Source organism: Exiguobacterium sp. s34 (assembly GCF_018617435.1).
GTDB classification, from domain to species: domain Bacteria; phylum Bacillota; class Bacilli; order Exiguobacteriales; family Exiguobacteriaceae; genus Exiguobacterium; species Exiguobacterium aestuarii.
Genome location: NZ_JACSKE010000002.1, coordinates 344,659 through 460,001, shown reverse-complemented (window position 1 = coordinate 460,001; position 115,343 = coordinate 344,659). Strand labels below are relative to the sequence as shown.

Sequence of the window (115,343 nt, the reverse complement as noted above, 5' to 3'; positions counted from 1 at the left end):
GTGACGTTGAAGGGGACACGGAAGTCATCGAAGTCTCACTCCCGCTTCTCGTGACGGCGCAGCAAGGGTTGAACGAGCCACGTTACCCAAGCTTGCCAGGAATCATGAAAGCGAAGAAGAAACCACTCGAAGAACTCGAACTCATGGACATCGACCTCGATGAAGATGAAATCGAAGCGAAAATCGAGACGATCGAACGATTCTTGCCAGAAGAGAAGAAAGCAGGGCGTATCCTTGAAGGCGACATGTCGACACAAGTGAGCGAGCTCGTACAACTTCTTCGCACGGAAGCGAAAGTCATTTAAGGGGGAGATCATAGATGAAAGCTTTAGTACTCGCAGAAGCGCGTGAAGGCGCGTTACGTAACGTATCATTCGAAGCCATCGCTGCGGCGAAGCAATTGACAGACGATGTGACGGCAGTTGTGATTGGGGATCACGTGCAATCACTCGCGCAAGAACTCGGGGAGTATGGCGCAAGCCGCGTCCTCGTTGTTGAAGACGATCGCCTCAAACACTATACGCCAGACGGATACGGGCAAGTGCTCCGTCAGTTGATCGAGCAAGAAAGTCCAGACATGATCGTTCTCGGGCACACAGCTCTCGGGAAAGACATCGCACCGAAACTCGCGGCACGTCTCGATGCCGGACTCATCAGTGACGTCGTCTCAATCGAAGGGACTGGCCGTGACGCTGAATTCGTTCGTCCGATCTACTCAGGGAAGGCGTTCGAGAAAGTGAAGTTCAAAGACTCTGTCATGTTCTTCACGATCCGTCCGAACAACATCGACGCACTTGCACGTCAAGCTGGTGCGAGCGTATCGGTTGAAACACCAGCGGTCGAATTGAAAGACCTTGCGATGATCGTCAAAGAAGTCGTTCGGAAGGCGACTGGGAAAGTCGACTTGGCGGAGGCGAAAGTCATCGTCGCAGGTGGACGTGGCGTCAAGAGCGAAGACGGTTTCAAACCGCTTGAAGAATTGGCAGAGCTTCTCGGAGGAGCGGTCGGTGCTTCACGTGGAGCATGTGACGCCGACTATTGCGACTATGCGCTTCAAATCGGACAGACGGGTAAAGTCGTCACACCAGACCTCTATATCGCATGCGGGATTTCTGGAGCGATTCAACACTTGGCAGGGATGAGTAACGCGAAGGTCATCGTCGCCATCAACAAAGACCCAGAAGCGAACATCTTCAGCGTGGCGGATTATGGCATCGTCGGCGATTTGTTCGATGTCGTCCCAATGTTGACAGAAGAGTTCCGCAAGCACCTCGTCAATAGCTAATAAGCAAAACGTTTTGGGGTTGTTACCCTCCGTGGTATACTCTGAACATGAATTGCATGAGAGTTCTGTATCAGGGCTCTCTCATCTTATTGGGGAGGTTTTTACAAATGGCTATTAAACACGCAACGACTCAATCGTTTGAACAAGATGTAAAAGAGGGCGTAGTCCTCGTTGATTTCTGGGCAACTTGGTGTGGACCATGTCGCATGATCGCGCCAGTTCTCGAAGAACTCGATCAAGAAATGGGCGACCAAGTCCAAATCGTGAAACTCGACGTTGACGAAAACCCTGAAGTCGCAGGTGCTTTCCAAATCCAAAGCATCCCGACACTCATGATGTTCAAAGATGGCGAGCCTGTTTCTAAAACAATGGGCTTCCAACCAAAAGAAGCATTGAAAGAGTTTATCGCAACAGCACAATAATTGCGTAGCAGCCGATCTGTATCGGCTGCTTTTTTGTTTTGTCGACCGGAAAAGAAGGAAAAGGACAGGCAAGCAGGGAATAGGTTGAGTTATTCCGCACACCCTCAAGTACGTAAAAATCCGATACATATCGTCTGATTTCAAAAATTTTTTTGAAGAATTTCCGTCGGCTTCCTTCATATTTAAAAGATTCGGAATTTTAACGAGGGGGCGCTCGAGCTGGAAGCTTTTATCATGGAAACAGACTGAAAATTTACGCTATACTCATGAGGAAGACATGATGGAGTCAAGTGACCTTACTTTACGGCTCAATCCATTGTACGACTCTGTTCGAAGGAGGAATTTTCTTGTCGGTGTTACATTTAGCTATTTTGTTGCCGCTCCTTGCGGCACCGTTCATCCCGTTCTTGTTTCGGGGGATGAAACAAATTCATACAGGTTGGTTCGTCCTGATCGTACCGGTCGTGCTCGTCACCTACTTCGCCGGATTCATTCCGATCACGAGTGCAGGGGACGTCGTGACAGAGACGATTGCGTGGATGCCGTCCCTCGGGATCAATTTCACGGCATACGTCGACGGACTTAGTCTATTGTTCGCCCTCCTCATCACGGGGATCGGCGCACTCGTTGTCCTATATTCCATTTACTATTTGAATAAGGACAAAGAGTCACTCGGGCACTTCTACGTGTATCTCTTGATGTTCATGAGTGCGATGCTCGGGGTCGTTCTCTCGGACAACATGATTGTCATGTATATGTTCTGGGAGCTCACATCGATTTCATCATTCCTGTTGATTGGTTACTGGTATGAGAAAGAACGCTCACGCTACGGCGCGCAGAAATCGATGCTTCTCACCGTATTCGGCGGATTGTCGATGCTCGGGGGGATTGTCTTACTCGAATCGATGATTGGTTCGTACAGCATTCGCGATATGATCGCGAACTCTGGCGTCATCGCTGAGAGTCCTTTCTTCCTCGTCGCGATGATTCTCATCTTGCTCGGGGCGTTCACGAAGTCGGCGCAGTTCCCGTTCCACATCTGGTTGCCTGACGCGATGGAGGCACCAACTCCGGTCAGTGCGTACCTTCACTCGGCAACGATGGTCAAGGCGGGTCTCTACCTCGTGGCCCGTATGAGCCCGGTATTCCAAGAGTCATCGGTATGGCTATGGACGATTGCCGGAGTCGGGATGTTCACGATGTTCTGGGGCTCATTCAATGCCGTGAAGCAGACCGACCTGAAGGGAATCCTGGCGTTCTCGACAGTCAGTCAGCTCGGGTTGATTATGTCACTCCTCGGTCTCGGTGCGGCTGCGCTCCACTATGACGGAATGGATGACAACATCTTTATGGTCGCGACGATTGCAGCGATTTTCCATTTGATTAACCACGCAACGTTCAAAGGCTCGCTCTTCATGATGGCCGGGATTGTCGACCATGAGACGGGCACACGTGACATTCGTAAGCTTGGCGGTCTGATGACTGTCATGCCAATTACGTTCACGATTGCCGTCATCGGTTCGCTCTCGATGGCAGGTCTACCGCCATTTAACGGTTTCTTGAGTAAAGAGATGTTCTTGAAGGCGACGACGAAAGTGTTCTCGGCCGATTTCTTCGCGCTCGATACGATTGGGATCTTACTCCCGGTCATTGCGTTCGTCGGAAGTGTGTTCACGTTCATCTACAGCATCATGCTGTTCACACGGACATTCATGGGCAAGGCGAAGTTCGATCAATTGCCGAAGAAACCGCATGAGGCGCCAATCGGCATGTTGATTTCACCAGCTATCCTCGCGCTTCTCGTTGTCGGTCTCGGGTTCTTCCCGAACGTATTGTCGAACTCGCTAATCAAACCGGCGGTCGAGTCGATCTACCCGACACTCGTCGCACAAGGGCAAGAGGTAGATGTCCACATTTACTTCTGGCACGGTTTGACGCCAGAGCTCTTCATGACAATCGGGGTCGTTCTCCTCGGTTCGCTGTTGTTCTGGCAAATGGGCAAATGGATGGGGATCTACAATCGGATCCCGCATCGTTTGACACTCAACGGGATGTACGATGGTACGCTCGTCTGGTCAAATAAAGCAGCATATCGCTTCAAAGACAATTACATGACTGGATTCATCCGGTCGTATTTAATCTATATTTTCGTCTTCCTCTCAGGCATGATGCTCTTTAGCATCTGGTGGTTCGACATGTACCAATTCTCGTTCGAGAACTTGGCAGAGATCGCACCATATGAATATGTGCTTGGTGCAGTCGTCATGCTCGGTGCGCTCGCGATTCTCTTTATGAAATCGCGTCTACCGTCCATCATTTTACTCGGGGTCGTCGGATATGGCGTGGCATTGTTCTTCGTCTTCTTCGGTGCACCTGACTTGGCACTGACCCAACTCGTCATCGAGACGGTATCGGTCGCCTTGTTCTTGCTCGTGTTCTACCACATGCCGGACATCAGCAAGAAGGAAGTACGCATGCGTTTCAAAGTCGGGAATGCCATCGTGGCCGTTCTCGTCGGGACGACCGTGACGCTACTCAGCTTCATGGCGCTCACGAACAAATCGCTCACCTCGATCTCGGAGTATTATAAAGAGAACGTGTATGAGCTTGCAGCAGGGAAAAACATGGTCAACGTCGTTCTCGTCGATTTCCGTGGATTTGATACCTTGTTTGAAATCGTCGTTCTTGGAATTGCGGCTTTCGGGATCTACACGATGATTAAATTTAGAACAACACGACGTACGAAAGGAGAAGGTGCACATGAAGCAAAACAGCAAACGCGTCAATGACGTCATTTTGCAGACGGCCGCGATTATCATTTTCTTCATCATCGTCATCTTCTCGATCGATTTGTTCTTTGCCGGTCACTATTCACCAGGAGGAGGATTCATCGGTGGATTGATGACATCCGCGGCGCTCGTCTTGTTGCTACTCGCATTTGATTCGAAGACGCTCGCGAACGTTCTCCCGATCGACTACCGTCTCATGACGGCGACGGGATTATTGATCGCACTTTTAACAGGTCTTCACTCGGTATTCTTGGGCCGTCCGTTCTTGACACATGCCTACGGGAAGTTTGATTTACCACTTCTCGGCGAACAGACGCTTCACACGGCGATTGCGTTCGACTTAGGGGTTTATCTCGTAGTCATCGGAATTACGTTGACGATTATACAAACGATTGGAGAGAGTGAATAATGGAAATCTTCGTTAGCATCATCATCGGTGTCCTGACGATGTGTGCCGTCTATCTTGTTCTCTCAAGAAGTTTGTTACGCATCATCATTGGCACAGCCTTGTTCAGTCACGCGGCACACCTTCTCGTCTTGACGACGGCAGGTTTGAAGACAGGGGCAGCCCCTGTCCTCGTCGACGGTGTGACTGAATTCACAGACCCGTTACCGCAAGCGCTCGTCTTGACGGCAATCGTCATCAGTTTCGGGGTGACGGCGTTCTTCCTCGTACTTGCCTACCGCACGTATCAGGAGCTCAGCACGGACAATATGGAAGAAATGAAAGGAACAGAATCGTATGATTAACTTACCGGTCTTTCCAATCGTCATTCCTGCGCTTGCGGCCATCATCATGATGTTCATGCCAAAACGGGTCCAGCTGCAGCGTGGGATGGCTCTTGGAGCTTTAGCCATGACGGCGATCGTGTCACTCTTTCTCGTGCACAAGGTCTCCACGGAGGGGATTCAAACCCTCAACCTCGGGAACTGGCAAGCGCCGTTCGGGATCACACTCGTATCGGATATGCTGTCAGCCCTACTTGTGACGACGTCGACTCTCCTCACGCTCTTCATCGTGTGGTTCGCCGTCCACTACTTCTCAGATTCATATGAAGGCAACTACTTGTACATCTCGATGCTCTTCTTGCTCGTCGGGGTGAACGGTGCCTTCACGACAGGTGATATCTTCAACTTGTTCGTTTTCTTCGAGGTCTTCTTGATGTCCTCATACGTATTGATTGTACTCGGTGGACGAGGCGTCCAATTACGAGAGTCCATCAAGTACTTGCTCGTGAACATCATCGCCTCGGCACTCTTCGTCATGTCGGTCGCCTTGCTTTACGGCGTCACAGGTACCCTCAACTTAGCGGACTTGGCAATGAAAATCCCGCTCGTCGACAACCCGGATGTCATCACCGTCATCGGTGTGATGTTCGTCATCGTCTTCGGGATGAAAGGGGCGCTCGTCCCACTTCATTACTGGCTCCCTGGAGCGTATGTGGTCGCACCGACTCCGATTCTCGCGATGTTCGGGGCACTCTTGACGAAAGTAGGGGTCTACTCGATTTTACGAACGTACACGTTGCTCTTTGACGGAAACGGTGAATTTTTACAGACGTTCCTCATGGTGCTCGCTGTCCTCACCATCTTCATCGGGATGACGGGAGCGATCGCCTATAACGACGTGAAGTTGATCATCATCTACAACATCATGATCGCGGTCGGGGTCATTTTGTACGGGATCTCCGTCAACACGCAGACGTCCCTTGAAGGGTCGCTCTACTACTTGATCCACGATATGATCATCAAGGCGGTCCTCTTCATGCTCGTCGGGATGATGATCGGGATCACCAAATCCGGTCAACTACGTGATATGGGTGGACTCATCACCCGCTTCCCGCTGTTCGGATGGACATTCTTCGTCGCAGCGCTCTCGCTCGCAGGGATTCCACCACTCAGTGGATTCTTCGGGAAGTTATTGATCGTCTCAGGTGGGATGGACGAAGGAGAGCTGTTCGGACCACTTCTCGTTCTCTTGTCGAGTCTGTTCGTCCTCTATTCGGTCATGAAGATCTTCTTGAACGGATTCTGGGGAGAAGCGAAGCGCGAGTATGACGGACCGCTCGTCCCATATACGAAACGTCTGATTGTGCCGGTCTTCTTGTTGCTCATCATTGCGGTCGCATACGGATTCGGGGCAGAAGCCATCCATCCGTATATCACGCAGGCGATCGAGCCGCTCGTCAATCCAGAAATCTATATCGATGCCGTGATAAAGGAGTGAAATACAGATGGCTTATCAACTATTGATTAACTTTTTCTTGGCGTTCATCTGGATGTTCCTCACGGGATCGTTCACATCGAGCGGATTCTTCGTCGGGTATTTACTCGGATTGCTCATCTTGTTCATGATGCGCCGATTCTTTAAATCTGGTGGCGGCAGTTTTTACTTCACACGCGTCTGGCGTCTGTTCAAACTGCTCCTCATCTTCATCCGGGAACTGTTCCTCGCGAACTTCGAGGTGTTACGTCTCGTCCTCAGTCCAAAGCTGAAGATTCAACCGGGGATCTTCCGGTATGACACGTCCCTCGACAAAGGATGGCAAGTCAGCTTGCTCTCGATGCTGATCACGCTCACACCTGGGACGCTCGTCGTTCAGGTGTCAAAAGACAATTCCGTGCTTTATATCCACGCACTCAACATGCCGGATAAGGAAGCATTGCGAAAAGACATTTATGATAACTTTGAATCAAGCATTAAGGAGGCGACAGAGTGATGGATTTACTAGACATTCTCATCTACATCTCGCTCGCCATTCTCTTGCTTGCGATGTTGATGATGTTGTATCGCGTCGTCAAAGGACCGACGACGGCTGACCGAGTCATCGCACTCGACTCCATTGGGATCGCGCTCATCTCGGTCGTCGCGTTGCTATCGATCCTGCTCGATACGACGTTATATTTTGAAGTCATCTTGCTACTCAGTATTTTGGCCTTCATCGGAACGGTGGCGTTCTCGAAATTCTTAGAGAGGGGAGAGATTATCCAACATGACCGCGACAATGATCTTTGATCTCATTACCGGCATCTTCACGATCATCGGCGTCTTCTTCACGGTCGTCGCCGCGATTGGTCTCATCCGTCTCCCAGATATTTATTCGCGAACACATGCAGCCTCGAAGAGTGCGACACTCGGTGTCATGTTCGTCCTCTTTGCGGCCGTCCTTCACGTCTATGTCGATGAACGGGTATTTGACGCAAGACTCTTGCTCGGTCTCTTCTTCGTCCTTTTGACAGCTCCAGTTGGTGGTCACCTCATTTCACGTGCAGCGCACTCAAAAGGGGTCCCGCTTTGGGAGAAGTCGTTACAAGACGCATTGAAAGAAGACAAGGATAAAGGAATCGAATGAAAGAAAGACGGGATTCGCCTCGGTGCGAATCCCGTCTTTTGTTTAGATCAGGTAAGTCAGGTCGGAAGCAGCGGTCGGATAGGCGACTTCTAAGTGCTTCACGTGTTGATGCGACAGTTTGTTCTGTATAATGAAAGAGAACAGATTGATGAGTTCTGGGGCATGGTGTCCAATCAAATGTGCCCCGATGACGTGACCTTCCTCACTCAACAATACTTTCGAATAGGCGGTCGCGTCATTGATCCGTGAATAGGTGAGGAAGTGTGACATGTCCGTCTCTTTCACGTCGAAGTCGATTCCTTCTGCCTCAGCCTCTTCCACGGTGAGACCGACTTTGGCAATCGGTGGGGTCGCATAGACGATTGTCGGCGCCGGGCGTTCGGGGAGTACCCGCGTGTTTCCGTGAAGCATGTTCAACGCAGCGAGGCGTCCTTCCTGACCGGCGAACGGGGTGAGGGCAGGATTTGGACTGTACGCGACATCTCCGGCGGCATAAATAGCGGGGTTACTCGTCTGTAGGTATTCGTTCACATGGATGCCTTGACGGTCTGACTTGACCCCGGCTGCATCGAGATGGAGTCGCTCGACGCTTGGAATTCGTCCGGTAGCGTTAAGGACAACTCCTTCAAGGGTAGAGTCATCTGATAACGTTAAGACGTTCCCATCGATTCGTGTCGGCTCGACGTCGTGTCGGACGCTGATGCCGATGCGCTTCGATTCCTCGACGAGTCGATGGACGACGTTCGGGTCGAATGCTTTTAGTGCCTGTGAACGGATGAGGAGTGTCACGTCACTTCCGAAACGTCGAAAGATATGGGCGAATTCAAAGGCGATATAGCCGGCACCGACGATGTGAATCGATTCCGGTAAGGCGTCGAGGTCGAAAACGTCATCGCTCGTGATGGCCTGATCGCCACCTGGGATATCAAGAGGGCGTGGCGTTTGACCGGTCGCAATCAAAAATTGAGGGGCCGATAGCTCGTGACCTTCGATGACAATGGAATCCTCATCGATAAAGTGAGGTTCTCCCTGATATAAATCAATGTTCATCTCGTTCCAATGTTGTGTTTTTGACGTGGGAATCGAGAAGCGATATTCATCAATCCGCTTTTTAAAGGCCTGCCAATCGAGTGACAGGCTTCCTTCGACGCCGAGCTCGCGCATGCGCTCGGTCCGGGCAAGTAGCTCGGCACCTTCGGCGAGCATTTTTTTCGGGTCACATCCGCGTTGGGGGCACGTTCCTCCGAACGTCCAATTTTCAATGATGGCGATTTCTTTACCGGCGTCACGTAAAATCGTGGCGGCTTGGCTAGCGGCAGACCCGCTACCGACAATGATGACATCGTATCGTTTCATAATATAAAATCCTCCTCTGACGAGATATCACACTCTTTTTCCCGTCTAGGAGGAAGCTAAACTGAGGTGAATGGAATTGAGTCATACCGACCACATTAAACATAAATTAGCGCTGCTCCCGGACGAGCCGGGCTGCTATTTGCATAAAAACGAATATGGAGAGGTCATCTATGTAGGGAAGGCGAAAAATCTGAAGAATCGGGTCCGCTCATATTTTACGGGAGCACACGACATCAAGACGATGCGCCTCGTCGCGGAGATTCGTGACTTCGAGTATATCGTGACAGCGAGTGAACTCGAGGCGTTGCTCCTGGAGATGACACTCATCAAAAAGCACGACCCGAAATACAACATTCGCCTGAAAGATGACAAGACGTATCCGTACATCAAAATCACGAACGAACCGTATCCGCGACTTTTGACGACACGTAAGCTGAAGAAAGACGGCGGACATTATTTCGGACCGTATCCGAACGCTTACGCGGCGAACGAGACGAAACGTCTGCTCGATAAGCTATACCCGCTCCGGAAATGTCAGCCGATGCCGAAGAAACTTTGTCTTTATTATCACATCGGGCAATGTCTAGGACCTTGTGAACTGGCGGTCGATACGGATTCGCAAAAAGAGATCGTCAATGAGATTCGTCGCTTCTTGAATGGGGAGACAGCTGAGACGCTCGCGAAATTGAACGTCGAGATGGGGCGTGCCGCCGAAGACATGCAATTCGAACGGGCGGCTGAACTGCGTGACCAGATTCGAGCAGTCGAATCGATCATGAACAAACAAAATATGATTACGGCCGACCCGACGGCACGTGACGTTTTCGGTTATACACTCGACCGAGGTTGGATGTGCGTCCAAGTCTTTTATATGCGAGGCGGCAAAATGATCGAGCGAGACGTCTCCCTCTTCCCGATGCACGGTGAGCCTTCGGAAGAGCTCGAAAGTTTCATCGTCCAGTTCTACGAACAAAACGTCGTGCCGAAAGAAATCCTCGTACCGGAGACGGTCCGGCTCGACTTGTTGAATGACGCCATCGGCACGAGAGTGATGCAACCGAAACGTGGGGCAAAGAAACAGCTACTCGATTTGGCGACGAAGAATGCGACAATCGCCTTGAACGAGAAGTTCGAATTGCTCGCCCGGGACGAAGAGCGGACGTTACTCGCGATGCGTGAACTCGGGGAAGCCATCGGGATCCCGCATTTATCACGCGTTGACATCATCGATAACGCGAACATCCAAGGAGCGGACGCTGTATCGGCACTCGTCGTCTTTGAAGACGGGAAGCCGCTCAAAAAGGAATATCGGAAATATAAGATTCGGACCGTCCAAGGACCAGATGATTACGAGACGATGCGCGAAGTCGTGCGTCGCCGGTTCCGCCGCCTGTTGACGGAAGATAAGCGACTACCTGATCTCCTATTGATTGACGGAGGGATTGGTCAATTGAATGCGGCGCTCGACGTCATCCAAAACGAGTTTGGGCTCGACTTACCGGTCGGCTCACTCAAAAAGGATGACCGACATCGGACGAGCCAACTCTTGTTTGGAGAACATGGTGCTGTCGTCGAACTCCATCCACGATCAAGTGCGTTTTATTTGTTGCAACGGATGCAAGATGAGGTCCACCGTTTCGCCATCACTTTCCACCGCAGCTTGCGGACGAAGAAGATGACGAAGTCGATTCTAGATGAGATTCCGGGAGTCGGTCCGAAACGTCGTCAACAGCTCATCCGTCATTTCGGGTCGATGAAACAGATTCGTCTGGCCTCGCTCGAACAATTGAAGGAAGCTGGACTACCTGAAAAATTAGCAGAGACCGTCCTGCAATACGTGCACGAGGAGACGGATGAATGACATGACATAGGGAATACTTCGTTAGCTGTTAGAGAACGGACATTTTCCGGGAAATATCGTGTCGGTCGTCCGTAAGGCGACGCGGAGCAATGAAGGGGAAAATGTGGCGTTTGATCGGCACGAACTAGATGAATTCCGTCGGTACATGCGTCAACAACTTCACAGTAAACAAAAATAAGAGTCGATGCATTTGGCATCGACTCTTATTCGTAATCGTCTTTCCGGTCTAGTTGGACGGTGATTTGGACAGTTCTTCGGGCGGGATCGGCATACCCTTCCGCGACGCACTGGAAACGACCTGCAATCTGTTCGGCTAAAAATCCAGCTTCAAGCTGATAGTAACCTGTCGTTTTGGCTTGGGTCGCAGGTGGTGGGGTGAGTTCGTATGTAAATTTACTCCCACGTTCCTTTTTGAGCGTCAACGCTCCCCAACCTGCCTCATCGAAGAATGCAGTCAGTTCATCGTCAGACATCGTCGGGAATTTTCGGGCGACCCGCTTTCCTGACCAATAGATGACTTGGGCGTAATCTTCACCAAGCAAGTCCGTCAACACATAGTCGCGAAGAAGTTCAATCGCGAAAATTGGTTGGCTCATCGTTTCCATTCTATCCCATCACTCCAATCTCTCTATATCATTATAACGACCAATCGGAATTTGGTCATCCTGTATTTTTGAAAAGAATGTGGCACAAATCGGTTAGGTTGTCTTGTCATACAATTTTCACAAGAGTAGAATAGGAGACAGAAAGCTATATCTGCATTTGAAAACGCTTTTATTGACAATACGAGCCAATGCTCGTGAAAAGGGGGAACTAGAATGGCAGCGCATCGTGACTACTTCAGTCGTAAAGTCCATTCGCTACTTGGGGTCATTCCAATCGGTTTGTTTTTGATCGTTCACTTGTCGGTCAACTACTACATCGTCGATGGGGTGGAGTCATTCAACAAAGCAGCAAAATTCATGGAGAACTTACCGTACTTGTACTTCCTTGAAGTGACGATTATCGCATTGCCGATGATCTTCCACGGAGTGTACGGCGTGTACTATGCGTTTCTCGGGTCGATCAACTCGAACCGTTATTCATACGCACGCAACTGGTTGTATCTCTTCCAACGCTTCACAGGAGTCTTCCTCGTGATCTTCATCGCGTGGCACGTTTGGGAAACGCGTCTAGCGAAATTGCGCGGGGTCGAAGTCAATGCGGAGATGATGCAAAACATCGTCGACAATCCGCTCATGTTGATCTTCTACATAGTCGGAATCCTTTCGGCTACGTTCCACTTCGCGAACGGTCTTTGGTCGTTCTCGATCACGTGGGGAATCACACAGTCACCTCGTTCGCAACGTCTCATGAGCTACGTATCAGGTGTCGTGTTCTTGGCACTATCTTTTGTCGGCATCCGTTCGATTTTGACGTTTGCAGGCATCTTGTAATTAGGGGGAATTTTACATGGCAAATCAAAGTTTGATCGTCATCGGTGGCGGTCTAGCTGGACTCATGGCGACCATCAAGTCGGCAGAGATGGGTGTTCCGGTAAAACTATTCTCGCTTGTACCGGTCAAGCGTTCACATTCAGTTTGTGCCCAAGGTGGGATTAACGGGGCTGTCAACACGAAAGGGGAAGGTGATTCTCCTTGGCAACACTTTGATGACACGGTCTACGGAGGCGACTTCCTCGCCAACCAACCACCTGTACAAAAGATGGCGGAAAATGCGCCAAAAATCATCCACATGTTCGACCGGATGGGGGTTATGTTCAACCGTACGCCAGAGGGTCTCTTAGACTTCCGTCGTTTCGGTGGAACGCTTCACCACCGTACGGCATATGCTGGAGCGACAACAGGACAACAACTTCTTTACGCACTTGATGAGCAGGTTCGTCGTTACGAAGCGCAAGGTCTCGTCGAGAAATATGAAGGATGGGAATTCCTTCGTGCCGTCATCGATGAAGAAGGCATCTGCCGCGGTGCGGTCTGCCAGGATTTGCGCTCGATGGAAATTAAAGCGTTCCCATCGGATGCGGTGATCTTAGCGACAGGTGGCCCAGGGGTCATCTTCGGGAAGTCGACAAACTCGGTCATCAACACAGGACAAGCAGCGGCAGCGGTTTACCGCCAAGGTGCGGTCTACGCGAACGGGGAGTTCATCCAAATTCACCCGACTGCGATTCCTGGGGACGACAAACTTCGTCTCATGAGTGAATCGGCTCGTGGTGAAGGTGGACGTGTCTGGACATACAAAGACGGGAAGCCATGGTACTTCCTCGAAGAGAAATATCCAGCTTACGGAAACCTCGTACCGCGTGACATCGCGACACGTGAGATCTTTGATGTATGTGTTAACCAAAAACTCGGCGTCAACGGCGAGAACATGGTCTACCTCGACTTGTCTCATAAAGATTCGAAAGAACTCGACATCAAACTCGGTGGAATCCTTGAAATCTATGAGAAGTTCGTAGGAGACGACCCGCGTAAAGTACCGATGAAAATCTTCCCGGCAGTCCACTACTCGATGGGCGGACTATGGGTCGATTACGATCAAATGACGAACATCCCGGGACTCTTTGCAGCCGGCGAATGTGACTATTCGATGCACGGTGCGAACCGTCTCGGCGCAAACTCACTTCTTTCAGCTGTTCATGGCGGAATGGAAGCGGGGCCTGCGGCGGTCAACTACATGCGTGGTCTCGACCAAGCGACAGAAAGCGTCTCAGAAGCACTCTTCAACTTCAACGAGCGTGAAGAGATTGAACGCTTCAACAACATCCTTGCGATGGACGGGACAGAGAATGCGTATCAAATTCACCGTGAACTCGGTGAACTCATGACGGACAACGTCACGGTCGTTCGCTATAACGACAAGCTCGAAGCGACGGACAAGAAAATCCAAGAATTGCGTGAACGTTTCCATAACATCTCAGCTACGGATACGGCACGTTGGAGCAACCAAGGGGCATCGTTCATCCGACAGCTCGACCACATGCTCGACCTCGCACGCGTCATCACACTTGGCGCACTCAAACGGGACGAGAGTCGTGGTGCCCATTACAAACCGGAATTCCCGGAACGTAATGACGAGCAGTTCATGAAGACGACGATGGCACGTTACAAAAATGGGGAAGTCGATATCTCGTATGAAGACATCGATGTTTCGTTAATCCCGCCACGTAAACGGGATTACTCGAAGAAAGGGGCGAAGACGAAATGACGACGCCAATGCAATCTGAACAAAAAGACATCCGCTTCATCATCGAACGTCAAGATGGACCGGATCAAGCAACGTATACAGAAGAATTCACGGTGCCGTACCGTCCGAACATGAACGTGATCTCGGCACTGATGGAAATCCGCCGTAACCCGGTCAATGCGAACGGGGACAAAACGACACCAATCAACTGGGACATGAACTGTCTCGAGGAAGTGTGTGGTGCCTGCTCGATGATCATCAACGGGAAGCCACGCCAGTCGTGTACAGCGCTCGTCGATAAACTCGAGCAGCCGATCCGCCTCGCACCGATGAAGACGTTCCCGGTCATCCGTGACCTTCAAGTCGACCGTCAACGCATGTTCGACGCGTTGAAAAAAGTGAAGGCATGGGTTCCAATCGATGGAACGTATGACCTCGGTCCAGGACCACGTATGCCAGAGAACAAACGTCAGTGGGCGTACGAACTTTCGAAATGTATGACATGTGGGGTTTGTCTCGAAGCGTGTCCAAACGTGAACGACAAATCAGACTTCATCGGTCCAGCGGCCATCTCACAAGTCCGTCTCTTCAACTCGCATCCGACAGGTGCCTTCCATGCGGAAGACCGCCTCGAAGCGCTCATGGAAGATGGTGGGATCATGCAGTGCGGAAACGCACAAAACTGTGTCGAAGTTTGTCCGAAAGGCATCCCGCTCACGACGTCTATCGCTTCGATGAACCGTCAAACGACGCTTCACTCGTTCAAACAGTTCTTCGGTAGTGACAAAGGTCGCACCGGTTCTGCGGTCGAGGCGTAAGCGAGCCGATGACCAAGTACTTTCGAGAGCCAGGTTGGGAAACACGTGTCAAAGCAGGGGTCGCGCTCGATGTGAAAGTCCGATTTTCGGAGTGCGACCCGTACGGTCACATGAACAATACGATTCCATTCATCTACTTCGAAGATGCGCGAATCGAATTGTTAGAAGCGACAGGATTCTCCTTAAAGGACGGATTTGTCGTCGTCGCCGATGCGCAATGTGACTATGTTCGACAAGTCATGCCACGTCAACAGCTGACCGTGCATGCCAATATCTTGACGGTCGGAAACACTTCATGTGATATTCATTACGGGGCATATGACGGAGATCAACTCCTATTCGCGGGACGGACAAGCCTCGTTCATTTGACGAAGGAAGGTCGTCCAACGGAATGGACTCCGGAATATAAAAACCGCTTGCAGAATTTTTGCGAATCCGCTATCATTTGATAATGAGTTCACAAACAAAAAATATTCTGCCGGTTCGCCTGTAGAATTGAATTTTGAAGGGAGACCATCATCTCATGGAAAAAACGTTCACAGTCGTTGCTGATTCAGGAATTCACGCTCGTCCAGCTACTCAGTTGGTTAACACAGCTTCTAAGTTCCAATCAGACATCAACCTCGAGTACAATGGTAAAACAGTTAACTTGAAGTCGATCATGGGTGTACTTTCACTCGGTATCGCAAAAGATTCTACAATCAAGATCACTGCTGAAGGTGAAGATGCAGAAGAAGCGATCAACACGCTTTCTGACATGCTCACTAGCGAAGGTCTTGCTCAGTAATTCGGGTAACGGACGAGGCGCCACTGGCGACCTCGTCTTTTTTTGTCATGGGAACGTTTCTTTTTCCGTCCGATGTTTTTTGGTAAGATAGGTGAGAATGGAAGTGATGCAAAATGAAACGAGCGATTGGAGTCCTCGATTCAGGAGTCGGTGGGTTGACGGTAGTCAAAGAATTGATGCGCCAACTCCCTAAGGAAGAAATCATCTATATCGGGGATACGGAACGCTGTCCATATGGGCCGCGTCCGCACGATGAGATTGAAGCTTATACATGGGAACTCATTGAGTTTCTATTGAAGAAAGACGTCAAAATGATTGTCATCGCGTGTAACACGGCGACGGCGGTCGTTTTGAAAGAGGCGCGGAAACGTCTCGACATCCCGGTCATCGGTGTCATTGACCCAGGTGCCCGTGCGGCCGTCAAAGGCACGCGTAACAAGCATATCGGAGTCATCGGCACGAAGATGACGATTGAGAGCGGTTCGTATGAAAAGGCGCTTCGCCATGTAGCCGGTGAGGTCGATGTATACTCACTCGCTTGTCCACCTTTTGTCCCGCTCGTAGAGGCAGGGGACGTGTCGGGAGACCGCGTCCACCAGATCGTGGAGGAGACGCTACGGCCGCTACAATCTTCCGAGATGGATACGCTCATTCTCGGTTGCACGCATTATCCGATCCTCGCTCCCGTCATTCAGGACGTGGTCGGGCCGAACGTGCATCTGATTTCGTCAGGTGACGAGACTGCGCTCGAAGTCGCAGCGATCCTTGACTATCAAGAGTTGGAGAACGGATTAGATACTGTCCCATCCCATGCCTTTTATGCGACGGGTGACATTGAACTGTTCGACCGATTGGCGAGCGAATGGCTCGGTCGTCCGGTCCAGGCGGAGAAAGTAGAGGTGACAGGCATTGCGTGATACAAGACGTTTTGATGAACTACGAACGGTAGAAATCGTTCCTCATGTGAACAAACATGCGGAAGGGTCTGTCCTCATTTCGATTGGTGATACGAAAGTGATTTGTACGGCGACTGTCGAAGAGCGCGTCCCGAACTTCCTTCGCGGAAAGAAACAAGGCTGGATCAACGCCGAGTATGCGATGTTGCCACGTGCGACCGGTGACCGGACCGTCCGGGAATCGGTACGTGGGAAACAATCAGGTCGTACGATGGAGATTCAACGTCTCATCGCGCGGTCGCTCCGGTCGGTCGTTGACCTAGAGCGCCTCGGCGAGCGAACGATCTGGATTGACTGTGACGTCATTCAAGCGGACGGTGGTACGCGTACAGCGTCCATCACCGGTGGGTTCTGTGCTCTCGTCCTCGCTGTTGACCGCTTGATTCGTCAAGGGAAGCTCGACGACACACCAATCAAAGAAGGCGTCGCGGCAATCTCTGTCGGACGGACCGATGAACTTGTCCTAGACTTGGACTACATGGAAGACGCTGCGGCTGAGGTTGATATGAACGTCGTCATGACGGCGAGCGGTCGTTTCGTCGAGGTACAGGGTACAGGAGAAGAGGCGACGTTCACCCTTCAAGAGATGAACGAGATGCTCGCGCTCGCGCAACATGGAATCGAATCATTATTCAAGACGGCAGAAGAGGCGCTCGGTGCTTCTTGGTGGTACGTCGGAGAACGTTCGGAGGAGACATTATGAAGTTGATCATTGCGACACACAATCCTGGAAAAGTGAAAGAACTGGAAGGGATGTTGACACCGCTCGGATTCGAGGTCAAATCGTTGCTCGACTATCCGGATGCACCGGAAACAGATGAGACGGGGACGACATTTGAAGAAAATGCGGCGTTGAAAGCGACGGAAGCGGCTGCCTATTTCGGGCATGCCGTACTCGCGGACGACTCAGGTCTTGAAGTCGATGCACTCGACGGGGCCCCTGGGGTGTATTCGGCCCGCTTCGCCGGTCCTGAGAAGTCGGATGAGGCGAACAATGCGCTTCTTCTTGAAAAGTTGAACGGGCAAACGAACCGCGCGGCGCGTTTCGTCTGTGCGCTCTGTCTGGCGAAACCGACCGGGGAAACGTTGACCGTTCGTGGAACGATTGAAGGGACGATCGGTTACTCACCACGAGGCGAGAACGGTTTCGGGTACGATCCACTCTTTATCGTCCCATCGCTCCACAAGACGGCAGCCGAACTAGAACGTGAAGAGAAAGCGGTCGTCAGTCACCGTGGACAAGCATTACGAAAACTGGAGGCAGAAATCATTCCATTCATGAAAGGATGAAGCTTATGCGTTTTCTAATAGTGAGTGATAGTCATGGTCTGACCGAGGAATTGACAACGATTTTTGAGCGACACGAGACAGAGATTGATGACGCCTTCCATTGCGGCGACTCTCAACTCGCTTTAGTCGATGAACATTTATTGCCGTATCGAACGGTCCGTGGGAACTGTGACTTTGGTGGAGACCTTCCACTCGAACGGATCGAGACGACAGATGCAGGTACGATTCTCATCGTCCATGGGCACCATCACGACGTCAAATTCGATTTGAATCGGTTGCGATATCGGGCTGAAGAGGTCGGTGCGAACGTCGTCTTGTTCGGCCACTCGCACGTGGCGGGTGCCTTGATCGAAGACGGAGTCGTCTACATCAACCCAGGTTCGATCCGTATGCCACGGGGACGAGCGGATAAAACATATGCGCTTCTTGACCTAGAAAACGGGGAAGCGGCGGTGCGTTTTTATCGCTCAGAAGACGGTTCTCACGTTGAAGATTTAGACATCTCAGGAAAACTATGAGTTTCGAATGGGAAATCGATTGACAGGAAACCATTTTTCTATTATAGTTTTCATGTCAATGTCCCAATAGCTCAGCAGGATAGAGCAACGGCCTTCTAAGCCGTCGGTCGGGGGTTCGAATCCCTCTTGGGACGCTTCCATTAAAATAGAGACGCTCTCTACGGAGAACGTCTCTTTTTTCATTTTCCAGGAAATCGATTGACAAGGAATCGCGTCCTAACGGAAGATGAAAGGGAATGGAAGAGAGGGTGAGGGAAGATGGAGAAGGAAAAGGATCAGGAGTATCCGTTCCCCGGGAATTGGTCGCGTCTGCATAAGATGATTCAAGAGGCGGATGCCTCTGGGGAACGACAGCGGATCGAACCGATTTTATGGGATTGGTATCAGGCGATTCCGGGTGACCCGTTTATTTTCATGGAAATCTTCCAATGTGCTATGGAAAAACCGGACGACCCGGAAACGCTCGAAAAGTTGCAGGAACTCGTCGCCATTCAGATGGCAGAAGCAGAAGAACCAGCTTCGGGCGGATTACAGATTGCACAGTATTACATCATGCGGGACCAACCGTTTGAAGCGGCGCACTGGATCAACCAGTACCTCGAATGGCAAGACAAAAAAGACACGGTCAACACGCAAGCACATCAGGTGCTCCAAGTGTTGAAGATGACCGAGTTTCCGGCGGCAATCGCCAAATTGAAGCGGACGTTGACGCGCGGCAGTACAGGGGAACAAATCGAAGCGCTGCAACATGTTCACTTCAATATCGATACGGTACTCGACAATGTGCTCCATGAACTACTCGTGTCAAACCGACCGAAACTGATCAAACTGATCGTGTTAGAAAAAGCATTCGTTGAACTATCGGTCATCAAATGGACAGATGGGGATTCGACAAATGAGATGTCGCAAATGGAAGCGACATCGCACATCGAGACGTGGGAGAAAACCGTTTTATCGCTCCAGAAATCGGTAGAGGGCGATGAGATCGGAACGCAACTCTTGATGAATTATATGTACACGCATTATCCGTATGTGCCGGCAGAAAAAGCGGACGTTGAACAGGCACTTGTACAGGCGAAACAAGCGATTTTGCATGACGAGGCAGTTGACGGTTTGGCAGCTTCGATTCTAGAGGCGGATCTGCGCTTCACACAGGCGTTATTAGACTAAATCCTTGTGTGCTTACCGAGGATTTATGCTATAATACGGATTGTTGTACATTTTTGTACGGTATAAACGAATTGTTGGAGGGACTTAGCATGACAGCAAAATGGGAAAAAACATCAGGTAGCCAAGGCGTACTCACGTACGAAGCTCCTGCAGAAGCTTTTGATAAAGCAGTTGACGCCGCATTTAAAACAGTCGTCAAAGACTTGAACGTGCCTGGCTTCCGTAAAGGGAAATTGCCACGCCCAATGTTCAACAAAATGTATGGAGAAGAAGCACTCTATCAAGATGCGCTCGACATTCTCTACCGCGACACAATCCAAGGTGCGGTTGAAGAAGCTGGTTTCGAACCAATCGCGCTCGAAAACATCGATGTAGACGGCACGCTCGAGAAAGGCAAGCCAGTCGCTTTCAAAGTGACATTCGTGGTTGAGCCAGAAGCTGAGCTTGGCGAATACAAAGGCCTCGAGTACGAAGCTGTTTCAACTGAAGTAACAGAAGACGAAGTAACAGCAGAACTTGAAGCACTTCAACAGCAAGGCGCAGAACTCGCTGTTAAAGAAGGTGCAATCGAAAACGGCGATACAGCTGTATTTGATTTCGCAGGTTTCGCTGACGGTGAGCAGTTCGAAGGCGGCACAGCTGAGAACTACACACTCGAAATCGGTTCTGGTCAATTCATCCCAGGATTCGAAGAGCAAATGATCGGCATGACTGCTGGTGAAGAAAAAGACGTTGAAGTAACATTCCCTGAAGAGTACCACGCTGAAAACTTAGCGGGTAAACCAGCGACATTCAAAGTCAAACTTCACGAAGTTAAAACAAAACAAGTTCCTGAACTCGACGATGAGTTCGCAAAAGACATCGACGAGTCTGTTTCAACACTCGACGAGTTGAAAGCGAGCATCCGTGAGCGTTTAGAAGCTGGTAAGAAACAAGAAGCTGAAGGTACAATGCGCGACCAACTCGTTGAGCAGGCAACTGCTAACGCGACAATCGACGTACCACAAGTTCTCGTTGACCAAGAAGTAGACCGCATGGTACAAGAGTTCGGTTCACGTGTATCTTCACAAGGAATCGACCTTAACATGTACTTCGAACTCACTGGTACTTCTGAAGAAGCAATGCGCGAAGAGATGAAAGAGCAAGCTGAAGAGCGCGTAAAAGCTCGTCTCGTCTTGAAAGCAATCGCTGACAAAGAAGCAATCGAAGTATCTGACGAAGATGCTGAGAAAGAGCTTGAAGAAATGTCTAAACTTTACAACATCGCACCGGACCAACTCCGTACGATGCTCGCTCCACAAGGCGGTCTTGAGACACTTAAAGGTGACCTCAAATTCCGTAAAGCGATCGACATCCTCGTTGAAAACGGTAAAGCGAAGTAAGTTGATTTTTAGTGGGACGACTGCTTAGCGGTCGTCCTTTTTTCTGTCACAACACTTTGCATGTGTAATTCTTTGAAGTCGCAATATGTTCATGCTACAATTATTTCAACGCAGAGATGTAAAATGTCTTTTCACGGTGCATCGCACCAGAAAATACAAATCGCGATTTATCGCACTTACATCCATTTTCACCACAGAAGGGGTGTATCGAATGTTCAAATTTAACGAGGAAAAGGGGCAACTCAAGTGCTCGTTTTGCGGAAAATCGCAAGAACAAGTTCGTAAGTTAGTCGCCGGACCAGGCGTATACATTTGCGATGAATGTATCGAACTTTGCAATGAAATCGTTGAGGAAGAGCTCGGTGTAGAGGAAGAAGTCGAATTCAAAGACATTCCAAAACCACAAGAGATTCGTAACATCCTAGACGACTACGTCATTGGACAAGACCGCGCGAAACGTGCGCTTTCAGTAGCTGTCTATAACCACTATAAACGCATCAACGCCGGCGGTCGTTCAGATGATGTCGAACTTGCGAAGTCAAACATCGTCATGATCGGACCAACAGGTAGCGGGAAAACACTTCTCGCCCAGACAATGGCTCGCGTCTTGAACGTCCCATTCGCAATCGCGGATGCGACAAGCTTAACAGAAGCGGGTTATGTCGGTGAAGACGTTGAGAATATCTTGCTCAAATTGATCCAATCGGCTGACTACGATGTCGAGAAGGCTGAAAAAGGAATCATCTACATCGATGAGATCGATAAGATTGCTCGTAAGTCTGAAAACCCATCGATTACGCGCGACGTATCTGGTGAAGGGGTTCAGCAGGCACTCCTTAAAATTCTTGAAGGCACGACAGCAAGCGTACCGCCACAAGGTGGACGTAAGCATCCGCATCAAGAATTCATCCAAATCGATACGACAAACATTCTCTTCATCGTTGGCGGTGCATTCGCCGGCATCGAATCGGTCGTCAAACGCCGAATCGGGAAGAAAGTCATCGGTTTCGGAAACGATCAAGAGAACCGTGAGTTGACGCAAGAAGACTTGCTCGCTCGCGCACTACCTGAAGACCTTCAAAAATTCGGTTTGATTCCAGAGTTCATCGGTCGTTTGCCAGTCATGGCGACACTTACGACACTCGATGAGGAGGCGCTCGTTGAAATCTTGACGAAGCCGAAAAATGCACTCGTTCGTCAGTACGAGAAAATGCTCGAGCTTGACGATGTCGAATTGACGTTCACAGACGAGGCATTGATCGAAATCGCCAAACTTGCGATCAAACGTAAGACTGGCGCACGTGGTCTCCGCTCGATTATCGAAGAAATGATGCTCGATGTGATGTTCACCGTCCCATCGCGTGACGATATCGAGAAAGTCATCATCACAGATGAAACGATTACGGGTCTTGCCGGTCCGAAATACGTCCTTCGTGATGGTACTGTCGAACAGACAGGGGACAACAAAGAGACAGCATAATTTGTTAACGAAGAAGGCTCAAACACTCGGCACAATCCGAGTTTTGGGCCTTTTTGCACAGGAGGCGTTGTAGATGGAAAAATTACCAATCCTTCCGTTGCGAGGAGTCGTCGTATATCCGCTCATCGGTGTGACAATCGATGTCGGACGCCCGTTATCACTTCGGGCGCTCCTTGCTGCAAAGGAGCATGAGACAGATTTAATTGTCGTGACTCAAAAAGAAACTGGGAACGAGTCGCCAGAACCGGAAGACTTGTACACGATCGGAACACGTGTCCACATCGCGAAGATGAGCGAATTGTCGAACGAGACGATTCGGGTTCGGATCGTCGGGAAAGAGCGCGTCCGCGTCGATTCGGTCGAATCGACGGATGAAGGTTGGTTCGCCAACATCGAACCGGTCGAACTCGTAGAAGGGGAAGAGGTCGAACGTACGGCACTCGTCCGTCTGTTGAAAGAACAGTTCGGAAAACTCGTCGCGAACATCAAAGGGATGTCACCGGACGAACGTCGTCGTTTCGAGATGTACGAGCGACTCGAATCGCTCACGGACTATATCACGTCGAAATTAGATGTCGACGTCGAACTTCGCCAAGCGATGCTCGAAGAAGCGGATGCGGTCAAACGAGGACTTGAACTACTTGAGATTATCGCCCATGAAGTCGAAGTGATCGAGCTCGAACAAGAGATGCGCGAGCGGACGAAGAAGTCAATCGAGCAGTCACAGCGCGAGTACTACTTACGCGAACAGATGAAGACGATTCAACAAGAGCTTGGTGACCAGACGCAAGAGTCTGAGCCGAACCGTCTTCGTGAGAAGTTAGAGGCGCTCGACTTACCAGAGACGACTCGGAAAAACGTCATGCGTGAAGCCGAACGATTGAACGTCGTGCCACAAACGTCACCGGAGTATGCAGTCATCCGTAACTATCTCGACTGGGTCGCGTCGCTTCCATGGGGCATTGAGACAGAAGACAAGCTCGATGTGAAACATGCGGCGGACGTCCTCGACGATGACCATTACGGCTTGGAGTCGGTGAAAGACCGAATCCTCGAATATTTGGCCGTCCGTCAGTTGACGAACTCGCTTCGGGGACCAATCCTCTGTCTTGCCGGACCTCCAGGGGTCGGGAAGACGTCGCTCGCCCGTTCCATCGCATCGGCACTTGAACGTCACTTCGTTCGTGTCTCGCTCGGTGGAGTGCGTGATGAGGCAGAAATTCGTGGTCACCGCCGGACGTATATCGGCGCGATGCCAGGTCGTGTCATCCGTGGGTTGAAGCAAGCAGAAAGTAAAAACCCGGTCTTCTTACTCGATGAGATCGACAAGATGGCTTCTGACTTTAGAGGAGACCCGGCGTCAGCGATGCTCGAAGTGCTCGACCCAGAGCAAAACGTCTCGTTCTCGGACCACTACATCGAAGAACCGTTCGACTTGTCGAACGTCCTCTTTATCGCGACAGCGAACGATGTCTCGCAAATTCCAGCACCACTTCTTGACCGGATGGAACTCATCCAAATCGGTGGATATACGGAGCTTGAGAAAGTCGAGATTGCGAAGCGTCATTTAGTGCCGAAACAGTTAAAAGAGCATGGACTGAAGAAGAGCCAGTTGACGATCAAAGAAGACGCGCTCTACGAAGTCGTGCGCCGCTACACACGTGAGGCGGGTGTCCGGAACTTAGAACGTGTCATCGGTTCGCTCTGCCGAAAAGCAGCGAAACAAATCGCAATCGGTGAGAAGAAACGGGTCACGATTTCGAAAAAAGCCATCATCACGTATCTCGGAAAACCGAAGTATCGCTATGGAAAAGGGGAGACCGAAGACTCGATCGGTGCAGTGACGGGCCTCGCCTACACGGCGTTTGGTGGAGACACGCTCACGATTGAAGTGGCGCTCGCCCCAGGGAAAGGTAAACTTCAGTTGACGGGTAAACTTGGTGACGTGATGCAGGAGTCGGCACAGACGGCGTACAGCTATGTCCGTGCGAATGCGGAACGGTTTGGGATTGACCCGACGTTCTATGAGCGACAAGATATCCATATTCACGTTCCGGAAGGGGCCGTCCCGAAAGATGGACCATCGGCCGGAATTACGATTGCGACCGCACTCATTTCCGCGTTGACCGGGAAGAAAGTCCATCGCGATGTCGGAATGACAGGCGAGATTACGCTCCGTGGACGCGTCTTGCCGATTGGTGGATTGAAAGAAAAAGCGCTCGCTGCTCATCGGGCCGGGTTGACGACCATCGTCATTCCGAAAGATAATGAGCGAGACATCGATGACATTCAAGAGACGGTGCGTGAGAAATTGACGTTCGTTCCCGTGACGACACTCGATGAAGTACTAGATGTAGCATTTGGAGGAAATTAAATGAAGATCAACAAAGCAGAATTCGTGACGAGTGCCGTCGCGCCAGACCATTATCCGGTCCATGAGTTGCCGGAAGTGGCACTTGCCGGACGGTCGAACGTCGGGAAATCGTCGTTCATCAATAAGATTTGCCAACGGAAGGCGCTCGCACGGACGTCTTCAAAACCAGGAAAGACTCAGACCCTCAACTTCTTCAACATCAATGATGAAATCATGTTCGTTGACGTTCCAGGATACGGTTATGCGAAAGTATCGAAGACGGAACGTGAGAAGTGGGGCGTCATGATGGAGCAATATTTGACGAGCCAAGAGGCGCTTCGCGGCGTCGTACTACTCGTCGATATCCGTCATGAACCGACGGGTGACGATGTGACGATGTATAACTTCTTGAAGCATTATGACATTCCTGTCATCGTGGTAGCGACGAAGCTCGATAAGATCAAGAAGAGCCAGCGTCAAAAGCACGAGGCAGCAGTGAAACGCAAGCTTCAGTTCGATCCGTCAGATCGTTTCGTCGCCTTCTCAGCCGAGACGGCGGAAGGAAAAGACGACGCATGGAAAGCAATTTATGCACTCATCACTGAGGGCGAATGAAGAATGGGCGAAGGGATTCCTTCGCCTTTTTGTTTTTCTCATCCCGCAAGCGGGTAATTATCGTATAATCATAGTTAGTACATAGTCATAATCGTAAACGAGGTGGAGAAATGCAACGTATGTTTGAAAGTAAATGGTACCGCGCCCTCTTCTGGACGCTGACCATCTTTTTAGTCATTTGGGTCGGAACACAGATTTCATTCGTGTTTGAACCGGTTCAAGTCATTTTGGCACTCGTCACGGTCCCACTCATTGTGGCCGGGCTGTTCTTTTATTTCTTGGTCGGGATTGTCGACTTTTTAGAAAAACGTTTGAAAGGGAAACGTCCGCTTGCCGTCGCGATTACATTGATTGGTCTTGTCCTGATCTTTACCATCGTCTTCAGTATTCTCGGTCCGGTTCTTGCTGAGCAGGTCACGTCGCTCATCAATGCGATGCCGAGTATCGCGAAAGAACTGCAACAACAGGCGTTCGCTGTCCGTGATACATTGATGCAAAATGAGTTCTTGTCACGCTTCATGGCACAAAATGATGAGATGTTCCGAAACTTGACGACGAACATCACGTCGTATTTGGGCGATTTGTTCGGAAACATCGCATCGTCATTCGGTCAAGTCGTCGGATTCGTGACGTCAGCGGTCATCACGATCGTCGTCATCCCGTTCATGCTTTTGTACATGTTGCTCGACGGGAAGCGTCTCCCGGACGCCATCGTCAAATTGCTCCCATCGAGCTATGAGAAAGAGACGCGTCACATCTTGCATGACATGCACGAGACGGTACGCAGCTACGTCAACGCACAGTTGCTCGTCGCGTTCTTCGTTGGGATCACGTCGCTCATCGGTCTTTGGATCGTCGGAGTGGATTACGCCATCTTGCTCGCGCTCTTCATGATGGTGACAAACATCATCCCATACGTCGGACCGTTCTTAGGTGCCGTCCCGGCTGTCATCGTGGCGTTCATTCAAGATCCAATCAAAGTTGTTTGGGTCATCGTCGTCATCATTATCGTGCAACAGATTGAGTCGAACGTCATCTCACCGCTCATTCAAGGAAAATCGTTGAAAGTCCACCCGCTCACAATCATCATCGTCTTGCTCGTGGCTGGGAACTTGGCTGGGATTATCGGGATGCTCATCGCCGTACCGTTCTATGCGGTCGCCAAAACGGTTGTCCAGAATATCGTTCGCATCTATAAACTAAGGGAACGCAAACAATATTTAGACAAAGAAGAGACGGAAAGCTCCATTATCACGGACCCGAACTCGACAAATTCATAAAGAAGAGGGTAGGAATGGGGTTTCTCCATTTCTACTTCTTTTTGTCACAAAAAGTTCTTATTTTATTTCAGGAAAATCAAACAGAAGATTATAGTTACCAGATAAGAACTGTTATAATGTACGGTAGAGATTGAAAAAAAGAAGAGACAACCGTCGGTGGATTTTAGATGAGGGGAAGAGATACATGCATATTGTCGTCGTTGGACTAAATAACAAGACAGCCCCTGTCGCGATTCGGGAGCAGTTCTCGTTTGGGGAGCAAGAAATCGTGGATGCGATGATTGCACTTCGCGAAGAGAAGAGCATTTTCGAGTCGGTTATTTTGTCTACGTGTAACCGGACGGAGCTGTACGTCGTGACAGATCAACTCCATACTGGACGTTATTACACGAAACGTTTCTTGGCGAACTGGTTCAACTTAGAGATGGAGCAGTTCACACCATACTTGTCGATTCGAGAAGGGGAAGAGGCGATTCGCCACTTGTTCCGTGTCACATCGGGCCTCGACTCGATGATCATCGGGGAAACACAAATTTTAGGTCAAGTGAAGACGAGTTTCTTCCGTGCCCAAGAGCATGGAACGACAGGAACGGTCTTCAACAAATTATTTAAAGAAGCGGTCACACTCGCCAAGCGCGCCCATACGGACACGCAAATTGGGGAAATGTCTGTATCGGTCAGTTCGGCTGCCGTGACGCTCGCACAAGAGATGTACCAACAGCTCGAAGATAAACAAGTCGTCGTTGTCGGAGCCGGAGAGACGGGCGAATTGACAACACTCAACTTGTTCGAGGCAGGAGCCAAGCAAATCGCTGTCTTTAACCGGACGGAGAGCAAGGCGAAGGCCGTTGCGGATAAGTTCAAAGGTCGTGCCCATTCGATTCGTGAAATCGCATGCGGTTTATTAGATGCTGATATTTTAATCAGTTCGACCGGAGCGAAAGACGCCGTCATCGGATATGACGATGTGGCAGCGGCTCAACTATTGCGCCGTGAACGTCCACTCCTTCTCATTGACATCGCTGTGCCGCGAGATATCGATCCAGCGGTCGCGACACTTCCGGGTGTTCACTTATTCGATGTCGATGATTTGAATGGAATCGTCAACAAGAATCTCGAGGCTCGTCTCGTTGAGGCTGAGAAGATTGAGATGAAAATCGATGAAGCGATTCAAGAGTTCCAAACATGGCTCGTCACGCTTGGTGTCGTACCGATTATGAATGAGTTACGTGCGCGTGCCCTTGATATTCAAGAAGACACGATGACGAGTTTAGAGCGTAAGCTCGACCACTTGTCGGCGCGCGACAAGAAAGTCATCGGGAAGCATATGAAGTCGATCATCAACCAAATGCTTCGCGACCCAATCGACTATATTAAGGACGCAGCGGCTCAGCCAGACGCAAACGTTCGAATCGCCCAGTTTGTCGAGACGTTCGGACTCGATGTCGAGTTACCAGAACAGCCGGTAGACGAAGTGGAAGAAACGGATGCTACTTCTGCCAAAGCACCACTTCGCGCATTGATGCGCTAACAAGATTAAAAAGGCGACGTCTGTCGCCTTTTTCTATGAAGGAGAGACTCAACATGCGAAAAATTATCGTCGGCTCACGCCGTTCCCAACTCGCCATGACTCAAACGAAATGGGTCATCGAGCAATTGAAACAAGCCGGAGCACAAAACGAGTTCGAGATTAAAGAAATCGTGACGAAAGGCGACCAAATCGTTGACGTGCAATTGTCAAAAGTCGGTGGAAAAGGTCTATTCGTCAAAGAGATTCAACAACAGATGCTCGACGGGGAAATTGACTTCGCCGTACACAGCATGAAAGACGTTCCGGCTGAACTCCCGGAAGAGCTCTATATCAGCTGTATGCCGAAACGTGTCGACGCACGTGACGTCCTCATCTGCGAGAACGGCTACACGTTCGAGACACTTCCGAAAGGTTCGATCGTCGGTACGAGCTCACTCCGACGTGGGGCACAGATTTTAGCGGCACGTCCTGACCTTGAGATTCAATGGATCCGTGGAAACATCGACACGCGTCTGAAGAAGTTGGACTCAGAGAACTACAACGCCATCTTGCTCGCGAAAGCCGGGCTCGAACGCATGGGTTGGACAGACCGCGTCGACTTCGAAGCGCTTGACCCAGATGTCATGGTTCCTGCTGTCGGACAGGGTGTACTCGCCATCGAGAGCCGTAAAGACGATGCAGAAGTGACAGCCGTGCTTCAGTTGTTGCATGATGACGTGACGGCGAAAGCCGCGACGGCGGAACGGACCTTCTTAAAAGCGATCGAAGGAAGCTGTCACGTACCGGTCGGCGGTTATGCGACGGTCGAAGGTGACGAAGTGACGCTCACGGGCCTCATCGCGTCAGTAGACGGGAAAGAAGTGCTTCGTGTGACGAAAACGTCAACGGACGGCGTCGCACTCGGCCAAGACGTCGCAGAAGACTTGCTTGGACGTGGCGGGCGTGAAATCCTCGCCTCGGTCAATGAGTGACGTCTGGTACACGGGAACGAAACGAATGACCGCTTCGCAACGGGCAAAGCTCGAGGCGAGCGGTCTTTCCGTTCATCATGTCCCGCTCATTCAGACGAGAGAGACGCATGCACCGCCGCCCGCGGAACGATTCGACTGGCTCGTCGTCACGAGTCAAAACGCGGTACCCGCGCTTCGGAATCTGACGCGTGACGTCAAAGTCGCTGCTGTCGGAGAGAAGACGAAACGGGCGCTTGAAGCGGAAGGGTTTACCGTCTCGCTCATGCCGGAGACGTATACGGGCGAGGCGCTCTTTGAACAATTGCGTGACGTCGTGTCGCCTGACGAGACCGTCTTGTTCGCGCGTGGTAATTTGGCGAATACGTCGCACATGACGATGCTCTCTCACGTGGAGGACTGGGTCGTCTACGAGACGATTTCGGTGCCATTGACACCGGCGCAACAGCAACAACTCGAGACCGTGAAGGCACTGCTCGTCTTGAGCCCGTCGGCCGTCGAGGCGCTCATACCACACTTGTCCCGCTTCAAAGGGACGTGGTATGCCATCGGCGAAGTGACCGAACGTGCCATCCGACAAGTGTCGTCATTACCGGTACGAGTGCCAGAATGTTATACTATGGATGCATTAATACAGTGTGTAGGGGAGGATTTTTCATGAACCAGTTTGACCGTCACCGTCGTCTTCGCTCATCGAAGTCGATGCGTGCCCTCGTACGTGAAAATCATGTTCGGAAAGAAGATTTGATTTACCCGCTCTTCATCATTGAAGGGACAAACATTAAACGTGAAGTCAGCTCGATGCCGGGCGTCTTTAATTATTCGCTTGACCGACTCGAAGAAGAGATCAAAGAAATTGTCGACCTCGGTCTTCAATCTGTCCTCTTGTTCGGTGTACCGGAACATAAAGACCCAGAAGGCAGTGAAGCGTATCATGACCACGGCATCGTCCAAGAAGCAATCCGTAAAGTGAAAGAGTGGGCGCCACAGCTCACGGTCATCGCCGATACGTGCCTTTGTGAATACACATCGACTGGTCACTGTGGCCTTGTGAAGGACGGGGACGTCGATAACGACGCGTCGCTTCCACTTCACGTTCAGACGGCGATCACGCAAGCACAAGCGGGTGCCGATATCATCGCACCGAGCTCGATGATGGACGGATTCGTCGCAGCCATCCGTGAAGGTCTCGACCAAAACGGATTCAGCCATATCCCAATCATGAGCTACGGGGTCAAATATGCGTCTGCTTATTACGGACCGTTCCGTGACGCAGCCCAATCGGCTCCAGGTGAAGGCGACCGTAAAGGTTATCAGATGGATCCTGCGAACCGTCGCGAGGCGTTCCGCGAGTCACAATCGGACGTGGAGCAAGGTGCCGACTTCATGATCGTCAAACCGGCTCTCGCATTCATGGACATCATCCGTGACATGCGCGACTCACTCGATATGCCGATCGTGGCGTATAACGTGAGCGGAGAGTACGCGATGATTAAAGCTGCGTCACTCAATGACTGGGTCGACGAAGAACGCATCGTCATGGAGACGATGGTCGGATTCAAACGTGCCGGTGCCGATCTCATCGTCACGTATTTTGCAAAAGACGTCTGTCGCTATTTGGAAGGAGACTACGCATGACATACAACCAAACGCGCTCACAAGAAGCGTTCGAACAAGCCCGCCCGCTCATGCCAGGCGGTGTCAACAGTCCGGTCCGTGCCTATAAATCGGTCGGCATGACGCCAATTTTCGCAGAACGCGGTGAAGGTTCACGCGTCTACGACATCGACGGCAACGAGTATATCGATTACGTCCTCTCATGGGGACCGCTCATCCTCGGTCACCGTGACCCTGTCGTCACGAAGGCGATTCAAGAACAAGCTGAAAAAGGCTGGACGTTCGGGACGCCGACCGAGCTTGAGACGAAGATGGCAGAACTCGTCATCGACCGCGTCCCATCGATCGAGATGGTTCGCATGGTCAACTCGGGTACGGAAGCGACGATGGCGGCACTTCGCCTCGCACGCGGCTATACAGGGAAGACGAAGATCTTGAAGTTCGAAGGATGTTATCACGGACACGGGGACTCGCTTCTCATCAAAGCAGGATCTGGTGTGGCGACACTCGGTCTCCCAGACTCACCAGGTGTGCCGAAAGAGCTCGCGAGCCATACGCTCACGGTTCCTTACAATGACTTGGACGCAGTCCGAGTTGCTTTTGAGAAATACGGCGACGATCTCGCCGGCGTCATCGTCGAACCAGCCGCAGGAAACATGGGCTTCGTGCCACCACAACCAGGGTTCCTCGAAGGACTTCGTGAGATCACGGAACAAAACGGCGCGCTCCTCATCTTTGATGAGGTCATGACGGGCTTCCGTGTCGGATACAACTGTGCCCAAGGATACTTCGGTGTCACACCGGACCTCACATGTCTCGGTAAGGTCATCGGCGGCGGACTTCCGGTCGGTGCTTACGGCGGGAAACGCGAAATCATGGAACAGATTGCACCGCAAGGTCCGATCTATCAAGCAGGGACGCTCTCGGGTAACCCGCTCGCGATGATTGCCGGTTACACGACACTCTCGCAACTGAAGCCTGAGCACTACGCGGAGTTTGAGCGTAAAGCAGACCGTCTCGCGGAAGGATTCACGCAGGCCGGTGAGAAATACAACATCCCGCACGACACGAACCGTGCCGGCTCGATGTTCGGTTTCTTCTTCACGAACGAGAAAGTGACGAACTTCGAGAAAGCGAAATCAGCAAACCTCGAGATGTTCCGTTCGTACTATCAGAAGATGGCTGCGCGCGGCGTATTCTTGCCACCGTCACAGTTCGAAGGATTGTTCCTCTCGACGGCTCATACGGATGAGGATATCGAGAAGACGATCGCAGCGGTCGAAGCGACATTTAAAGAGCTTCAAGAAGAGTTTTCGCTCTAATCTTGACTGCTGACGTTTCTGTCGCTACAATTATCTAACAGATACGATGAATGGCTTTGATGAGGAGTAGTACGCATCATTCATTCCTTTTAGAGACGCGACCGCTTGGTGAAAGGTTGCGAGGGATGGACGCGGAAGTCGCCTCGGAGCTGACTTTCTGAATGGAGTAGGAAAGTTCGGTCCATCGACCGTTATTCGATTTTGAGTGCGCCACTTTGTTGGCGAACTAAGGTGGTACCGCGGAAGATCACGGCTTCTTTCGTCCTTAGCGTATAGGACGAGAGAAGCCGTTTTTGTGTTCATTAACATATAGAGGAGGCGCCACACATGGCCCATGAGACAAATGAAATTACCATGCCGACGAAGTACGATCCTAGTGCGACGGAGTCAAAATGGTACGACTACTGGTTAGAAAACGATGTATTTAAAGCAGACGAGGACGATTCGAAACAACCGTACACGATCGTCATCCCGCCACCGAACGTTACGGGGAAACTTCACCTCGGTCACGCTTGGGACACGACGCTCCAAGACTTGTTGACACGCCTCAAGCGTATGCAAGGCTATGACGTGCTCTGGCTCCCAGGGATGGACCATGCCGGCATCGCGACACAAGCGAAGGTCGAACAAAAGCTCCGTGAAGAAGGCATCATGCGCTACGACCTCGGACGTGAGAAGTTCCTCGAGAAGACGTGGGAGTGGAAAGACGAGTACGCGAAGACGATCCGCGACCAATGGTCAAAACTCGGTCTTGGCCTCGACTACTCACGTGAGCGTTTCACACTCGACGAAGGGCTCTCAAAAGCCGTTCAAGAAGTATTCGTTCGTTTGTATGAAAAAGGCTTGATCTACCGTGGCGAATATATCGTCAACTGGGACCCGGCACAAAAGACGGCCGTTTCGGATATCGAGGTTATTTACCAAGAAGTCGAGGGTGCGTTCTATCACATGAAATACCCACTCGCTGACGGCTCAGGTCACATCGAGATCGCAACGACACGTCCAGAGACGATGCTCGGCGATACAGCGGTTGCCGTCAACCCGAAAGATGAGCGTTACGCGCACCTCATCGGCAAGACGATCATGCTTCCGGTCATGAACCGTGAGATCCCGATTGTTGCGGACGACTACGTCGACATGGAGTTCGGTACAGGTTGCGTGAAGATCACGCCAGCCCACGACCCGAACGACTTTGAAATCGGGAACCGTCACGAGCTTCCACGCATCCTTGTCATGGACGAAGGCGGGAAGATGAACGAGAACGCTGGCAAGTACGAAGGGCTTGACCGCTTCGAATGCCGCAAGCAACTCGTCAAAGACTTAGAGGCGGACGGCACACTCGTGAAGATTGAGCCGCACACGCACTCGGTCGGTCACTCAGAGCGTTCAGGCGCAGTCATCGAGCCATACCTTTCGAAACAATGGTTCGTTGACATGGAGCCACTCTCAAAAGCGGCGCTCGAAGCACAAGGAAACGACGACACGAAAGTCAACTTCGTCCCAGAACGCTTCGAAGGCACATACCTCCGTTGGATGGAGAACATCCGCGACTGGTGTATCAGCCGTCAACTTTGGTGGGGCCACCGCATCCCGGCTTGGTACCATAACGAGACAGGCGAAGTGTATGTAGGAAAAGAAGCGCCAGCGGACAGTGAGAACTGGACACAAGACGAGGACGTCCTCGACACATGGTTCTCGTCAGCGCTTTGGCCGTTCTCAACGATGGGCTGGCCGGACACGGACGCACCGGACTTCAACCGTTACTTCCCAACGAGCGCACTCGTCACGGGATACGACATCATCTTCTTCTGGGTATCACGCATGATTTTCCAATCACTCGAGTTCACAGGGAAGCAACCGTTCAACGATGTTCTCATCCACGGTCTCATCCGCGACTCGGAAGGACGCAAGATGTCGAAATCTCTCGGTAACGGCGTTGACCCGATGGAAGTCATCGACCAGTACGGAGCGGATTCACTCCGTTGGTTCCTCCTCACGGGGTCGACACCAGGGAACGACCTTCGTTTCTATTGGGAGAAGATCGAGTCGACATGGAACTTCTCGAACAAGATTTGGAACGCAAGCCGTTTCGCACTCATGAACATGGACGGACTCAAAGTCGAAGACATCGACCTCACGGGCGAGAAGACACTTGCGGACAAATGGATCTTGACACGCTTGAACGATACAATCGATCAAGTGACACGCCTCGTCGACAAGTACGAGTTCGGTGAAGCAGGTCGTTACCTGTACAACTTCATCTGGGAAGAGTTCTGTAACTGGTACATCGAGATGGCGAAACTCACGCTCTACGGTGAGGACGAAGCAGCGAAGCACACGACACGTTCGGTCCTCGCACACACGCTTGATTCGATCATGCGTCTCATGCACCCGTTCATGCCGTTCCTCACAGAAGAAATCTGGCAGCACTTGCCGCACGAAGGCGATTCAATCGTTCGTGCAAGCTACCCGACGCGTCGTGACGACCTTCACTTCGCAGACTCGGTTCCAGCATTTGAAGCTGTGATGAACGTCATCCGCTCGGTTCGTAACATCCGTGCCGAAGTGAATGCACCGATGTCAAAACCGATCCAGCTCTTCATCTCGACGAGCGACGATGCGACACAAGGTTACTTGAGCGCGAACGAAATGACGATCGGCAAGTTCACGAACGCGACAGAGCTTGAAATCGGACGTGGTCTCACGGCTCCGGACAAGTCGATGTCAGCGATCATGACGGGTGCTGAGCTCTTCATCCCGCTCGCAGACCTCATCAACTTCGAAGAAGAAATCGCACGTCTTGAAAAAGAAGTGGCGAAGTATGAGAAAGAAGTCGAGCGCGTGCAGAAGAAACTCGGAAACCAAGGCTTCATCGCCAAGGCACCGGCTCACGTCATCGACGAAGAAAAGGCAAAAGAAAAAGATTACCTCGACAAGCGTGACGCGGTCCGCGCCCGTTTGGAAGAGTTGCGTAAGTAAGACATTCACCTTCTTTGGAGATTGATTCTCTGAAGAAGGTTTTTTTGTGTTTTGGTAGAATTTGGAGATGTAGAGATGGAAAAGGGGATATGAGATGAAGCGAATCGCGTTATTATGTGTTCTTACATTGGGACTAGCGGGGTGTATGACTCCAAAAGAGACGAAGTCTGTGGAGACGATTGATGTGGAAAAAGTAGAGAAAGTAGAAGTGACTGATGAATCGCAATTTCCCGACGTAGCAGTGACGGGGACGATGATTGCTGAAGTACCATCAGGCACAGAACGGGTCTCGGACGTGGTCTTGGCACAAATCACCCTACAATATGAAGACGGCTCGACAAGACAGTTGTCGAAGGATCACATTTTAACGGAGACGATGGTCGGGGGAATCGGATTAGTTGCGATGACCGTCCCTGACCGTGAAAACCCGTTTGGCGTATTCATTCATGATGGTAAGAAGGGATGGGCGCAACGCGGGATGCAACGCTTCGGGATACCGGAGACGTCCAGTGCGTCTACTCATGGATTAGATCTTCCGGTCAAAGAGATGGAAGTGATCAACTCTGACTATTCAGGTAACGATTGGCCCGTGACGCTTTGGACGTTATACGATGAAACACGCCTCATCAGTATCATTGCGACGGACGATTTCACTGAAATCGAAGGGGAGATGTCGGATCAGCCAAAAGCATATGTGATGGAGCAAGCATACGGGAACGGCTTATATTACTTATCCCAAGGTAAACTCATTATTGTGACAGGAAATGTCTCGGAAGCGGAGTTGTTGAAGCTGGTTGATTCTTTACCTGAACCTTCATCAGGATCGTTTCCTTTCCGCGAATCGGAATAATGCGAACACCCGAGCGTCAAGTGCGACGTTCGGGTGTTTTGTTGACGAGCCACCAGCTTATGACACCAATCCCCACCAGCATCGGGAGTTGAGTATACAGTGGGGTCGTGAAACCGATTCGAAACAAGTGAACAACGTACGTGGAATATAGAGCCGCACCAATAACCAAGAGAGCGATATAGATGTGTCTCACGCGTCTCCCTCCTCACTCCAAAATGGCAAGCGACCTGTTGTGACGTAGTACGAAGACGTGAAGAGTGCACCGATTGCCAAACCGGTCAAATGTGGCTGAATCGGTTGGCCGACTAAAGTTAAATAAAGACTATAAACTACATAAGACGCTGAAGCGGTGATGAGGATCATGAGCGGAATGAGCCATTTCATTTTGTATCACTCCATTCCGACTCATTCAGATGTTTCATGTACTGGACGAACGACACGCTCAAGAAAAAGACGGGCATCGCCCAGACGATATTGCTTAAGTATGGGGCTTGCCAAAGTTCGAGTGCGAGTAAACAGGCAAATCCTAACGAGACGAGTGAGGTGAGTAAGCGCATGTATGGATACCTCCATTTTGTGATACCTTATCTTACGTTTGAAGATTGGAAAATGTTTCAAAAAAACCATCCCGCGAATGCGAAATGGTTCATGTGCCACAAAATGTCTGGTATGGATACGTCCGCGATGGACCTGCTGATACGTACTCAGACGTTTGGTCGTAGTTATAAGGGTCACGCAAAATCTCGAGTAGCGCCTCGGTCGGGCCGAAGTCGCCTCGTTCTGCTGCTTGGATTGCTTTCTCAACATGATGATTACGTGGAATAACGGACGGGTTATATTGACGCATGATTCGACCCACGTCCTCGTTCGGAAGACCTTGCTCGCTCAGGCGTTTTCGCCAAGCGTCGAGCCATGCCTTCCCATCATCTCGAGTAGCGAATGGAAGCGACTCGATTTCATCGAGCGTCAACGCGCGAAACGTATTCGTGTAATCGGCCTCCGTCTCCATCATCAAACGGAGTAACTCATCCGCGAGCGCATCGTCACCGTCTTTTCGGACGTAGAGCCCGATCTTATGTGCAAGACCGGTAAAGTATGCCTCTTTATACAGTTCGGTATAGCGGGTGAGTTGCTTGTTCGCCACATCGACTGCCTCTTCTTTCGTCTCACCAAGAAGCGGCAGCAATGTCTCCGCAAGTCGGGCGAGATTCCAAGAACCGATATACGGTTGGTTCGCATAAGCGTAGCGTCCTTCCCGGTCAATCGAGCTGAAGACGGTCTCCGGGTGATACGTATCCATGAACGCGCAAGGTCCGTAATCGAGACCCTCTCCGCTGATGAACATATTGTCCGTATTCATCACCCCATGAATGAACCCGACGAGTTGCCAGTTGGCGATGAGTCTCGCCTGTCTTTCGACGACGCGTCCGAGGAACTGTTCGTAGCGATCGGGTGCATCGATTAGGTCTGGGTCATGTCGTTTGATCGCATATTCCGTGAGTGCGATGACGTCATCGATTGAACCAGCGCCAGCCGCAAATTGGAACGTTCCAACACGCAGGTGACTCGAGGCGACCCGGGTCAGGATGGCTCCATGCTTTGGACCTTGTCGCATGATCGCTTCTCCCGTCTGAACGACGGCGAGTGCCCGGTTCGTCGGGATGCCTAGCGCGTGCATCGCCTCGCTGATGATAAACTCTCGTACCATCGGACCGAGTGCGGCCCGACCGTCGCCCCCTCTAGAGTATTCCGTCGGTCCAGAACCTTTCAGCTGGACATCGACACGTTTCCCGTTCGGAGTCACGTGTTCCCCGAGCATGAGGGCACGACCGTCCCCGAGCATCGTCAAATTACCGAATTGATGTCCGGCGTATGCTTGAGAGAACGATATCTCCGTTTGACGATTGCCGGCAAGTAAATCGGTATCTTGTTTGAGTCTTTGCGCATCAAGCCCGAGTGTAGCGGCTAATGTATCGTTAAACAAGACGAGTGTCGGATTGTCGACCGGATGGATGGGACCACGGTCGTAAAAGATGTCACGTAATTCGAGGTACGTCGCCTCGAAGTTCCAGTCAGTTGTCATGGCGCATGCCTCCTTCTTCGCTTCGAGTATAGCACAGACTGTTTTCCATAACGGCTGTCGTGAATTTTGATAAGATGAAATAGAAGTGTAAACAGTAGGAGAGTGGAAGATGAAGACGAGACAAGATGTATTCGATTGGTTGAGTGGGCAGCTTCGCTTCGGGATCAAGCCAGGTCTTGAGCGGATGAGTTGGATGATTGAGCAGTTAGGGTTAGAAGAACGTCCATCTATTCATGTAGCGGGCACGAACGGAAAAGGGTCGACCGTTGCGTTTTTAAGGGCGATGGCGATGGAGAATGGTTTATCCGTCGGGACGTTCACGTCTCCTTATATTATTCAGTTCGAGGAACGGATCATGTTGAACGGAGAACCGATTCACGAAGATGCGCTTGTCGACGTTGCGCACCGAGTCAAAGCGTGTGCGGACGAGGCGCCGGAGACGTTGACGGAATTCGAGCTATTGACGATGATGGCATGGTGCTATTTTGATGACACACGTCCTGATGTGATCATTTGGGAAGTCGGTCTCGGGGGACGACTGGACTCGACGAACGTGTTGGCACATCCGCTCGCGACGGTGGTGACATCGATCGGACATGACCATCAAGGGATTCTTGGCGATACGCTGGAAGAGATTGCGCTTGAAAAATTCGGCATCATGAAACGTGACGTGCCGATGTTCCATAGTATCAGTGAGGAGAATTTGGTCGAGCTGTTGCTACAAAAAGGAGACGACATGGGTGCTTCCATTCATGACGTACGAACGCTTGTGACAGAGATCGAGGACGGTGCTGAGACAGTCGTGACGTATGAGGGAATGCCACATGTCGTACTCGGGTTGACGGGTCATCATCAAGCTTATAACGGGGCATGTGCCGTCGCGGTAGCTCGTCATCTCGGTTGGAAGGAAGAGGCGATTCGGTCGGGTCTTGAGCGGGCGCAACATCCGGGGCGATATGAACTCGTCTCCAAACGACCACGGGTGATTTTGGACGGGGCGCATAATCCGGAAGGCATCGAGGCATTAGTTCTGCAAGCCAAACACGAGACAGACGTGACGGTGCTGACAGCCATTTTAGAAGACAAAGACCGCGATACGATGATTGATGCGCTTCAAAGGATTGGCGACGTATATGAGACGACGTTCGACTTTCCACGTGCGAGAACGAAAGAACGATTAATAGAAGATGGAGCGCGCTTTGTCGAATGGCGAGAGTGGCTCAACGATTGGATGGGAGCACCGACGAGTGAAACGTTGATTGTGACTGGGTCTCTGTATTTCATTAGTGAAGTAAGACGTTTTCTAAGTTAAAACACTTACCTGATGTCAAAGAAATAGATGTATATTTTTTCAAGTGGGTGGGATAATTAGTAGTGAAGACTAAAAATAGGGAGGACTATACATTGCGTAAACTCATGCAATACATAGCGGTTCTCGTATTAATCATATCCATTATTCCACAGAGAGCAGTTGCGGAGACCAATCAACCCATATTAAACGTATTGATTCTACGTGATGCTTTTACTTCTTCGAAAGTACTTACAGTGACTGAATACAATAACGCTGTGAAAACGTATCGTGATTCACTGAATTTAAGTGCTGCGAAAGTGAATGCGCAGTTCATGACAATTAAACAATTTAATGCATCCCGTTTCCCGATGACGGGTGCATTCGATGCGGTCATGATTGGGAGTAGTCTATTAACTGAGAAATATAAAAATGGGACGCTTGTTGTCAACTCGAAAAATCATGACACGACGAATCAATTGAATGATTTGACCGAACTGAAGGCGACGGAGCTTTTCAATACGGTTATCCGTGTTGGTTTGCCCCTTTTTATGCATGAAGATGCTGCAAATGGTGATGCACAGTTGAAGCGTTTGGCATCCTATCAACATGATTATACAAACGTGAAAATCTTTAATCAAAATGATCAACAGAATGTCGATCGTGAGATGGCACAGCAGTTGAATCAACTCACTGTTTCTCGCCCGAGATTCAAATCAACTGAAGTGACGTATAACAATCAGTCCATTAGCAATCAGACGATTCAAATAAAAGATGGCGTCCGTTATCCGATTAACTTCGCCTATACGTTATCGCAACTACCAACTTCTTCAGCATTTGTAGAATTGTATATCGATTACGATCACAATGACCGATTTGATGCGGATGAAAAAGTCATTGAGCAACAGGCGAAAGAATCGGGAACGCTTAATTTCACATTATCGCGTCCGACGTTTAGCGGACCGAAAAACTGGATGCTCGTCGTCAAGGATTCATTGACGGGTCGAGCAGACTACCGTAAGGGGAGTATTCTCTACCTCGATGAAAAAGTGAAAGCGAACATTTTGCAGCTCACAGCTGGGTCTGGTACGAACGGAAGAATTTCAAGCTATTTATCTAACATGTTAGTAGACCCAGCTGGGAATTATGAGTTCAATTTAACGGACGGTACAACGAGTCAGTTTGAGGGTGGGACTTATGACCAGGCATTACTCAAAAACGACTACGATATGCTGATTTTTGGGTTCCAGGATTCGTACAACGTTTATGGAAGTATGAACGCCGCGGCTACTGCCAAAGTCAAACGTTTCAGTGAAACAGGACAAGGCGTCATGTTGACGCACGATACGATTTTCCGTACGAATAGTTCATCCTCACCTACTTCCGAGTGGGAACGTCAATTCGTGAATGCCAACCCTTCACTGAATATCTCAGGGCAAAAAATGTACACGAACATGGGATTTGGTGCTCCTGAAACAACCAATAAGGCAGTCAAGGTACAGGATGGGATTTTTACATCTTATCCGTATCGTCTGGATGATGCAGTAAAAAATATCTCAAATACCCATAACCAATATTTCACACTCGATTTGAACGATCCGGATGTGACGCCTTGGTACAACCTGTATTCAACTGGTGGAAATCGTGTATACGGAGATGCAAGCAACCATTACTACACGTATACAAAAAACAACTTTACCTACTCCGGTGCAGGGCACACGAACAAGTTCTCAGTAGAAGATGAGAAGAAAATCTTCATCAATACGATGTATCGCGCTTTTATCGGAGCGAATCATAAACCTTACAACGTGATCGAGTCCGTCAGTGATTCAAACCAGTTTTATACCTCTGCTGATTTAAAAGCTGGGACTGTTGAAGTGACTGCTGGACAAGACGTTAAATTGATGTGGCGGCCAAGCGATTATGACTTCCAAGATTTGTTTCTCAATTCAACAATCACGTTTAATGGGAAGCAGGTCACATTCGAAAGCTTACGCAACTATGAAGTCAAAGAGTTTACGATTCCGGCAGCGGATGTGGTCGCAGACCGACCGATTGAAGTGAAAATCGAGACGTCCGATCAACGGAATGCGAAGGTAATCGACACGTTCACTATCAACGTCAAGCGTGCGGAGAATGTTTCCGACTTGATTCAAGTGTCTCGTTCGATAAATCCGTCGACCATCAACTTGTATGAAACGGGGACAATTCAATATCAGGTTCAATATCCGGAACGTTTCGACCGATTACCGAATCAGTTGGGAGATAAGTTTATACGAGTTGATTTAACGACCTTCACAGAAAAACTACCAAGCCAACTCGAAGTGGTGGCGATTCGTGATGCAAACGGAAACGAATATCCTGTCACGAACCCGAATGAAATCAAGTTACAGCTGAAACCAGACTTGTACTATGAAAGAAACGGGAACACGAACATTTTCCTCCCGAACGATAGTGGAAATCGAACCGTGAAGTTTGAAGTAGTCGTTCGAGCCATCGAGCCTTCTGCTTCACTCATCCAATTGAAAAAAGCGGATAACCAATTAACGACGTTGATTGAGTATTCGAAGAAGCAAGATCACATTTTAGATAAGCACAATGACTGGGATAAAGAACTGACGGTTCAATCCTCATTCCCAGACTTGCTGATCAATATCGGGGCGCCGTATGCGTACGAAGCGAAAATTCCTGACGTCACCTTACAAATCGGGGCACAGCAGATTGTGAGTCCGACCATCACGGATGCGAAAGGCAACACCTTTACGAACCCGAAGTGGAGTAGCTTGAAGTGGGAAATCATTGATGCGAACGGTGTCGCGAGACTCGTCACCCAAGGAAATAATGCGATTGTGACCGGTTTGAAAACAGGAACTGCGAAACTGCGCTTGACAATCGATCCGGGCGATAAGAAACCCCTTGTCGTAGCAGAGTCGAAAGTCAATGTCATCAGTCCGCCTGAGCAACTCACTATCCCGTCGACAGAGCTATATGTCGGTCAAAAGACTACCGTCACACCAAAAGTTATGCCCGAAACGGCCCAATACAAGTCGGTTCGCTATGTCGTCGAATCTGGGGATAGTGTGAAGTTTGAACAAGTTGGAAATAACTTGAACATCATCGGACTGAAACCGGGTACGACTCAATTTAAGGCGACTGTGGATGTCGGTGACCTCTTCGGTGGATTGAATATCGCTACACCGAGCACCGTCTTTACCATCCAAGTCAAGGCGCCATCCTTGATTCAAACGCCGAGCCAACTCGACCTTTGGGTATGGGATAGTTTAAACGAAGAAAAACGCGTGAATGAAGTCGCCTCGATTCTAGTGACCTCAACACCAACCGTATCCATTCCGTTTGAACGAATCGGGTCCATCCCAACCGCTCTGACGGTGACACAAAGTGCGACAGGATATGAATTACGTGCCAACCATGGCTACGGAAATAATGGTGTCGTGACAGACATTCCGATTCAGACGACATTCGATGACAATGCGTTACGAAACATTCGTTCTAACACATCGGTTGTCCGCGTCAACGAATACCCGAACCAATTGATGTCAAAAGATATGACGATCAATATTGGGGAAGGGACGGCACCACGACCACCGCTCCTTGAGTACTGGCCTACGACTTCGACTTGGCGTGACTATCGCATGGAGATTGTATCCGGCGAAGAATATGTTCAAGTGAGTGGATCAGGAAAAGAGTTGATTCCAGTGAAGCCGGGTGTGGCGAAAGTGGAAGTCTACACGACGCTTCCGACTGGAAAACCGTTTGAAGCCGTGAAGGACACGTTTTATGTACGTATCATCCAAACGAATGCCTCAGGACAGGATGATGACCGTTATTAAGTGAATGGCAGAAAGTTGGCGAATGATGAATCGCAAGCGAATGATGATTGGCATCACCGGATTGATTCTCCTCATCGGATTGGGATGGTTCCTGTACTGGAGTCAATCTCAAGCCGAGCTCTCGCAGTTATCCGGTGAGAATTTAGTAAAAGAAGTGAGTCAACGCTCTTCGATGACAGAGGAAGAATTGACAGATTTACAGGCAAGAGAGGAATGGGAGGCCGTCCGATTTGTTTTAGAAAATCAAAAAGTTGTCCCGACAGCTGATCAATTCGCCACAGCAGTGACGATTGCACCCCTAGACGTAATTGAAGCATACTTCGAGCAAGGACTTGACCCATTCGAAGAAGTGGAAGGGATGCCCGTCATCGCACCATTGTTCAGTGCGAACGGCAGTCCGGATCAATGGAAGCTGGCGATGCGTTACGTTGAAGACGAACGACTTCTTGGGATTGCGGTCGACTCGTTGAACCTCGATGCGGTCAAAGAACTCCTCGGGCAAGGCTATACGATTCAAGATACCGAATCGGTGTTATTGCAGCCGGTCCGTCATAATCAGGTCGAGTTGACGCAGCTGCTTCTCGACAACGGCGCGCAATGGACGAAGAAAATGGAACAGACGGCCAAAGACTACAACTCGGACCTCATTCTAAAGATGAGGAACTAAAAAAATCGGCTTCTTCTCAACCAGAGAGGAAGCCGATTTTTTGAATTCATTTCAATTGAACGGGGTGACTGACGAAGAATTGCAGCTGATTCGTGATCGGTAATGTTTCGAGTTGATTAAACACGGAATCGTTATACGTCAGTTTTAAGCGAGACTTTTCGGCCTCGTGAGCCGGAACTTGACGATCGAAGTTCTCAGCTGGGCTTACGCCTTCCCCTCCGTTAAACGTCCCGCGGAAGACGTTCACTTCGAGTGGACCTTTACTGTACAGACCTCCGTTGACCTCGAGAATGGATCCGACCGCATACACATAGGTCGGTTCGTTCGAGTCACTATACATGAATGCCTGGAGCGTCGTCGGTGTGTCGTCAAACTCGTTGATTCGGTTCAACAGGATTTTCCCTTTAGATAAGAGAATGAGCGAGTTCCCTTTGTCTGCATCAATCGGAAGAATATTGGCACGGTCGATGAACGTATCGCCGAGCGTGTAGACCGTCGAACTGAAGGAGACGTCTCCTTTAATGGTCAAGTCACCACGTACAATCAGTGGCCGTGCAATCGTCAACTTCTCAAGTGATTCAATGACGACATCCCCCTCGAAAAGAAGAGGGGCATTCGACTCGGTGATGGATTCCGTGACATACATAGCACGATCCGAAATGGCATCTGGTAATGTCACGATGGTCGGGTCAGTGAGTGCGTTATAAGCATCCGCCCGTAAATACGAAGTCGGGCGTTCGATAATCGAGGTCCCATCTTCCGATAAAACCTTTTCGAGTTCGAATACTTGATTGGTCGAGCGAATCAGACCTTCTCCAAAGATTTTTGAGTCGACATTGTTGGTGTAGGCGAGCGGTGTGTCGAGTCGTCGATTTAAAAATTCGATGATCGAGTAGTCGTATTGGAATAGAGAGAAACGACTCGGGGATACCCCGGCGTCCGCCTTTTCGCCAGCTTGTTCCGTACCTACCGTGAAGTAGTTCTCTTGCTGGCAACTCAAGCAATCGCTCAATTCGACTAAATCGATTCGGCCATTCAAGTGAAGGCGACTGGAATCGACATTTTCAATCTGCTTCGCCACACCATCCAATTGGAAGTTCGCTTGACGCATGAAAGCGAGGGGACCACCTGAATAGATATTTCCTTGAATCGTCGGCATACCGTTCACGTCTAACTGTTCGTCAGACCCGAGGACGTAGTATAGGAAGGACGGGAGTGCCGTCAAATACAGGTCTTGTGTATATTCGACCGAAAGCTCAGGCTGTTCCGGATTCACTTGTCGAGACGCCGTGACGTTCACTTGCAAGATGGTGGTGAATGGTGCCGTCTGTACCGCAGTATCGGTTGCATCTCGCTTCAGTTCGATCGAGTAGCGAACTTCACTATCTGTCGTCAATGCGGTGAATGGTTTATCGTCGACAATGAGAGATTGCACTTTGCTATTAAAAGCTGTTTCGGACTCCATATGAGCTGGGACCTCCATATCGCCATGAAGCGGGAATTGAGTCCGAATCTCATCGGCAATGAGTCGAAGTGCACTTTTCGCATCTTCATTCAATTGTGTGTCTTCCGTTCGGATGACCGTCAGTTTGTTTGTCGCCAAGTTGACTTGCATGGCAGCTAGTGACAGAACAGCTAGAGCTGCCATCGTTACGAGCACAAGCACGAGGACGTAACCGTCTTCACATTTTCGCATCAAGATACCTCCTTTTCTTAAAATGGGATCGAACTTTCGAACGTGGTCACCGAATCTGGGTCATTCGTCTGACTCAAGTCCATCTCGATTTCAATCAATCCTCCAGTCATATATGTCGGGCGTCTTGGGTCAAAGATAGGGTCCTTCAATTCAATGGTCATCCGTTCCACAATGATTTGGGGATTAGACGGAGTGAATGAATCGGGTGACAGCACCAACTCGCTCGGGACGTATCCAGCCTCTCGGTAAATCATTCCGGCATCGGAGATGCCTGGCGTGGACAAACGATAAAATTGGAATGTCCCATCGACTTCCGTCACCGCGTCAAATTCAGTTCGGTTCACGTCAGAGAGGACCGATGCGACCAAATAATCCGCCTCACTCCGAAGTTCACTCGTTTCGTTCGTCATCTGAAAGCCGAGCGTTCCTGTAATGAAGGCCGTGATGATGACCCCGCTTAAAATCGATGCGACGACGACCGTGACGAGTAACTCAACGAGCGTGAAGCCGTCTTCACGTTTTGTTTGATCAGTCAGTTGTCGGTACAGCCGTCTCAGGGAACGGTTCGCGTAATGTCGCATTCGATATGACTCCTTTCAAGGTGACAGGCGTTTGAAGCCGGTCGGTCGTCACCGAGATTTCGACCTCGATTGTGTGCCCGGGTACGGTAGACAACGATTGAATCGCTGCGACGTACGTATCCCCATGAATCCGTGTGTCTTCACAAAAATCGCATGTCGAACTGATCCCGTCCCGATTCAGCAATTGACGTAATTCGAGCGGTTGCTCGATCGTTGCGGCCCTACGGTTCAATGTATGTAAGGTGTTTTGAGCCACTTGGTTGGCAATCGTCTGATTGAGACTGTCGTGGGTCGTCTTCAGACTTTGAGTGAAAATGGTAAGTAGGGAAAATGAGACAATCGAGAGAACGACGATGGAGACGAGTACTTCGACGAGCGTAAAACCTTTTTCGTTATGCGACAAAACGTTGACCTCCTATTCAAAAAAAGTAAAACAATCGGTAAATAACGTATGGAATAATGAATAAATTGTTATTTTTTGTACAATACATATTATACTAAAGTTACACACTGAACGGATACAAAGAATAGTGGACATATAAGACATAGGGGGATTTTTAAATGAAGCGGTATGGGATGCATCTTTTCATTCTGATCGGACTCGTCGCACTCGTGACGTTGCCGACCATCGGACTCGTCAATTACTTAGATGCGTCCGCCGAGTCAAGTACTACATATACAGAAACAACAGTCGCGGGCGTCGATGTTTCGGGAATGACGAAGGAAGAGGCTGACGTTCGTCTCGATAACGCCATCAAAGATTTCAACACGATGCCGTTTTCGGTCAATCTTATGGACGGCACCGCCATTGAGATCGGAAAAGAAGTCGTGACGTTTGACGTACCGAACACGCTCGATTCCATCACGGATGAGGGTGAATACCCACTGTTGACCGCAATCGATGAGTCAAAAGTCGAACCATATCTCGATGGTCAACCTGTAACGATGACGATGATTGCCCCGGCATTGATGGAAGCGGCATCGATGCTTGAGTCAACGGTCGCATTGGAACAAGTCGCGGCAGAGAGTGAAGTCGTTGCTTCATTTACCGTGAGCCCGACTCCGGCGATGCAGTCCACGCTCGATCGAATGAACGGATTCGAGATGGCAGCAGGTGAGATCTTTAGCCTCAAATCGTTCGGGGAAGACTTTGAGGCGCTCACGACGCTCGGCTCTTCGTTTTATCGCATGTTCGCTGCCACGCCGTTCGCTATTCTTGAACGTGTGCCGCATGAGACGCTCCCGTCTGGTGTCGAACTCGGATATGACACGAAAGTGGACGCCCGCTCGAACTTTGCGGTCCAAAACCGTGAGGAGTCGTCATACGCCATTCTCGTTTTGAATGAAGGGAATGCGGTGACCGTCCAATTATTAGGTCAACCATTTGAATCGGCTTACGAGGCACGTGTGGAAGAAGTGACTTCGGTTCCTTATCAAAAAGTCGTCCGTTTCTCTTCGTCACTACCATCAGGCAGCTCCTCTGTCACACAATCCGGGCAAAGTGGCCAGTCAGGCAAGTTGTACCGTGTCAAAGTGACCGAAGAAGGAGAAATGATGGAATTGCTCGGATTTGATTTTTATGCACCGACACCGGAAATCGTGACGAAGAGCTCGGTACCACTTCCGCCACCTGAACCGGTCGAACCGATCATTCCAACATTCCCAGATGAAGAGGTGGAAGAAGACCCGATTTTTGACGATGAAGTAGATGACAACTTTGAAGAACCACCCGTATTTGAAGAAGACCCTGCAGATCAGGAGGCAGTCGGATGATTGGTTATATGATTTTACTTGGCTTTTGGGTATTGGCCACATTGACGTTGTTCGCCTTGTCTGTCCCATCGATGAAAAAGCGTGAAACGAAACTGCTCATCAGTTTATGGACGGCACTTCTTTCGGCAGGGATTTACTATATGGTGACGGAGTCATTGACTCAAGCCTGGTGGGCGTGGTTCATACTCGTTGTCATATTGATTGGTGGAGTGACCGCTAGTACTTTCGTCGAAGAGAGGGAAGTCGAGCAAGAGGAGGCTCCTCAAAGGATGGTGAAGTAACGTGAGACGAACGAAACGAAGACTCGGCGAGATGCTCATCGAGGCGGGACTCATTACGACGAGTCAGCTCGATGAGGCGCTCGAACAAAAACGGCCTGGTGAAAAACTGGGGGATACACTTATTCGGTTGAATCACATTACCGAAACGCAATTGATTCAGATGATTCATGAACAACTACATGTACCGATTATCGAGCTGTATGCTCAGGATATCAACGTGACGGTGACGAAGCTCGTACCGAAAGCATTGGCGCAAAAACATGACGTCATGCCGTATCAGTTGATTGGAAACACGCTTCATATTGCGACAGCCGACCCACTCGATTTGATTGCGATCGATGACGTCCGTTTGCAGACTGGGATGAATATCGAGATTGGCATTTCGACACGTGAACAAATTCGAAAGACAATCAGTCGTTATTATGAGATGGATCATTCACTCGTCGAGATTTTAAAAGAAGATGCACCGGAGATGGATCGACAAGAAACGATGAATCGGGACGATGCCCCAATCATTCGCCTCGTGAACCAAATCTTTTTAAGCGCAATCGATCAACGAGCATCAGATATCCATTTCGACCCGCACGAGAAACAACTTCATGTCCGCTTTCGGATTGATGGAGATTTGCGTACGGAAACGATTTATCCGAAGAAAATTCAAAGTGTCATGCTGACGCGCCTTAAAGTGATGAGTAACCTCGACATCACGGAAAGTCGCTTACCGCAAGACGGACGAATCAAATATACGTTACGCAATCGCGCCTATGACTTCCGTGTGTCGACGCTTCCGACGATGTACGGGGAGAAGATTGTAATTCGAGTGCTCGACTCGTCGCAAGGACTTACGGATTTGACGAAACTAGGGTTCGGGGAACGTAACGAGCAAGCATATCGCGAGATGCTCAAACGTCCAAACGGCATTATTCTCATCACCGGTCCGACCGGTTCAGGGAAGTCGTCGACTCTCTATGCCTCACTAGTAGAGTTGAATGACGAGACGAAAAACATCATCACGGTAGAAGATCCGGTCGAGTATCAGCTAGATGGCATCAACCAAGTTCAGGTCAACTCGAAAGTCGGCTTGACGTTTGCATCCGGTCTTCGTTCGATCTTACGACAAGACCCGAACATCGTCATGGTCGGGGAGATTCGAGACACCGAAACAGCCGAGATTGCCATTCGAGCCTCACTTACGGGACACCTCGTCCTATCGACACTACATACAAACTCGGCCATTAGTTCGATCACCCGTCTCGTCGACATGGGAGTTGAACCGTTCCTCGTCGCTGCTTCGACGACCGGACTCGTCGCGCAGCGTCTCGTACGACGCGTCTGTCGTGACTGTGGTCAGGCAGAACCGGTCTCGAAAAGTGAGCAACGTCTCTTCGAGGCAGAAGGCATTCACATTGACCGAATTGTTCGCGGGAAAGGATGCGCCTCGTGCAACTCGACAGGATATCGTGGGCGTCTCGCCATTCATGAAGTGATTCCAATCAACGAAGGGTTACGACGGATGATCATGAACCAGGCGACCGAGTCTGAGATGGTGGAATATGCGAAGTCGCAAGGCGCGACGTTCTTACTGGCTGACGGATTAGAAAAAGTCGCAGCCGGGTTGACGACGACGGAAGAAATATTACGAACGGTCATTACGGAGAGTGCTTATGATTAATCAATCGATTGAAGTCATCTTGACGAATGCGGTCGAGCGACGCGCCTCAGACATTCATTTGACGGCGGGTTCTCCACCGATCATTCGGGTAGATGGGAGTCTGATCACGATGGGCGAGGAGAAAGTGCTACCTCATCATCTTGAAGGGTTTTTAAAAGAAATTATGACGGATGATATGCGTGAACGTCTCGAACATGAGCGTGATCTCGACTTCTCGTTCGGGGTGCCGCGTGTCTCACGCTTCCGTGTCAACGCCTACTATCAAAGGGGAACGATTGCGATTGCATTCCGTTCGATTTCCGGGGAAATCCCGACATTAAATGAACTCAACTTGCCGACGGTGTTGAAGCGATTGATTGAGAAGCCACATGGTCTCATCCTCGTGACAGGGCCGACCGGTTCTGGGAAATCGACGACACTTGCGGCGATGATTCATGAGATCAATCGGACGCAACGAAAGCGGATCATCACGTTAGAAGATCCGATCGAGTATTTGCATTCACATGATCAAAGCATCGTCGACCAACGCGAAATTGGTTCGGACGTCATGAAGTTCGTGAGCGGTCTAAGAGCCGCTTTACGACAAGATCCGGACGTCATTTTGCTCGGGGAGATGCGTGACTTGGAAACGATTTCGACGGCGATGACAGCAGCCGAGACGGGGCACCTCGTCATGGCGACGCTCCACACGTCGAGTGCGATGTCGACCGTGAGCCGGATCATCGATGCGTTTCCGGCGGAGCAGCAAGACCAAATTCGGACGCAACTTGCGAACGTATTGATTGGCGTCGTCAGTCAACGATTGTTCCCACGGATCGATGTGCCGAAAGGTCGTGTCGCTGCCATGGAGATTATGTTAGGGAACCCGGCTGTCGCCAACTTGATCCGAAATGAAAAAGAGTTCCAGCTTCCGACCGTCATCCAGACGAGTCGACAGCATGGCATGCAGTCGATGGATGCCGCGATCGAACAGCTCGTTCGGCAAGGGATCATCAATCCGAACGCCGTCCCGACAGAAGAGATGAGGTGATGAGTGATGGCGATATTTCAGTATGAAGGAAAGCTTCTGAACGGTAAGCGTAAGAAAGGTCGCATCACGGCCGTCTCGCTTCGGGAGGCGAAAGATAAGTTACGCCAAGAATCGATTCTCGTGACAGACTTGTCCGAACTCGAGTCGACCGGCTTAAACAAAGAGGTCAATATCCTACCGGAACGCGTCAAAATCGAACATCTAATCATGTATGTCAGACAGTTCGCGACGCTCATCCGGGCGGGGGTGCCAATCGTCCGCGCGACATCCATCTTGCGGGTACAGACCGAGTCGAAAGTATTGAAGAAGACACTCAGTCAAGTCGAGGACGACTTAAAGGAAGGGATCGCTTATTCTGAAGCGATTAAGAAGCATCCACGCGTCTTTTCGAACTTCTTCAGTTCGATGGCACTTGCCGGGGAGACGAGCGGTAACTTGGAGGAGGCGCTCGACCAGATTGGGCTCCAACTCCAGAAACAGTATGATGTGAAGCGGAAAGTCATCTCCGCTCTGACGTATCCGTTGGTCGTCTCGATTGTCGCCATCGGCGTTGTCGCTTTCTTGATGGTGAACGTCGTTCCGACGTTCGCGAGCATCTTCGGTCAACTCGGTGGTGAGCTTCCGCTCATCACGAGAATCGTTGTCGCCGTTTCAGACTTTATCGCGGCGTTCTGGTGGCTCTTACTCACCATCGCCATACTCGGGGTGTTTGTGTTCACGTGGATGCTGAAGCGGGACCGAGAACGATTTGTCATCGATCGCTTGCTGCTCAAGATGCCGATTTTCGGACCAATCGTGACGAAGTCACAAATCGCGCTACTGACGCGAAGCTTGGCCGTCCTGTTACAGGCAGCGGTTCCGATTTTAACGGCCATCGAGATCACGGAACGCATCGTGTCGAACCGCGTCATCCGAAACGGATTGACGGAAGCGCGAGAAATGATGGCACAAGGGATCCCGCTCCACGAGCCACTCATGCGCAACTCGAACTTCCCGCCGCTCATGACGCAAATGATTGCGGTCGGAGAAGAAAGTGGGGATTTAGATTCGATGTTAAACGAAGTCGCCGAGTTCTATGAGACAGAAGTCGAGACGACGACGGACCGACTCAAGTCGATTATCGAGCCACTTCTCATCGTTGTCTTAGCGAGTATCGTCGGGGTGATTGTCATCTCAATTGTCGTTCCGATGTTCCAAATCTATGGCGATATTCAAAATCAGTAAACGGAATATGCAGAGTTTTGAAAATATACCTTTTCAATACTATATTTAGAAGGTATAGTAAAATTGTTCTACTTCTAGTTTAGGTATTTTGTAATAAATCTAGCTTACATGCAGCACAACACACAAAAGGGGAGAATGAATCATGGTAGAGAAGTTGAAAATGATTTGGCAAGATGCCAAACAATTAAAAGATGAGCGTGGACTTACACTCGTCGAGCTACTCGTCGTCGTTGTTATTTTAGGAATTATCGCAGCCATCGCGGTTGTTGCAATTGGTGGGATTATTGAGAACTCGAAGAAGGATGCAATGGTTGCTGATGCGAAGCAGATGGTCAGTGCGGCGAAATTGTATGTCGCTTCGAATGAAGTAGGTAATGGTACAGTAATTCGTTTTGTTGGTACTAAGGCAGACTCAGAAGCTAACGGAGTAAATATGATTGACACAATGAAAGATCCATTTGGCTCGACTTATAATAATGGGGTAGTTTATGTCACAAAAGGTGCTGACAACAAATATACATACAAAGTATGGCTTGATGGCGCGAAAGACATCGGAACTGCTGCTACGGTTGATGGTACAGTTGCTAGTAGTGGTTTAAATAAAGATTCAGTTAAAGATTTAGTGAATTAATAATAAATCAATCTCCGGCTGGCGCTGGGCACTCGCTCAGCCTAGCCGGTTTTCTGTTTTTGGCATATACTGACAAAAGGAGGATCCTCCCTTGATTGAATTGATTGGATTCTTATATAGCATCGTCCTCGGGGCGGTTATCACGTCGTTCACGAACGTCGTCGGGCTCCGCGTGCCACGTCAACAATCTATCGTGACACCGCGCTCACATTGTCCGTCTTGCGGTCACGAATTGTCACCGTGGGAACTCATCCCGATTCTCGGCTATCTCGCTCTCAGAGGGAGATGCCGTGGGTGTGGCGAGCGGATCGCGCCGACGTATCCGATTTTCGAATTGCTCGGAGCCATCGGATATGGCTATAGCTATACACTTTACGGATTTAGTGTGACGACGCTTCTCGCGTTCGCCTTCTTATCGACGTTGTTGGCGCTCGCCGTATCTGATTTATCGACGATGCTCGTACCGAACGTCATCTTGCGTATCACAGCACCGATCTTACTCGTTCTTACCTATGTGGCAGGGGCCACGTGGTGGTCACCGCTTGCTGGGGCATTTCTTGGATTTTCTCTTTTAGCGACCGTCTTTTTCGTCTCGAAAGGGGGACTTGGGGCAGGGGACGTCAAATTGTTTACTATGATCGGTCTCGTGCTCGGTCCTCGTGATGTACTCGTCGCTTTGTTCTTGTCGAGTTTGATTGGAGCGGTTGTCGGAGTGACCTTGATCGCCTCAAAGAAAATTGGACGAAAACAACCGATTCCGTTCGTGCCATCAATCGCGCTCGGGACGATGTTGACGTTTTGGTTTAGTGAAAGCTTTTTTGATTGGTATTTTGAGTTGATGTAGGGGGAAAACGATCATGAGTCGTGGGATAGAGAAAGGGACGGTCACCTATTTTTCGTTTGATGCACTCAGCATCCACGGTGCCGTCATCAAGCAAGGTGTGTTCAAGCGAAGCGCCTCGGTTCAGTTGGCGAAAGATGCGTATGGAGAAGGAAAAATCCTCGACGAGACCGCGTTCAGTCTCGCCTTCGACGAACTTTGTCGTAAGTTGAAAGTCCGACGTGGCATGACGTGTGCGGTCGCATTGGACGAGACCGAAGTGTTGTCACGGAAAGTCGAGATTCCTTCTACGATTCCGAAAGACGAAATTCGTGGGTACTTGTTCATGGAAATCGGTAGTTCCATCATCTTGCCGTTCGATGATGTGTCGTTCGATTATGAAGTGTTAGGTGAAGACGGGGTCAAGACGGACGTTATGCTTCATGCCGTATCGATTGAGCTGACGAAGTCGCTCCGCTCGTACATGAAAAAACGTGGTCTCGCTTTGAAGAAGATTACGCCACGCTCGGTCGCGGTCGCGAATGGTGTCATGCGTTTATCGGAGATCGATTCACTTCAGTCGACACTGATTTGGCATGTGACCCCGTTCTCGCATCAATTGCTCGTACTTGAAGAGGGGCAGATTCGCTTCATTCGTTCCATCGAGTCAGACCTCCCGTACCAAGTTGGGACGAAAGATGGCGTCGTGACATATACATACAATGGGACAGATGAGATGAAAGCGAACCAGATGGACGACTGGTTGAACGAACTCGCCCGTTTCCTTGATTTCTATCGTTATTCGCTACGTACGGATGGTCGTGCCATCGACCACTTGTACGTCTCGGGTACGGTACCTGAAGTGGACGACTTGGTCCGCATGATTCAAACTGAATCTCTTGTTCCCGTGACACGGGTCGAACAACCGCTCGCGATTGCGCACGGGACGCCGCTCTCGCATCAAATGCTCCCACTACTCGGGATGGCGACCCTGCAACGTGATCAGGATACGAACTTCATCAACTCGACCGATGTGACGCTCCGCTGGCCGATCGTGACCGGGCTCGTCGCATTACTCCTCGGTGGAGGGGCGGCCGGTTATCTGTACTATGAGGTTGGGCAATTGGAAGCGGAACAAGCACGTATTGAAGAGGAGCTCCAACTTGTCGAGATCTATCAAACGGAGCAGGTGAACTCGAAAGCGCAACAAGTGCTCGCACTCGACCAGACTGTGACGGCGTTGACGGATATGGAAAAAGATGCGGTACCGGCACTACGGGCGTTGACCGAACAATTGCCCCCGACAGGTTACGTCTTGACGTACAACTACGCGGACGGCTCGATTATGAGCGTGCGGACTCAGTTTGAGACGCTTGAGGATTTGAATGCCTTCCAACGTTCGCTCATGACCGATGAACGCTTCCTTGACGTGAAGCTCCTCGGCGTGACGACCGAATTGAAGGCGGCAGAAGAGGAAGAGGAGAACTCATTCGAAGAAGATCCACTTCCACGTTATATTGGAGAGTTCACGTTCATGTTCCAAGACGTGGAGGAAGAATTGACTGAAGAAGAGGAAGCAGATGCGGAGGTGGTGAGTCAATGAAACGTTCTACAATTTATGCGTTATTTGCGATTTGCCTCCTCATAGCCATCGTAGCACCGGCTTACTTCGGATATACGTATTTCATCAAACAAGGAGTGGTCGAGGCGCTTGAACGCGACCTCTCGCTTGAACGGACGAAACTTGAACTGTTGCGTCAGGAAGGCAAAGCCGTCGATGTAGCGGACTCACAAACGCTCCAGACACGCGTTCCGACAGCCCCTGCACTCGACACGGTCGTCGAGGCGTTGTCTCAGGCGAGCCTGCTCGCTGGTGTTGATGTGACAAGCATCGCCTTCGCGGACGGTTTGGTGGCTGAGTCGGAAGTACCCGAGACGGTCGAACCGTTCAATCCGGCTGACGTCAGTGAGACGAACGAACCGGCTGAACCGACAGACGTTGCACCGGTCAATGCTTCGACCGTTCGTTCAACCGTGACCCTTCAGGCCGAGACGTACGATGCCCTCGTCTCGTTCTTAGAATCAATCGAGTCGATGAACCGCATCCATGTGTTGCGAACGGTCCAGTTCACAGGACCTGCCGAGACGGGACCGAATACGGTCGAAGAAGTACAGGCGCTTGATTTTACGGTCGAGCTGGATGCTTTCTATCGCCCGGACCTCGATCAGCTCGTTCCAGATCGCTACATCCCAGAACCGGCGTTCGAGCAAAAGGATATCCCGGTCTATGATTACACGACGCCATGAGTCGACACGTCCCTTCACAAAATGAAGGGGCGTTTTTTTCGACCCGAGTGATTGTGTTTATGACGCGTGTTGCCTACAATCAACAGAGAAGTGAGAAACGGCAAGGAAGCCCGTTTCAGAAGAAGAGAAGGAGTCGATACAATGAATACAACACAGAAGCGTGTCATCCTCGCCTCGATGTCACCACGTCGCACCGAGTTACTCAGGAAAGCGGGCATCGAGCATGAAGTTATCCCATCGAACGTGACGGAAGGTACGGACGGTAAGGAATCACCGAGTGAGTATGTTGGGCGTCTCGCCCGCGAAAAAGCGTTGGACGTGGCGCGTGATCATCGAGATGCCATTGTGGTCGGTGCAGATACCGTCGTCGTTTTAGACGGTGTCATTTTGGAAAAACCAACTGACCATGAGGATGCGAAACGGATGCTTGAACGCTTATCCGGCTCGACTCATGAAGTGCTCACCGGTGTGAGCATCATCGGTGCGACCCAAGACTTGTTCGTTACGACGACGCATGTAACGTTCGATGTGATTCCCGAGAGTTGGATGGAAGACTACCTCGATTCAGAAGAGCCGTATGATAAGGCAGGTGCCTATGGCATCCAAGGGTCGGGTGGTCTTTTCGTTGAGAAAATCGAAGGTGATTTTTATAACGTCGTCGGCTTACCGATCCATCCGCTCGTCAAGACGCTCGACCGGCATGGGGTGACGCCTCGCTTCCTGTGAATGCCTTGAAAGTAGGTGAAGGAATGACCATGGTGCTTGACCGTAGTGTAGAGACCGCCATCGCCAGATTGCTTCAAATCGGAGGACGGGGACCCGACCCGATGGAGACGGCGCGCCGCATCTCGGACGTGTATCCAACGCTACGGGCGCTGTCGCAGGCGTCCGTTCATGATTTGTGCAAAATCGAAGGGATGACGAAGAAGAAAGCGGAGCAACTCCTCGCCGCATTCACAATCGGGATTCGATACGTCGAAGAACCGAAAGCGAGTATGCCCACGATTCGGTCGCCGCAAGATGCGTATGAGTTGTTGCGAGATGAGTTGCGACTACTAAATCAAGAGCATTTCGTCTGTCTGTACCTCAACACAAAAAATCAGCTCATCGCGAGGAAGACGCTCTTTGTCGGTGGACTCAATTCGTCGATTGTGCATCCGCGCGACGTATTCCGTGAAGCACTCAAATTGTCGGCAGCGTGCTTTATCGCCGTGCACAACCATCCGAGCGGGGACGCGACCCCGAGTCGGGAAGATATCGAAGTGTCCGAACGGTTGGTCGAAGCAGGGAACATCGTCGGCATCGCCTGTCTCGATCACGTCATCATCGGGGAAGACCACTATGTTAGTATGAAGCAGCGGGGATATATGAATGGTTGAGAAGTGGGAAGCAGGCATGATGATGTCTGCTTTTTTGTTTCATTCTAATTTTTTCAATTGTTATCGGAAATGATGCAGTGGATGAAATTAAAACAGTTCAGGAAATAGCAATAACTGACCTCGTAATAAGAAATGTCAGGTTGAAAACATGGTCAAGACAATGATTGAATAATAGTTATGAATCCTTTAATTGAAGAGGAGGAGCTGGGTTGTCAAAAAGACATAAGATCAATCTTGTTGGATGGATATTTTTTATATTCTTGACTCTAAGTAAAGAGTTTTATCCTGAACAGTCTTCCATGATCACAACAGGACTTGGTGGGCTAATTTGTTTGATTATCGGTCTATCAATGGTTTTTTATGGAGTTAATGATAAGCATCAAAATCGTCGAGCTAACAGTTGAAATAATCTCTTCAAGTAGAAAACCACCTTGTTACGGGTGGTTTTCTACTTCTTATGTGTTTTTGCTTTCAATTACTCACATGCCCATCCATCTTTGTCACGGTCCATTTTAGGCTGATAATCTGGATGATTTGAAGGCACTCCTCCTGGATGCGTCCCTCGTAAATCCGTACAGTTTTGGAAGAACTGTGGTGAGGCAGCAGTTTCTGTCTCAGCTGCTACATAATTATTCTCATCAATTTGTGCTTCAGCTTCAGAGACTGCAGCAGCAACTTGTTGATCAGCTTTTGCTTTGGCCGCGGCTATTTCTTCATCAGCACGCTTTTCAACCTCGGCAATGGCTTTCTTTATTTCTTCTTCACTTTCTTTACGAATTTTATCTTCAGCATCTTTTACTTTTTCAGCTGTGATTTTATCAGACGATTCGACCTTGTTGGTCAGAGTTGCAATTTCTTCTTTATACCCTTCAATGTCTAGAGTCAGTTCATCATATTCATTTTGCAGAGCTGTCAGCTGTGCTTTTACCTGATCAATATTTTGTTTACATTGCTCAGCACTAATCTTCTCCTCACCCGTAAATATCCATCCAAAAAATAAAAGGAGTAACACGGTGATGATGATGCGCTGAGGAACTGAAAACTTATCGAATCTCCACATAAGAATTAATCCGACAGGGAAAAATAAGATTAGCATAAGGACTATAAACCAAGTCTTTTCATAAAACTTCATTCTAAAAACCTCCTGAAAATGGATAAAATATAATTTTATTATAGCTTTTCCTATTATTGATATACCTAAATTCAAAACATCTTGATTTATATTCGTTCGACAATGTTTGAACCATCTTGTCGAAAGCGTGTTTTGTTACTATGATAAAAAGTTTGGATGCTAAATGTGTAATAATGGATGAATAGAACAACTTCTGTATCTTCCATGGGTAGAATATCGGATGCGAAATTATTGAGACGAACTTTGAATAGAAAAATAGGGTAGTTGGTGAAACATGATGAGTGTGTTGAATGAGAATGAATTGAAGAACATTCTTCAAGAGATAAAGCGGGGCGACATGACATACTATGCAACTAATAAAGAAGTCATACTCACGAGTATGGTTCAACATATCGGATCAACGGACGGTGAACTCCGTGATCGACTCATATACACGATGTTCTTTCGCTTAATCATTGAGCAAAAAGAGATTGAAGCTGATACATTGAGTGATCTGTTGGATACGTGTTTGAATGCTCTTCTGTTTTATAAGATTGAGGAAAGAGAGTCGAATTCGGTCTTCACGAGAGCATTCACGACATTGTTGTTGGCATTGATCCTCCATCGGGATATAGAAGAGAACTTTTTGACAGAGGAACAGTTCAAGCGGACAACGACTGCTCTTATTCAATATTTAACATTAGAGAAAGACACAAGAGGATACGTAAATGGGAAGGGATGGGCCCACTCGATTGCCCATGCTGCAGATGCGGTAGACGAGCTCATCGCAAATCCTAAACTCAATCCGAAGTCATTTCCTGAACTGTTCAATCTCATCATCGAACAAATCATGCGTTCCGAGATATTGGCGCATGATGAAGACGAACGTCTTATCAATCCGCTCCTACGTTTACTCGAACGAGGGATGGATTCTGAAATCCTCCTTCATCAAGTAGAGCAGCTCCCGCATCTCTTGGAGGAGCGGAAACAACATCTTGATGAGGAATCGTATTGGTATGTCGTTCATAACGTGAAAACATTTTTGAAAAGTCTATACATCCGATTAAACGAAAACAATCTCTACATCTCCCTACAACAATCTATCCTTCATTTATTGAAGAGATTGTGACGAGCGAGAAATAATATACAATTTCCTCCAATTGACTCTTGGACTTTGATAAGATATCAGGTGAGGTGTTCAACATGGAAAAAATCATTTGGTTGTTCATGCTTGGTATATCGCTCCTCGTGAGCTACGTCCAACTAGACACGACCCTCTTCTCGTTTGTCCTGTTCGTCCTATTTTTATTTGTGAGTACGGCGCTATTCCTTCGGTTCGACGAGGACCACTGGCTCGACCGTGTCTCACCAATCGTCGGTGTCGGGCTAGGTGTTCTATCGCTCATCGCCTATCTTGGTCTTGTTATGGTCTCTTTCAATGAACTCGATCAACTCGGCATCTGGACGGTGCTCGTCCGCTTACTTCTTATGTATGTTGGAATCTACATCTTCGTGATGACGACGACAAGCTTTTTAGCCGGAGCGACGCGCGTGAAACCGTCCCGCTTCTTTCGACCGGTGCTGATCTTCTCTGTCTTCTTCTACGGCGCGATGTTACTCCTCCCGCTCCAACCAGGTTTGTAACCGTTCTCTCTTAGGCAGACGCCTACTCGCGTCTGCTTTTTTTGATTTGCCTTTTTCCTCAAAAGAAGGCAAACTAGTAGACGGTGAGACAGGACTGAGATGCGGTTATTGTAAATAACCTGTAATCGAATGAACGTTTTCAAACATGATTTTTCCGTTATAATAAAAAATAGTGTAACGAAGAGAGGAGCAACACCTATGTTTCGTAGTTTTAACCGAGAAATCGGAATCGACCTTGGAACGGCTAACACGCTCGTTTACGTAAAGGGTCAAGGAATTGTTGTTCGTGAACCGTCCGTTGTGGCGTTCCGTACAGATACAGGTAGAATTGAGGCCGTTGGTAACCAGGCCAAAGATATGATTGGACGTACACCAGGGAACGTCTCTGCTCGTCGTCCGATGAAAGACGGCGTTATCGCTGACTTTGAAACGACAGCAACGATGATTAAATACTTCATGGAACAAGCTCAAAAATCAAAAGGCGGTTTGTTCTCATCGAAGACGAACGTCATGATTTGTGTACCAAGTGGTATCACGTCTGTTGAAAAACGTGCTGTCGAAGACGCTGCGAAACAAGCAGGGGCTCGTGAAGCATACACAATCGAAGAACCGTTCGCGGCAGCAATCGGCGCAGGTCTCCCGGTTTGGGAACCGACTGGCTCGATGGTCGTGGATATCGGTGGCGGTACGACCGAAGTCGCAGTGATCTCACTCGGCGGCATCGTGACAAGCCAATCGATTCGTGTCGGTGGTGACGAAATGGATGACGCCATTATTCGTTACATCAAAAACAAGTACAACCTCATGATCGGGGAACGTACGGCCGAGACGCTCAAAATGGAAGTCGGTTCGGCGCGCATCGACGCATCGAACGAGGCGGAGAAGATGGAAATCCGTGGTCGTGACCTCGTGACGGGACTTCCGAAACAAATCGAAGTGTCGTCTACAGAAGTATGCGAAGCACTCTCGGATACAGTCGAAGCCATCTTGGCAGGTGTCAAGCAGACGCTTGAACAAACACCACCAGAACTCGCGGCTGACGTAATGGACCGTGGAATCGTCTTGACAGGCGGCGGCGCGCTCCTCAAAAACTTGGACGACGTCATCTCAGACGAGACGCACATCCCGACACTCGTTGCGGATGAGCCACTCGACTGTGTAGCAGTCGGTACAGGAAAATCTCTTGAAATGATGGACGTCCTCCGTTCGAAATCAGGCATCTCGTCACGTCGATGAGAGGTGAGACACGATGAGCCGATTCGTACGCAATAAAAAGCTCATCATCACGCTAATTGTACTGATCTTGTTTTTCGTCATTTTAGGGGTTTCGATTCGAGGACGATCGGAATCAGCCTGGTACCAAGACGTCACGCGTGATGTGGTCGGCACGTTCCAGCGAGTGTTCGCGGTACCAATCGGATGGATGGACTCGACGGTCTCATCCATCTCGGACGTCCGCGACATCTACGAAGAGAACCGCCAACTAAAAGAACATTTGGCGAAGTACGCCGAGGTATCGGTTGAGGCAGATGACTTGCGCCGTGAGAATGAGGAGCTTCGAAAAATGGTCGAAGCGAAAGACAAGTCGTTACGCGACTTCGACCTCATTCCTGCGGAGGTCATCGGTCGGACACCGAACGATTGGCAACGCTACGTCACCATCAACGTCGGTTCTGAACGCGGCGTTGAGAAAGGCATGGCCGTGACCGCAGCGAGCGGAATGGTCGGTCGTGTCATTCAAACGAGTGCCTATACGTCACAAGTGCAACTGCTCAGCGACAACAACCGGACGAACAACGTCTCGGCTGTCGTCAAAGATGCGGACGGCAAAGCGACATATGGGACGATTGACGGGTTCGATACGGAGACGAACGAGTTATTCTTTACGAAAGTATCGAATAGCGTCAAGTTGAAAGAAGGAGAAATCGTATCGACCTCTGGACTCGGGGGACGTTACCCGGCCGGACTCGTCATCGGTACGATCGAGTCGATCGAGACGGATGAATATGGCGTCTCGCAAGTCGCCCGAATCAAACCGGAGGCCGACTTCAATGAGTTCTCACAAATGTACGTGATTGATCGGACACTAGACGAACCGTTTCTAACGGGTCCCGAGGAAGGAGGAGCAGCGGGTGAGTAACATGAAAGTGTTCATCGCCCTGTTCCTCCTTTTTCTTATTGAAGGAACATGGGCATCGATTTTCTCGTGGCACTATGCCACGCCCTATCTCTTATTGACGTTGATTGGGCTGATGTTCGTCAGTCTGTATGGCAGATGGGAGACGGCGCTCGGGTTCGGTCTTGTATTCGGGTTGCTGTATGATATCGTCTATACCGACTTGCTTGGAATTTATGTATTTACTTTTTCACTCATTCCTCTCTTAGCCAGCTTCGTGTTAAAATATATAGGTGAGAACTTCTTCTCCGTCACCATCACCTTTACGTTCATGATTGTCGTATTCACAGTTGCGATATACGGGATCATGGCGGCGATCGGTGGGACGTTGATGACGATTCAAACACTATTGATTGAACAGATTCCAGGGACCGTGCTCGTCAATGCCATCGCCATCGTGATTCTTTATTATCCGATGATGCGGTATGTGACGATCCGACCTGTTGTGAAAAGAGGGTAGCCATGATGGAGCGTAAACGACACATTACGATTAAAGGACATCGCAACGGAATTGCCATCCACTTCAATCCGAAGAGTGGCATCGACGAGGTGCTTACGGACTTTGAAGCGACATTACAAGAAATGGAGCCGCCGTCCGGTAAGATTGCCCTGAAGTTGCACGCGGGTACTCGTTATCTTGACGAGGAGCTGACACGTCAAATTCGTGAGGTCGTCGCTCGTCATGGCGTTTTTTATATTGAAGACTTGTCGAGCGATGTCATGTTGACGGAAGAAGCGAAAGCAACGTACGGCAGAAAGACGTTCCACTATCATAGCGGGACGATTCGCAGTGGACAGGTCCTCACGTTTGATGGTTCGGTACTTGTGATCGGGGATATCAACCCTGGCTCAGAGGTCCGGGCGACGGGAAGTATTTATTGTTTAGGCACGATACGAGGAAATGTGCGTGCGGGTGTCGAAGGATGGGAAGAAGCGGTCATCACCGCGAGCCTACTCCATCCGAAGTTTTTGGCAATCGGCGAACACGTTCTCACGTCCGACGATGAAGAAGAACTTCCTGAGATTGAGATGGGTTGTGCGTACCAGACGAATGACGGGATCGAGATGACACGTCTCCGCCACGTCATGACCGGTCTGAAAGACGCATATGCAATGGAATTACAGAGAGGGTGAGTGGAATGGAGCAAGTAGTGGAGCCTGTACATACAGAAAAAGAAGTGAAAAACGGCAGAGCCATCGTCGTGACATCAGGAAAAGGGGGCGTCGGCAAGACGACGACGACCGCCAACATCGGGACGGGGCTCGCCTTGTCTGGACACTCGGTCTGTCTCGTCGATACGGATATCGGGTTGCGGAACCTCGATATCATTCTCGGACTCGACAACCGGAGCATCTATAACCTCGTCGACGTCATTACAGGACAATGTAAATTGAACCAGGCGCTCGTTCGCGACAAACGGTTCGAAGAGATGTACTTGCTTCCGGCCGCACAGTCAAAAGACAAGACGTCGGTCAATCCTGAGCAAGTGAAAGAGATTGTCGACCAATTGAAGACGGAATATGATTTCGTCTTGATTGACTGCCCTGCGGGGATTGAGCAAGGATTCATGAACGCAATCGCTGGGGCGGATGAGGCAATCGTCGTCACGACGCCAGAGAAGGCGGCCGTCCAAGACGCGGACCGCATCATCGGGATGCTCGAACAAGCGAATCACATCGAAGCGCCGAAGCTGATCGTCAACCGGGTGAAAAATCACCTCGTCGAATCAGGGGATATGCTCGACATCGATGATATCATGCGCATCTTGTCGATTGACCTCCTTGGCGTCGTCATCGATGATGAGGAAGTCATTGCCGCTGCGAACCGTGGGGTACCGGTCACGATGAACCCGGACAACAATGCCGGACAAGCGTACCGCAACATCACGCGCCGCATCCTCGGTGAATCGGTCCCGCTCATGTCGATTCAGACGGAGACGGCACCGGTCGGCTTCTGGGCACGACTCATGATGAAATTTGGAATGAAAAAAGCGTAAAGGCAACGAAAGTTGCCTTTTTCTGTCGAAAGGAGAGGTGCACATGAAGTTAATCTACGAACGAACACCTTCCATCGAACGGGCGATGCTCGTAGACGGGGAACGTTTGCTCGAAGTCGAGGAACGCTTCGTCGACCAGTTGTCGGTCGGTACGATCGTCGAGGCTGCGATTGAACGGATTCATCCGTCACTCGGGGCGGCTTTTTTGACGGACGGGGAGACGACGTTCTTTTTACCGATTGCGGAGACGCTTCGCGCGCTCGCCTCGTATCCGGACGTGCCAGCGATCGGACAAGCGGCTGTCGTCGGGGAAAAACGACTCGTGCAAGTGACGAAAGAAGGCATCAACGGCAAGCATCATAAGGTGACAGAAAACATTCGGTTCGGTGGACGCTATCTCGTCTACTTCCCATACGGTCGTCGGAAGTTGTTCAGTCGAAAGCTCGACCTCGTCACGCAGGACCGCCTCTCGAAGTCGCTCGCCCTTTCAGAAGAGGAAGGGGTCCTGTTTCGGACGGAGGCCGGCCAAGTGGCACCAGACGCCTTACAGGAAGAACTCGACTTGCTTCGAGATCGTGCGAAAACCGTGATTGAACAGCGCTACGGTCAAGACGAGCTATTATGTGAACATTTCGTACGCCGTCATGCGGTCGAATCAGTCCTTTTGAACGACAAGGAAGGACAGGCGCGCATTGAGCGACTCGACGTCCCTGTGAAACGTCATATCGGCAAAGGACGAATCCCGGAGGCGAAACGTCTCGATGGGATGATTGAAAAGCTCGAAAGTCGTGCCGTCTGGTTGGATGGAGGGGCGTTCGTCTTGATCGAACAAGTCGAGACGATGACCGTTATCGACGTCAACAGCGGGAAGAACGTCGCCGTCAAAGATAAAGGACGTGCGGCCGATACGATCAATGAAGCGGCACTCTATACAATTATGGAACAGTTGCGCTTACGTAATATCGGCGGGATGATCGTCATCGACTTCCTCCGTGGTTCGAAAGAAGGGCAGACCCGACTGCTCAAGAAAATGAAAGAACTCGGGGCACGCGACCCACGTCGTGTCGAAGTGTACGGATTCACACGGATGGGATTGTTTGAAATGTCGAGGGAGCGGACCGGACGCTCGATTCAAGACCGGATGACCTATGCGGGCAAGCCGTCGAAGCTAGCCGTTTTCTCGCAGTTTGAACGCGCGCTCCTCGATCTCAGCGGGCAATACGAGGCGGTCGTCCTCTCGCTACCGAAAAAGTGGCACGACGCTTCCTGGCTTGAATTTGACATCGACGTCCATCTCGTCGAAGGGGATCCGGAGTTTGCCTTTTACGGGACGTCTGCAGAATGTCAGAATTTCTTATCTCGCCGTTGACAATGAATAATTGAGAGTGGTATTATCTATAACGTTAGTTCGTTTGGAAGCACCCAAATGGCTACAACCGCACAGAACGGGTTTTAAAGGTATTTGCCCTGCCCAGGATGGCGAGTCTGAGTTTAACAAGGAGGTGCACGTATATGTACGCAATCATCAAAACTGGTGGTAAGCAAATCAAAGTTGAAGCAGGTCAAGAGATCTACATCGAAAAACTCGATGCTGATGTCGAAGGTACTGTAGAATTCGGTGAGGTTCTTTTCGTTGGTGGTGACGATGTTAAAGTCGGCGCTCCACTCGTAGAAGGCGCTAAAGTTGTCGGTACTGTGGTAAAACACGGCCGCGCTAAGAAGATCACTGTCTTCAAAATGAAAGCTAAGAAAAACTACCGTCGTAAGCAAGGTCACCGTCAGCCTTACACGAAAGTTCGCATCGAGAAAATCGAAGCGTAAGCTATGATTCGGGTCAAGGTAAGACGAGACGAGGCGAAGTCGATTCGCTCCGTCGAAGTGACTGGTCATGCCAATTTTGCAGAACCTGGTTCTGACTTGGTGTGCGCCGGTGTTTCAGCCATCATATTTGGTGCCTATAACGCCGTCGAAACGCTTGCGGGTCAATCGCTTCTTGTAGAAATGGCAGATCAAACAGAGGGTGGTTACTTTTATGTCGAGACGTATCCTGACTTATCACCGCAGGATATGGAACGCACCCAACTGTTATTAGAAGGGATGCTCGTGCAGTTAGACACGATCGCCCAAAGCTACGGTGAATATATCCAAATTGAACAATAGGAGGTGGACCTCATGTTACAATTGAACCTTCAGTTCTTCGCTTCGAAAAAGGGAGTTGGTTCGACTAAAAACGGTCGTGACTCAATTTCGAAACGTCTCGGTGCAAAACGCGCTGACGGACAAACAGTTTCAGCTGGATCAATCCTTTACCGCCAACGCGGTACAAAGATTCACCCAGGTGAAAACGTTGGCCGTGGTGGCGACGACACTTTGTTTGCGAAAGTTGACGGCGTAGTACGCTATGAGCGTCTTGGTCGCGACAAGAAACAAGTGAGCGTTTACCCAGTCGCGTAAGTTGAACGACGCAGAAGACTCTAGCCACTTTTTTGGTTAGAGTCTTTTTTTCTAGGAGAGGATCAAATGGATTCAGAACAGACACTCGAGCTCTTATCGACCGTCCGTCACGAATGGATGAATCGGCTTCAATTGATCTCGCTCTATGCGGCACTCGATCCGACTAAGCTAGAGGAACTTTACGAACGCTATCGGAAACAGGCCGACGAGGAGAGTGCGCTCGTTCGCCTGAACGTGCCACAGACGAGCCTTGTCGTGATTCAAGCGAATTGGGAAGGACGGATGACGTATACGATTTCGACCGACCAACTCGCCATCGATGATGCGCGAGTGGCAGAGATGCTTGTCCGATTGTTAGAAAACACGGACGGGCCGATTCATGTGACGTTCACGGACGGACTGATGGTTCGCGTCACGGGAGATGTCCCGGAAGACGTGCTCACGTCAGCCGATGTGTACGAACAGAACGTAGCGATGACTACGTTTCACATAAAGGAGGGGAAATAAATGTTTGTCGATCAGGTTAATATTTTTGTAAAAGCTGGAGACGGTGGTAAAGGAATGGTTGCCTTCCGCCGCGAAAAGTATGTCCCAGATGGTGGACCTGCAGGTGGTGACGGTGGTCACGGTGGAGACGTCGTCTTCGAAGTAGAAGAAGGATTGCGCACACTCGTTGATTTCCGTTATTCGAAGAAGTTTATCGCCCATGATGGCGAAAAAGGAATGTCAAAAGGGATGCACGGACGTAAAGCGAAGCCGCTCATCGTCAAAGTCCCACCTGGCACAATCGTATTCGACGCAGAGACGGATACGGTCATCGCCGACTTGACGGAGCACGGACAACAAGCGACGATCGCCAAAGGCGGACGTGGCGGACGCGGGAACTGTCGTTTCGCGACACCTGCCAACCCGGCTCCAGAAATCGCTGAGAACGGTGAACCAGGTCAAGAGCGTGAGTTGCGTCTTGAGTTGAAACTTCTCGCAGACGTCGGACTCGTCGGATTCCCGTCTGTCGGGAAATCAACGCTTCTGTCGGTCGTCTCTTCGGCACGTCCAAAAATCGGGGCGTACCACTTCACGACGATCACACCGAACCTCGGTGTCGTCAAGACAGCGGACGACCGCAGTTTCGTCATGGCCGACCTTCCAGGACTCATCGAAGGGGCTAGCCAAGGCGTTGGGCTCGGTCACCAATTCCTTCGTCATATCGAACGGACGAAAGTTATCGTTCACATGATCGATATGAGTGGGATGGAAGGACGCGATCCGTTCGAAGATTACACGACGATCAACCGTGAGCTCGAGTCGTATAACCTACGCCTCCTCGAGCGTCCGCAAGTCGTCGTTGCGAACAAAATGGATATGCCGGACGCAGAGGAACATCTCGAAGAGTTCAAGAAGAAGGTAGGAGACGATGTCAAAGTCTTCCCAATCTCTGCTCTCGCACAAGATGGTCTTCGCAACTTGTTGATCGAAGTGGCGAACTTTGTCGATACGACACCTGAATTCCCACTCGATGAGCTTGAAGAGAAGACAGCGACGCCTCGTGTCGTGTATCGTTATGAGAAGGAAGAGAAAGGCTATCAGATCCACATCGATGAGTACGATCGCTTCGTCATCACGGGGCCACGTATCGAGAAGCTCTTCAAGATGACGAACTTTGACCATGATGAGTCAATCAAACGATTCGCTCGTCAAATGCGTCAGATGGGCGTCGATGATGATCTTCGTAAGCTTGGTGCCGAAGACGGCAGCGTCGTTGCGATTCTCGACTTCGAATTCGAGTTCGTGGAGTAAGAAAAAAATTATTTGTTAAGAAGAAACGGAGTGTGAAGCTAACGTGGACCCTGTGCCCTCGTCAAGTTTAATTCTATATGTAGTTCTCATCATGTTGTCAGCGTTTTTCTCATCAGCAGAAACGGCGCTTTCAAGTGTAAACCGTGTTCGGATGATTCGGATGGCAGAAGACGGCGACAAAGCCGCTAAACGCGTCCTCAGTCTCGTCGACCGCTTTGACGATACGCTCTCGACGATCCTCGTCGGGAACAACATCGTCAATATCGGTTCGGCGACGGTATCGACCGCCATCGCCACATCGATTTTCAGTGGCGGTACGGGTCTTCTCGTGTCGACGTTCGCGACGACGGTCATCATCTTAATCTTCGGTGAGATCTTACCGAAATCGCTCGCCAAAGAATTTGCGGAGAAGTATTCGCTTCTCATCAGCGGGATTCTCGTGTTCCTCGTCAAAGTCCTCAAACCGGTGACGATGATCTTCACTGGCTTGAAGAAGTTGACGCTTCGGATGATTGGGATGAAAGCCAAGGAGCCGTCAGTCACGGAAGAAGAGTTGAAAGTGCTCGTCGATATGGGAGAAGAAGAAGGTGTGCTTGGTGAGACGGAAGCTGAGCTCGTCCATAGCGCCTTCGCCTTCAACGATATTACCGTCGATGACGTCTTGACGCCGCGAATCGATATTTTGGCAGTCGACATCGACGATTCGCTCGATGAAATCAAAGACACGATTTTCAGTGGTGGACATTCACGTTTGCCGGTCTACAAAGACTCGATTGACAACGTCATCGGTGTCTTGTCAGAACGTGACTTCTTGCGTTCGATGATGAAGGATGAAGTGACGGATGTCCGTTCGCTCATTCGACCGCTCACGTATGTGTCACCGCAGACGAAATTGATTGAACTACTTCCGATTCTCCAACAGAAACAATCTCACATGGCTGTCGTCCTCGATGAATTTGGGGGCACGGCGGGTCTGATCACGTTAGAAGACATGCTCGAGGAGCTCGTCGGCGACATCTGGGATGAGCACGACGAATCTGTCGTCTATCTCAGACGTCTCCGTGAAGGCGTATACGAGTGTATGGCTGACATGAACGTCGATGAATTCGCCGAAGAGATGGGGATTGCGGAACCAGACGTCGATTCCAACACGATGGGCGGTTGGTTCGTAGAATTACTCGGCGACATCCCGGAGAAAGGTGCGCAAGTGACGTATCAAGACTTGACGTTCACCGTTCTCCACGTGGAAAAACGCCGTGTCCGGAAACTGTTAGTGGAGACTGGACAATCACAGCAAGAAGACATGCAAGAAGAAGCATAAAGAAAAGGGATGATTCGCCACGAGCGAATCATCCCTTTTTTGCGTTAGACCGATTGGCGCTCGATGCGCTCAATCAATTCGTATGGACGTACTTTATAGATGGCGTATGGCATATAGACGGGATCAATCGCATCGAGGAAGCGCATCTGGAAGTGCTCCCGTTTGATATAGTCGCCGACATTATGAGCATCGACTTTGTGGAATCCGACTTCTTGCGTTTCACCGGCTTGTGGTCGAAGTTCTCCAGACACATATTTCGCACGGAACGTGACGCAGAGGACACGGGACGATACGTTTTGATAAATCCCGGTGATGCCTTCCACTTCGATTTTCACACCTGTCTCTTCGTCCACTTCGCGGTGGATCGCGTCGACGAGCGATTCATGTTCTTCGACCTGTCCGCCCGGCATCTCGAACGAGTCGTTCCGATGCATGTTTTTGACAAGGAGGACCTCACCCGCTTCGTTCGTAATATAAGCCGTTACACAAACGATGGCACGCGGCGGCGTATAGTGACCGGTCGGCATCATGAACTCTTCGCTTGACTTGATATACAAGTCTTTTCCGAGGCGGGCCCGTTTTTTCATGGCATCCCGTCTTAACGCGCTGCCGCGATAATCTCGCTCGACTTGCTCATAGTGTTCACGGTCCCGATATTCCCATAATGCCATGACCTCGGATTTGTCTTCGGTCACCCAGCGTCCGACGAGGCGAGCGCCATGGGACGCTTGAATCGGATAGATGTATGTATGGAAGAAGTCGGTGAATTCTTGCAGGCGTTCAGGTCGAATCGTATACGTTTTACGGCGATGGAACATGGTGATTCCTCCTTTTTCGTTGTGCGGTGTCCTGTATGTGTGACCGCGATTCGCTTACATAGTTCTTATTCGACAGATGTGAGCGTTTCCCTTTGCAACAAAAAAAGAATCAGCGCTGGTTACGCTGATCCTTTCACATGTTTTGGTTGCTGGCGAAGATGGCGGACGACGAGAACGATTCCGATGGCCAGTGCCAGGAAGGGCAGGATGTCGTCCATGAAATGACCGATCATGCGCCAGTTGTTGCCGAGCATCATCCCGACATGAATGAAGACGAATGACCAGACGGCGAAAATGAGTGTCGTCACCGACAAGAATTTTCGGAACGACAGGCGCATCACGCCCGCACTCACGGCGAACAGTTGGCGCCAGAAGAGACTGAGGCAGACAATCCATGCCCCGTATTTCTCAAACCAGCGCTCGGCACGAAGCTGCTTGTCTTGGCGAATCCGGAAATATCCATACAGCTTCAAGGCGACGGGACGTCCGCCGTATCGACCAATCCAGTAAAGACCAATCTGACTGAGCGTGAAAGAGAACCACGCCAGTAGGAACGTTAGGAAGAAGGACGCGTCATGTGAATCGACGAGAAAGCCACCATATGCGAGAACGAGTTCGTTCGGGATGAATTGAATGAAGATACCAATGGGAATGCTGAAAACACCGCATACGGCGAGCATGTGCTCGAGGACGTTCATGACGAGTCCTCCTTTCGAGTTGATTTCAGGAAAGTTGTTCCATCCATCAGTATAACGGACATGAGTGAAAAGAAAAAGAAGAGATGTCACATATTCGTGACGTCTCTTCAATCTAATTCAGATACGAGGATACCGAGCCGGTCGAGCTCTTTCACGGCGGCATCGATTGCTTCTTGATGATCGGCTTCAAGTGTATGGACGTGTAATCCTCCGGTCAGTTGAGAAAGCGGAGAGGCACCGTGCGCCTTAACCCGCTCGAGGAAGGCACGGACGTCACGTCGGCTCTTCACCATGAGTTGTCCGGTGATGGATCCGTAAACAGGGTGATCGATGATGACGTCTTTGATGGTGACCCCTTCATCGACGATAGCATTCATTTCTGCCTCCATCTCCTCTGCCGTATGGCGACAAGCCACCTTTTTCGAATAAGTAGACGGGGTGAGGTCACCCTGCAAATAGACGTAACCTCGAGCGGTCGCGACGATTTGGTGACCTTTTGCTTTTAAGAGCGACAAGTCTTGGACGATGACTTGGCGACTGACAGATACGTGCCTCGCCAGTTCAGATCCTGTGATCGGTTCATTGCTCGATTCGATCAATTGAAGTAAAGTGCGACGGCGTTCTTCACCGGCTAAACGTTTGTTCATGATGTTCGACTCTCCTTGCTAAAGTGACGATGGCATCGGCGAGGGCCGATGTGTCTTCGACGGTCGTTTGCGCGCCGAAGGAAATGCGGACGAGTCCGTGGCATGCGCTCGTCTCATATCCGAGTGCTTCAAGCATGCGGTTCGGTCCATTCTGACCGGCGCGGCATGCGGACCCGGCTGATACTTGGAACCCGAGATCGTCGAGCTCGGTCATCCACCATTGTCCATCGCGTTGATGAGATACGAAGGAGAAGATAGCGGGACTTTGTTCGTCAAACTCGAGCCAATGGACATACGCTGACGTCTTCTCTTTCAAGATAGCACGAAATGCCATGAAATTTCTCTGAAAACGTGTCAATTGCTCCTGACGTTCCCCGAGCGCTTTGACGAAGGCGCTGATTCCGGGAACATCGATCGTACCTGGGCGAATCCCATATTGATGATGACCTGGGTAGTAAGGTGGTGGAATCAAGCGTTCCATATAGAGGGCACCGATTCCTTTTGGCCCCCCAACCTTATGGGCACTGAACGAATAAGCATCGATTCCTTCCACAGAGATGGGAATTTTCCCAAGTGCCTGTACGCCGTCCACGTGAAAGAGAATCTTCTTATATTTGAGAAGACATTGGATATGGTGGAGCGGTAACACCCAACCTGTGTCGGAATTGACGTGCTGAAGCGTGACGAGTCCGATATCACGGTCAAGTAAGTGCGTGAACGTATCCATATCAAACTTTCCGTCCTTCAGTTTCAACCGATGGACGATGACCCCTTCTCGTTCCCATTCTTCAAGTAAGAGGGCAACCGAATCATGTTCGTGCCAGGACGTGATCACTTCTTTCCCTTTCATTCGTTTCCGTAAGCTCGTCAGTGCGATGTAATTACTCTCCGAGCCACTTCCGGTGAATAATAATTTCCCTCGTAACATATCAAGCCCGAGCGCCTGTTTGATCAAACGTCGTGCCTCTGTCAAATAGTCTTCAGCCATATATCCGTGTGCGTGGAGTGATGATGGGTTTCCATAAACGTTTTTGGCCATAGCCACGTAATGGTCTAATGCTGCATGTGTCATAGGATGTGTAGCGGCGTAGTCGAAGTAGCGGTTCATCATGGACTCCCCTTTTCTCATGTTGTCTTCTACACAAAATTATGCGAAACTAGTTTACAAGTCAACATTACATATGAAAAACAGGTGATATACAAGTGTCTTTACAGATAAAGAAAACCGACATTTTGATTATCGGAACAGGACTTGCTGCCGTCGCGACGGCGCTTCATGTGCCATCCTCGTTGTCTGTTCTCCTCGTCTCAAAGGGTGAGGTGACGTCGACGAACTCTGATTTGGCACAAGGAGGCATTGCGAGCTCGTATCTAGAGGAGACGAGTGAGGCACATAAAGAAGACACGATGCTTGCTTCGAACAGGACATCGTGCTCAGAACGTGTCGACATTCTCGTAAAAGAAGGTCGTCGAGCGATTGAAGAGATGGAACGGTTCGGTGTCCGCTTCGATCGTGACGAAGACGGATATGCCCTAGGACGAGAAGGGGCACACCAGTTGCATCGCATCTTTCATGCCGGGGGTGACGAGACGGGTCGACATGTGATGCGACAGTTACGTCGGTCGTTACCGGACAATGTCAGCATTCTAGAGCATGTTCTCGTCCATGACCTTGTGATGAAGGAAGGGCGTGTTGTCGGTGCGCTAGCCTTTCACCATGAGGAAATGCTCCAGATGGAGGCCGGTGCAGTCATTCTCGCTACAGGAGGAATCGGTGGTCTGATCGATTGGACCTCGAACGCCAAAACGGTGACCGGTGACGGGCTTGTCTTGGCGAACCGATGCGGGGCGAAGCTGACGCACTTACAACGGATTCAATTTCATCCGACATTACTTGCTGCCGAGGAACCACATCTCGTCACCGAAGCGCTCCGTGGTGCCGGTGCCAAGCTTGTCGATGCATCCGGAAACCACGTGATGGCGCATGACCCGCTCGGAAGTCTCGCTCCTCGCGATGTGGTGGCGCGTGTCCTGACAGACCATGTCGGACTCGTCTTTCTCGATACGACAAAGGTGACGCGACTGCGTGACCGCTTCCCAAAACTCGTTGCGACGTGTGACAAGCTAGGAATCGACCTTCGACAAATCCCCGTTCGCCCAGGGCTTCATTTTCATATGGGTGGAATCGAAGTGGATGAATCGGGTCGAACGGACGTCGATGGCCTATACGCCGTCGGGGAAGTGGCGGATACGGGTGTACACGGAACGAATCGGCTGGCATCGAACTCACTCTTGGAATGTTGGGTGTTCGGAAAACGTGTCGCTGAGGCGATTCAGGTGAACGATGCATCCTTAGCGACGAGCGATGTGATGGTGTATGACATCTCACCTGAAACGTTTCAGGCGTTTCGTCATCAAATCGGCAAATGGTTGACGATTTCACCGAACTTGGATGAATTGAAATGTTTCTTACAAAATACCCAAACGTTGACCTTGACGAAACACGTGACAAGACAATTAAGTGAACAAACTTTACAACTCGATGCGGCGCGCCTTCTCGCGCAAAGCATCCTCGAAATGGAGAGGTACGATGAATACGATTTATCTACGCGAACAGCTGCGACAGTTTCTGATTGAGGATATCGGATATGGTGATTTGTCGAGTGAACTGATCGATGAACGGGACGAGTCAGTCGCGACTGTCATCGCGAAAGAGCATGGCGTTTTCTGCGGAAAACCGATCGTCCGTGAACTCGCGATCATGCAGCAACTCGACTTAGTGGCTTGTCAAGAAGACGGAAGTCGAATTGCACCAGGCGATGTACTCATCGTCTTGAAAGGAAAGACCCGTGTCCTTTTAGAGACAGAACGCGTCCTATTGAATGTGATTCAGCGGATGAGCGGGATTGCGACGATGACCCGGCAGTGCGTCGATGCGCTCGGTGAAGACTCGATTCATGTCACGGATACACGCAAGACGACACCGGGACTTCGGATGCTTGAGAAATATGCGGTTCGTGTCGGCGGGGGTTATAACCATCGGCTTCGGCTCGACGATGCCGTCATGATCAAAGACAATCATATCGTCGCCCTCGGCGGTGTGGCAGAAGCCGTTCACGCGGCGCGCTCGAAAGTAGGGCATACGACGCCGATCGAGGTCGAGGTCGAATCGTTCGACCAACTCGTACAAGCGATTCAAGTGAATCCGGATATTGTAATGCTCGATAATCGGACACCAGATGAATTACGAGAATGGGTGCGTCATATCCCGAACCACATCACGATCGAAGTATCCGGCGGCATCACGCTCGACACGATTGCCGACTATCGAGGGATTCGGATTGATGTCATCTCGCTCGGTCAATTGACCCATTCAGTGCGAGCGCTCGACTGTAGTATGAACTTACAAGGAGGAATGAAATATGCAACTACTCGGAACACTCCCACCGACGTACGCTAATCTGTCGGTGGAGGAAATGGAGACACGGATTCAGGCGGTCAAAGATCGACTCGGGACACGTCTCTTCTTACCGGCGCATCATTATCAAAAAGACGAGGTCGTCCAGTTCGCGGACGCGACAGGAGATTCGCTCCAGCTCGCACGGCTCGCGGAACAGATGAGCGAAGCGGAATTCATCGTCTTCTGTGGTGTGCATTTCATGGCAGAGACGGCAGACATGTTGACACGGGATGACCAAATTGTTGTTTTGCCCGACATGCGCGCCGGCTGTTCAATGGCAGACATGGCCGATATCGATCAGACAGAGATTGCGTGGGAAGAACTGACGGAACGATTCGGGGATGGGATCATCCCAATCACATATGTCAATTCAACGGCGGCCATCAAAGCGTTCGTCGGGCGTCACGGCGGGGCGACCGTCACATCGTCCAATGCACATGAAATCGTCCGTTGGGCGCTTGAGGCAGGCGAACGCATCTTGTTCCTTCCAGATCAACACCTCGGACGGAATACGGCATACGATCTCGGGATCCCGCTCGAGGCGATGGCCGTATGGGATCCGCTCCGTGAAGAATTGGTCGCCGAGGGGGATGACGAGCAAGTGAAGGTCATCTTGTGGAAAGGACACTGCTCCGTTCACGAGAAGTTCACGGTGTCGCAAATTCAAGCATTCCGTGAGCGCGAACCGGATCGTCGTATCATCGTCCATCCGGAATGTACGTTTGACGTCGTTCAGGCATCGGATGAGGCCGGCTCGACGTCGTATATCATCGACAAGATTGATGCGAGTGCACCGGGAACGAAATGGGCGGTCGGGACCGAGATGAACCTCGTGAACCGGTTAGCGGCAACATACCCGCACCTCGATATCGTCTCGTTGAACCCGTTCATGTGTCCGTGTCTGACGATGAACCGAATCGACTTGCAACATCTGCTTTGGGCGCTCGAGTCGCTCGAGACGGATCCTGTCAACGTGATTCGTGTCGATGCTGATACGACAGAATGGTCAAAACGCGCACTTGAACGCATGCTCGGACGTTAATCGCTTCAGGACAGGCAAACGCCTGTCCTTTTTTCATATGGCTCGTTATGGTACAATAAATGCAGTTTTTCCGACCGAAAAGGAGAGTACACCGTGATTGAATTCGTAAAAGGACCCGTCGCCTATGTGTGTGCGGAATATATAACGTTAGATGTCTCGGGCGTCGGCTACAAAGTACATGTGCCTAACCCGTTTTTTTATCGTGAACAAGACGAACATGTAATCGTGTTTACGCATCATTACGTCCGTGAAGATCAACAGACGCTATACGGTTTCCGGTCACGCCGGGAACGGGAGCTTTTCAATAAACTCCTTAGTGTCAGCGGCATCGGACCAAAAGGGGCACTCGCCATCGTCGCCTCGGGTGATATCGACGCGTTGATCGATGCGATTGAAACCGAGAACGAGAAGTATTTGACTAAGTTCCCGGGAGTCGGGAAGAAGACGGCCAAACAGATGGCACTCGACTTGAAAGGAAAGCTATCCGAGCTTGCACCGGATTATGTGCCGAACGAAGGGTTGTTCGCGCAAGGTGCGTCTGAACTCGACGAGGCGTGTGAGGCGCTCGTCGCCCTCGGATATTCTGAACGAGAGATCGCGAAAGTCCGCAAAGCATTGAGCGGAGAGATCTTGACGACCGACGCGTACATAAAACGCGCGCTACAGCTGTTATTGAAATAAGGAGGAAGCTATGGACGAACGATTGTTGTCACAATCTCATCAGCAATATGAAGACTCTGAAGAGTGGAGCTTACGTCCGCAGCGCTTCGAGCAATATATCGGGCAAGAAAAGGCGAAAGGCAATTTGTCGGTCTTCATCCAGGCCGCCAAACTTCGCAGTGAGACGCTCGACCACGTCCTGTTATACGGACCGCCGGGACTCGGGAAGACGACGCTCGCGCAAATCATCGCCAACGAGATGGGTGTCGGGATCAAGACGACAGCCGGACCGGCGATTGAGCGACCGGGTGATTTGGCGGCAATTCTCTCGACTCTTGAGCCAGGTGACGTCTTGTTTATCGATGAGATTCACCGCTTGAGCCGGACGATTGAGGAGATTCTTTATCCGGCGATGGAAGACTATTGTCTCGATATCGTCTACGGACAAGGAGAGATGGCACGAAGCGTCCGCATCGACTTGCCACCGTTCACGCTCGTCGGGGCGACGACGCGTGCCGGGATGTTATCGGCGCCGCTTCGGGACCGTTTCGGGGTCACGTTGAAGCTCGAATATTATGAGGCGCATGAACTCGCGGCAATTGTCAGTCGGACGGCCCAGCTGTTCCGCCTTTCGATTTCACCTGAAGCGAGCGGCGCGATTGCGAAGCGTTCACGAGGGACGCCACGAATTGCAAACCGTCTCTTGCGTCGAGTCCGTGACTTCGCGCAGGTAGCCGGGACGAAAGAAATCGACCCTGTGCTCGCATCTGATGCGCTCGACCGTCTACACGTCGATGCGCTCGGGCTCGATGAAGTCGACCACCGATTGCTTCGAGCCATGGTGGAGCGATTCGGGGGTGGACCGGTCGGACTCGAGACGCTCGCCGCAACGATCGGTGAGGATGCTCAGACAATCGAGGACGTCTATGAGCCATATTTACTTCAACAAGGGTTCTTGCAGCGTACGCCGCGAGGACGGATGATCACACAGTTTGCCAAGTCGCATTTTGGTTATGAAGAGGAAGAGGAGTAAGGTATGCAAGACATTCAATTGAACGTAAACGATTATGATTTTGAATTGCCAGAAGAGTTGATCGCGCAAGTTCCGTTGCTCGATCGGACGAGCTCACGTCTGCTCGTATTGGACCGTGAGACAGGAGACATCGAGCATCGTCATTTCCGTGACGTGCTCGATTACTTGAACGAGGGAGATGCGCTCGTCGTCAACGATTCGCGCGTCTTACCCGCTCGTCTTTTCGGAGCGAAACAAGAAACAGGCGGGAAAGTCGAGTTACTCTTGTTGAAGCAGACGGAGGACGATGTGTGGGAAGCACTCGTCAAACCAGCGAAAAAAGTTCGCGTCGGTTCCATCGTCGAGTTCGGGGACGGACTTCTCCGCGCGGAATGTGTCGAAGAACTTCCGGAAGGGGGCCGTCGTTTCAAGTTTGACTACGACGGAATCTTCTACGAGATTTTAGACGAGCTCGGAACGATGCCGCTCCCACCATACATCCGCGAGCAACTTGACGACCAAGATCGTTATCAGACGGTCTATGCGCGTGAACGAGGTAGTGCAGCCGCTCCAACAGCGGGTCTTCATTTCACCGAAGAACTGCTCGAGGCAGCGAAGGCGAAAGGGGTTCGCTTGATCCCGCTCACGCTTCACGTCGGTCTCGGTACGTTCCGTCCGGTGACGGCTGATTCAATCGAAGAACATACGATGCATAGTGAATATTTCGAGTTGTCCGAGGCATCGGCAGCCGCGCTCCGAGATGTGCGGACGAAGGGCGGTCGCATCTTTGCGGTCGGTACGACGTCAACACGTACACTTGAAACGATTATGCGAGACCATGGAGACTTCGTCGAGTCATCGGGCTGGACGGACATCTTTATTTATCCTGGAGTCGAGTTGAAGGCGATCGATGGATTGATTACAAACTTCCATCTCCCTAAATCGACGCTCGTCATGCTCGTCTCGGCATTCGCGACGCGCGACATCATCTTACACGCTTATCGGACTGCGGTCGCAGAACGATACCGCTTCTTCAGTTTTGGAGACGCGATGCTCATCACGAGGAAGGAAGTAACAAAATGACAAAACATGCAGTCACATACGAACACATTCACACATGTAAACAGACGGGAGCGCGGCACGGAATCGTCCATACGCCGCACGGGTCGTTCGAGACACCGGTCTTTATGCCAGTAGGGACACAAGCGAGCGTCAAGACGATGGCACCAGAGCAAGTCAAGGACATGGGTGCGAACATCATCTTGTCGAACACGTACCATTTGTGGGTTCGCCCAGGACATGAGGTCATCAAACAAGCTGGTGGTCTTCATAAGTTCATGAACTGGGATGGTGCGATTCTCACGGACTCGGGCGGATTCCAAGTGTTCTCGCTTGCCGACCTTCGGAACATTCAAGAAGAAGGCGTCCATTTCCGTAACCACTTGAACGGCGACAAGTTGTTCTTGTCACCGGAGAAGGCGATGGAGATTCAAAATGCGCTCGGGTCGGATATCATGATGGCATTCGACGAGTGCCCGCCTTACCCGGCGACACATGAATACATGAAAAAATCGGTCGAGCGTACGAGCCGCTGGGCAGAACGTTGCCTTGAGGCACATGAACGTCCAGAAGACCAAGCCCTCTTCGGCATCATCCAAGGTGGCGAATATGAGGACCTTCGTCGTCAAAGCGCACAAGACCTCGTCTCACTTGATTTCCCAGGATATGCGGTCGGTGGACTCTCGGTCGGTGAACCGAAAGACGTCATGTATCGTGCTCTCGAGTTCACGACGCCGCTCATGCCGGAAAACAAACCGCGCTATTTGATGGGTGTCGGTTCACCGGATGCATTGATTGAAGGATCGATTCGTGGGATCGATATGTTCGACTGTGTCCTCCCGACACGGATTGCACGGAACGGGACGCTCATGACATCAAAAGGTCGTGTCACGATCAAGCAGGCGAAGTATAAGACAGACTTCGGTCCGATCGATGAGAAGTGTGACTGCAACACGTGTAAGAATTACTCGCGTGCGTATGTCCATCACTTGATTCGTGCGGACGAGATGTTTGGCCTTCACTTATGTACGACACATAACCTTCACTTCCTCGTGAAGTTGATGGAGCAGGTTCGTCAAGCGATTCGCGAAGACCGTTTGCTCGATTTCAAAGAAGAGTTCTTCGAAGAATACGGCTACAACAAGCCGAACGCGAAGAATTTCTAAGCAAACGTGTCGGACATTGTGTGACAATGCTTCAGTTTCACGGTATAATGAACCTGATATTGAAGGAAAGGGTGAATGTTACTCATGGAAACAATCGTTGCGTTATTACCAATGATCTTGATTTTCGTCGTATTTTACTTCTTGTTGATTCGTCCACAGACGAAACGCCAAAAAGAAGTACAAGCGATGCAAAACGCCCTCGAGCGTGGCGACAGCGTTGTCACAATCGGCGGTTTACACGGCGTCGTTCATCAAATCGAAGACACACATGTCGTTTTGAAATGCGATCAATCGCTTCTCCGTTTCAACCGAAGCGCAGTTGCGGAAGTCGTGAAAAAAGCGAATGCCTCATTTGAGGAATAAGCAAGTAAGCGTCTGACCATTATGGTCGGACGCTTTTTTTAGTTGAAAACGTCTGTTTTTTGACAAAGTATGTCAATCTGATAATTCATCCACCTCATTTCGAAAAATCGGTTTGAATCGTGAAAACGTTTGCATTAATGTCAAATTGAGAAGAAATTCGAGATGAAGGAGCACAAATGACATGGACGTGAAACGATTTGTACGACCGATGAAGAAGTGGAAAGGGTGGACGTGGAAGCGAAATAGCAACAAACAGAAGGGGCGTTCGTCTCTCAGAAGACGGATGTCGATTGCGCTGATTCCGACGATCATCGCGCTCGTTCTCGTCGGAGCACTCGGGTCATACCAGTTGAGACAATCAACTGCTGCTTACGACCGAGTCCTGAACGAAGGGACGCAAGAGATGCTGTTGGCGGAAAATCTGTCGCTCGCGGTGACCGATGCAGAACGTTATTTAAACTACTATATGCTCGTCGCCAACCCGAAAACACTCATCAGTCTACAAAGTGTCCAGGAACAGCGTGACGAATTAATGTCAGCACTCAAGGCATCGTCTTCAGATGAAAAGGTCTTGTCTTGGTTAGGGGATTTAGAGAAGTTTAATGAACTGTTGGACCGTGAGATGACTCGTGCCATCGAACTTCGCCAACAACAAGATGAGATCGGCTACAAGACGGTATTGAATACGAGCGTGACCCCGACGACGGACCGTGTTCGGATGACGGTGACGGACCTTGTCGAATACAAAGGAGAACTCCTCGCGTCCGAGACGAAAGCCGTACAGGCCGAGGCGGAAAGTTCAATCCTTTGGATGCTTGTCATTAGCGTTGTAGGCGTGGTGATTGGCATTCTGTCCTTGCTTGCCTTGCAACGTCTCTTCTTGAAACCGATCAATCGACTTGGCCGTCAAGCGCGAATCATGGCAGGCGGCGATTTGACAGGAGAGGATATTGAGGTCGCCTCGAACGATGAGCTCGGCGATCTTGTCACGGCATTCAACGAGATGAAACACAACCTCGTCGGATTGATTCGTCGAGTGGGTGAAGCCTCAGATAAAGTAACAGCCTATTCTGAAGAACTTTACGCGAGCACGGACCATGTCGCGACGACGACCCAAGGTGTCTCACGTCTGTTCGAAGAGATGAACGTTGCGGCCCAAGGATCGTCTAAACGAGCAGAGGAAGGGACGATTGGAGTGAATCAAGCGGTCGATGGATTGAATCAGATTGCGGCAGCCTCACAAGGGGTGAACGAACAGACGATTCATACACTTGAAGCGGCAAACGGTGGACTTGAGACCGTTCAATTAGCGGAGAAACGGATGCAGGAGATTCGTCGTGCCAATGAGCTCACGCAACAGATGGTGACCCGTCTTTCAAACCAATCGCTTGAAATTGAAAAGATCACCCGTTCGATCACCGCCATCACGGAACAGACGAATTTGCTTGCCCTCAATGCGGCCATTGAGGCGGCACGCGCCGGTGAACATGGAAAAGGATTTGCAGTCGTCGCGGCTGAGGTACGTAAGCTCGCCGAAGAATCGAAGCAATCTGCCATTCAAATTCAGACTGTCGTCCGGGACATCCAGCGTGACACGGAACAAGTGGAGTCGGCGTTCGAAGAATCGAGCGTGCATGTCGAGAGTGGGGTATCCCAAATGGGGGAAGTCGCCTCAGCGTTCCGTGAGATCGTATCGGTCATCGAGGAGACGTCGCGTCAGATGAGTGAGATTGCAGCGGCGACGGAAGAAGTGAGTGCGAATACAACAGAAGTCGCTGTTTCGGTCGAGGATATGTCTACGAATGCGGTCTCGACGCAACGAAGTGTCGAAGAAGCGGGGGCCAATGTCGAGGAGCAACTCGCGACCATTCAGGAAATCAATAGTATCGCTGAGACGATGAGTCATATGTCGTCCGAATTAAAAGATGTCGTCCATGTGTTTAAAACGAGATAATAAATGCCCTGACGCGAGGCGTCAGGGCATTGCTCGTTACATTAATAGGATGAGACTCGTCGCCATGACGATCATCCCGGCGACCATTCCGTACATCGAATGATGGGCATGCCCATACTCACGGGCCGCAGGGAGCAACTCATCGAGCGAGATGAATACCATGATCCCGCCGACTGCTGCAAACAACAGCCCGAAGACCGTGTCGTTCAAGAACGGCATGAGAATTAAAAATCCAATTGCGGCTCCAGCTGGCTCGGCGAGACCGGATAACATGGAAAGCTTGAACGCCTTCTTCCGTGACCCTGTCGCATAATAAATCGGAACGGAGACGGCAATCCCTTCTGGAATGTTATGCAGCGCGATGGCGATGGCGATGGCTACACCTACGGCTGGGTCATCGAGCGCCGAGATGAACGTCGCGAGTCCTTCCGGGAAGTTGTGAATCCCGATGGCGAGTGCCATGAAGATTCCCATTTTCTTTAAGCGATTTTGTGTCTCGGGATGATTGATCGCGGCCGATTCGTTTGTCGCTGTCGTCGCCAATTCTTGCGTTGACGGGTCATTCTGCATCGATTCGACGAATTTGACCTCGTGTGGATTCTCCATTTTCGGAATGAACTTATCAATCATTCCAATCAGGAACATCCCTCCGAAGAAAGCGAGAACGGTGTAAATCGTTCCGGTGTATTCCCCGTGTGCGCCAACGAGCTCCACGAGCGCTTTCGGGAAAATCTCGATGAATGATACGTAAATCATGACGCCTCCAGAAAATCCGAGAGAGATGGACAAGAAGGCTGTGTTCGTCCGTTTCGCAAAGAATGCGATCATACTCCCGATCCCTGTCGCAAGACCTGCGAACAAGGTGAGGAGGAACGCAAAAATAATTGTGCTGTCCATGTGGTAAGACTCCTTTGATGTTGTGATGATAGCTACATCATACATGAAGTTTTGCCCTTGTGCAACATTTAGTCTTATACGCAAATTAAGGCGGTATTTCAGTGAAGAGACGTTACAATTTTAGGAAAATGATTGATAAATGTTTAGAAAATTTGTAATGTTAACGAGAGAAGTTATATCAAGAACAGTGGTTTAGAAAGGAAATAGTCGTATGTACAAAAAAGGCAATATTGCGATTTTTGCAATCATCATGATTGCGACAATCCTGCTCGCTGTGTTCTCGACACCTTGGGTCGTCAAGAACACGAACCTCGGACTCGACTTAAAAGGTGGATTCGAAGTTTTGTATGAAGTACAACCGCTCGAAGACGGCGACGTCATCGACGAGTCGGCGATGAATGCAACCGTTCGCGCCATCAACAACCGAATCAACGTCCTCGGGGTATCCGAACCGGACGTTCGAATCGAAGAAAACAACCGAATCCGTGTCCAGCTCGCTGGCGTGTCGAACCAAAACGAAGCGCGCGAAGTCATCTCGTCTACGGCGCAATTGACGTTCCGTGACGTGAACGACAACGTCTTGCTCGACGGGAAAGATTTGGCGCCACGTGGTGCGGCTCTTAGCTACAACCAGCAAGGACAACCTGTCGTTGAGTTGACGCTACAGTCAGCCGATCAGTTTGGTGAAGTGACGTCAGAAATCTCGCAACGTCCTGCTCCTGAGAACCGTCTTGTCATCTGGCTCGATTACGAAGAAGGCGACACATACGAGGAAGAGATTCAAAAAGAGAACTCGAAAATCGTATCCGACGCTTCTGTTAATGGACCGATCTTGTCAGACAAAGCCATCATCTCTGGTGGCGGGATCGATGCGGAGAGCGGACAACGCCTCGCCGACATCTTGAACGCAGGGGCGCTCCCGGTTAAACTCGATGAAATCTACTCGACGTCGGTATCGGCTCAGTTCGGTCAAGACGCATTAGAAGAGACGGTGTTTGCCGCTTCTATCGGGATCATTGCCGTATTCATCTTCATGTTGTTCTTCTATCGTCTACCAGGACTCGTGTCGATCATCACACTTGTCTTGTATATCAACTTGATCATGCTGTTCTTCAATGGGATTAACGCGGTCTTGACGCTCCCGGGGATTGCAGCACTCGTCCTTGGGGTCGGGATGGCCGTCGATGCGAACATCATTACGGCGGAACGAATCAAAGACGAACTGCGCTCCGGGAAGTCAGTCTTATCGGCGTTCCGTGCCGGTAACCGCCGGTCGCTCAGTACAATCATCGATGCCAACTTGACGACGCTCATCTCAGCTGCGGTCTTGTTCTATTTCGGACAAAGCTCGGTCAAAGGATTCGCCGTCATGCTCATGATCTCGATCGGGATGACGTTCATCTCGAACGTATTCATCTCACGTTATTTGATGCACCTCCTTGTCTCAAGTCGTCTGTTCGACAAACGTAAAGGATGGTTTGGTGTGAAGGAGAGTGAAATCCGTGAACTTTAAGCTTACTGAATGGAATTACGTCAAACATATGCGCACGATGTTCTTAGTCTCGACGGCAATCGTCGTTCTCGGAATCGGTCTCTTGTTCTTCCGAGGATTGAACCTTGGGATCGACTTCGCTTCAGGAACACGTGTCGAGGTATTAACGGAAGAGCGTGTCTCACAAGAAGAGTTTACGCAAGCGTTCAATGATGCAGGGATCGACCAAGAAATCTCGAGCGTCCAATATGCCGACGAAGGTCGTTTGGCTTATGTGACGTTCGTCGGACAACTAGGGCAAGAAGAAGTTGCGAGCGTCAAGACGGCGTTCACGGAGCAGTTCGGGAACGATCCGAACATCAGCACCGTGTCGGCTCAAGTCGGTCGTGACTTGGCGAAGAACGCCTTGTACGCGGTAGCCGTCGCTTCAATCGGGATCATCCTGTACATCACAGTCCGTTTCCAATTCTCTTATGCGGTCGCGACCGTGGTGGCGATGCTACACGATGCCTTCTTCATGATCGTCGCGTTCTCGCTCTTTGGGATTGAGGTCAACCTATACTTCATCGCAGCAATCCTGACGATCATCGGTTATTCCGTCAACGATACGATTGTTACGTTCGACCGCGTCCGGGAGAATATCACGTCGTATGAAAAAGAACGGAAGATCCGTTCGATGGATGTGTATGAGTCAATCATCAATAAATCGATTCAAGATACGATTGTCCGTTCGGTCAACACCGTCATCACGGTACTCGTGACGGCCATTGCCTTGTACGTGTTCGGTGCCGAATCGATTCGAAGCTTCTCGCTCGCATTGATCATCGGGCTCTTCATGGGGATGTACTCATCTATCTTCATCGCGTCATACTTGTGGTTGTTAATCAAACGTACGACCATCAACAAGAAAAAAGATACGCCGGTCACAGAGGCGTAACGAGTGGGTCTCCCTTCAAACGGGAGACCTTTTTAAATGTCAAGACAGCACATCTTTCACGCGGTCTGCTATAATCTACAATTGATTGGAGTGAAGGACATGTACCATTCGAAGAAACAGTGGCTCTACCCGGAAACGAACCCGGACGACGTCACACGTTTACAAAACGAATTAAATATATCAGCACAACTGGCGACGTTACTCGTTCAGCGAGGTCATCAGGACGTAGAAGCGGCCAAGGCATTCTTGTATGCCGAGGATGAACTCGTCTTTCATGACCCGTATTTATTCGAGCAGATGGAGAAAGTCGTAGCCCGCATCAAGCAAGCGGCGGACGAGGGTGAGATGGTACTCATCTATGGAGACTACGATGTCGATGGTGTCAGCGCATCTTCGGTCATGTGGCACGCTTTGACCGAAATTGGTGTCATGGCCGAATGCTACATCCCGAACCGCTTCACAGAAGGGTATGGACCGAACAAGGAAGCGTTCCAATGGGCAGCGAACGAAGGCTTCACCTTGGTGATCACAGTGGACTGCGGGATTTCAGGGATTGAAGAAGCGACGCTCTTAAAAGACCTCGGTGTCGATTTGATCATTACCGACCACCACGAGCCGAAAGAGACACTCCCGGACGCGTATGCGATCATCCATCCGCACATCGACCCGAGATATCCATACGATAAGCTCGCCGGTGCGGGGGTCGCGCTGAAGGTGGCACATGCCGTCTTAGGAAGGATGCCAGAGGAATTGCTAGATTTGGCCGTCCTCGGAACGATCGCTGACCTCGTCCCACTCGACGGCGAAAACCGATTGCTTGCGAAAAAAGGGATTGCCGCACTCGAAGCTTCGAAACGACCAGGCATTTTGGCGTTACGTGAAGTATGTGGGCTCGGCGATAGCGTATTAAATGAAGAATCGGTCGGTTTTGCGTTCGGTCCACGGATCAATGCGGCGGGCCGTCTCGATTCGGCGATGCCGGCGCTCCAAATGCTCCTTGCCGAACATGTCGAGGAAGCGCTCGAACTTGCGAAGCAACTCGATAAGCAAAATAAAGAGCGTCAAGATATCGTCAAAACGATTACCGCTGAAGCGAAGGAACTCGTCGAAGCGTCCATGACTGAAGACCGTGTACTCGTCGTCGCGAGCGAGAAGTGGAACCCGGGTGTGGTCGGAATCGTCGCCTCTCGTCTTGTCGAGGCGTACTATCGTCCGGTCATCCTCCTTTGCCACGACCCGGAAACAGGGAAGGCGAAAGGTTCAGGACGGTCGATTGACGGGTTTGACTTGTTTAAAGAACTCTCGAAGAATGAAGACATCTTGCCGCACTTCGGGGGACACCCTGCAGCTGCAGGGATGACGCTTCAGTCCGAGAACGTCGCTGAATTGCGTGAACGGTTGAATCGTCAAGCAGAAGGGATTCCAGACGATGTATTCGTGCCACGGGTCAATGTCGATTTGAAACTGACGGTCAATGACGTCTCGCTCGATCTCATCTCCGAGATCACGAAACTGGCACCGTTCGGCATGGGGAACCCGTCTCCACGGGTCGTCGTTGCGGATGCCAAACTGCGCGATATTCGTCAAATCGGACGTGACGCGACACATTTGAAAGTACAGCTCGCCGGAGACAAGCGTGAACTCGATGGTATCGGCTTCGGGTTCGGACACGTCGTCTCAGAAATCTCGCAGATGGCTCACATCTCGGTGATGGGCAGTCTTCAAGTGAACGAGTGGAACGGGATGCGAAAACCTCAGCTCATGATTCAAGATTTACGTGTCGATGACTTCCAGGTGTTTGATTACCGTGGGAAGAAAAAGTCGGTACAAGAGTTGAAAGACTTGCCGAAAGAACATACGTCATTCTTATCGTTCCAAGGAACAGCCGAAGATTATCCACTTCATGAAGGAGATGAACCACTCAATCGTTTCGTCGTCTTACTCGACCTACCTGACGATGAAGAGGTTCTTGCAGAAAAACTTCACGAAGGTGTCGAGCGAATCTATTGCGCCTTCGGTCAAGGGGACTCGTTCTTCGAGCGTCTCCCGTCACGTGAGGATTTCCGAACGTATTACGTGCACATGGCGACATGTGAACGGAAAAATCTACGTGAAAACCTGATTCGTCTGTCAAAAGAACGAAAATGGTCAAAAAATACGATTCAATTTATGCATCAAGTATTCTCTGAACTCGAATTTCTTGTTACAATGGAAGACGGACTGCCTGGAGTCAATCCAGAAGCACCGAAACGCGATTTGACCGAAGCGCCGTGCTATCAACGCCGGATTGGGCGCCAACAACTCGAAGAACGTTTCGTTTATGCGTCATTGGCAGAGCTCAAAGAGCGGTTACAATCGTTGCGATCGAACAAGATGCAGGAGGCATACACATAAAATGGATTTCAAACAGCATATTAAAGAAGTAGCAGATTATCCGAAAGAAGGAATCAGCTTCAAAGATATCACGTCACTTATGCAAGATGGCGAAGTCTACAAGAAATCAGTAGACGAGCTCGTCGCTTATGCACGTGAGCGTGGGGCAGAGTTGATTGCTGGACCAGAGGCGCGCGGATTTGTCGTCGGTTGCCCGGCAGCGTACGCACTCGAGCTCGGATTTGTACCAGTTCGTAAAGAAGGAAAGTTACCACGTGAGACAGTACGTGTATCATACGGTCTCGAGTACGGAACGGACATCTTAACGATGCACAAAGATTCAATCAAGCCGGGACAACAAGTCGTCATCTTGGATGACTTGCTCGCGACAGGTGGAACGATTGAAGCGACCATCAAAATGATTGAGCAGCTCGGTGGAGTTGTAGCAGGAATCGGGTTCTTGATTGAACTCGACGGACTCGGCGGACGTGAGCGTCTTGAAGGATATGACATCTTCTCACTCATCCGATACGAAGACTAATTTTTAAACGGGAAGCATATGCTTCCCGTTTTTGAATAGTTTTTGAGGAAAATAACCTACAACCTTTGACAGGTCGTCAGATTTTTTCGATAATGGTTATAAAAATTATAGAATCTTGAATATAAACTACTACCATGCTGCGACGAATCTGAGTCGATTGGAGCGGTAAGAAAAAGGGTGTCGAATGTTATGACCAAAAAACAAATCGTAAGTATTGAGGATCTTCTCGACGCGCTCGGGGAGTATATGGGTGACGACGATATTGCCGAAGTGAAACGCGCTTACGAATACGCAAAACTTCATCATACCGGTCAGTTCCGACGTTCGGGCGAGCCCTATATCCTCCATCCGGTCCAAGTGGCCGGCATTCTCGTTGATATCGGCTTAGATGCCACGACGATTATCGGAGCGCTCTTGCATGATGTCGTCGAAGATACGGATATTTCGTTACAGCAATTGACGGACGATTTTGGTCCGGACGTGGCCATGCTCGTCGACGGCGTCACGAAGCTTGGGAAAATCAAATATAAGTCGAAAAAAGAAGAACTCGCAGAGAACCATCGGAAGATGATTATCGCGATGGCGGAAGACGTGCGCGTCATCTTGATCAAGCTCGCGGACCGTCTCCACAACATGCGGACGCTTCAGCATATGCCGAAAGAAAAGCAAGTCCAAAAGGCAGAAGAGACGCTTGAAATCTTTGCGCCGCTCGCCCACCGCATGGGGATCTCGACGATCAAGTGGGAGCTCGAGGATATTTCGTTACGTTATATCAACCCGCAGCAATACTACAAGATCGTCTCGATGATGAAACAAAAACGAACGGAACGAGAAGCACTCGTCACCTCTGTCATCACGGAAGTGAACGGAGTCCTTGAAGAAGTGCATATCGATGCCGACGTAAACGGTCGACCGAAACATATCTATTCCATCTACAACAAGATGGTGAAGCATAAAAAAGAATTCAATGAAATTTATGATTTGATGGCGGTCCGCATTATCGTCGACTCGATTCGTGATTGTTATGCGGTACTCGGGATCATCCATACGCAATACAAGCCGATGCCAGGACGCTTCAAAGATTATATCGCCATGCCGAAACCGAACATGTATCAGTCGCTCCATACGACAGTGATTGGTCCGAAGGGTGAGCCGCTCGAAGTCCAGATTCGTACGAAAGACATGCACTTCATCGCCGAATTCGGGATTGCGGCACACTGGGCATATAAAGAAGGCAAAAACGTCTCGACGAACGGGTTCGACGAGAAGATTGCCCATCTTCGTGAGATTCTTGAGCTTCAAAAAGATACGACAGATGCCGAAGAGTTTATGGAGTCGCTTAAAGTCGACTTCTTTAGCGACATGCTCTACGTCTTTACACCAAAAGGGGACGTATTCGAGTTGCCGAAAGGCTCTGTCCCGATCGACTATGCCTACCGGATCCATACGGAAATCGGTCATCGAATGACTGGTGCAAAAGTGAACGGTCGGATGGTGCCGCTCGACTACAAACTCGAGACAGGTGACATCATTGAAATCATCACGTCGAAGCACAGTTATGGACCGAGCAAGGACTGGTTGAAACTCGCTGTTTCGAGTCAGGCGAAGAACAAGATTCGCCAATGGTTCAAACGTCAACAGCGTGAAGAGAACGTCGAGAAAGGGAAAGATCTCGTCGAGGCGGAAATCAAGAAACTTGGTTTTGAACCGAAAGAAGTGATCGATGAGCCTGCACTCAGTATCGTCGTCGAGAAATTCAACTTCGGGAACGAGGAAGAGATGTACGCCGCGGTCGGCTACCAAGGCATCACTGCCGCACAAGTCGCACATAAGTTGACGGAGAAGCAGCGGAAAGAACCGAAACTCGAGCTGTCTGAAGCGATCAGCGAATTGAAAGTCAGTCAGGCACCGAAGAAGAAAACGACGGAAGCGGGCGTGACGGTCAAAGGGATCGACAACATGCTCGTTCGAATGAGTCGTTGCTGTAACCCGGTACCGGGAGATGAGATCGTCGGATACATCACTCGTGGACGCGGCGTCTCGATTCACCGGAAAGACTGCTTGAACATCGTCAACGAACAACATCCCGAGCGTCTCCTCGACGTCGAATGGGAAGTCGGACAGGCGAAAGAGAAGAACTATAACGTCGATATCGAAATCACAGGATATGATCGTTCAGGTCTCTTGAACGACGTCCTTCAGGCGGTATCGGCGACGAATACGAATATCGTGGCCGTCAGCGGTCGTGGCGACCAAAACAAACAAGCCCGCATCTCGATGACGATCTCGATTCCGAACGTGAATCATTTGCAGAAAGTCGTCGAGCGCATCAAACAAATCTCAGACGTGTATTCGGTCAGCCGAGTCATGATGACGTGACGAAAGGAAGAGGAACGTGCGTGTATTATTGCAACGAGTGAAAGAAGCATCGGTCACAGTCGAGGAAGAAGTCGTCGGTGCAATCAACGCCGGATACTTGCTTCTCGTCGGCGTGACACATGAAGACACAGAAGAAGAAGTGAACTGGCTCGCCGACAAGGTGACCGGGCTTCGTGTCTTCGAAGACGATCAAGAAAAGATGAACTTATCGATTCAAGATGTATCCGGTCAAATCTTGTCGGTCTCTCAGTTCACATTGTATGGAGATACGATGAAAGGGCGACGACCTGCTTTCACAAAGGCAGCGAAACCGGACATGGCTGAAACGCTCTATGAAAAGTTTAACGAACGACTTCGGTCAAACGGACTCGTCGTCGAGACGGGACGCTTCGGGGCGATGATGGACGTCGCACTCGTCAATGACGGACCGGTCACACTCATGCTCGAAAAAAACGCTTGACAGATGCCGGCTTCATTCGGCATCATGAAGCATATAGTCAAACACCTACGATAAAGAAGAGTACGGTCAACCCACCAGCAAAGAGAGCGATGCCTTGGCTGAAAGCATCGACTGGATGATGACCCGAACGACACTTTGGAGGTGCTCCCTTGAAAACGAGTAGGGGGAGCCGTCTCATCGGGCGTTAACCGATTTCGAGTGGCAGAGTTTCAAGTAATGGCTCTGCAACGAGGGTGGTACCACGGGAAACTTACACAGGCTCTCGTCCCTTTGCGGACGAGGGCCTTTTTTGTATTTTTAAGGAGGGAAATAAGGATGATGAAAGCACCACGCGGTACACAAGACCTGCTTCCGGGCACGGTCGAGACGTGGCAATATGTCGAGGAAAAACTTCGCGACATGAGCGCACGTTACAACTATAAAGAGATCCGCACACCAATCTTTGAAACAACGAACTTGTTCACACGCAGTGTCGGGGAAACGACGGACATCGTACAAAAAGAGATGTTCACGCTCGTGAAGAAAGGCAAAGACGAGTACACGCTTCGCCCAGAAGGAACAGCATCTGTCGTTCGTGCGTTCGTGACGAACAAACTGTTCGGGAATCCGGACCAACCGACGAAGCTCTATTACATGGGACCGATGTTCCGCTATGAGCGTCCGCAAAAAGGTCGTTTCCGTCAGCTTCACCAATACGGTGTCGAAGCGATCGGCAGTAGCGACCCGGCCGTTGACGCTGAGGTCATCAGTCTCGCCTACTCGATTTACAAGTCATTTGGCCTTCAAAAAATCAAAGTCGTCGTCAACTCGCTTGGGGACGCGGAAAGCCGCAACGCCCACCGCGATGCGCTCATCCGTCACTTCGAGCCGGTGGCAGGCGAACTTTGCCAAGACTGCCAGTCACGCCTGTATAAGAACCCACTTCGCATCTTGGATTGTAAAGTCGACCGCGATCACCCGTCGATGAAGACGGCACCGTCGATCCTTGAATATTTGAATGAAGAGTCGAAAGCCTATTTCGATCAAGTGCTCGCTCAACTCGACGCACTCGGTGTCGCCTATGAAGTCGACCCGACGCTCGTCCGTGGGCTCGATTACTACACGCACACGGCGTTTGAAATCATGTCCGAGGCAGAAGGATTCGGCGCCATCACGACACTTTGTGGCGGCGGACGCTACAACGGTCTCGTACAGGATATCGGCGGACCGGACATGCCAGGAATCGGGTTTGGAATCGGATTGGAGCGCCTCATCCTCGCATTAGAGAATGAAGGAGTCTTACCTGAACTTGAGACAGGACTTGATGTCTTCATCGTTGCGCAAGGAGAGAAAGAAGTAGAATTAACGGCGACACGTCTGTTACAACTCCTTCGCATGGAAGGGTTCAAGGCAGACCGTGATTACCAAGGACGCAAGTTCAAAGGACAATTCAAACAGGCGGATCGCCTGAAAGCCAAGTTCACAGTCATCTTAGGGGATGACGAAGTCGAACGAGGTGCAGCCGCCTTGAAAGATATGACGACTGGTGAACAAGTCGACGTGCCACTTTCGGCCGTCGCAGACAAAATTCGTGAACTATCGGAAGGAGCAGGACAATGATCGGACGCACACATATGAACGGCCGCGTGACAGAGTCACTCATCGGCCAAGAAGTACAATTAAAAGGATGGGTACAAAAACGACGTGACCTCGGAGGACTCATCTTCATCGACCTTCGTGACCGCACAGGGATCGTCCAAGTCGTCGTTCGCCCAGAAAACGAAGCAGTCCACAAGCTTGCGGAGACGATTCGTAGCGAGTTCGTTCTCGACGTGAAAGGGACGGTTCTCGAGCGCGAGAACAAGAACCCGAACATGCCGACAGGAAACATCGAAGTCATCGCTTCAGAAATCAACATCTTGAACGCAGCGAAGATGACACCAATCCCAATCGGTGACGAAGCAGAAAACGTCTCAGAAGACCTTCGCCTCAAGTACCGTTACCTCGACCTTCGTCGTCCGGCGCTTCAAGAGACGTTCCGTCTCCGCTCGAAGACATCGAACACGATCCGTAACTTCTTGACGGAGCAAGAGTTCCTCGAAGTCGAGACACCAATTTTGACGAAGTCGACACCAGAAGGCGCACGTGACTATCTCGTCCCGAGCCGTGTCCACGGTGGTGAGTTCTACGCACTTCCGCAATCGCCACAGCTCTTCAAACAGTTGCTCATGGTTGCAGGATTTGACCGTTACTTCCAAATCGCGCGCTGCTTCCGTGACGAAGACCTTCGTGCAGACCGTCAGCCTGAATTCACACAAGTCGACATCGAGACGAGCTTCATGGACATCGAAGACTTGATGGCGATGATGGAATCGATGATGGGCCAAGTGATGGAATCGACACTCGGTCGTACGGACACACCAGCGAAGTTTGAGCGCATGACTCATGAAGAAGCGATGCGTCGTTTCGGTTCAGATAAACCGGACACACGTTTCGGTCTCGAACTCATCGACGTGGCAGACGCTGTGAAAGGTGCCGGCTTCAAAGTATTCGACGCCGCACTCGAATCAAATGGACAAGTCAAAGCAATCAACGTCAAAGGTGAGGCGGACAACTTCTCGCGTAAAGACATCGACAAGCTTCAAGAGTTCACGGCAGTTTACGGTGCGAAAGGTCTCGCATGGCTCAAAGTGACGGCGGAAGGCTTGAACGGCCCGATCGCGAAGTTCTTTGACGAAACGTATGCACAGAAGTTAATCGAAGCAACGAATGCAGAAGCGGGCGACCTTCTCCTCTTCGTCGCATCGAAACCAACTGTCGTCGCAGACAGCCTTGGCGCACTCCGCGTCAAACTTGGTCACGACCTCGGTCTCATCGACGAGTCGAAGTTCAACTTCCTTTGGGTGACGGACTTCCCACTCGTGACGTTTGAAGAAGAAGACGGTCGTTTCTACGCGAACCACCATCCGTTCACGATGCCAAACCGCGAAGACCTTCACCTTCTCGAGACGGATCCGGCAAGTGTACGCGCGATTGCGTATGACCTCGTCTTGAACGGTTACGAGCTCGGGGGCGGTTCACAGCGTATTTATGAGCGTGACATCCAGGAGCGCATGTTCAAATTGCTCGGCTTCACGCAAGAAGAAGCAGTTGAACAGTTCGGCTTCTTACTTGAAGCGTTCGAATACGGAACACCACCACACGCGGGGATCGCACTCGGTCTTGACCGTCTCGTCATGATTCTTGCAGGTCGTTCGAACCTTCGTGACACAATCGCCTTCCCGAAAACAGCTTCGGCAAGCGACTTGCTCACGCAAGCGCCGAGCCCGGTCGCGGACGCACAACTTGAAGAGTTGTCGATTCGTACGGCAGTAAAAGAGAAAAAGTAATAAGGTTCAGACAGGATTCGTCGTTCTCGGCGAATCCTTTTTTATATGTTTCTGACAATTTTGTATGAGGGTATGATACGATTATGGAATAAAATGTATTTTTGAAAGTAGGGGAAATGTTGAAGCGAATCAATACGTTGACATTAGGGGTATGTCTAGGAGTTGCAACGATGTTATCTGGGTGTACGGATGACACAGAAGCTGTACCAGAAGTTGAAGAGGTTGTTCAAGAGACGGAGACGAATACAGAAACGACACCGGATGCACCAGCAACATCCGAACCGAAGGAAACATCGGAACCAGCCATTCGTTTACAAAGTGCGGGAGAGAGCGAATCGATTGGGGAAGTCGAATCGTATGACTTATCCCTATTCTTTGCAGATCAAGCACCGATGATTGTACCAGAGCACATCACGGACAATCAGATTGTCTATACGGAGTTGATTGAAGAAAGTAGCAGTCAAATTAATGTGTACGATACGGAACATCATACAAATGACAATATCTATACGTCCTCGAAAACGATAGGGAATCTAGTCGGGATTCAAGATGAAGTATTTTGGATTGAGTATGCACCAGCGGAAGGGTATGCATATGAATGGTCGCTTTTTAAGATGTCATTGAGCGAACTAAAGCCTGAGCAATTAGCTGAAGGTGTTAGTCGATTTGAGACACCAGTTCCATATGTAACAGCTTCTGAAGATGCTGTCACGTGGGTCAATTATGAAGCGTCAGCATCGGATACGAAGACGACTGTCATGCAGTTCTCACCGATGTCAGATTCGATTCAAACGATTGAGGCATTCACGCTCCAAGAAGAGGGAAAGCGTGACGGGGAATATATTTTTGACTATCGCTCGGGTGAGGAAGCAATCATCCTACATAAAAGTATCTTTAACGAAGGGAACCTGACGAGCAGATTAATTACAACTGACGGGTCATTTGATGAAGAAGTCAGTGCACTGATTGATTTTGAACGAGGGAGCAAGTTTGTCTCACTTGGTATAGAAGGAAGAGTCGAATTTTTATCCACGACTCCGTCGCCTGTAAAATATACGTATAACGGTTCGCAGAAAAACATTACATTCGATGCGTTTCGTTATTTGCGTGACGATTACATTTTGTTCCGTGAAGGGATGAATCGATTGCTCATCGCAGATTTAAAAGAAGAGACCGTTTCGTATTTACCGAATGACGGTGGAACGTTATCCAAGCCAATTTTTAAAGATGGCAAAGTGGCATATGCTGAATTTGAAGGTGAGGGATTAGTTCGTTTCTATGTCATTGATGTAAAGTAATATAAAAAAAGAAATCGTTAGAACGATTTTTATGAAAGGAGGAGGTTCGCAGATGCGAACCTCCTTTCTTTTATATATAAAAAAGGAAGATTCGTCTATGAAAGACGATATCTCCCTTAATTCTTTTTTTCATCCCGTTGCATATACTTCGCTGTACGCTGCAACGCAAACCCGAACGCAAAGAGCGAAGCGATAACTGCGGACATCGTGTAAACCGAATCGGTGAACGCCAGATAGATTCCGAACAGTCCGAGTCCGAAGCTTAGGAGGAACCATAGCCACAGGATCGGATGTTCTCGTAACGCCTGTTTCATCGGCTCGGAACGTTCAGCTGGCAACCCGTGCCGTCTGTGACGAGTAGATTCGAATTGAACACTTGTCCGTCACTCTTCAAGACGAGCGTGCGACGGTCTTCGAGGAAGTCGATTTTCATCTGTTCATCTAAAAATACTTTCGTCCAGTTTTTGATTAAGATCGGACCGAGGTTCGAGTCAATCTCGACGTCTTCTGGAGTCTTCTCCGTGACATATCGAATCTCAAAGATTCCGCTGTTTCCACAGCCACAACCTTCCGTCTCATAGAAGAGGTGCATCTGTCCTTCACGTTCGCCTTTCAATGACTCGATTCGTTCGAGCGCACGTTCTGTAATGTGTACATTCATGTGTATCACTCCTTATTTTCATTATACGCCGATTGAAAAAAGAATGAAAAAGGGATGCATCCTGTTTTCCACCTTTCGGAAAAAAGCGTACACTTAGAGTGTTGAGAAGGGGGAGACAGGATGATTTCACGTTTTTTTAGTTATTATCGACCACATAAAAAGTTATTCATGCTCGATTTTTCATTCGCGATTCTCGTCGGACTGCTTGAACTCGGGTTTCCGCTCGCCGTTCAATGGTTCATCGATGACTTATTGCCAGGTGGGGAATGGAACTGGATTATCATCGTCAGCATCGGTCTATTGATCCTATACATATTGGCCATGATGATGCAGTACGTTGTCAACTACTGGGGACACAAGCTCGGGATTAACATCGAGACAGATATGCGGGAAGAGTTGTTCACGCATATTCATAAACAGTCGTTCCGATTCTTTGATAATCATAAGACCGGACATTTGATGAGTCGGGTCACGAACGACTTGTTCGATATCGGGGAAGTAGCGCACCACGGACCGGAAGACTTCTTTATCGCCATCATGACGTTACTCGGTGCGTTCGGGATTATGTTCTCGATCGACCCGGAACTCGCGCTCGTCACCGTTGTCGCTGTGCCGTTCCTGATTATCATGATCACATATGCGAATAAGAATATGAATAAGGCGTGGCAAAAAATGTACACGAACATCGGGGAAGTGAATGCGCGCGTCGAAGACAGCGTTTCTGGGGCACGTGTCGTCCAGTCATTTACGAATGAGGCGTTTGAAATCGGGCGTTTCCAAAAAGACAACAACTTCTATCGTGGCTCAAAAATTGAGGCGTATCGTGTCATGAGTACATCGCTCGCCGGAATTTACATCACGACGCGTCTGATGACACTACTCGTCCTCGTCTACGGGGCGTACTTAACGTATGAAGGGCAGTTGACATACGGACAGCTCGTCGGATTCATTTTGTATATGAACTTGCTCATCAAGCCGATTGAGAAGATTACGGCACTTCTAGAGATGTATCCGAAAGGGATGGCCGGGTTTAAACGATTCACGCAGTTGCTCGATGAAGAGCCAGACATCGAGAACCGTGCCGATGCCATCGAGGTCGAGACATTGAAAGGCGATATTACTTTTGACGACGTCTCCTTCGGTTATTCAGATTATCGCCAAGTGTTGACGGATATTGACTTGTCGATTGAGGCAGGAACGACCGTTGCCTTGGTCGGAACGAGTGGGGCAGGGAAGACGACCATCTGTTCACTCATCCCTCGCTTTTATGACGTGACAGAAGGTGCGATTTCGATTGACGGCATGGATATCCGTGACATGACGAAAGAGAGCCTACGTCGCCAAATCGGAATCGTTCAACAGGACGTCTTCTTATTTGCCGGTACCCTAAGGGAGAATATCGCTTACGGGAAGCTTGACGCGACCGATGCAGATATCATGCATGCAGTGGAGAAGGCGCATCTCGGCACACTTGTCGAGGAACTTGAACACGGTCTCGACACACAAATCGGTGAACGTGGACTGAAACTCTCTGGTGGACAGAAACAACGGATTGCCATCGCCCGCATGTTCTTGAAAAATCCGCCGATCTTGATTTTAGATGAGGCGACTTCGGCGCTCGACACGGAAACCGAGGCGATCATTCAAGATTCACTCAATGAACTGGCCGCGAATCGGACGACGCTCATCATCGCCCATCGCCTAGCGACGGTAAAAAATGCGGATCGCATTCTCGTCGTGACGGCAGAAGGAATTGTGGAAGATGGGACGCACGAAGAACTTAGCCAAAAAGGCGGCGTCTTCACGAACCTGTTACAACGCCAACAGCTCTAAACGGAAGGTCACCTCTAAAAGGTGGCCTTTCTGGCGTGATATGGGTGGTTCGTGGGTAAATACATATGGATGAACGAAAGAGAAGGAGGAAGATACACCATGAAAGCTGTACAAGTCGTAGGATATGGGGATGTCGATCAACTCCAAGTGGTTGATATCCCAAAACCGACACCGAAAACGGGAGAAGTACTGATTAAGGTGCGCGCCTGTGCCATCAACAATACAGAGATTTGGATGCGAGAAGGGGCGTACGGAACTGGAGAGAAGTCGGGTTGGCGTCCGGAGGGTGTCCAGTTCCCGCGTATTCCTGGTTCAGATATCACGGGAGAAGTTGTGGAGCTAGGGGACGGGGTCGACCAAGGGATGATGGGACGACACGTCGTCCTGTTCCCGTTCACCTCGAGCGGACCTGAACGGAAAGAACATTTATCGGACGATATGTCCTTTATCGGTTCAGAATATGACGGGGGTTATGCAGAATACGTGGCGTGGCCGGCCGAACTCTGTTTTGATATGCCACTCGATGATTTCGTCGAGAGTGCGGTCTTTTCCGTGAGCGGACTCACAGCGTGGCATATGAATGAGCAGTTACACATCCGTTCTGGTGAGACGATCGTCGTCACAGGTGCGAGTGGAGGTGTCGGCTCGCTCAACGTTCAGATTGCAGCGAACGTCTTCGGCGCGAAAGTATTCGCGATCGTCGGTGATTTGAAAAACAAGCAAGAATTGAAAGCGTTCGGGGCGACCGAAGTCTTTTCGTATCGGTCTGAGACGCTCGCCGATGACATCATCGCAGCAAACGGTGGACCGGTCGATGCCGTACTCGATGTCGTGGGGGATGCGCTATTTGATGTGTCTCTAAACATCTTGAAAAAAGGAGGGAAGTTCTGTATCTCTGGTTCGGCAGGAGGACAGACGACCCATCTCGATTTTCGGACACTGTATTTGAAACATATTGCGATGTACGGGTCTGTTCTCGGGACACGGCATGAGTTCGCGGAAATGTTGCGCTTGATTGCCGAAGGGAAGCTGAAACCGGTCATTGACCGGACGTTCCCGCTTGAAGAGGCACGTGAGGCACAGACGTATTTTAAACAATCGGGTAAGTTCGGAAAGATCGTCTTAATTCCGAACACATAAAAAGAGAGGGCAGCCCCTCTCTTTTTCATGCGAATTTTACTTTGAGACGATCGACGTAGGCGATGAACAGGCGGAACCGTTCTAGCCAAAACTGGAAGAACGGACCGATGAGGAAAATCGATAAGACGGTCCCGAAGAAGAGTGGTCCGCCGAGCATCCATCCGATGAGACAAGCGGTCAGTTCCATCCAGGTTCGCATGGCACGGACAGATGTGGCAAAACGGTCTGCTAAAGCAAGCGTCAATCCATCGCGTGGACCGGCACCGTACCCGACGGCGACATAGAGACCAGCGCCCATGCCCATCACAAATATGCCGAATGTGAGCCAAACGATATTTACAATCATCCCTTCGAAAACAGGGAGCCATTGCTCATTCAAAATCAAGTTCATGAACACCCCGACGAACACCGCGTTGACTAGAGTTCCGAACTGAGGACGGATGCGGTCGAGTATGTATTTAAATAGGACGAGTAAAAGACCGACACATAAAATCACCGTTCCGATTGAAATCGGAAGATGATGAGCGATTCCGATATGGAGGACGTCCCACGTGGAGACACCGAGGTTTGCGGTGATCATAATCGATGACCCGAGTGCGAGTAAGAACAACCCGGTCATGAAGAGACCCCATTTGAAGAGAATGCGTAAAAAGTGGATGGATCGGACGTGCACGAACATCGCCTCGTTTCAATGAAATGATTGGTATATCTTAGCACAATCGATTTAAAAACATAAAAAAAACGTCTCAGCATATTGGCTGAGACGCATGACTTATTTCTTCGGCGATTTCTTTGCTTTGTTCTTTTTATAGTAATCGTAGACGAACGGTGCGACCGCCGTCGCGATTTTAATCAATGTTCCCATTTTGCCTTTCTTAGCCATAATGCTGCACCCCTTTCTCTTCTAGATGAATATATTCCACACAATTTGATTTTAAAAACATGTCTTTAGCACATTCCGTTTTCGTGAACCGAGCGTCAACCCATCATACTAAGGAGTGGAGGAGGTCTAGTTATGAAAACAATCATTTGGTACCAAAACGATTTACGCGTGGATGATCATTTGCCGCTCGAGGAAGCGCTGCGATATGACGACCCGATTGAAGGTCATTTTTTCATCAGCCCAAAACAGCTCGTTGAAAATCGCTTTAGCGTCATTCCGCTCGGGAACGAACGACTCCATTTCCTGAAGGAGTCGCTAGAAGACGTGGCAGGTTCGTTAGACGCACTCGGGATCCCATTCTTTGTTCATGTCGGTCATCCGCTCGAGACGCTCGACCCGAGCGACCGTCTCTTGTTTCAACGAGCCGTCGGGTACAATGAGCGTCGACGTGAAGAAGAAGTGATGAAAAAATGGAAGGGGGAGTACGAGACGTTCGGTGGATTCACGTTATTTGAAGAGGACGATATCCCGTTTGAGAAAATGCCCTTTTTATTCACTGAGTTCCGGAAAGCCGTCGAATATGATGTTCGTCCTCGCGAGCTCGTCTCTCGAAAGGCGACTGCCGCCACGCGCGACGTGACGTTCCCTTTCCCGTTTCAAGAAATCGAGAAAGACCCGAGGACTGCGTTTCCGTTCAAAGGTGGCGAATTGGCTGCGAAGCGCCGATTGAATGACTATCTGTCCGTGCCGATTCGAACGTATAAAGAGACGCGGAACGGTTTTGGCGTCGATGACTCGACGAAGCTATCTGCCTATTTGGCGAACGGATCGCTATCACCACGACGGGTGTTCTTAGAACTCGAGGCACATGAACGAACACATGGGGTGAACGAATCGACGTATTGGCTCTATTTTGAACTGCTGTGGCGGGAATTCTTTCAATGGGTCGCGCTTGAACAAGGGAAACGTTTGTTTCGGACGCAAGGGATCCGGTCGAAGCGAAAAGACTGGCGAGTCGATGCGGATGTCATTGAAAAATGGAGACGGGGAGAGACGGGTGTCGATTTCGTAGATGCATTCATGCGCGAACTGAATGCGACGGGATGGATGTCCAATCGGGGACGACAAATCGTTGCCAATTATTTCGCCAAAGAGTTAGAGCAAGACTGGCGTTACGGGGCTGCCTACTTTGAATCGAAACTGATTGATTACGATGTCGCAAGCAATTACGGCAACTGGGCGTACCAAGCGGGTGTCGGAAACGACTCACGAAATCGACGTTTCAACATCGAGCGTCAACAGTTCACGTACGATCCAGATGGTGCGTTTCGTAACAGGTGGTTGTGACCAAACTGTCACGAGAAGTCGGTGTTTCTCATTGACTTCTTTTTACAGAAGCGCTATAGTTAAATCAACAGATGGGATACCTGAGGTGTACGAGAGCCGCCTTCGTTATTTTGAGCCAACACTTTGAATACGGGAGACCGAACTGCTAACCAGATCAACTGCCTCATCACGTGCAGGAGGACTTGTGAAGGAAACGCTAGGTCACCCACCTGCATACGCAGGTTCAAAAGCAAGGCATCGTCACGGCACTCCGGGCCCCATCGATTTTTTTGTAAATACGTCGCGAGACGTCTTTTTTTTGAATATAATTCCGAGTAAAATAGTATGAGAAAATAGAATTAGTTGGAGGAAGAAATATGTTACACCAGTTTTCACGAAATGAATTGGCCATCGGCTCTGAAGGCCTTGATGCTCTAAAGAATAAAACGGTCGCGATTTTAGGTGTCGGCGGCGTCGGCTCGTTTGCGGCAGAGGCACTTGCGCGCAGTGGCGTCGGACGTATCGTCCTCGTCGACAAAGATGACATCGACATCACGAACGTCAACCGTCAAATCCACGCATTATTGTCGACAGTCGGTCAACCGAAAGTCGAAGCGATGGGGAAACGTCTCCTCGACATCAACCCGGACTTAGACCTCGTCCAATTGAAGATGTTCTATACAGAAGAGACGTATGAAGAGTTCTTCGCTCAAAACATCGACTACGTCATCGATGCGTCAGACACGATCATCTATAAGATTCATTTAATCGTGGAATGTAAACGTCGCGGCATCCCGGTCATCTCGAGCATGGGGATGGCGAATAAGATGGATCCGACACGCATCAAAGTCGTCGACATTAAAGATACGTCATATGACCCGATTGCGAAGATGGTCCGCACACGTTTGCGTAAAGAAAAAATCTATAAAGGCGTCCCAGTCGTCTTCTCAGACGAATCTCCAATCGTGACACGCGAAGATGTGAACGAGGTCGTCGGGAAAAAAGACGCTCCGATTCGGAAAGCAAAGATGCCACCGAGCTCGAACGCATTCGTCCCATCGGTTGCAGGACTCGTCGCTGCGGGTTACGTCATCAATGACTTGCTCGAAAAAGCGGGCGTCGAAATCAACCGCATCCAAAAATAAAACGACGCTGGCTCATTTCGAGTCGCGTCGTTTTTCCCAATAATCGAGCCGTTTTTGAATTTGTTGCTCGAATCCACGTGGCGTCGGTTTATAGTAATTAGGTCGTTTTCTAGCCAAGTTTTCTGGCCAGTAGTTTTGAGGGACGAACCCGTCTTTTTCATCGTGCGGATATTTGTAACCGACCCCGTTTCCAAGTTCACGTGCTCCTGGACTGTGGGCGTCGCGCAAATGTACGGGCACAGGTCCACCCTCGACTGTACGGACGTGGTGAAGCGCCTTATCGATGGCGGTGATAACCGCATTCGATTTTGGAGCGGTCGCCAAGTACAGGACGGCTTCTGCGATCGGTATGCGAGCTTCTGGGAAACCGATGTACTCACTCGCTCGTGCTGCCGCATCGACGATCAGTAGCGCGTTCGGGTCGCTCATTCCGATATCCTCGGCAGCATGGACGTAAAGACGACGCATGATGAAGCGCGGTGACTCCCCAGCCTCAATCATGACAGCGAGCCAGTAAAGCGCCGCATCCGGGTCCGAACCGCGAATCGATTTGATGAACGCCGAGATCACGTCGTAGTGTCGGTCGCCTGTCTTATCGTACTTGATCGACTTTTGTTGAATCGACTCTTCCGCGACCTCGAGCGTGATGTGAATCTGTCCATCTATCTCTGGTGTTGTCAAGACGGCGAGTTCGAGTGCGTTCAATAGGACACGGTAGTCACCATCCGCCATTTTGATATAATGGTCTGCAGCAGCTTCATCCATCTTCACCGGATAGTTTCCGAGACCGCGTGAGTCGTGTAGCGCCCGTTCGAGAACAGTGCGTAATTCCTCGGCACCCGGTGGTTCAAGCCGAAAGACGGTCGCTCGTGACAAGAGGGCGGCGTTCACTTCAAAGCTCGGGTTTTCGGTCGTCGCTCCGATGAGGACGAGCTTGCCGGACTCCAGAGCAGGGAGGAGCGCGTCTTGCTGAAGCTTATTGAATCGATGGATCTCATCTAAAAAGAGAATTGTTCGTTCGTCCTCATAGTCAAACCGGGACTCGGCCTCACGAATGACGTTCCGCAATTCCTCGAGTTTGGCCGTGACGGCGTTCAATTGGACGAATGTCGCTTTCGTGTAATTCGAAATGACACGGGCGAGTGTCGTCTTCCCGGTTCCAGGTGGACCATAAAGAATAATCGTACCGAGTCGGTCGGCTTCGATGGCACGACGAAGTAGCTTGCCCTCGCCAACAATATGGCGCTGTCCGATGACGTCATCTAACGTTTCGGGGCGCATCCGGTTGGCGAGTGGTCCGCCATTCGATTGATGAAATAGATCAGGCATACGTAACCATTCCTTTCGACAAACGTTTGTTCGATTAGTATAACAGAAGGAGACTTGAAGATGAAAATATCTACAAAAGGCCGTTATGGCTTGACGATTATGATTGCGTTGGCGCGCGAGACTGATAATAAACCGCTCAGTTTAAAAAAGATCGCGGCACGACATGAATTGCCAGAGCATTATTTAGAGCAATTGATCGGGCCACTCCGTAACGGTGGACTCGTCAAGAGCGTGCGTGGTGCGTATGGCGGCTATCAGCTCGTCAAACCGCCAGAAGAAGTGACAGCGGGTGAAATCATTCGCTTGCTTGAAGGACCGCTCGCTATCGTCGAAGAATCTGAAGCAGATGATGCGGTGAAACGGAAGCTTTGGGATAAAATCAAAGAAGCCATTGATACCGTCCTTGACGAAACGACACTCGCTGACCTCGCTGAGGAAGAGTCAGACGGCTATATGTTTTATATTTAATAATGAGGTGACTTTAGATGAACTATTTTGATCACGCTGCGACGACACCGATGCGACCAGAAGTCCTCGAAGCGATGACACCCTACTTTTTAGATACGTACGGGAACGCATCGAGCATCCACGGGATTGGACGTAACGCCCGGGCGGCGCTCGATTCGTCACGTCGTGTCCTTGCGAAATGGATCGGTGCTTCACCGAACGAGATCGTCTTTACGTCAGGTGGGACAGAGTCGGATAATTATGCCTTGTTCGGTGCGGCATATGCCCATCAAGAAAAAGGAAAACATATCATCACGACGAAAGTCGAACATCACGCCGTTCTTCACGCGATGGAGCAACTCGAACGCGAGGGCTTCGATGTCACGTATCTCGATGTCGAAGCGTCGGGAGCCGTCACTGTCGACGCGGTGCGTGCGGCATTACGGGATGACACGATTCTCGTATCGGTCATGTACGGTAACAACGAGGTCGGGACACGTCAACCGATTCAGGAGATCGGGGAGTTGTTACAAGACCATCAAGCCATCTTTCATACCGATGCGGTACAAGCGCTCGGTACAGAAATGATTGATGTGAAGGCAGTTCATGTCGATTTATTGTCGGCATCCGCACATAAAGTGAATGGACCGAAAGGTATCGGTTTTCTTTTCATGAAAACAGGTGTAAAATTAGCGTCACGTTCTTTTGGTGGACAACAAGAACGTAAACGTCGAGCCGGCACGGAAAATGTTCCGGGTGCCGTCGGATTCCAAAAAGCAGCTGAACTCGTCATGGCAGAACGTGAGACCCGAGTGGCTCATTATGAGTCGCTCGATACGGCGCTCCGTCAGCGCCTTGACGAACTAGGCGTAACTTATGAGGTGAACGGGTCGAATCGTTTACCTCACATCGTGAATTTATACCTTCCTGGAATTGACCTTGAACCCTTCCTCATCATGATGGATATGCGGGGCATGGCGATTTCGAGCGGAAGTGCCTGCACGGCGGGGTCGGTTGAACCGTCCCATGTATTGTCGGCGATGTACGGGGATTCAGAACGGACGCGTCAGTCTGTTCGAATCAGTTTTGGCCACGGCAACTCGGTCGAGGACGCGAAACGGCTCGCGGAGCGACTACAAGAAGTCGTCTCGACATTTATGAACGGAGTGAGATAGATGAATTTACGCACGAAAGCCCCTGAAGAGACGACAGTCGTCGTCGGTATGTCAGGTGGCGTCGATTCATCGGTGACGGCCCATGTGTTGAAAGAGCAAGGGTACAACGTCATCGGGATTTTTATGAAAAACTGGGATGACACAGACGAGAACGGTGTGTGTACGGCGACAGAAGACTATGAAGACGTCATCGCCGTCGCGAACCAAATCGGGATCCCTTACTATGCGGTCAACTTCGAGAAAGAATATTGGGATCGCGTATTTGAATATTTCTTGGCGGAATATCGTCTCGGTCGCACCCCGAACCCGGACGTCATGTGTAACAAAGAGATCAAATTCAAGGCATTCCTTGACCATGCCCTTCGACTCGGTGCGGACTTTGTCGCGACAGGTCATTACGCCCAAGTGGAATATGTCGACGGAGAACACCGCTTGTTGCGTGGGAAAGACGACAATAAAGACCAGACGTATTTCTTGAATCAATTGTCACAAGATCAGCTCGCGCGGACGATGTTCCCAATCGGTCATATGGACAAGAAAGATGTGCGTGTGATTGCTGAAGAAGCAGGCCTTGCAACGGCGAAGAAAAAAGATTCGACCGGGATCTGCTTTATCGGTGAACGGAACTTTAAAGAGTTCTTATCGGAATACCTTCCGTCACAACCTGGTGAGATGCGGACGCTCGACGGTGTCGTCAAAGGACGTCACGACGGCTTGATGTATTATACGCTCGGACAGCGTCACGGTCTCGGAATCGGTGGCGACGGGGACCCTTGGTTCGTCGTCGGAAAAGATGTCGAGAATAACGTCTTGTTCGTCGGACAAGGCTTCCATCACGACGCACTCTATTCAGATGCGCTTCTCGCTTCAAAACTCTCTTGGACGGGGGCTGCTCCGACTGGCGAGTTCCGGGCGACGGCGAAATTCCGCTATCGTCAACAAGACGTGCCGGTCACGGTCGCCCCGCTTGAAAACGGAGAAGTACTCGTCAAGTTCGATGAGCCGCAACGTGCCATCACACCTGGACAAGCGGTCGTCTTCTATGATGGCGACGTCTGTCTCGGTGGGGCGACAATCGACGAAGCGTATCGAAACGGGAAACGACTCGACTATATCGGATGAGGTGATTGAATATGAACGCAAACGAACAAGGCATCCAAGCGATGCAGCAAGGTGAATTCGAACAGGCGGCCAAACATTTCAATGAGGCGATTGAAGCGAACCCGACGGACCCGACTGGCTTCGTCAACATGGGAACGTTGCTTCAGGCCATCAACGACTACGATCGTGCCGTCATTTTCTATGACAAGGCGATCGAACTCGATGGTTCGTTCGGTGCCGCGCACTATGCGAAAGGTGCTCTCGCTTATGAACTCGAGCAATTGGAGTCGGCGGAGGCCTCACTCCGTCAAGCGCTCCTGTCTGGAATGGACGATGCCGATCTTCATTTCATGCTCGGCTTGACGTACAAAGCGATGGGTGACTTCGTTCGTGCGATGCCACGCCTGCGCGAAGCGAAAAAGCAATCGCCTGAAGACGTAGAAATCACGTTCCAGTACGGACTCGCACTCGCACAAAGTGAACAGTTAGAAGAGGCGGTCGTCGCATTAGAAGAGACGCTCGACCTCGATGCAAGCCATACAGACGCTCGCTATAACTTGGCAATCGCTTATGCGTTCTTAGGTGACCAGGAACGGACGTATGCGGAGCTTCAACGTGTCTTGGAGATGCAACCAGATCACGAACTCGCACGAGACGCCATCGCGAAGATGGATGCACTGCTCGGAAACTAATCTCTTGAATAGGAAAATGCCATCGCAATGGAGCGATGGCACTTTTTTTAGTGCTCGTGAGTGAACTACTCGCCACTTATTTGCTTCGCAAATTGAAGTGGGAGCTTCTTGGGAAGACCGTACTTTTACTAGCTACGATTGTTTACCAAGCTCGTCGGGTGGTTCCCACCCTGAAGGATGTTCAGTCGGCCAACATCAATAGGTTGATGCTCGCATTGATGTCTCGGTCATGATGAGTGCCACAAGCACACGTCCATTCACGGACATCCATCGCCTTCTTCTCGCCTTTCACGCCGCAAGTGGAACAGATCTGCGTCGATGCGAACCATTGATCCGCCTTGATGAGCGTCCGTCCGTAGAAGTTTGACTTGTATTCGAGTTGACGGACGAACTCGTGCCAACTGACATCCCCGACGGACTTCGCCACCTTGTGATCCTTCATCATGTCCTTCGACTTCAATGTCTCCACGACGATGACTTGGTTCTCGTCAACGATCCGTCTCGACAGCTTGTGAAGGAAGTCCTTGCGTTGGTTCGCGATCTTCTCATGTCTCTTGGCGAGGATCAGCCTGGCTTTCTCCCGGTTCCGGCTCCCGATCTTCTTGCGTGACAGCGCGCGCTGCGCCTTCTTGACCTTCGCTTCCGACTTCCGGAGGAGTCGGGGGTTGTCGATCTTCTCCGAGACCATTTCGTCATTCGTCATGATGGCGAAGTGCTCAAGACCGAGGTCGATTCCAATCTTGTTTTTAGCAGGAATCCACCTTTCCTCATCTTGATCGACAAGAATGGAGATGAAGAATTTCCCCGTCTTCGTCATCGACACGGTCGCGGACTTGATGATTCCCTCGAAAGAACGATGTTGCTTGAACTTCACGAAATCGATCTTAGGAAGTCTCACCTTGCCGTCTTCGATGCGGACGCTCCCGTTCTGATTGTTGGTCGTGTAGGAGGCGCGGTCGCTGTGCTTCGATTTGAACTTCGGGAACCCTACAGATTTGTCGCGGAAGAAGTTGGCATATGCCTTATTTAAGTCCATCTGGGCATTCGCCAGAGACAAGCTATCGACCTCTTTCAAGAAAGGGAATTCGGGCTTATACTTCGCCGGGGTCGGGAGCTTCTGCTTTGCGTCGGGGTTCAGCTTCGACTCTTCATACAGTCGGATGCGTTCTTCGAGCATCTTATTATAGACGAAACGAACGCAACCGAACGTCTTCATGAAGTATTCTTGTTGTATATTTGTCGGGTATAGTCGAAACTTGTACGCCTTCAGCAAAGTGATCACTCCTTTCCTTGTTTTTCGATGTATTGCTTGATGACGTCGATCGTCGCACCGCCGGTCGTCACGAGGCAATAGCTTCGAGACCAGAACATTTCTTTCCACAGTCGTCTCTTGACGTGCGGAAAGTCTCGCTTGATCAGTCGGCTGCTCGCGCTCTTGTAAGCGTTCAAAAACTTCGACATCTCTGTGTTCGGGTGGGCTTTGAACAACACATGGATATGATCGCCGTCATGATTCCATTCGGTCAGTGTGATGTGGTATGACGCGCCAATCCTTTCGAATGTCTGTCTCGCGAACTCCGAGACGTCGTCGTCGATCACTTGTCGTCTATAATTTGACCACCAAGACGAGGTGGTAATTCAGAAGAAAGACTGAATGCTTATTTGTATCCATTTTCATCGATATATCAGTCCTTTTGATTAGTTACACTGATTAAATCAAGCAATTGGAATCTTGCCAAGACGGGCGATTCATCTCCCACCTACGCTGTGCTTCGCCCCGAGACGCTTAGAGGAGGGAGAATTCTCGCCTGATTCAGTTAAAGTTGTTTCGTCGTAATCTTGACGGGTTCCCCGGCGAAATCACCGTAAGCCTCGTCCATATTTTTCGTGTACAATTCAATGATGTTATGGCTCGGGTCTTTGAAGTACGCCGACCGTTCTTTCCCGTTCTTCGTTTCATCTTCGTCCCACGTCCGTAATTTTACGGGTACATCGGTCTCATCCAAAATCTCGAGTGCCTTTTCAAACGACTCCATCGGCACGAAGAACGCGCAGTGGACGTGGACTCCACCTTCATCATAGAGCGTGTCCCACTCGGTCACGTCTTGTTTTCGATTGGCGTCCTCTTCCTCGGTGAAATCTCGCTTTAGCCAAAGTCCAAGTCGTGTGTTTCCTCCGATATAGAGCCACGTTGCCCACGGCTCATTTGCCTGTTCTTGCGATTCACTCGGTTCCGCATCGTCTCCCACCCATTGTTCGACGACGGGGAGACCTAATTTTTCAGACCAAAACGAAACGGCTTCTTCCATATCTGTCACTTCTAATACAAGCTCACATAGACCGCTGACTGGAATTCGTTTACCCATATATGACGCCTCCTTCAATGTGTCATTCGAACAGTTCCCGCTTTCCATCAATCAAAAACGCGACTAGCTGTCTGAAAGTGAGGGAATGACAACTTATAGAAGGAGGTCGAATCGTTTGCGAAAATATAGCATGGTCAGTGTCATCTTGTTTTTCATAATCGAGTATGTATGGTTCACGCAATTATTTGAAACGGTAAATCAGCGACTTGCTGAAGGAAAGTGGACGAACACGATTTTATATCAAGTGGTCGTCGAGCCGCGTGGACTATTAACGTTACTACTCATTCTGTTTGTGGCGCTTCTCGTTGTCGGGTGGGGTGTCCATTATGTGTACTCGGAACAAAAGTCTTGGCAACTCACGTCGGAACATGTCGGGGTCGGATGGTTCGTTCCATTGCTTCTTGCGATTCTAGGGTTGTTGATTCCAAACGTATATGTCCAAGTCGGGATCTTGCTCTTACAATTGACGTTCATTCCGCTCATCCCGTTCATCGGACAGACCGTCCCGTTTTGGAAAGTCGTCACGAATTGGTTGATTCAACTAGCGGTCATCGGTCTCGTCTTATTTGGAGCTAGAGGGATGTTGGAGGATTCGATTCGTATCGAGAAGACCGAACTCTTTACAAAACTTGAAGCGTACGAGGCGTCAGGTGATTTGGATCGGATACAACGTTTAATAGAAGAGGTGGACCTCGAACAAGTCGAGCGCATCTTGGACCGAGTCGACCTTGAACAACTCATTCGCATATTAGAAGTCGTCGACCTCGACAGAATCGAGCAAATCTTGAGTCTGTTCGACTAGGGCATTTGTTCAATCGATTCATCTCGGGCTATAATGAATGATGGAAAAATAGCTGGAGGTGTCGGATATGATGGCAGCACCTTACGAGTTGACTGGAAAAGTCATTCGAGTCCTGTTTCAATCAGAAGAAGAAGCGCACACCATTGCGCTCGTCAGAATAAAAGAAAAGAATTTTGAGACGGACGAGACCGAGATGGTCATCGCTGGCGTCGGAGTCGGCATCGAAAAGGGAGAGACGTATAAAGCGCACGGTCGCCTCGTCGAGCATCCTCGATTCGGGAAACAGATGAAAGCGGATTGGATTCGTCGCGTCGTTCCGATGACAAAACGTGCCGCCGTCCGTTTTTTGACGAACGGTTCCTTCCCTGGGATTGGTCAAAAGACCGCTCAAAAGATTGCGGATACACTCGGGGATGATTGTATCGACCAAATCGTGAAGCATCCGAGTATTCTCTCGGAAGTCGACGGATTGAAAGAAAAGCAGGCGCGCGTCATTACGGAACGTCTGAACGTCTTGTATGGCGTCGACCAACTGTTGTTGTTTCTCGCCCCATTCGACGTCACGCCGCGTCTCGCCTCGAAAATTCATAAAGAATATGAAGGACGGGCGATGGAAACGATTGAGAAGAATCCGTATGCGCTCATGTATGATGTGCAAGGAATCGGATTCAAGACAGCGGATGCCATCGCCGCGCATTTTGGGATTCAAGGGATTCATCCCGAACGTATCGCGGCAGCGGTCCTTTACGTGTTGGAACTCGAACAAGGAAACGGTCATTTGTATGTGACAGCGGAGCAACTCGAAGCGGAGATGCCACGTATCATCGGGGCGGACCCAGGTGACGCGCTCGTCACAGCATTAGAATCGCTCGCAAAAGAAGAACGGGTCGTCATCGATGACGGGGTCGTCTATCACCCTCGCGTGTTCCGCGCCGAACGGAAGGCGGCAGAAGAGTTGGCGCGCATCATGGCGACATCGACGACGGAGGACGTGGATATGACGACAATCTTTGACGCGGTCGGGCGTGTCGAAGAAATGTTCTCAATCGAATACGCGACACAACAACGAGAGGCAATCGAACTCGCGCTCAAATCACCGCTCATGGTCCTCACGGGAGGTCCGGGTACCGGGAAGACGACGGTCGTCCGAGGCATCATTCATGCACTGAGTGATGTCTTCGACTGGAAACTCGAACCCGTCCCGAACCAACCGTTCCCGTTCGTGTTGGCCGCACCGACGGGTCGTGCCGCAAAACGGCTCAGTGAATCGACGGGTCTCCCGGCATCGACGATTCACCGTCTGTTGAAGTTTGACGGAAGTTCGTTCCAAGTCGATGAGACGAATCCGCTCGTGGGAAAAGTACTCATTGTCGACGAGGCATCGATGATTGATATTTTCTTGTTCAGGAGCTTGCTGAAGGCGGTACCGAACGGCATGAAGATTTTGTTCGTCGGTGACCGCGATCAGCTTCCTTCGGTCGGTCCGGGTCAAGTGCTCGCTGATTTGATGGCGACGGACGGGATTCCGGTCGTCCGACTCGACGTCGTCCACCGTCAGGCGTCGGAGTCGAGCATCTTGCGACTCGCCCATTCGTTGAACGCTAAAAAAATGCCGGAAGATTTATTGGCGGCGCTCCCGGATCGTCGATTCTATACGGCGAACCAAGAGACGGCGCTTCAAGCGATTTGTCAGATGGCAGGTGCGGCCCTTCGGAAAGGCTATTCGCCATTTGATATCCAAGTGCTCGCTCCGACGTATCGAGGTGTGTGTGGAATCGACGGGTTGAACGAGGCGCTCCAAAACGTATTCAATCCGAAATCGGGCGCCCGTGAAGTGAAGCACGGGACACGTATTTACCGAAACGGCGATAAAGTGCTACAACTCGTCAACAACGCCGAAGAGAACGTCTATAACGGAGATATCGGTGAAATCACAAATATTTTCTTCGCAAAAGAGAACGTCGATAAAGTCGATAAAATTTATATCCGATTCGATCAGACAGAAGTCGAATATAACCGCAGTGAATGGGACCAGTTCACCCACGCATATGCCATCACGATCCATAAGTCACAAGGCTCCGAATTTCCGATTGTGCTCATGCCGGTCTTCTTCACGGGTGGCTTCCGCTCGTCGAGGAACTTGATTTATACGGCCGTCACGCGAGCGAAGAAAAGTTTACTGTTGTTTGGAGACGTACGAGCGCTCGAGGCAGCAACACGAGAAGAAGAGCCGGTTCGTCGAACGAAATTGGTGGAGCGCTTAGGCGGGAAGTCTTGACGTCTTCATAAGCGCGTGTGATAATGACGAATAGATAACTGAAACGATACAGACGATGAAGGAAATGAGTACGTCGTCACCGCCTCTACAGAGACATCTTCCTTGGCTGCGAGAAGATGGAGGTCGGCCGACCGAAGCTATTCTGGAGTCCCCACTCAACCTGGGCGCCTCATCCACGTTAACGGATGTTCGAGGCACGGTGTTTACCGTGCGAACGAGGGTGGTACCACGAAGCGATGCTTTCGTCCCTTTCCACAGGGGCAGGCATCGCTTTTTTTCGTTTCGTTCAGAAATAAGGAGGAATTGTTCATGAAACCGCTCAAATCATTGACTGGCGCACAGATTCGCCAAATGTACTTAGATTTCTTCAAATCAAAAGGTCACAGCGTTGAGCCGAGTGCGTCACTCGTACCGGTCGAAGATCCTACCCTTTTATGGATCAACTCAGGTGTCGCGACATTGAAGAAATACTTTGATGGACGTGTCATCCCGGCAAACCCACGTATCGTCAACGCACAAAAATCCATTCGTACGAACGATATCGAGAACGTCGGGAAGACGGCACGTCACCATACGTTCTTCGAAATGCTCGGGAACTTCTCAGTCGGAGAATACTTCCGTGAAGAAGCGATTACATGGGGCTGGGAACTGTTGACGAGTGATGAATGGTACGGTCTCGACCCGGACCGTCTCTCGGTCACAATTCACCCAGACGATGAAGAATCAAAACAAATCTGGTTGAACCTCGGCATGCCGGCTGACCGCATCATCCCACTTGAAGATAACTTCTGGGAAATCGGGGAAGGCCCATCTGGTCCGAACACCGAAATTTTCTTCGACCGTGGTCCTGCGTTCGGAGACGACCCGACAGATCCTGAACTCTACCCAGGCGGGGAGAACGAGCGTTACCTTGAAATTTGGAACATCGTATTCAGCCAATATAACCATGACGGACACGGCAACTACACAGAGCTTCCACGTAAAAACATTGATACGGGGATGGGACTCGAACGGATGGCGAGCGTCCTTCAAGACGTACCGACAAACTTCGATACAGACCTCTTCATGCCAATTATTCGTGAAACAGAAAAAATCAGTGGAGACGTGTATCGTCAAGACAGCAGCAAGGATGTGGCGTTCAAAGTCATCGCTGACCACATCCGTACCGTATCGTTCGCGATTGGTGACGGGGCACTCCCGTCGAACGAAGGACGTGGATATGTCCTCCGTCGTCTTCTCCGTCGTGCGGTTCGCTATGCGAAGATGCTAGGCATCGAGCGCCCGTTCATGCACGAACTCGTTGACGTCGTCGGTGACATCATGGTCGACTTCTATCCACAAGTGAACGAGAAGAAAGACTTCATCAAGAAAGTCATCAAGAACGAGGAAGAGCGTTTCCATGAAACGTTGAACGACGGACTCGCAATCTTGAACGAAGTCGCGAAAGCGCAAAAAGCTGCAGGTTCAAACGTGATCAGTGGTCAAGATGCGTTCCGTCTCTATGACACGTACGGCTTCCCACTCGAATTGACAATCGAATATGCAGAAGACCATCATATGACGGTCGATGAAGACGGCTTCAAGGAA

General features: G+C 50.3%; 109 protein-coding genes, 1 tRNA gene, 1 other RNA gene, 2 pseudogenes and 3 other annotated features (2 of these 116 only partly in view). Of the genes and pseudogenes, 91 read left to right on the top strand and 22 right to left on the bottom strand.

The annotated features are described in order from the left end of the window. From KNO87_RS05980 to mnhG, 10 genes are all read left to right on the top strand, one after another. Window positions 1–305, top strand: the 3' end of a protein-coding gene (locus tag KNO87_RS05980; RefSeq protein ID WP_214789442.1) for an electron transfer flavoprotein subunit beta/FixA family protein. It extends 469 nt beyond the left edge of the window; the window shows 305 of its 774 coding nt (coding positions 470–774); its start codon lies beyond the left edge, outside the window; the stop codon is at window positions 303–305. A 14-nt stretch (window positions 306–319) separates the two neighbouring features. After that, entirely contained in the window at window positions 320–1,285 is a 966-nt protein-coding gene (locus KNO87_RS05975) for an electron transfer flavoprotein subunit alpha/FixB family protein (RefSeq protein ID WP_214695236.1), read from the top strand. Between the two features lie 107 nt (window positions 1,286–1,392). Next, entirely contained in the window at window positions 1,393–1,707 is a 315-nt protein-coding gene (trxA, locus tag KNO87_RS05970) for a thioredoxin (protein WP_015881090.1), read from the top strand. A 347-nt stretch (window positions 1,708–2,054) separates the two neighbouring features. Next, on the top strand, window positions 2,055–4,496 hold the full coding sequence (locus tag KNO87_RS05965; RefSeq protein WP_214794375.1) for a Na+/H+ antiporter subunit A: 2,442 nt from the start codon (window positions 2,055–2,057) through the stop codon (window positions 4,494–4,496). Continuing rightward, complete coding sequence (locus KNO87_RS05960; protein WP_214789438.1) at window positions 4,468–4,905, top strand: Na(+)/H(+) antiporter subunit B; 438 nt, start codon at window positions 4,468–4,470, stop codon at window positions 4,903–4,905. The genes KNO87_RS05965 and KNO87_RS05960 overlap by 29 nt, the downstream gene beginning before the upstream one ends. Further along, entirely contained in the window at window positions 4,905–5,246 is a 342-nt protein-coding gene (locus tag KNO87_RS05955) for a Na(+)/H(+) antiporter subunit C (protein WP_015881093.1), read from the top strand. Before KNO87_RS05960 ends, KNO87_RS05955 begins: the two co-directional genes overlap by 1 nt. After that, on the top strand, window positions 5,239–6,723 hold the full coding sequence (locus KNO87_RS05950) for a Na+/H+ antiporter subunit D (RefSeq protein WP_214794373.1): 1,485 nt from the start codon (window positions 5,239–5,241) through the stop codon (window positions 6,721–6,723). The genes KNO87_RS05955 and KNO87_RS05950 overlap by 8 nt, the downstream gene beginning before the upstream one ends. Window positions 6,724–6,730: 7 nt before the next feature. Beyond that, complete coding sequence (locus tag KNO87_RS05945) at window positions 6,731–7,216, top strand: Na+/H+ antiporter subunit E (protein WP_214695244.1); 486 nt, start codon at window positions 6,731–6,733, stop codon at window positions 7,214–7,216. After that, window positions 7,216–7,512, top strand: a complete 297-nt coding sequence (locus KNO87_RS05940) for a Na(+)/H(+) antiporter subunit F1 (RefSeq protein WP_026826530.1) — start codon at window positions 7,216–7,218, stop codon at window positions 7,510–7,512. Before KNO87_RS05945 ends, KNO87_RS05940 begins: the two co-directional genes overlap by 1 nt. Next, the gene (gene mnhG / locus KNO87_RS05935; RefSeq protein ID WP_214794371.1) at window positions 7,490–7,849 is read left to right on the top strand and encodes a monovalent cation/H(+) antiporter subunit G; all 360 of its coding nucleotides are present in this window, start codon (window positions 7,490–7,492) and stop codon (window positions 7,847–7,849) included. Before KNO87_RS05940 ends, mnhG begins: the two co-directional genes overlap by 23 nt. Window positions 7,850–7,891: 42 nt before the next feature. Here mnhG and KNO87_RS05930 read toward each other — a convergent pair whose 3' ends face one another. Then, on the bottom strand, window positions 7,892–9,205 hold the full coding sequence (locus tag KNO87_RS05930; RefSeq protein ID WP_214794369.1) for a dihydrolipoyl dehydrogenase family protein: 1,314 nt from the start codon (window positions 9,203–9,205) through the stop codon (window positions 7,892–7,894). Between the two features lie 70 nt (window positions 9,206–9,275). Between KNO87_RS05930 and uvrC the strand changes: the two genes are divergently transcribed. Then, on the top strand, window positions 9,276–11,066 hold the full coding sequence (uvrC, locus tag KNO87_RS05925) for an excinuclease ABC subunit UvrC (RefSeq protein WP_214794367.1): 1,791 nt from the start codon (window positions 9,276–9,278) through the stop codon (window positions 11,064–11,066). A 203-nt stretch (window positions 11,067–11,269) separates the two neighbouring features. Here the strand turns inward: uvrC and KNO87_RS05920 are convergent, their stop codons facing one another. After that, the gene (locus KNO87_RS05920) at window positions 11,270–11,662 is read right to left on the bottom strand and encodes a YslB family protein (protein WP_251126499.1); all 393 of its coding nucleotides are present in this window, start codon (window positions 11,660–11,662) and stop codon (window positions 11,270–11,272) included. A 222-nt stretch (window positions 11,663–11,884) separates the two neighbouring features. On the opposite strand from KNO87_RS05920, the gene KNO87_RS05915 reads away from it, so the two are divergent. From KNO87_RS05915 to KNO87_RS05805, 23 genes are all read left to right on the top strand, one after another. After that, window positions 11,885–12,502 carry a succinate dehydrogenase cytochrome b558 subunit gene (locus KNO87_RS05915; protein ID WP_015881102.1) on the top strand — a complete coding sequence of 206 codons (618 nt, stop codon included), beginning with the start codon at window positions 11,885–11,887 and terminating at the stop codon, window positions 12,500–12,502. 16 nt (window positions 12,503–12,518) lie between these two features. Continuing rightward, window positions 12,519–14,276, top strand: coding sequence for a succinate dehydrogenase flavoprotein subunit (gene sdhA / locus KNO87_RS05910; RefSeq protein ID WP_214789421.1), 1,758 nt, complete (start codon window positions 12,519–12,521; stop codon window positions 14,274–14,276). 8 nt (window positions 14,277–14,284) lie between these two features. After that, the gene (gene sdhB / locus KNO87_RS05905; RefSeq protein WP_193343274.1) at window positions 14,285–15,073 is read left to right on the top strand and encodes a succinate dehydrogenase iron-sulfur subunit; all 789 of its coding nucleotides are present in this window, start codon (window positions 14,285–14,287) and stop codon (window positions 15,071–15,073) included. An 8-nt stretch (window positions 15,074–15,081) separates the two neighbouring features. Then, the gene (locus tag KNO87_RS05900; protein WP_214789418.1) at window positions 15,082–15,522 is read left to right on the top strand and encodes an acyl-CoA thioesterase; all 441 of its coding nucleotides are present in this window, start codon (window positions 15,082–15,084) and stop codon (window positions 15,520–15,522) included. Window positions 15,523–15,596: 74 nt separating this feature from the next. Next, complete coding sequence (locus KNO87_RS05895; protein WP_015881106.1) at window positions 15,597–15,860, top strand: phosphocarrier protein HPr; 264 nt, start codon at window positions 15,597–15,599, stop codon at window positions 15,858–15,860. A gap of 113 nt (window positions 15,861–15,973) precedes the next feature. Further along, the gene (gene racE / locus KNO87_RS05890; RefSeq protein ID WP_214794365.1) at window positions 15,974–16,777 is read left to right on the top strand and encodes a glutamate racemase; all 804 of its coding nucleotides are present in this window, start codon (window positions 15,974–15,976) and stop codon (window positions 16,775–16,777) included. Beyond that, the gene (rph, locus tag KNO87_RS05885; RefSeq protein WP_214789413.1) at window positions 16,770–17,519 is read left to right on the top strand and encodes a ribonuclease PH; all 750 of its coding nucleotides are present in this window, start codon (window positions 16,770–16,772) and stop codon (window positions 17,517–17,519) included. The genes racE and rph overlap by 8 nt, the downstream gene beginning before the upstream one ends. Continuing rightward, entirely contained in the window at window positions 17,516–18,106 is a 591-nt protein-coding gene (locus KNO87_RS05880; protein WP_214794363.1) for an XTP/dITP diphosphatase, read from the top strand. The genes rph and KNO87_RS05880 overlap by 4 nt, the downstream gene beginning before the upstream one ends. Window positions 18,107–18,111: 5 nt before the next feature. Next, complete coding sequence (locus KNO87_RS05875; protein ID WP_214794361.1) at window positions 18,112–18,624, top strand: metallophosphoesterase family protein; 513 nt, start codon at window positions 18,112–18,114, stop codon at window positions 18,622–18,624. A gap of 60 nt (window positions 18,625–18,684) precedes the next feature. Next, a tRNA-Arg gene (locus tag KNO87_RS05870) sits at window positions 18,685–18,758 on the top strand. 124 nt (window positions 18,759–18,882) lie between these two features. Further along, window positions 18,883–19,794: a hypothetical protein gene (locus KNO87_RS05865; protein ID WP_214794359.1), complete on the top strand. Its 912-nt coding sequence runs from the start codon at window positions 18,883–18,885 to the stop codon at window positions 19,792–19,794. Between the two features lie 89 nt (window positions 19,795–19,883). Next, window positions 19,884–21,176, top strand: a complete 1,293-nt coding sequence (gene tig / locus KNO87_RS05860) for a trigger factor (protein WP_214695268.1) — start codon at window positions 19,884–19,886, stop codon at window positions 21,174–21,176. Between the two features lie 211 nt (window positions 21,177–21,387). Next, window positions 21,388–22,656, top strand: coding sequence for an ATP-dependent protease ATP-binding subunit ClpX (clpX, locus tag KNO87_RS05855; RefSeq protein WP_015881113.1), 1,269 nt, complete (start codon window positions 21,388–21,390; stop codon window positions 22,654–22,656). A gap of 73 nt (window positions 22,657–22,729) precedes the next feature. Further along, window positions 22,730–25,030: an endopeptidase La gene (gene lon, locus KNO87_RS05850; RefSeq protein ID WP_214789405.1), complete on the top strand. Its 2,301-nt coding sequence runs from the start codon at window positions 22,730–22,732 to the stop codon at window positions 25,028–25,030. Then, window positions 25,031–25,624, top strand: a complete 594-nt coding sequence (yihA, locus tag KNO87_RS05845) for a ribosome biogenesis GTP-binding protein YihA/YsxC (RefSeq protein ID WP_074032795.1) — start codon at window positions 25,031–25,033, stop codon at window positions 25,622–25,624. 110 nt (window positions 25,625–25,734) lie between these two features. Then, complete coding sequence (locus KNO87_RS05840; protein ID WP_214794357.1) at window positions 25,735–26,904, top strand: AI-2E family transporter; 1,170 nt, start codon at window positions 25,735–25,737, stop codon at window positions 26,902–26,904. A 184-nt stretch (window positions 26,905–27,088) separates the two neighbouring features. Continuing rightward, window positions 27,089–28,435, top strand: coding sequence for a glutamyl-tRNA reductase (hemA, locus tag KNO87_RS05835; RefSeq protein WP_214794355.1), 1,347 nt, complete (start codon window positions 27,089–27,091; stop codon window positions 28,433–28,435). Window positions 28,436–28,488: 53 nt separating this feature from the next. Continuing rightward, a complete protein-coding gene (gene hemC / locus KNO87_RS05830) occupies window positions 28,489–29,406 on the top strand; it encodes a hydroxymethylbilane synthase (protein WP_214794353.1) in 918 nt (305 codons plus the stop codon). Beyond that, the gene (locus tag KNO87_RS05825; protein WP_353047454.1) at window positions 29,378–30,064 is read left to right on the top strand and encodes a uroporphyrinogen-III synthase; all 687 of its coding nucleotides are present in this window, start codon (window positions 29,378–29,380) and stop codon (window positions 30,062–30,064) included. Before hemC ends, KNO87_RS05825 begins: the two co-directional genes overlap by 29 nt. Next, window positions 30,061–31,041: a porphobilinogen synthase gene (gene hemB / locus KNO87_RS05820; protein WP_015881120.1), complete on the top strand. Its 981-nt coding sequence runs from the start codon at window positions 30,061–30,063 to the stop codon at window positions 31,039–31,041. Before KNO87_RS05825 ends, hemB begins: the two co-directional genes overlap by 4 nt. Beyond that, a complete protein-coding gene (hemL, locus tag KNO87_RS05815) occupies window positions 31,038–32,342 on the top strand; it encodes a glutamate-1-semialdehyde 2,1-aminomutase (protein ID WP_031421390.1) in 1,305 nt (434 codons plus the stop codon). The genes hemB and hemL overlap by 4 nt, the downstream gene beginning before the upstream one ends. A 47-nt stretch (window positions 32,343–32,389) precedes the next feature. Further along, window positions 32,390–32,612 (top strand) — a binding site (T-box leader). Between the two features lie 57 nt (window positions 32,613–32,669). Further along, window positions 32,670–35,321, top strand: coding sequence for a valine--tRNA ligase (locus KNO87_RS05810; protein WP_214794351.1), 2,652 nt, complete (start codon window positions 32,670–32,672; stop codon window positions 35,319–35,321). A gap of 94 nt (window positions 35,322–35,415) precedes the next feature. After that, window positions 35,416–36,171 carry a hypothetical protein gene (locus KNO87_RS05805; protein ID WP_214794349.1) on the top strand — a complete coding sequence of 252 codons (756 nt, stop codon included), beginning with the start codon at window positions 35,416–35,418 and terminating at the stop codon, window positions 36,169–36,171. A gap of 16 nt (window positions 36,172–36,187) precedes the next feature. Here KNO87_RS05805 and KNO87_RS05800 read toward each other — a convergent pair whose 3' ends face one another. The 4 genes from KNO87_RS05800 to KNO87_RS05785 form a co-directional block, all read right to left on the bottom strand. Beyond that, window positions 36,188–36,364 carry a hypothetical protein gene (locus KNO87_RS05800; RefSeq protein ID WP_214794347.1) on the bottom strand — a complete coding sequence of 59 codons (177 nt, stop codon included), beginning with the start codon at window positions 36,362–36,364 and terminating at the stop codon, window positions 36,188–36,190. Further along, window positions 36,361–36,555 (bottom strand): hypothetical protein, encoded by a 195-nt coding sequence (locus tag KNO87_RS05795; protein WP_214794345.1) that lies wholly within the window; start codon window positions 36,553–36,555, stop codon window positions 36,361–36,363. Before KNO87_RS05795 ends, KNO87_RS05800 begins: the two co-directional genes overlap by 4 nt. Further along, entirely contained in the window at window positions 36,552–36,728 is a 177-nt protein-coding gene (locus KNO87_RS05790) for a hypothetical protein (RefSeq protein WP_158024788.1), read from the bottom strand. Before KNO87_RS05790 ends, KNO87_RS05795 begins: the two co-directional genes overlap by 4 nt. A gap of 89 nt (window positions 36,729–36,817) precedes the next feature. Next, on the bottom strand, window positions 36,818–38,254 hold the full coding sequence (locus KNO87_RS05785) for a protein adenylyltransferase SelO (RefSeq protein WP_214794343.1): 1,437 nt from the start codon (window positions 38,252–38,254) through the stop codon (window positions 36,818–36,820). Window positions 38,255–38,363: 109 nt separating this feature from the next. On the opposite strand from KNO87_RS05785, the gene KNO87_RS05780 reads away from it, so the two are divergent. The 3 genes from KNO87_RS05780 to KNO87_RS05770 all read left to right on the top strand — a co-directional run bounded on the left by KNO87_RS05780 (window position 38,364) and on the right by KNO87_RS05770 (window position 44,060). Beyond that, window positions 38,364–39,566, top strand: a complete 1,203-nt coding sequence (locus KNO87_RS05780) for a bifunctional folylpolyglutamate synthase/dihydrofolate synthase (protein WP_214794341.1) — start codon at window positions 38,364–38,366, stop codon at window positions 39,564–39,566. 92 nt (window positions 39,567–39,658) lie between these two features. Further along, window positions 39,659–43,393, top strand: a complete 3,735-nt coding sequence (locus KNO87_RS05775; RefSeq protein ID WP_251126753.1) for a DUF5057 domain-containing protein — start codon at window positions 39,659–39,661, stop codon at window positions 43,391–43,393. Window positions 43,394–43,415: 22 nt separating this feature from the next. Beyond that, window positions 43,416–44,060, top strand: a complete 645-nt coding sequence (locus KNO87_RS05770) for a hypothetical protein (RefSeq protein WP_214794339.1) — start codon at window positions 43,416–43,418, stop codon at window positions 44,058–44,060. A 46-nt stretch (window positions 44,061–44,106) separates the two neighbouring features. On the opposite strand, the gene KNO87_RS05765 is transcribed toward KNO87_RS05770, so the two are convergent. Genes KNO87_RS05765 through KNO87_RS05755 form a run of 3 tightly spaced genes read right to left on the bottom strand, consistent with a single transcriptional unit; the run spans window position 44,107 to window position 46,740 of the window. Next, on the bottom strand, window positions 44,107–45,756 hold the full coding sequence (locus KNO87_RS05765; RefSeq protein ID WP_214794337.1) for a hypothetical protein: 1,650 nt from the start codon (window positions 45,754–45,756) through the stop codon (window positions 44,107–44,109). A gap of 17 nt (window positions 45,757–45,773) precedes the next feature. Beyond that, window positions 45,774–46,337 carry a prepilin-type N-terminal cleavage/methylation domain-containing protein gene (locus KNO87_RS05760; protein WP_214794335.1) on the bottom strand — a complete coding sequence of 188 codons (564 nt, stop codon included), beginning with the start codon at window positions 46,335–46,337 and terminating at the stop codon, window positions 45,774–45,776. Beyond that, window positions 46,285–46,740 carry a prepilin-type N-terminal cleavage/methylation domain-containing protein gene (locus KNO87_RS05755; protein WP_214760535.1) on the bottom strand — a complete coding sequence of 152 codons (456 nt, stop codon included), beginning with the start codon at window positions 46,738–46,740 and terminating at the stop codon, window positions 46,285–46,287. The genes KNO87_RS05760 and KNO87_RS05755 overlap by 53 nt, the downstream gene beginning before the upstream one ends. A gap of 158 nt (window positions 46,741–46,898) precedes the next feature. On the opposite strand from KNO87_RS05755, the gene KNO87_RS05750 reads away from it, so the two are divergent. The 11 genes from KNO87_RS05750 (at window position 46,899) to radC (ending at window position 57,454) form a co-directional block, all read left to right on the top strand. Beyond that, the gene (locus KNO87_RS05750; RefSeq protein ID WP_214794333.1) at window positions 46,899–48,110 is read left to right on the top strand and encodes a G5 domain-containing protein; all 1,212 of its coding nucleotides are present in this window, start codon (window positions 46,899–46,901) and stop codon (window positions 48,108–48,110) included. Next, a complete protein-coding gene (locus tag KNO87_RS05745) occupies window positions 48,107–48,391 on the top strand; it encodes a hypothetical protein (RefSeq protein WP_214794330.1) in 285 nt (94 codons plus the stop codon). The genes KNO87_RS05750 and KNO87_RS05745 overlap by 4 nt, the downstream gene beginning before the upstream one ends. Before the next feature lies 1 nt (window position 48,392). Continuing rightward, window positions 48,393–50,063 carry a GspE/PulE family protein gene (locus KNO87_RS05740; RefSeq protein ID WP_214794328.1) on the top strand — a complete coding sequence of 557 codons (1,671 nt, stop codon included), beginning with the start codon at window positions 48,393–48,395 and terminating at the stop codon, window positions 50,061–50,063. Then, the gene (locus KNO87_RS05735; protein ID WP_214794326.1) at window positions 50,056–51,093 is read left to right on the top strand and encodes a type IV pilus twitching motility protein PilT; all 1,038 of its coding nucleotides are present in this window, start codon (window positions 50,056–50,058) and stop codon (window positions 51,091–51,093) included. The genes KNO87_RS05740 and KNO87_RS05735 overlap by 8 nt, the downstream gene beginning before the upstream one ends. Window positions 51,094–51,099: 6 nt before the next feature. Then, on the top strand, window positions 51,100–52,317 hold the full coding sequence (locus KNO87_RS05730; protein ID WP_214794324.1) for a type II secretion system F family protein: 1,218 nt from the start codon (window positions 51,100–51,102) through the stop codon (window positions 52,315–52,317). A 142-nt stretch (window positions 52,318–52,459) separates the two neighbouring features. After that, window positions 52,460–52,948 carry a prepilin-type N-terminal cleavage/methylation domain-containing protein gene (locus KNO87_RS05725; protein ID WP_214794322.1) on the top strand — a complete coding sequence of 163 codons (489 nt, stop codon included), beginning with the start codon at window positions 52,460–52,462 and terminating at the stop codon, window positions 52,946–52,948. Window positions 52,949–53,039: 91 nt separating this feature from the next. Next, entirely contained in the window at window positions 53,040–53,792 is a 753-nt protein-coding gene (locus KNO87_RS05720) for a prepilin peptidase (protein ID WP_214794320.1), read from the top strand. Window positions 53,793–53,805: 13 nt separating this feature from the next. Next, on the top strand, window positions 53,806–55,371 hold the full coding sequence (gene pilM / locus KNO87_RS05715; protein ID WP_214794318.1) for a pilus assembly protein PilM: 1,566 nt from the start codon (window positions 53,806–53,808) through the stop codon (window positions 55,369–55,371). Next, the gene (locus KNO87_RS05710) at window positions 55,368–56,075 is read left to right on the top strand and encodes a hypothetical protein (RefSeq protein WP_214794316.1); all 708 of its coding nucleotides are present in this window, start codon (window positions 55,368–55,370) and stop codon (window positions 56,073–56,075) included. The genes pilM and KNO87_RS05710 overlap by 4 nt, the downstream gene beginning before the upstream one ends. A gap of 141 nt (window positions 56,076–56,216) precedes the next feature. Beyond that, window positions 56,217–56,801 carry a Maf family protein gene (locus tag KNO87_RS05705; RefSeq protein WP_214794314.1) on the top strand — a complete coding sequence of 195 codons (585 nt, stop codon included), beginning with the start codon at window positions 56,217–56,219 and terminating at the stop codon, window positions 56,799–56,801. A gap of 23 nt (window positions 56,802–56,824) precedes the next feature. Then, window positions 56,825–57,454 (top strand): RadC family protein, encoded by a 630-nt coding sequence (radC, locus tag KNO87_RS05700; RefSeq protein ID WP_015881143.1) that lies wholly within the window; start codon window positions 56,825–56,827, stop codon window positions 57,452–57,454. A gap of 475 nt (window positions 57,455–57,929) precedes the next feature. Here radC and KNO87_RS15495 read toward each other — a convergent pair whose 3' ends face one another. Further along, on the bottom strand, window positions 57,930–58,586 hold the full coding sequence (locus tag KNO87_RS15495) for an excalibur calcium-binding domain-containing protein (RefSeq protein WP_214794312.1): 657 nt from the start codon (window positions 58,584–58,586) through the stop codon (window positions 57,930–57,932). A gap of 277 nt (window positions 58,587–58,863) precedes the next feature. On the opposite strand from KNO87_RS15495, the gene KNO87_RS05690 reads away from it, so the two are divergent. The 14 genes from KNO87_RS05690 to KNO87_RS05625 all read left to right on the top strand — a co-directional run bounded on the left by KNO87_RS05690 (window position 58,864) and on the right by KNO87_RS05625 (window position 69,954). Continuing rightward, the gene (locus KNO87_RS05690) at window positions 58,864–59,694 is read left to right on the top strand and encodes a DUF2785 domain-containing protein (protein ID WP_214794310.1); all 831 of its coding nucleotides are present in this window, start codon (window positions 58,864–58,866) and stop codon (window positions 59,692–59,694) included. A 74-nt stretch (window positions 59,695–59,768) separates the two neighbouring features. After that, complete coding sequence (locus KNO87_RS05685; RefSeq protein ID WP_214794308.1) at window positions 59,769–60,209, top strand: hypothetical protein; 441 nt, start codon at window positions 59,769–59,771, stop codon at window positions 60,207–60,209. Window positions 60,210–60,407: 198 nt separating this feature from the next. After that, window positions 60,408–61,445, top strand: coding sequence for a rod shape-determining protein (locus tag KNO87_RS05680; protein ID WP_214695333.1), 1,038 nt, complete (start codon window positions 60,408–60,410; stop codon window positions 61,443–61,445). A gap of 13 nt (window positions 61,446–61,458) precedes the next feature. Next, window positions 61,459–62,349 (top strand): rod shape-determining protein MreC, encoded by an 891-nt coding sequence (gene mreC, locus KNO87_RS05675; protein ID WP_214794306.1) that lies wholly within the window; start codon window positions 61,459–61,461, stop codon window positions 62,347–62,349. A gap of 1 nt (window position 62,350) precedes the next feature. Then, complete coding sequence (gene mreD / locus KNO87_RS05670) at window positions 62,351–62,845, top strand: rod shape-determining protein MreD (protein ID WP_083600174.1); 495 nt, start codon at window positions 62,351–62,353, stop codon at window positions 62,843–62,845. 5 nt (window positions 62,846–62,850) lie between these two features. Then, window positions 62,851–63,519: a septum site-determining protein MinC gene (locus tag KNO87_RS05665; RefSeq protein WP_251126502.1), complete on the top strand. Its 669-nt coding sequence runs from the start codon at window positions 62,851–62,853 to the stop codon at window positions 63,517–63,519. A gap of 5 nt (window positions 63,520–63,524) precedes the next feature. Beyond that, window positions 63,525–64,382: a septum site-determining protein MinD gene (gene minD, locus KNO87_RS05660; RefSeq protein WP_214789320.1), complete on the top strand. Its 858-nt coding sequence runs from the start codon at window positions 63,525–63,527 to the stop codon at window positions 64,380–64,382. A gap of 43 nt (window positions 64,383–64,425) precedes the next feature. Then, window positions 64,426–65,751: a ribonuclease E/G gene (locus KNO87_RS05655; RefSeq protein WP_214794302.1), complete on the top strand. Its 1,326-nt coding sequence runs from the start codon at window positions 64,426–64,428 to the stop codon at window positions 65,749–65,751. A 55-nt stretch (window positions 65,752–65,806) separates the two neighbouring features. Further along, window positions 65,807–65,879, top strand: a sequence feature (ribosomal protein L21 leader region). Window positions 65,880–65,894: 15 nt separating this feature from the next. Then, on the top strand, window positions 65,895–66,203 hold the full coding sequence (rplU, locus tag KNO87_RS05650) for a 50S ribosomal protein L21 (protein ID WP_015881153.1): 309 nt from the start codon (window positions 65,895–65,897) through the stop codon (window positions 66,201–66,203). Window positions 66,204–66,206: 3 nt separating this feature from the next. Beyond that, a complete protein-coding gene (locus KNO87_RS05645; RefSeq protein ID WP_015881154.1) occupies window positions 66,207–66,542 on the top strand; it encodes a ribosomal-processing cysteine protease Prp in 336 nt (111 codons plus the stop codon). A gap of 12 nt (window positions 66,543–66,554) precedes the next feature. After that, window positions 66,555–66,836: a 50S ribosomal protein L27 gene (gene rpmA, locus KNO87_RS05640; RefSeq protein WP_015881155.1), complete on the top strand. Its 282-nt coding sequence runs from the start codon at window positions 66,555–66,557 to the stop codon at window positions 66,834–66,836. A 66-nt stretch (window positions 66,837–66,902) separates the two neighbouring features. Further along, window positions 66,903–67,343, top strand: coding sequence for a Spo0B domain-containing protein (locus tag KNO87_RS05635; RefSeq protein ID WP_214789314.1), 441 nt, complete (start codon window positions 66,903–66,905; stop codon window positions 67,341–67,343). After that, window positions 67,344–68,633, top strand: coding sequence for a GTPase ObgE (gene obgE / locus KNO87_RS05630; protein WP_074035227.1), 1,290 nt, complete (start codon window positions 67,344–67,346; stop codon window positions 68,631–68,633). It abuts the gene before it with no gap. Window positions 68,634–68,676: 43 nt separating this feature from the next. Next, entirely contained in the window at window positions 68,677–69,954 is a 1,278-nt protein-coding gene (locus KNO87_RS05625) for a hemolysin family protein (RefSeq protein ID WP_214789311.1), read from the top strand. A 44-nt stretch (window positions 69,955–69,998) separates the two neighbouring features. Here KNO87_RS05625 and KNO87_RS05620 read toward each other — a convergent pair whose 3' ends face one another. From KNO87_RS05620 to KNO87_RS05605, 4 genes are all read right to left on the bottom strand, one after another. Further along, window positions 69,999–70,772, bottom strand: coding sequence for an NUDIX domain-containing protein (locus KNO87_RS05620; protein ID WP_214789309.1), 774 nt, complete (start codon window positions 70,770–70,772; stop codon window positions 69,999–70,001). Between the two features lie 119 nt (window positions 70,773–70,891). Continuing rightward, complete coding sequence (locus tag KNO87_RS05615) at window positions 70,892–71,470, bottom strand: DedA family protein (RefSeq protein ID WP_214789306.1); 579 nt, start codon at window positions 71,468–71,470, stop codon at window positions 70,892–70,894. 107 nt (window positions 71,471–71,577) lie between these two features. Further along, window positions 71,578–72,117 carry a transcription repressor NadR gene (locus KNO87_RS05610; protein WP_214789303.1) on the bottom strand — a complete coding sequence of 180 codons (540 nt, stop codon included), beginning with the start codon at window positions 72,115–72,117 and terminating at the stop codon, window positions 71,578–71,580. Further along, a complete protein-coding gene (locus KNO87_RS05605) occupies window positions 72,095–73,225 on the bottom strand; it encodes a cysteine desulfurase family protein (RefSeq protein WP_214789300.1) in 1,131 nt (376 codons plus the stop codon). Before KNO87_RS05605 ends, KNO87_RS05610 begins: the two co-directional genes overlap by 23 nt. A 95-nt stretch (window positions 73,226–73,320) precedes the next feature. Between KNO87_RS05605 and KNO87_RS05600 the strand changes: the two genes are divergently transcribed. The 9 genes from KNO87_RS05600 to KNO87_RS05560 all read left to right on the top strand — a co-directional run bounded on the left by KNO87_RS05600 (window position 73,321) and on the right by KNO87_RS05560 (window position 82,833). Further along, on the top strand, window positions 73,321–74,754 hold the full coding sequence (locus KNO87_RS05600) for an L-aspartate oxidase (protein ID WP_214794300.1): 1,434 nt from the start codon (window positions 73,321–73,323) through the stop codon (window positions 74,752–74,754). Then, a complete protein-coding gene (nadC, locus tag KNO87_RS05595) occupies window positions 74,708–75,577 on the top strand; it encodes a carboxylating nicotinate-nucleotide diphosphorylase (RefSeq protein WP_214794298.1) in 870 nt (289 codons plus the stop codon). The genes KNO87_RS05600 and nadC overlap by 47 nt, the downstream gene beginning before the upstream one ends. Continuing rightward, on the top strand, window positions 75,540–76,619 hold the full coding sequence (nadA, locus tag KNO87_RS05590) for a quinolinate synthase NadA (RefSeq protein ID WP_214794296.1): 1,080 nt from the start codon (window positions 75,540–75,542) through the stop codon (window positions 76,617–76,619). The genes nadC and nadA overlap by 38 nt, the downstream gene beginning before the upstream one ends. Window positions 76,620–76,712: 93 nt before the next feature. After that, window positions 76,713–77,300: a Holliday junction branch migration protein RuvA gene (gene ruvA / locus KNO87_RS05585; RefSeq protein WP_015881166.1), complete on the top strand. Its 588-nt coding sequence runs from the start codon at window positions 76,713–76,715 to the stop codon at window positions 77,298–77,300. A gap of 10 nt (window positions 77,301–77,310) precedes the next feature. Further along, window positions 77,311–78,312 carry a Holliday junction branch migration DNA helicase RuvB gene (gene ruvB, locus KNO87_RS05580; RefSeq protein WP_214739730.1) on the top strand — a complete coding sequence of 334 codons (1,002 nt, stop codon included), beginning with the start codon at window positions 77,311–77,313 and terminating at the stop codon, window positions 78,310–78,312. Window positions 78,313–78,315: 3 nt separating this feature from the next. Further along, window positions 78,316–79,374, top strand: coding sequence for a tRNA preQ1(34) S-adenosylmethionine ribosyltransferase-isomerase QueA (gene queA, locus KNO87_RS05575; RefSeq protein ID WP_271305087.1), 1,059 nt, complete (start codon window positions 78,316–78,318; stop codon window positions 79,372–79,374). Beyond that, window positions 79,371–80,516, top strand: a complete 1,146-nt coding sequence (gene tgt, locus KNO87_RS05570) for a tRNA guanosine(34) transglycosylase Tgt (protein ID WP_214794295.1) — start codon at window positions 79,371–79,373, stop codon at window positions 80,514–80,516. Before queA ends, tgt begins: the two co-directional genes overlap by 4 nt. An 84-nt stretch (window positions 80,517–80,600) precedes the next feature. Further along, the gene (gene yajC, locus KNO87_RS05565; protein WP_031421435.1) at window positions 80,601–80,879 is read left to right on the top strand and encodes a preprotein translocase subunit YajC; all 279 of its coding nucleotides are present in this window, start codon (window positions 80,601–80,603) and stop codon (window positions 80,877–80,879) included. 181 nt (window positions 80,880–81,060) lie between these two features. Next, window positions 81,061–82,833, top strand: a complete 1,773-nt coding sequence (locus KNO87_RS05560; RefSeq protein ID WP_214794293.1) for a methyl-accepting chemotaxis protein — start codon at window positions 81,061–81,063, stop codon at window positions 82,831–82,833. 36 nt (window positions 82,834–82,869) lie between these two features. Here the strand turns inward: KNO87_RS05560 and zupT are convergent, their stop codons facing one another. Beyond that, window positions 82,870–83,730, bottom strand: coding sequence for a zinc transporter ZupT (gene zupT / locus KNO87_RS05555; protein ID WP_214794291.1), 861 nt, complete (start codon window positions 83,728–83,730; stop codon window positions 82,870–82,872). A gap of 211 nt (window positions 83,731–83,941) precedes the next feature. On the opposite strand from zupT, the pseudogene secD reads away from it, so the two are divergent. The 8 genes and pseudogenes from secD to KNO87_RS05510 all read left to right on the top strand — a co-directional run bounded on the left by secD (window position 83,942) and on the right by KNO87_RS05510 (window position 96,578). Next, window positions 83,942–86,159, top strand: a pseudogene (secD, locus tag KNO87_RS15610) (protein translocase subunit SecD). A gap of 36 nt (window positions 86,160–86,195) precedes the next feature. Then, the gene (recJ, locus tag KNO87_RS05540) at window positions 86,196–88,553 is read left to right on the top strand and encodes a single-stranded-DNA-specific exonuclease RecJ (protein ID WP_251126752.1); all 2,358 of its coding nucleotides are present in this window, start codon (window positions 86,196–86,198) and stop codon (window positions 88,551–88,553) included. Window position 88,554: 1 nt separating this feature from the next. Next, on the top strand, window positions 88,555–89,073 hold the full coding sequence (locus tag KNO87_RS05535; RefSeq protein ID WP_214702380.1) for an adenine phosphoribosyltransferase: 519 nt from the start codon (window positions 88,555–88,557) through the stop codon (window positions 89,071–89,073). A gap of 189 nt (window positions 89,074–89,262) precedes the next feature. Then, window positions 89,263–91,452: a RelA/SpoT family protein gene (locus KNO87_RS05530; RefSeq protein ID WP_074035181.1), complete on the top strand. Its 2,190-nt coding sequence runs from the start codon at window positions 89,263–89,265 to the stop codon at window positions 91,450–91,452. A 16-nt stretch (window positions 91,453–91,468) separates the two neighbouring features. Next, window positions 91,469–91,912 (top strand): D-aminoacyl-tRNA deacylase, encoded by a 444-nt coding sequence (dtd, locus tag KNO87_RS05525; protein ID WP_031421442.1) that lies wholly within the window; start codon window positions 91,469–91,471, stop codon window positions 91,910–91,912. Between the two features lie 38 nt (window positions 91,913–91,950). Further along, window positions 91,951–92,185: a binding site (T-box leader), on the top strand. A gap of 45 nt (window positions 92,186–92,230) precedes the next feature. Next, window positions 92,231–93,511, top strand: a complete 1,281-nt coding sequence (gene hisS / locus KNO87_RS05520; protein ID WP_214794588.1) for a histidine--tRNA ligase — start codon at window positions 92,231–92,233, stop codon at window positions 93,509–93,511. Beyond that, window positions 93,508–95,280, top strand: a complete 1,773-nt coding sequence (gene aspS / locus KNO87_RS05515; protein ID WP_214789275.1) for an aspartate--tRNA ligase — start codon at window positions 93,508–93,510, stop codon at window positions 95,278–95,280. The genes hisS and aspS overlap by 4 nt, the downstream gene beginning before the upstream one ends. A gap of 170 nt (window positions 95,281–95,450) precedes the next feature. Then, a complete protein-coding gene (locus KNO87_RS05510; RefSeq protein ID WP_214794288.1) occupies window positions 95,451–96,578 on the top strand; it encodes a DUF1465 family protein in 1,128 nt (375 codons plus the stop codon). A gap of 116 nt (window positions 96,579–96,694) precedes the next feature. On the opposite strand, the gene KNO87_RS05505 is transcribed toward KNO87_RS05510, so the two are convergent. Both KNO87_RS05505 and KNO87_RS05500 read right to left on the bottom strand, forming a co-directional pair. Continuing rightward, the gene (locus tag KNO87_RS05505; RefSeq protein WP_214794286.1) at window positions 96,695–96,916 is read right to left on the bottom strand and encodes a hypothetical protein; all 222 of its coding nucleotides are present in this window, start codon (window positions 96,914–96,916) and stop codon (window positions 96,695–96,697) included. Further along, window positions 96,889–97,239 (bottom strand): iron-sulfur cluster biosynthesis family protein, encoded by a 351-nt coding sequence (locus KNO87_RS05500; protein WP_214794284.1) that lies wholly within the window; start codon window positions 97,237–97,239, stop codon window positions 96,889–96,891. The genes KNO87_RS05505 and KNO87_RS05500 overlap by 28 nt, the downstream gene beginning before the upstream one ends. Window positions 97,240–97,359: 120 nt before the next feature. Here KNO87_RS05500 and KNO87_RS05495 point away from each other — a divergent pair, with 120 nt between their 5' ends. Continuing rightward, window positions 97,360–99,072, top strand: coding sequence for an ABC transporter ATP-binding protein (locus tag KNO87_RS05495; RefSeq protein ID WP_214789269.1), 1,713 nt, complete (start codon window positions 97,360–97,362; stop codon window positions 99,070–99,072). A 99-nt stretch (window positions 99,073–99,171) separates the two neighbouring features. Next, on the top strand, window positions 99,172–100,212 hold the full coding sequence (locus KNO87_RS05490) for an alcohol dehydrogenase family protein (protein WP_214794282.1): 1,041 nt from the start codon (window positions 99,172–99,174) through the stop codon (window positions 100,210–100,212). A gap of 25 nt (window positions 100,213–100,237) precedes the next feature. On the opposite strand, the gene KNO87_RS05485 is transcribed toward KNO87_RS05490, so the two are convergent. Further along, on the bottom strand, window positions 100,238–100,891 hold the full coding sequence (locus KNO87_RS05485) for a YczE/YyaS/YitT family protein (RefSeq protein ID WP_214794280.1): 654 nt from the start codon (window positions 100,889–100,891) through the stop codon (window positions 100,238–100,240). A gap of 336 nt (window positions 100,892–101,227) precedes the next feature. Between KNO87_RS05485 and KNO87_RS05480 the strand changes: the two genes are divergently transcribed. From KNO87_RS05480 to KNO87_RS05470, 3 genes are all read left to right on the top strand, one after another. Beyond that, the gene (locus KNO87_RS05480; protein WP_214794278.1) at window positions 101,228–102,442 is read left to right on the top strand and encodes a DASH family cryptochrome; all 1,215 of its coding nucleotides are present in this window, start codon (window positions 101,228–101,230) and stop codon (window positions 102,440–102,442) included. A gap of 74 nt (window positions 102,443–102,516) precedes the next feature. After that, a non-coding RNA gene (gene ssrS, locus KNO87_RS05475) (6S RNA) lies at window positions 102,517–102,703 on the top strand. Between the two features lie 95 nt (window positions 102,704–102,798). Continuing rightward, window positions 102,799–103,566 carry a tRNA threonylcarbamoyladenosine dehydratase gene (locus KNO87_RS05470; RefSeq protein ID WP_214687847.1) on the top strand — a complete coding sequence of 256 codons (768 nt, stop codon included), beginning with the start codon at window positions 102,799–102,801 and terminating at the stop codon, window positions 103,564–103,566. A gap of 12 nt (window positions 103,567–103,578) precedes the next feature. Here KNO87_RS05470 and KNO87_RS05465 read toward each other — a convergent pair whose 3' ends face one another. Further along, window positions 103,579–104,895, bottom strand: coding sequence for a replication-associated recombination protein A (locus KNO87_RS05465; protein ID WP_214789261.1), 1,317 nt, complete (start codon window positions 104,893–104,895; stop codon window positions 103,579–103,581). A 60-nt stretch (window positions 104,896–104,955) separates the two neighbouring features. Between KNO87_RS05465 and cymR the strand changes: the two genes are divergently transcribed. The 4 genes from cymR to KNO87_RS05445 are packed head-to-tail and all read left to right on the top strand — an operon-like array spanning window position 104,956 to window position 108,310. Then, entirely contained in the window at window positions 104,956–105,363 is a 408-nt protein-coding gene (cymR, locus tag KNO87_RS05460; RefSeq protein ID WP_074037447.1) for a cysteine metabolism transcriptional regulator CymR, read from the top strand. Between the two features lie 17 nt (window positions 105,364–105,380). After that, window positions 105,381–106,517: a cysteine desulfurase family protein gene (locus KNO87_RS05455; RefSeq protein ID WP_214789258.1), complete on the top strand. Its 1,137-nt coding sequence runs from the start codon at window positions 105,381–105,383 to the stop codon at window positions 106,515–106,517. After that, window positions 106,518–107,639 (top strand): tRNA 2-thiouridine(34) synthase MnmA, encoded by a 1,122-nt coding sequence (gene mnmA / locus KNO87_RS05450; RefSeq protein ID WP_214789256.1) that lies wholly within the window; start codon window positions 106,518–106,520, stop codon window positions 107,637–107,639. 11 nt (window positions 107,640–107,650) lie between these two features. Further along, window positions 107,651–108,310 carry a tetratricopeptide repeat protein gene (locus KNO87_RS05445; protein WP_031421459.1) on the top strand — a complete coding sequence of 220 codons (660 nt, stop codon included), beginning with the start codon at window positions 107,651–107,653 and terminating at the stop codon, window positions 108,308–108,310. Window positions 108,311–108,491: 181 nt separating this feature from the next. Here the strand turns inward: KNO87_RS05445 and tnpB are convergent, their stop codons facing one another. The 3 genes and pseudogenes from tnpB to KNO87_RS05430 all read right to left on the bottom strand — a co-directional run bounded on the left by tnpB (window position 108,492) and on the right by KNO87_RS05430 (window position 110,676). Beyond that, window positions 108,492–109,583: an IS200/IS605 family element RNA-guided endonuclease TnpB gene (gene tnpB / locus KNO87_RS05440; RefSeq protein WP_214794276.1), complete on the bottom strand. Its 1,092-nt coding sequence runs from the start codon at window positions 109,581–109,583 to the stop codon at window positions 108,492–108,494. A gap of 5 nt (window positions 109,584–109,588) precedes the next feature. After that, a pseudogene (gene tnpA / locus KNO87_RS05435) lies at window positions 109,589–109,988 on the bottom strand (IS200/IS605 family transposase). Window positions 109,989–110,127: 139 nt separating this feature from the next. Next, a complete protein-coding gene (locus KNO87_RS05430; protein ID WP_214789251.1) occupies window positions 110,128–110,676 on the bottom strand; it encodes a VOC family protein in 549 nt (182 codons plus the stop codon). Window positions 110,677–110,791: 115 nt separating this feature from the next. Here KNO87_RS05430 and KNO87_RS05425 point away from each other — a divergent pair, with 115 nt between their 5' ends. From KNO87_RS05425 to alaS, 3 genes are all read left to right on the top strand, one after another. Beyond that, complete coding sequence (locus tag KNO87_RS05425; RefSeq protein ID WP_214794274.1) at window positions 110,792–111,478, top strand: hypothetical protein; 687 nt, start codon at window positions 110,792–110,794, stop codon at window positions 111,476–111,478. 70 nt (window positions 111,479–111,548) lie between these two features. After that, window positions 111,549–113,756, top strand: coding sequence for an SF1B family DNA helicase RecD2 (recD2, locus tag KNO87_RS05420; protein ID WP_251126505.1), 2,208 nt, complete (start codon window positions 111,549–111,551; stop codon window positions 113,754–113,756). Window positions 113,757–114,065: 309 nt separating this feature from the next. Further along, window positions 114,066–115,343, top strand: partial view of an alanine--tRNA ligase gene (alaS, locus tag KNO87_RS05415; protein WP_214789245.1) — the 5' portion only. The gene runs 1,365 nt beyond the window's last position; only the first 1,278 of its 2,643 coding nucleotides appear in the window; it begins with the start codon at window positions 114,066–114,068; its stop codon lies beyond the right edge, outside the window.

Excerpts from the sequence above, each read along its gene's own strand:
- KNO87_RS05975 (WP_214695236.1), top strand. The coding sequence starts at position 320 with ATGAAAGCTTTAGTACTCGCAGAAGCGCGTGAAGGCGCGTTACGTAAC.
- trxA (WP_015881090.1), top strand. The coding sequence starts at position 1,393 with ATGGCTATTAAACACGCAACGACTCAATCGTTTGAACAAGATGTAAAA.
- KNO87_RS05960 (WP_214789438.1), top strand. The coding sequence starts at position 4,468 with ATGAAGCAAAACAGCAAACGCGTCAATGACGTCATTTTGCAGACGGCC.
- KNO87_RS05955 (WP_015881093.1), top strand. The coding sequence starts at position 4,905 with ATGGAAATCTTCGTTAGCATCATCATCGGTGTCCTGACGATGTGTGCC.
- KNO87_RS05950 (WP_214794373.1), top strand. The coding sequence starts at position 5,239 with ATGATTAACTTACCGGTCTTTCCAATCGTCATTCCTGCGCTTGCGGCC.
- KNO87_RS05945 (WP_214695244.1), top strand. The coding sequence starts at position 6,731 with ATGGCTTATCAACTATTGATTAACTTTTTCTTGGCGTTCATCTGGATG.
- KNO87_RS05940 (WP_026826530.1), top strand. The coding sequence starts at position 7,216 with ATGGATTTACTAGACATTCTCATCTACATCTCGCTCGCCATTCTCTTG.
- mnhG (WP_214794371.1), top strand. The coding sequence starts at position 7,490 with ATGACCGCGACAATGATCTTTGATCTCATTACCGGCATCTTCACGATC.
- KNO87_RS05930 (WP_214794369.1), bottom strand. The coding sequence starts at position 9,205 with ATGAAACGATACGATGTCATCATTGTCGGTAGCGGGTCTGCCGCTAGC.
- uvrC (WP_214794367.1), top strand. The coding sequence starts at position 9,276 with ATGGAATTGAGTCATACCGACCACATTAAACATAAATTAGCGCTGCTC.
- KNO87_RS05920 (WP_251126499.1), bottom strand. The coding sequence starts at position 11,662 with ATGAGCCAACCAATTTTCGCGATTGAACTTCTTCGCGACTATGTGTTG.
- KNO87_RS05915 (WP_015881102.1), top strand. The coding sequence starts at position 11,885 with ATGGCAGCGCATCGTGACTACTTCAGTCGTAAAGTCCATTCGCTACTT.
- sdhA (WP_214789421.1), top strand. The coding sequence starts at position 12,519 with ATGGCAAATCAAAGTTTGATCGTCATCGGTGGCGGTCTAGCTGGACTC.
- sdhB (WP_193343274.1), top strand. The coding sequence starts at position 14,285 with ATGCAATCTGAACAAAAAGACATCCGCTTCATCATCGAACGTCAAGAT.
- KNO87_RS05900 (WP_214789418.1), top strand. The coding sequence starts at position 15,082 with ATGACCAAGTACTTTCGAGAGCCAGGTTGGGAAACACGTGTCAAAGCA.
- KNO87_RS05895 (WP_015881106.1), top strand. The coding sequence starts at position 15,597 with ATGGAAAAAACGTTCACAGTCGTTGCTGATTCAGGAATTCACGCTCGT.
- racE (WP_214794365.1), top strand. The coding sequence starts at position 15,974 with ATGAAACGAGCGATTGGAGTCCTCGATTCAGGAGTCGGTGGGTTGACG.
- KNO87_RS05880 (WP_214794363.1), top strand. The coding sequence starts at position 17,516 with ATGAAGTTGATCATTGCGACACACAATCCTGGAAAAGTGAAAGAACTG.
- KNO87_RS05875 (WP_214794361.1), top strand. The coding sequence starts at position 18,112 with ATGCGTTTTCTAATAGTGAGTGATAGTCATGGTCTGACCGAGGAATTG.
- KNO87_RS05865 (WP_214794359.1), top strand. The coding sequence starts at position 18,883 with ATGGAGAAGGAAAAGGATCAGGAGTATCCGTTCCCCGGGAATTGGTCG.
- tig (WP_214695268.1), top strand. The coding sequence starts at position 19,884 with ATGACAGCAAAATGGGAAAAAACATCAGGTAGCCAAGGCGTACTCACG.
- clpX (WP_015881113.1), top strand. The coding sequence starts at position 21,388 with ATGTTCAAATTTAACGAGGAAAAGGGGCAACTCAAGTGCTCGTTTTGC.
- lon (WP_214789405.1), top strand. The coding sequence starts at position 22,730 with ATGGAAAAATTACCAATCCTTCCGTTGCGAGGAGTCGTCGTATATCCG.
- yihA (WP_074032795.1), top strand. The coding sequence starts at position 25,031 with ATGAAGATCAACAAAGCAGAATTCGTGACGAGTGCCGTCGCGCCAGAC.
- KNO87_RS05840 (WP_214794357.1), top strand. The coding sequence starts at position 25,735 with ATGCAACGTATGTTTGAAAGTAAATGGTACCGCGCCCTCTTCTGGACG.
- hemA (WP_214794355.1), top strand. The coding sequence starts at position 27,089 with ATGCATATTGTCGTCGTTGGACTAAATAACAAGACAGCCCCTGTCGCG.
- hemC (WP_214794353.1), top strand. The coding sequence starts at position 28,489 with ATGCGAAAAATTATCGTCGGCTCACGCCGTTCCCAACTCGCCATGACT.
- hemB (WP_015881120.1), top strand. The coding sequence starts at position 30,061 with ATGAACCAGTTTGACCGTCACCGTCGTCTTCGCTCATCGAAGTCGATG.
- hemL (WP_031421390.1), top strand. The coding sequence starts at position 31,038 with ATGACATACAACCAAACGCGCTCACAAGAAGCGTTCGAACAAGCCCGC.
- KNO87_RS05810 (WP_214794351.1), top strand. The coding sequence starts at position 32,670 with ATGGCCCATGAGACAAATGAAATTACCATGCCGACGAAGTACGATCCT.
- KNO87_RS05805 (WP_214794349.1), top strand. The coding sequence starts at position 35,416 with ATGAAGCGAATCGCGTTATTATGTGTTCTTACATTGGGACTAGCGGGG.
- KNO87_RS05795 (WP_214794345.1), bottom strand. The coding sequence starts at position 36,555 with ATGAAATGGCTCATTCCGCTCATGATCCTCATCACCGCTTCAGCGTCT.
- KNO87_RS05790 (WP_158024788.1), bottom strand. The coding sequence starts at position 36,728 with ATGCGCTTACTCACCTCACTCGTCTCGTTAGGATTTGCCTGTTTACTC.
- KNO87_RS05785 (WP_214794343.1), bottom strand. The coding sequence starts at position 38,254 with ATGACAACTGACTGGAACTTCGAGGCGACGTACCTCGAATTACGTGAC.
- KNO87_RS05780 (WP_214794341.1), top strand. The coding sequence starts at position 38,364 with ATGAAGACGAGACAAGATGTATTCGATTGGTTGAGTGGGCAGCTTCGC.
- KNO87_RS05770 (WP_214794339.1), top strand. The coding sequence starts at position 43,416 with ATGATGAATCGCAAGCGAATGATGATTGGCATCACCGGATTGATTCTC.
- KNO87_RS05765 (WP_214794337.1), bottom strand. The coding sequence starts at position 45,756 with ATGCGAAAATGTGAAGACGGTTACGTCCTCGTGCTTGTGCTCGTAACG.
- KNO87_RS05760 (WP_214794335.1), bottom strand. The coding sequence starts at position 46,337 with ATGCGACATTACGCGAACCGTTCCCTGAGACGGCTGTACCGACAACTG.
- KNO87_RS05750 (WP_214794333.1), top strand. The coding sequence starts at position 46,899 with ATGAAGCGGTATGGGATGCATCTTTTCATTCTGATCGGACTCGTCGCA.
- KNO87_RS05745 (WP_214794330.1), top strand. The coding sequence starts at position 48,107 with ATGATTGGTTATATGATTTTACTTGGCTTTTGGGTATTGGCCACATTG.
- KNO87_RS05735 (WP_214794326.1), top strand. The coding sequence starts at position 50,056 with ATGATTAATCAATCGATTGAAGTCATCTTGACGAATGCGGTCGAGCGA.
- KNO87_RS05730 (WP_214794324.1), top strand. The coding sequence starts at position 51,100 with ATGGCGATATTTCAGTATGAAGGAAAGCTTCTGAACGGTAAGCGTAAG.
- KNO87_RS05725 (WP_214794322.1), top strand. The coding sequence starts at position 52,460 with ATGGTAGAGAAGTTGAAAATGATTTGGCAAGATGCCAAACAATTAAAA.
- pilM (WP_214794318.1), top strand. The coding sequence starts at position 53,806 with ATGAGTCGTGGGATAGAGAAAGGGACGGTCACCTATTTTTCGTTTGAT.
- KNO87_RS05710 (WP_214794316.1), top strand. The coding sequence starts at position 55,368 with ATGAAACGTTCTACAATTTATGCGTTATTTGCGATTTGCCTCCTCATA.
- KNO87_RS05705 (WP_214794314.1), top strand. The coding sequence starts at position 56,217 with ATGAATACAACACAGAAGCGTGTCATCCTCGCCTCGATGTCACCACGT.
- radC (WP_015881143.1), top strand. The coding sequence starts at position 56,825 with ATGACCATGGTGCTTGACCGTAGTGTAGAGACCGCCATCGCCAGATTG.
- KNO87_RS15495 (WP_214794312.1), bottom strand. The coding sequence starts at position 58,586 with ATGAAGTTTTATGAAAAGACTTGGTTTATAGTCCTTATGCTAATCTTA.
- KNO87_RS05690 (WP_214794310.1), top strand. The coding sequence starts at position 58,864 with ATGAGTGTGTTGAATGAGAATGAATTGAAGAACATTCTTCAAGAGATA.
- KNO87_RS05685 (WP_214794308.1), top strand. The coding sequence starts at position 59,769 with ATGGAAAAAATCATTTGGTTGTTCATGCTTGGTATATCGCTCCTCGTG.
- KNO87_RS05680 (WP_214695333.1), top strand. The coding sequence starts at position 60,408 with ATGTTTCGTAGTTTTAACCGAGAAATCGGAATCGACCTTGGAACGGCT.
- mreC (WP_214794306.1), top strand. The coding sequence starts at position 61,459 with ATGAGCCGATTCGTACGCAATAAAAAGCTCATCATCACGCTAATTGTA.
- mreD (WP_083600174.1), top strand. The coding sequence starts at position 62,351 with ATGAAAGTGTTCATCGCCCTGTTCCTCCTTTTTCTTATTGAAGGAACA.
- KNO87_RS05665 (WP_251126502.1), top strand. The coding sequence starts at position 62,851 with ATGGAGCGTAAACGACACATTACGATTAAAGGACATCGCAACGGAATT.
- minD (WP_214789320.1), top strand. The coding sequence starts at position 63,525 with ATGGAGCAAGTAGTGGAGCCTGTACATACAGAAAAAGAAGTGAAAAAC.
- KNO87_RS05655 (WP_214794302.1), top strand. The coding sequence starts at position 64,426 with ATGAAGTTAATCTACGAACGAACACCTTCCATCGAACGGGCGATGCTC.
- rplU (WP_015881153.1), top strand. The coding sequence starts at position 65,895 with ATGTACGCAATCATCAAAACTGGTGGTAAGCAAATCAAAGTTGAAGCA.
- KNO87_RS05645 (WP_015881154.1), top strand. The coding sequence starts at position 66,207 with ATGATTCGGGTCAAGGTAAGACGAGACGAGGCGAAGTCGATTCGCTCC.
- rpmA (WP_015881155.1), top strand. The coding sequence starts at position 66,555 with ATGTTACAATTGAACCTTCAGTTCTTCGCTTCGAAAAAGGGAGTTGGT.
- KNO87_RS05635 (WP_214789314.1), top strand. The coding sequence starts at position 66,903 with ATGGATTCAGAACAGACACTCGAGCTCTTATCGACCGTCCGTCACGAA.
- obgE (WP_074035227.1), top strand. The coding sequence starts at position 67,344 with ATGTTTGTCGATCAGGTTAATATTTTTGTAAAAGCTGGAGACGGTGGT.
- KNO87_RS05620 (WP_214789309.1), bottom strand. The coding sequence starts at position 70,772 with ATGTTCCATCGCCGTAAAACGTATACGATTCGACCTGAACGCCTGCAA.
- KNO87_RS05615 (WP_214789306.1), bottom strand. The coding sequence starts at position 71,470 with ATGAACGTCCTCGAGCACATGCTCGCCGTATGCGGTGTTTTCAGCATT.
- KNO87_RS05610 (WP_214789303.1), bottom strand. The coding sequence starts at position 72,117 with ATGAACAAACGTTTAGCCGGTGAAGAACGCCGTCGCACTTTACTTCAA.
- KNO87_RS05605 (WP_214789300.1), bottom strand. The coding sequence starts at position 73,225 with ATGAACCGCTACTTCGACTACGCCGCTACACATCCTATGACACATGCA.
- nadC (WP_214794298.1), top strand. The coding sequence starts at position 74,708 with ATGAATACGATTTATCTACGCGAACAGCTGCGACAGTTTCTGATTGAG.
- nadA (WP_214794296.1), top strand. The coding sequence starts at position 75,540 with ATGCAACTACTCGGAACACTCCCACCGACGTACGCTAATCTGTCGGTG.
- ruvB (WP_214739730.1), top strand. The coding sequence starts at position 77,311 with ATGGACGAACGATTGTTGTCACAATCTCATCAGCAATATGAAGACTCT.
- queA (WP_271305087.1), top strand. The coding sequence starts at position 78,316 with ATGCAAGACATTCAATTGAACGTAAACGATTATGATTTTGAATTGCCA.
- tgt (WP_214794295.1), top strand. The coding sequence starts at position 79,371 with ATGACAAAACATGCAGTCACATACGAACACATTCACACATGTAAACAG.
- yajC (WP_031421435.1), top strand. The coding sequence starts at position 80,601 with ATGGAAACAATCGTTGCGTTATTACCAATGATCTTGATTTTCGTCGTA.
- KNO87_RS05560 (WP_214794293.1), top strand. The coding sequence starts at position 81,061 with ATGGACGTGAAACGATTTGTACGACCGATGAAGAAGTGGAAAGGGTGG.
- zupT (WP_214794291.1), bottom strand. The coding sequence starts at position 83,730 with ATGGACAGCACAATTATTTTTGCGTTCCTCCTCACCTTGTTCGCAGGT.
- recJ (WP_251126752.1), top strand. The coding sequence starts at position 86,196 with ATGTCAAGACAGCACATCTTTCACGCGGTCTGCTATAATCTACAATTG.
- KNO87_RS05535 (WP_214702380.1), top strand. The coding sequence starts at position 88,555 with ATGGATTTCAAACAGCATATTAAAGAAGTAGCAGATTATCCGAAAGAA.
- KNO87_RS05530 (WP_074035181.1), top strand. The coding sequence starts at position 89,263 with ATGACCAAAAAACAAATCGTAAGTATTGAGGATCTTCTCGACGCGCTC.
- hisS (WP_214794588.1), top strand. The coding sequence starts at position 92,231 with ATGAAAGCACCACGCGGTACACAAGACCTGCTTCCGGGCACGGTCGAG.
- aspS (WP_214789275.1), top strand. The coding sequence starts at position 93,508 with ATGATCGGACGCACACATATGAACGGCCGCGTGACAGAGTCACTCATC.
- KNO87_RS05510 (WP_214794288.1), top strand. The coding sequence starts at position 95,451 with ATGTTATCTGGGTGTACGGATGACACAGAAGCTGTACCAGAAGTTGAA.
- KNO87_RS05500 (WP_214794284.1), bottom strand. The coding sequence starts at position 97,239 with ATGAATGTACACATTACAGAACGTGCGCTCGAACGAATCGAGTCATTG.
- KNO87_RS05495 (WP_214789269.1), top strand. The coding sequence starts at position 97,360 with ATGATTTCACGTTTTTTTAGTTATTATCGACCACATAAAAAGTTATTC.
- KNO87_RS05490 (WP_214794282.1), top strand. The coding sequence starts at position 99,172 with ATGAAAGCTGTACAAGTCGTAGGATATGGGGATGTCGATCAACTCCAA.
- KNO87_RS05485 (WP_214794280.1), bottom strand. The coding sequence starts at position 100,891 with ATGTTCGTGCACGTCCGATCCATCCACTTTTTACGCATTCTCTTCAAA.
- KNO87_RS05480 (WP_214794278.1), top strand. The coding sequence starts at position 101,228 with ATGAAAACAATCATTTGGTACCAAAACGATTTACGCGTGGATGATCAT.
- KNO87_RS05470 (WP_214687847.1), top strand. The coding sequence starts at position 102,799 with ATGTTACACCAGTTTTCACGAAATGAATTGGCCATCGGCTCTGAAGGC.
- KNO87_RS05465 (WP_214789261.1), bottom strand. The coding sequence starts at position 104,895 with ATGCCTGATCTATTTCATCAATCGAATGGCGGACCACTCGCCAACCGG.
- cymR (WP_074037447.1), top strand. The coding sequence starts at position 104,956 with ATGAAAATATCTACAAAAGGCCGTTATGGCTTGACGATTATGATTGCG.
- KNO87_RS05455 (WP_214789258.1), top strand. The coding sequence starts at position 105,381 with ATGAACTATTTTGATCACGCTGCGACGACACCGATGCGACCAGAAGTC.
- mnmA (WP_214789256.1), top strand. The coding sequence starts at position 106,518 with ATGAATTTACGCACGAAAGCCCCTGAAGAGACGACAGTCGTCGTCGGT.
- KNO87_RS05445 (WP_031421459.1), top strand. The coding sequence starts at position 107,651 with ATGAACGCAAACGAACAAGGCATCCAAGCGATGCAGCAAGGTGAATTC.
- KNO87_RS05430 (WP_214789251.1), bottom strand. The coding sequence starts at position 110,676 with ATGGGTAAACGAATTCCAGTCAGCGGTCTATGTGAGCTTGTATTAGAA.
- recD2 (WP_251126505.1), top strand. The coding sequence starts at position 111,549 with ATGGCAGCACCTTACGAGTTGACTGGAAAAGTCATTCGAGTCCTGTTT.